A 90,258-nucleotide genomic window follows, 5' to 3' on the forward strand; every position below is an offset into this window, starting at 1 on the left:
CCGGGCCGCGGGGCCCGGATAGCGCATCCCCCACAGGTCGGTGTGCACATGGTTGACCAGACAGAGCGTGGGGCCGTCGTGCCACAGCGGCGCGACCCCCTCCCCCTACGTAGAGAACTGGACCCACCGCCTCCGAGGCCCCCTGTACCCGGCCGCCGTCGAGCAGGCCCTCACCGCCCTCGTCGCCCGCCACGAGGCCCTGCGCACCCGCCTCACCCTGGCCCCCGACGGCACGCCCCGGCAGGAGGTCACGCCGCCCGGCCCCGTCCCCTTACACCGGCGCGACACCACGCCCGAAGCCCTCGACGACGCCCTGCGCACGGCCGTAAGCCAGCCTCTCCCCCTGGACCGCCCCCCTCTCCTCCACGCCACCCTGCTCCGCCTCGCCCCCGACGACCACGTCCTGGCCGTCGCCCTGCACCACGCGGTGCTCGACGGCTGGAGCTTCCGGATCCTCGACGAGGAGTTCAGCGCCCTGTACGCGGCCGCAGTCGACGGTAAGGAGCCGCAACTCCCCCCGCTCCCCTTACAGTTCGGCCCGTATGCCGCACGCCTGCGGGACCGCCCCGACGCGGAGACAAGCGCCCTGGTCGACCACTGGCGCACCGTCCTCGACGGCGCCCCGGCCGAGTCGACCTTCCCGTCCCGCCGGGCGCGCCCCGCCACCCCGAGCCGCCGCGGCGGCCAGGTGCGGTTCCGCATCGCCCCGGACACGTATGGCCGCGTACGAGCCCTCTCGCGGAGCCTGCGCACCACCCCCTTCGTCCTCCTGGCCGCGACCCTGGCCACCCTCGTCGCCCGCCTCTCCGGACAGCCGGACGTGGTCCTCGGCACCCCGGTCTCGCGCCGCGACGAGCCCGAACTCGAGCCTCTGATCGGCTGCTTGACGGACCTGCTGCCGCTGCGCGTCGGCCGCGTCGCCGACGGCAGCTTCGCCGAGCTCGCTCGGGCACTCCGTAAGGCGGTCTGGGGAGCGGTGACGCACCGCGATGTGTCGTACGGCCGACTCGTCCGCGACCTCGGCGACGCCCTCGGCGTGGACCGCGCCTCCGGCCGGTTCCCGCTCTTCCAGGTGGTCCTGACGGTCGACGACGCGGACACCCCCGGCCTCGACCTGCCCGGCCTGACCGCCGAGCGCCTGCACCCGCACAACGGCACCGCGAAGTTCGACGCGTTCCTCCACCTGATACCCGAACGGACCGGGCGGACTGGGGAGACCGGGCGGGCCGGGCGGGCCGCGTCCGGCGAACAGGGCGGCCTCACCGGCCTGTTGGAGTACGCCACCGACCTCTGGGACGCCGCCGAAGCCCGCCGCATCGCCGACCGCTTCAGCACGCTCCTCGACGCCGCCGTGCGCGCCCCGGACCGCCCCCTCACCGACCTCGGCCTGCTCCCGACGGCCGAACTCGCCGACATACACGCCTGGTCGACCGGCCCGGCCCCGGCCGACCCCCATCCCCCACTCGTCCACGAGGCCTTCACCGCCCAGGCCGCCCGCACGCCTTACCTCCCAGCCGTCCTGCACGGCGCGCGAGCGAGCACCGACGGCCTCCGCGCACTGACCTACCGCGACCTCGACCACGCCTCCGACGCCCTGGCCCGACGCCTGCTCGCACACGGCCACGGCCCCGGCAGCCGCATCGCCCTCAGCCTGCCGCGCGGCCCCGAGGCCGCCATCGCGGTCCTCGCCACCCTGAAGGCCGGAGCCTGCTGCGTCCCGATCGACCCCGCCTACCCGTCCGCCCGCCGGGAGCTGATGCTGCGCACCAGCGAGGCGACGGTCCTTCTGACGACGCGCGGGACCGCACCCTCGCACGCGACGCTGAAGACGTTCTACGTAGAAGAGAACGCGCAGGGAGAGACGGAGGCAGAGGTACAGAGAGAAGCGGAGGTACAGAGAGAAAGAGAGGCAGCGGGAGCAGGCGCGGAAAGAGAGAAGCCCCTCCCCAGCGCGAAGCCTCTCCCGAGCACGAAGCCCCTCCCCAACGCGAATCCCCTCCCCACCATCACCCCCACCACCCCCGCCTACCTCATCCACACCTCGGGCTCCACCGGCCGCCCCAAGGCCGTCACCATGCCGCACCGTGGCCTCGCCGCCCTGGTCGACTGGCAGCGCACCCGCTCGGCGGTGACCGAACCCGGCGCCCGCACCCTCCAGTTCGCGCCGCTCAGCTTCGACGTGGCCTTCCAGGAGCTCCTCGCCACCTGGGCGGCCGGGGGCACCCTCGTCCTGGCCGACGAGGAGCGGCGCCGCGACCCGGAACGCCTGCTCGACCTGGTCGACGAGGCCCGCGTCGACCGTCTCTTCCTGCCCTTCGTGGCGCTCCAGCAACTCGCCGAGTACGCGGCCGCCACCCGCCGCGGCACGCGGCTGCGCGAGGTCGTCACGGCGGGCGAGCAGCTGTACGTCACCCCGGCCGTGCGCACCTTCTTCGGCGAGCTCACCCGGGCGACCCTGGAGAACCAGTACGGGCCCTCCGAGACCCATGTCATCACCGCCCACCGCCTCACCGGCCCGGCCGCCGATTGGCCCGAACGCCCGCCGATAGGGCGCCCGTTGCCCGGCACCGTCGTCCGCATCCTGGACGCGGCTCTGCGTCCCGTACCCGTCGGCGCCGTGGGCGAGCTCTGCCTCGGCGGCCGCACCCTCGCCACGGGCTACGCCGGGCTGCCCGAGGAGACCGCCGCCCACTTCGTGTACGTCAACGGGGAGCGGCTCTACCGCAGCGGCGACCTGGGGCGCTTCCGCTCGGACGGCGCGATCGAGTTCCTGGGCCGCCGTGACGACCAGGTCAAGATCCGCGGCCACCGGGTCGAGCCCGCCGAGGTGGAGGCCGCTCTGCGCGCGCTCCCCGGCATCCGCGACGCGGCGGTGGTCGCGACGGGCACCCCCGCACGCCTCATCGCCCACTACACCCCCACCCCCGCCACGGCCCGGGACGCCCGCACCCCGGAAGACCTCCGCCACGCCCTCGCCGAACGGCTGCCCGCCCACCTGCTCCCGGCGCACTACGTCCCCACCGACCGCCTGCCCCTCACCCCCAGCGGCAAGGTGGACCGAGCGGCACTCGCGGCGCACGAGGCGTACGTGACCGAGTCGAAGCAGTCGGACCAGTCGAAGCAGTCGGTCCAGTCGGTCCAGTCGGTCCAGTCGGTCCAACCGACCCCGGGCCCAGCCCCCGTAACGACCCACACCCCCCTCGAACTCCGCATAGCCCAGCACTGGCAACGCATCCTCGAAGTCCCTCAACTTCCCTCCCCCCACGAAGACTTCTTCGCCTCGGGCGGCGACTCCCTGCGCGCCGCCCGTCTGCTCCTGGCCCTCCGCGCCGATCCCGACGCCCCGGACCTGCCCCTCAACGCTCTGTTCACCACCCCGACCATCGCGGGCCTGGCCGCCCGCGCGACGGCAGCCGCGACCAACGGGTCCACCGGCACCGGAACACCCCCCGGCCGACGACCCGAAACCAACGTACGACTCGCCACTGACATTCGGCCCGCGCCCGCCACCGGAACCACGGCCACCGGAGCGACCGCCCTCACCACCCCCCGGAATCTGCTCCTGACCGGCGCCACCGGCTTCCTCGGCGCCTTCCTGCTCCGCGAGTTGCTGCGCCGTACCGACGCCACCGTGCACTGCCTCATCCGCGGGCCGCGCGCCGAGGAGCGGCTCGCGGCGGCTCTGCGGCGGTACGGCATCCGCCACCCCGGCATGGCCGCCCGCGTGCGCTGTGTCCCCGGCGACCTCGCCGCCCCTCGCCTGGGCCTCGACCCGGCGACGTACGACCGTCTGGCCCGGACCGTCGATGCCGTCCACCACTGCGGTGCGGCAGTCCATCTCACCCAGGAGTACGAGCGGTTGCGGGCCCCGAACGTCGACGGCACGGCCGAGGTGCTCCGCCTGGCCGCCGCCCACCGCACGGTCCCGGTCCACCACATCTCCACGATCGGCGTCCTCTCCGGCGCACCCGACCCCGCCACCACCACCCCAGAGCCCGGCCCCGGCCCCGCCCCCAACCTCACCTCCCCCCACACCGCTCACCACCCCGACACCCCACTCCCCCCGCCCACCCGCCTCCGCCACGGCTACACCCGCACCAAATGGGCCGCCGAGTCTCTCCTCTCCCAGGCTCGCGACCGCGGCCTCCCGGTGACCGTCTACCGCCCCACCCGCATCACCGGCGACACCGTCACCGGCACCGTCCCGGACACCGACCTGATGTGGCTGCTCCTGCAAGCCTGCGCGCGCACCGGCACGGCGCCGCTGCCGACCGGCGACCCCGCGCAGGACCTCGCCTTCGACCTGATCCCCGTCGACCGGGCGGCCGCCGCCGTCACCGCGCTCTCGCTGGACCCGCGCGCGTCCGGCCGCACCTTCCACCTGACCGCCGAGCGCCGCCTCACCCTCGCCGACGCCGCCGCCCGGCTCCGCGCCCACGGCTTCCCTATCGACACGGTTCCGCTCTCCCAATGGCTGCGCGCCCTCGCCTCGACCCCTACGGGACCAGCCCTGCTCTCCGTGTTCACGGACGACAACGGCCGGGTCGGCTCCGAAGCCGCGTACCGGATCGACGCGGGCAGCACGCGCGCGCTACTCACCGGCACCGGCATCGACCTGCGCGGCGACGACCGGGCCCTGTTCGACACCTGCGTACGCCACTTCCTGCGCACCGGCTTCCTGCGACCGTCCGATGTCGGCAAGAAACCCGCTGCCGGCGAAAAGCCCGGTGCCAGCAAGGAGCCCGGTGCCCGGCAGATGCCCGATTCCCGGCGGCCCGATGCCCGATCGAAGCCCGATCCCGCGCGGCCGGGCGCACCCCTACCGGAATCGGCCACCGCCGGGTAGCGTCGCTGATCAGTCCGCGTCTGGACTACACCACCGACGGGACTGCACCACTGCCCTGCCACCCGGCCGGGCAGCACCTTCCTTTACTCGGATCGTCCGGCACGTTCCTGCCGGTGAAGGGGGCCCCTCACCATGGCCACTGTTACGTTCGACAAGGCGACCCGCATCTACCCGGGTGCCGACAAAGCCGCCGTAGACGGTCTCGATATCGAGATCGAGGACGGCGAATTCCTCGTTCTGGTCGGCCCGTCCGGCTGCGGAAAGTCCACCTCCCTGCGGATGCTCGCGGGCCTGGAGGATGTCAACGCCGGAGCCATCCGCATCGGCGACCGCGACGTCACTCATCTGCCGCCCAAGGACCGGGACATCGCCATGGTGTTCCAGAACTACGCGCTCTACCCACACATGACCGTCGCCGACAACATGGGCTTCGCCCTCAAGATCGCGGGCCGCCCGAAGGCCGAGATCCGGCAGAAGGTCGAAGAAGCCGCGAAGATCCTCGACCTCACCGAGTACCTGGGCCGCAAGCCCAAGGCGCTCTCCGGCGGTCAGCGCCAGCGCGTCGCGATGGGCCGCGCCATCGTCCGCGAGCCCCAGGTCTTCCTCATGGACGAGCCGCTCTCCAACCTCGACGCAAAGCTCCGCGTCTCCACCCGTACACAGATCGCCTCGCTCCAGCGCCGCCTCGGCATCACCACCGTGTACGTCACCCACGACCAGGTCGAAGCCATGACCATGGGCGACCGCGTGGCGGTACTGAAGGACGGACTGCTCCAGCAGGTCGACTCGCCCCGCAGCATGTACGACCGCCCGGCCAACCTCTTCGTCGCCGGATTCATCGGCTCCCCGGCCATGAACCTCGTCGAGGTCCCCATCACCGACGGCGGCGTGAAGTTCGGCAACTCCGTCGTCCCGGTCAACCGCGAAGCCCTCAGCAGCGCCACCGATAAGGGTGACCGCACCGTCACCGTCGGTGTGCGGCCCGAGCACTTCGACGTCGTCGAGCAGAACGGCGAAGCCAGCAAGAGCCTCTCCAAGGACAGCGAAGACGCCCCCGCCGGCCTCGCCATCACCGTGAACGTCGTCGAAGAGCTCGGCGCCGACGGCTACGTCTACGGCACCGCCGAGGTCGGCGGCGCACCCAAGGACCTCGTCGTTCGCGTCAGCGGCCGCAGCGTCCCGGAAAAGGGCTCCCAGCTGCACGTCGTGCCACGCCCCGGCGAGACCCACGTCTTCTCCACCTCGAGCGGCGAACGCCTCAGCGACTGACCCCAGGCAAACCCTCGCGAACTTCCGCGTACGGCCCCGCACTTCGGTGCGGGGCCGTACGCCTCACTCACCCCGCACACCCCAAAGCCCCCGAGAGCCGACAAATACCCCGGCACAACGCCCTTTTCGATCCTCGTTCGTCAACATGGCAATCGAAAAAGGCCCACAAGCCGTCCCTCGATACGGTGACCAAATGTCGCCAAATCATCACTGACCGCTACGCTCACACGCGTGAACCAAAGCGCCCGCCGAATCGGCCGAACCCTCGCTCTCGTCCTCCCCGTTGTCCTGGTTCTCTCCGGGACGCTCGCGGTCACCCGAGTCAACTGGTCGGGGAGCAACCAGTCGATGCTCACCGCCTCCGCCGAGGGAGCCTCCGCCCCCGCCAAGTCCCGCGCCCCGCAGGACGTCCTGCGCGACAAGCTCCTCCGCGAGCTCCAGGAGAAGAACCCCGGCGCCGTCCTCACCCGCCTCCAGAAGGAGGTCAACGCGCACCCGTCGCTCGCCAGGCACTGCGCCTCCATCGCCCGCGCCCTCGGCCGCGCCGCCGTGAAGCAGTACGGCCCGAACCGCGCCCAGTCCTACGCCCGCCCGACCTGCGACACCTCGTACGCCGCGGGCGTGGCCGCCATGGCCGCCCGGGGCTGAACCGGCCATCGGCCTCCCGCCGGCCCACCGCGAGAGGCCGAGAGCCGGAGCAGCATAGGGTCGGCCCATGACCGACGCCCCCACACAAGCGGTAATCCTCGCCGGCGGCCAGGGTTCCCGCCTGCGCCCGTACACCGACGACCGGCCGAAGCCGATGGTCGAGATCCCCGGCACGGGGACCCCGATCATCGGCCATCAACTGTCCTGGCTCGCCGAGGCGGGCGTGACCGACGCCGTCGTCTCCTGCGGCCACCTCGCCGACGTACTGCAGGAGTGGCTGGACCAGGCGGATCTGCCGCTGAAGGTCACCACGGTCGTCGAGCACGAGCCGCTCGGCCGCGGCGGCGGCCTCAAGTACGCCGCCGCCCACCTCCCGCAGCCCGATCAGCCCTGGTACGCCACCAACGGCGACATCTGGACCCGCTTCTCGCTCCGCGAGATGGCCGCGTTCCACACCGAGCGGGACGCCACCGCGACCCTCGCCCTGGCCCGCCCCCGGATCCCCTGGGGCGCCGTCGAGACCGACGCCTTCGGCCACATCACGGACTTCGTCGAGGCCCCGCCGTCCGCGTACCAGATCAACGCGGGCGTGTACGTCTTCTCACCGGGCTTCGCCGCCCTGCTGCCCGAGCGCGGCGACCACGAGCGCACCACGTTCCCGCGCCTCGCCCGCGAGCGCCGCCTGGCGGGCTTCCCGCTGCCGCAGGGCGCGTACTGGCGCGCGATCGACACGGCGAAGGACCTGACGGAGGCCGCCAAGGAGCTTGCGGGCCAAGCCCGTTGAGACGGCGTACGTACGTCATGGGGCCCGGCACATCGCGTGTGTGCCGGGCCCCGTGGCGTACGTACGCCGTACCGAGAGCCGCTACCCGAGCAGCCCTCCGACCAGCCCGCCTTCCTCGCCGCCACCGGAGTCGCTGGAGCCACTGCTCGACCCGCTCGGCGAGCCGCTGCTGGAACCCCCGCTGGACGACGGCCCGGTCGAGGTGGCCGGTGCGGAGTCCTGGGGTGCCTCCTGCCCAGTGGTGCCCTGCGTCTCGCTCGGCTGTCCGGCGCTGACGGAGCCGGATTCGGTCGCCTCCGGGGGCGCGGACGAGCGGCTCGACGGGCTCGAACTGCCGCCCTGTGTGGGCGAACCCGAGGTGGCCTCGGGGCTGCGGCGCTCGGCGCGCTGCCGGTCCTCCGGGTCCTTCGGCAGCGGGGTGCCGGGCAGCTGGTTCCGCGGCGACTCGCCCGGGCCCGGTGCGGTCACGCGGTCGGCATCGCGCACCGCGCCACCGAGCAACGAGCCCACGAGCAGGGTCACTCCGACGACGAGGGTGCCCAGCAGAGCGCCCCGGCGCAGCACCCGGCGGCGCAGCTCCCAGAGCTCCGCGCGCGGTCCGAGGGTCCGCCATGCCTCCCCGGCGAGCCGCCCGTCGACGGAGTACACCGGCGCCCCGGCGATGATCAACGGGCTCCACGCGGCGAGGTAGATGATGTCCGGCGCGTCATAGACGGGTACGGTCCGCCAGCTGACGGTCACGAGCAGCGCGGCGGACAGGAGCGCACCGATCACGGCGGCGACCCGCTGCCACAGGCCGAGCATGGTCAGCACGCCGACGACGACTTGGAGGAAGGCGATGCTGAGCCCGGCGCCGACCGGGTGCGACAGGGCGAAGTCGCGCAGCGGCTCTATGGGCGTCCAAGGGTGCAGCGACTGGAGCCACTTGACCATGGAGCCGCGTTCGCCGCCGTCGAAGTAGACGGGGTCGCAGAGCTTCCCCATCCCGGCGTAGACCGAGATGAGTCCCAGGAAGATCCGCAGCGGAAGCAGCACGACCCCGAGGTTCATCCGCCGCCCGGGGTAGTACGCGTGCCGCACGGGGTCGGCTCCGTGCCGCCGCCCCTCGGCGCCGCGCCCGCCGTCACGGCCTCCGTCACGACCTCCGTCGGGGCCGTCGAACTCCTCGGCCCCGTAGGTGACTGCCCCGAGGTCGTCGTCGCCGCTGTCGACGCCCCCCAGTCTGGGCAGCAGCCGGGTCTCGCCGCCCTCGGGGGTGCGCGGGCCGATGACCTGCGGGGCGGTCTCTTCGATCCGCGGGATGACCTGGGTGGAGGCGCCGTCCGCGAACGGCTCTTCGCGCCGCACCCCGGAGTTCCGTACGGCCTGGAGGAGGCCGGTGGCCCCGGGGTCGCCCGGCTCGGACCTCCCGCTCCACACGACGGGCGCCCTGCGCCGACCTCCGGTGCCGACGACGGGCAGCCGCGTGGTCTCCGTGTCGGTCCCGGCGGCCGCCCGCTGCCGCCGACGCGCGGCGGCCGCGGCCCCGGCCGCAGACGACGACACAGCGGCCGAAGACGCCGAAGACAACGCGAAGTTCGCCGTCTGCTCGGCGGAGAGCCGCACACGGAAGCTGGCGTGATTGACGATGACCTGCGCCGGGTCGCACGGCACCTTCACCATGCTCAGCACGGGACCGTCGTCGAGTCCGGTGGGTGTTCTGGTGTCCACACTCATCTAACCGAGTGATGAGTGCTTAGGACACTGCCTTGACCCGCCCGATCTGTCCGGACCCCGTCAACTTCCTTACCACTGTAGGTAAGACGCGGTATCAGCCCCGGCGTCGAGCCGCCTCGTAGAGGACAACGCCGGCCGCGACACCGGCGTTCAGCGACTCGGCACCGCCCGGCATGGGGATGCGTACCCGGAAGTCGCAGGTCTCCCCGACGAGCCGGGAAAGGCCCTTGCCCTCGCTGCCCACGACGATGACCACGGGCCCACCGAGCGCGTCGAGCTCGCCGATCTCGTGCTCACCATCGGCGGCGAGCCCGACGACCACGACGCCCGCCTTCTTGTACGCCTCGAGCGCGCGCGTCAGATTCGTCGCCCGGGCCACCGGCGTACGCGCCGCCGTACCCGCCGACGTCTTCCACGCCCCGGCCGTCATCCCGGCCGCCCGCCGCTCCGGCACCACGACGCCGTGCCCGCCGAACGCGGAGACCGACCGCACCACGGCACCGAGGTTCCGCGGGTCCGTCACCCCGTCGAGCGCGACGATCAGCGGGTCCTCGCCCTCGTCGTACGCGGCGGCGGCCAGGTCCTCCGGGTGCGCGTATTCGTACGCCGGGATCCGCAGGACGAGGCCCTGGTGGTTGAGGCCATTGGTCATCCGGTCGAGCTCGGGCCGCGGGGCCTCCATCAGGTTGATGCCGCCGCGGTCGGCGACGAGCTGAAGCGCCTCGCGCACCCGCTCGTCGTTGTCGATGAACTGCTGGACGTACAGCGTGGACGCGGGCACGCCCTCGCGCAGCGCCTCGACGACCGGGTTGCGGCCGACGACCATCTCGGACGTGCCCTTGCCGCCGCGCCGCGCGACGGGCTTGCGTCCGGCCGCCTTCTTGGCCTGCGCGCTCGCGATCCGGTTCTTCTTGTGCCCCTTGCGCATCTCGGCGGGCGGCGTCGGGCCCTTGCCCTCGAGCCCGCGGCGCCGCTTGCCACCGCTGCCGACCGTCGCGCCCTTCTTATTGCTGGTGCGGCGGTTCCTGCGCTGGCTGTTCCCGGCCATGACCTACCTGTTTCCGTACGCCGAAGAAAAAATCACTGCTTGAAGTGTGCTTGACGAAGCCGCCCGCTGGAAAACGGAGCCGCCCGCGAGCGCACCCTCAGGCGCGCCCGCGGGCCCGTGCTCAGTGCCCCGTAAGGGTCCAGCGGGCTCCGTCGGGGCCGTCCTCAATGGTGAGGCCGGCCTGGGTGAGCTGGTCGCGGATGGCATCGGCGGTCGCCCAGTCCTTGCGGGCCCGGGCGGACTGCCGCTGGTCGAGGACGAGCCGGACCAGGGAGTCGACCGTGCTCTTCAGGGCCTCGCCCTCGCCGTCCGCGGCGGCGGCCGCCCACTGCGCGTCCAGTGGATCGAGGCCGAGCACGCCGAGCATGGCCCGCACCTCGGCGAGCCGCGCGACGGCGGCCTCCTTGTCGTCCGCGGCGAGCGCGGAGTTGCCCTGCCGTACCGCGGTGTGCACGATCGCGAGCGCCTGCGGCACCGCCAAGTCGTCGTCCATCGCCTCGGCGAACGCGAGCGGCACCTCGGCGGCGGGCTCGACCGTGCCCGCAAGCTCGGTGACGCGCTGCACGAAGCCCTCGATCCGCCCGAAGGCGGCCTCGGCCTCGCGCAGGGCCTCCTCGCTGTACTCGATCATCGAGCGGTAGTGCGGGGTGCCGAGGTAGTAGCGCAGCACGATGGGCCGCCACTGCTTGACCATCTCGGAGACGAGCACCGAGTTGCCGAGCGACTTCGACATCTTGTCGCCGGCCATGGTCACCCAGGCGTTGTGCACCCAGTACCGGGCGAAGTGGTCGCCGAACGCCTTGGCCTGCGCGATCTCGTTCTCGTGGTGCGGGAAGACCAGGTCGAGCCCGCCGCCGTGGATGTCGAACTCCTCGCCCAGGTACTTGTGGGCCATCGTGGAGCACTCCAGGTGCCAGCCCGGGCGGCCGCGGCCCCAGGGCGTCTCCCAGCTCGGCTCGCCCGGCTTCGCGGCCTTCCACATGGCGAAGTCCCGCAGGTCGCGCTTGCCGGTCTCGCCCTCGCCGGAGGGCTGCCGCAGGTCTTCGAGCTCCTGCCGGGACAGCTCCAGATAGCCCTCGTACGAGCGCACGTCGAAGTAGACGTTCCCGTCCGCCTCGTAGGCGTGGCCGCGCTCGATCAGGCCGCGCATCATCTCGACCATCTCGGTCACGTGCCCGGTCGCGCGCGGCTCGTAGCTGGGCGGCAGGCAGCCGAGGGCGTCGTACGCCTCGTTGAACGCGCGCTCGTTCTCGTACCCGATGGACCACCAGGGCCGGTTCTGCTCCGCGGCCTTCCAGATGATCTTGTCGTCGATGTCCGTCACGTTCCGCACGAACGTCACGTCATAGCCGCGGTACGCGAACCAGCGGCGCATGATGTCGAAGTTCAGCCCCGACCTGATGTGCCCGATGTGCGGGGCGGCCTGCACGGTCGCGCCACACAGGTAGATCGAGACACAGCCCGGCACGAGCGGGGTGAAATCACGGATCTGCCGGGCGCTGGTGTCGTACAGGCGAATAGTCACGCGTCAAGGGTACTGACCTTTTGGGGGTCCCATTCCCTGACCCGTCCGGGACCCCCGGCCGCTTTCACGGAACCGTCAAATCCGGTCGACGCCCTTGCGGGGCCTGACCCGCTCAACCGCTGTGGGCGCCCACGCTAGACGGCCCGCACCACCAGTGCCGTGGCGATCGCGGCGAGGCCCTCGCCCCGCCCCGTGAAGCCGAGTCCGTCCGTCGTCGCCGCGGACACCGCGACCGGCGCCCCTACAGCCTCCGACAGGACCTTCTGTGCCTCTTCGCGCCGCTTTCCGATCTTCGGGCGTACGCCGACCACCTGCACGGCCACGTTCCCGATCTCGAATCCGGCGTCCCGCACGATCCGCGCCGCCTCGGTGAGCAGCGCGATCCCGGATGCCCCGGCCCACTCGGGCCGCCCGGTGCCGAAGTGCGCCCCGAGGTCCCCGAGTCCGGCGGCCGAGAACAGCGCGTTGCACGCGGCGTGCGCCACCACGTCGGCGTCGGAGTGGCCCGCGAGCCCCGGCCCGGAGTCCTCCCACTTGAGTCCGCCGACCCAGAGTTCGCGCCCTTCTTCGTAGGCGTGGATGTCGGTCCCGATGCCGACCTGCGGCAGCGCCGCCCGTACTTCAGTAGCGGCCGTTTTCCCGGCCGCCGCCGGCCGTTCCTCAGAAGCCATCGGTCGCCCTCCTGCGCGCCAGGACCGCCTCCGCGAGTACGAGGTCGAGGGGCCGTGTCACCTTGAACGCCTCCTCGTGCCCGGGCACGACCACCACGGGCAGGCCGAGCCGTTCGACCATCCCGGCGTCGTCGGTGGCGCCGTCGCCGGTGACGGCGACCGTCTCGTGGGCCCGTACGAGCGCGGCCCGTTCGAAGCCCTGCGGGGTCTGCACGGCGCGCAGCCGGGACCGCTCCGGGGTGGCCACGACCGGTTCGGGCTCGCCCGCGGCCGGTGCGGGGTCGACCTCTTTGACGGTGTCCGCGAGGGGCAGCGCGGGCACGACGGCCGGAGCTCCGGCCCGTACGGTCTCGATGACGGCGTCGACCGTGTCGACCGGCACGAGCGGCCGGGCGGCGTCGTGCACGAGGACCTCGGTGACGTTCTCGGGTAGCGCGGCCACTCCGGCGCTGACGGACTCCTGGCGGGTGTCGCCGCCGGGCACCACGAGGAAGTCGGTCCGCTCGGGCAGCGCGTGCGCGTCGAGCAGCGTCTTGACCTCGCCGACGCCGTCGGCCGGGGCCACCACGACGACGAGCGAGACGGACCGCGAGGCGGCCATCGCGCGCACGGCGTGGATCAGCATCGGGGTGCCGCTGAGCGCACGCAGCGCCTTGGGCGCTCCGGGGCCGAGGCGCACCCCACGGCCCGCGGCCGGAATGATGGCGGCGGTCCGGTGGCTCGGGGCGTCGCTCTCAGGGGAGTGCGAGGACTGCGGGGAAGCGTGGGTTTCGTCTGACATCAGGTCCGCGTTCAGGTTTGTTTCCTCGGACGAGGTGGGTATGGCCAGAGGGTGCCGGGCGTTGACGCCTTGACCGGGACCCTTTCCGTGACGATCGGTCGAGCCGGCGCCGGCGGTCCGGGCCCGGCACACCAGCTGAGGCTCAGGATGCCGCACGGGTACGGACATGCCGCAGTGCCCGGCGACACGGTCTCGGGGGCGAGAGCGGGTCAGCGGGCACCGCGGCATGGTGATGCTGGTACTGCTTACTACGTCAGGACGCGAGGACTTCGTCGAGCAGGGCCTCGGCCTTGTCTTCGTTGGTGTTCTCCGCGAGCGCCAATTCGCTCACCAGGATCTGGCGGGCCTTGGCGAGCATGCGCTTCTCACCGGCGGAGAGTCCGCGCTCGCGCTCGCGGCGCCACAGGTCACGTACGACTTCCGCGACCTTGATGACATCGCCTGAGGCGAGCTTTTCGAGATTTGCCTTGTAACGACGTGACCAGTTCGTGGGCTCCTCGGCGTACGGTGCGCGCAGTACGTCGAAGACCCGGTCAAGGCCGTCCTGACCGACGACGTCTCGCACGCCGACGAACTCGGCATTGTCCGCCGGGACCCGAACCGTCAAGTCGCCCTGAGCGACCTTGAGCACCAAGTAGGTCTTGTCCACGCCTTTGATCTGGCGAGTTTCGATGGCCTCGATCAGCGCGGCCCCATGATGGGGATAGACCACGGTGTCGCCAACCTTGAACGTCATGTGACAGGTACCCCTTCCGTGGCTATCCAGGGTAACACGAGAACGGCGTCTTCTGAATGGCGTTTTCGCAGGTCAGGCCGCATCTCGGGGCTTGACAACAGCGCCGGGAACGTGCTGCGAAGCCTTTCCGGAGACGGGTATTCGCAGGTCGGAGCGGCTGTCCGGGGAACCTGAAACGCGACCGTTACAACCGTCCGGCGTGCGTCTCGGGCGGCCGAACGTCCTGGTTTGGACGCTCCGCGGCGGGGGGTATCCGCTACTCCGTTCGGTGTCGGGAGAGGCGTACGGGGCACATGGGGAAGGAATCCGGAATTGATCACCTGAACCGTGATGATCAATTCCCGGGGTGGACACGCATTCCTCACGGTTCCTCAACGTTCCTTACCGGAAAAGGTCGTGGAAGCCGGGAAGTCCGCCGGTTGAAATCGGAACCGACGGGAATCGGCCACACCGTGGCGTGGGTGCATACGGCGGCTTCCGGAGGGCGCCCGCACGCCCCGGTGGCCGCCCGGCGGCTGACCGCACGTCAGAGGGCGGGTCGGGTGAGGTGCCCCGACAGTGGGTCGGTAACCTAAGCGCGCTGACAGATCCTTAGGACGGTCTTACGCCCGTCCTAACCGCCCACGTTCAAGGAGTTGCCGCCGCCGTGAGCCGCAGCCTTCGACGCGGCGCCATCGCCGCCACCGCCCTCGCGTTCTCGCTCGCCACGCTCTCCGCGTGCGGTGCCGGCAACGAGGCGCAGACCCTCGGCGTGCAGCCGGACCACGCCGCGACCTCGGTCGGCGACATCAAGATCCAGAACGCGTTGGTCATCACCCAGCCCGACCGGGAGGCAACCGGGCCCGCCGCCGTCGCCGCGACCGTCTTCAACGAGGGCCGCAAGGACCAGACCCTGGAGTCCATCAAGGTCGGCCCCTCGGGCAAGACCGCCGAGCTCAAGCCCGCCAAGGGCAGCGGCCCGATCGTGGTGCCCGCGGGCGGCTCCGTCGTCATCGGCGGCAAGGGCAACGCCTCCGCGTCCCTGCCCAACAGCAGCGAGGAGCTGCAGGGCAGCAGCCTGCTGAAGGTGACGTTCGGCTTGAGCACGACCGGCGACGTGACGCTGGAAGCCCTCGTCGCCCCGGCGACCGGCTACTTCCAGAAGTGGGGCCCGAGCGACGTCCCGGCGGCCCCGGACGGCAAGCCGACGCCGGACGCCAAGCCGACGAAGGGCACGAAGCCGTCGGCGCCTGCCTCCGGCGAGCCGGCCGAGGGTGCGACCGAGGGCGCGTCCGACGCCGCTTCCGAGAGCCCCGCGCAGGGTGCGAGCGGTGCCGCGACGCCCGGCGCCGGGCACTGAGCAACAACTGAAGAAGGGGCGGGAAACCCTCGGGTTTCCCGCCCCTTCTTTGTTCCACCGGCCTACGGCTCGAACTTGTAGCCCAGGCCGCGGACCGTCACCAGGTAGCGCGGGGCGCCCGGGTCGGGCTCGATCTTGGCGCGCAGCCGCTTCACATGGACGTCGAGGGTCTTGGTGTCGCCCACGTAGTCGGCGCCCCAGACCCGGTCGATCAGCTGCATACGGGTCAGCACGCGGCCCGCGTTGCGCAGCAGCATCTCGAGGAGGTCGAACTCCTTGAGCGGCAGGTCGACCTTGGAGCCGCTGACCGTGACCACGTGCCGGTCCACGTCCATGCGGACCGGTCCGGCCTCGAGGGCGGCCGGGGTGACCTCTTCGGGCTCACCGCGGCGGCGCAGCACCGCGCGGATACGGGCGACGAGTTCGCGCGACGAGAAGGGCTTGGTGACGTAGTCATCGGCCCCTATCTCGAGGCCCACGACCTTGTCGATCTCGCTGTCCTTGGCGGTCACCATGATCACCGGGACGTTGGAGACGCCGCGCAGCTGACGGCAGACCTCGGTGCCGGGCAGGCCGGGCAGCATCAGGTCGAGCAGGACCAGGTCGGCGCCGTTGCGCTCGAACTCGTCGAGCCCGTCGGGGCCGGTGGCCGCGATGGCGACCTCGAAGCCCTCCTTGCGGAGCATGTACGACAGGGCATCGCTGAAGGATTCCTCGTCCTCGACGACGAGCACTCGGGTCACGGAAGGACCTCCGGGGCAGGGATCGGCTCGCGGGTCTCGCGAGTTTCGCGGTGGTGCGTGGTGTCGGGATCGGTGCGGTCCTCATCGTCGAGGGCCGCGTCGGAGGCTCCATCGTTCTCGGCGGAGCCGGAGCGCTTCCGGTCGCGGACGGAGCCCGCTTCCGGCAGCCGCAGCGTAAAGGTGGAGCCCTGTCCCTCGGAGCTCCACACGGTGACCTCGCCACCGTGGGAGGCGGCCACGTGCTTGACGATGGCCAGGCCGAGGCCGGTGCCGCCGGTGGCCCGGGAGCGGGCCGGGTCGACCCGGTAGAAGCGCTCGAATATGCGCTCCTTGTCCTTGTCCGAGATGCCGATCCCCTGGTCGGTGACGGCGATCTCGATCTGGTCGCCCCCGGGGGCGGTGATCCGGCGGGCGGCTATGCCGACGCGGGTGCGGGCCGGGCTGTAGTTCACGGCGTTCTCGACGAGGTTGCCGAGGGCCGCCGCGAGCTGGCCGCGGTTGCCCCAGATGTGCAGGTCGGCGGTGCCCCCGGCGGCCATCGTGATCTGCTTCGTACCGGCTTGGTGGCGGCAGCGGTCGATGGCCTCGGTGACCAGCTCGTCGACCCGTACGGGCTCGGCGTCCTCAAGCGGGTCGTCGTTCTGGACCCGCGAGAGGTCGATCAGCTCCTGGACCAGGTTGGTCAGGCGGGTCGCCTCTGTCTGCATCCGGCCGGCGAACCGCTCCACGGCCTCCGGGTCGTCCGAGGCGTCCATGACGGCCTCGGAGAGCAGGCTCAGGGCGCCGACGGGGGTCTTCAGCTCGTGGCTCACGTTCGCGACGAAGTCGCGGCGTACCGCCTCGATGCGGCGTGCCTCGGTGAGGTCCTCGACGAGCAGCAGGACGAGACGGGAGCCGAGCGGGGCCACCCGGGCGGAGACCGCGAGCGCCTCGCCACGGCCGGTGCCGCGCCGCGGCAGGTCCAGCTCGACCTGGCGTATCTCGCCGTCGCGGCGGGTGTCGCGGGCCATCTGGAGCATCGGCTCGACGGCCAGTTTCCCGCCGCGTACGAGACCGAGTGCGTACGCTGCCGAGCTGGCCTTGACCACGGAGTCGGCCTCGTCGAGCACGACGGCCGAGGAGCGCAGCACGGACAGGACCGTGTCCACGCCGGGTGGCAGCACGGCATCGGTGTGCAGGGATGTGCGGGTGGGTCGTTGCTGGTCGCGCTCGCTCCAGCGGAACGCCAGCATGGCGATCACGCCGGTGCACACCCCGGCGATCGCTGCCGCTGCGGCGACCGCCGCGTTCACGTCCATGCCTCCAGGTTATGCACGGGATAAGGCCGGGCCACACGGATCGGAGTGGGATCTCGAACACTCGTCGCCGAGAGTTCACCGACGGTACGGAACTGGTTCATTTGGGCGATCCGGCCGCACCGGGATGCCCGGGACGCGGGGGTGCGCTCAGTCCGTACGGGAGCGAACGTGTCGCCCAGAGTTCACCTTGGTGACAGAGGTGATTCACATGAGGTGCCGGAAACGGTCGCGTTCCGGCACCACCGTGGGAGCGTGGGGTCAGAACCCCGGCAACGTATTCAGGGGTCGAACCCCGGCACGTACGAGAAAGAGGGAGCTCCATGCGGGACGCGTACCACGAGGAACTGGATTCGATCGGCGAGGGCCTTGTCGAGATGGCCCGGCTCGTCGGTTCGGCGATCGGGCGCGCCACCACGGCCATGCTCGACGCGGACCTCAAGCTCGCCGAGAGCGTGATCGCCGCGGACCAGAAGGTCGACGACCTGCAGCATGACCTGGAGGCCCGGGCGATAGCCCTGCTCGCGCGGCAGCAGCCGGTCGCCACGGATCTGCGGATCGTCGTGACCTCGCTGCGCATGAGTGCCGATCTGGAGCGCTCCGGCGACCTGGCCCAGCACGTCGCCAAGCTGGCCCGGCTCCGCTTCCCGGAGCGGGCGGTGCCGCGCGACCTGCACGCCACGATCCTGGAGATGGGCCAGCTCGCGCAGCGCCTGATGGCGAAGTCCGCGGAGGTCATCATCACCAAGGACATCGACCTGGCGCTCCAGCTCGAGCAGGACGACGACGAGATGGACCTGCTGCACCGGACCCTGTTCCAGCACCTGATGGACGACCGCTGGAAGCACGGCATCGAGACGGCCGTGGACGTGACGCTGCTCGGCCGCTACTACGAGCGGTTCGCGGACCACGCCGTGTCGGTCGCCAAGCGGGTGGTCTACCTGGTGACCGGCGAGCACGCCGACGAGCTCCAGAGCGCGGGCGACCCGGCGGCCGGGGCGGTGCGGTCTGCCGAGGGGGCGTGAACGCGCGAACTGCCGTGCGTGCCCGGAGAATTCGAGCCTCTGTGCGCCGTTGATGCGCCCGACCCAGTGGGCATGAAATGGGCGTGGGCGCGCGGGCGACCTGCTCGCGAGCCGTTCGCCCTTCAACCCTTCAAGGAGGGTTCACATGGCCGATACCCCCACGACCGACCCCCAGCAGGACGCCGCTCCCGCCGAGCCGGTCGACGTCGTTCACCTGCCTCTGATCGGCGCGTGCGGCTGCGGTTCGGGCTGCGGCTGCGGCTGCCAGCAGGGCGCGCCCTGCCAGTGCGGTGGGTGAGTGAGGCCGCACGCTGAGGCTCTGTCACGACTGAGGGTCCCGTCCGGTGGACGGGGCCCTCAGTCGTGGGCGCGCTCTCCGTCGTGGGCACACGCTGGGCCACCGGTTAAACCGGTTAAACCGGTAGAAGCGCTGGAGCGCTTGCGGCGGTCGGTGAGGTGGCGGCAGAACCCGAGTCGGGAAAAGCTGTTCCTTAGACGGCAGACGACGTCTCTCGCATGAGGAGGCGGCCATGTCTCGGACCGCTCCCGTCCGTCCCTACGTCCTCCGCGAGACCGAGGGGGACTCCCTCTGGTTTCTCGGCAGCCTCGTCACCATGAAGGCCGCGGGGGCGCAGACCCGTGACCGGCTCACCATCGCGGAGTTCCTCAACCCTGCGGGCTTCGCCCCGCCGCTCCACCGCCATCTCGAAGAGGACGAGCTCTTCTACGTACTGTCGGGCGCCGTCGAATTCCACTGTGCCGGCGACACCTTCAGCGCGGGTCCCGGTGACTTCGTCCACCTGCCGGTAGGGCTGCCGCACACCTTCCTCGTCGGGGACGCGCCGCTGCGCGCCCTGCAGATCACCACACCGTCCGGCTTCGAGCACTTCGTGGCCGAGGCCGGTGAGCCCGCCGCGGAGCGGCGGCTTCCGGATCCGGCGCCGCCCGACCCGGCCGCGCTAGGCCACGCCGCCGCCCGGCACGGCATCGAAATCCTCGGCCCGCCTCCGGCCGCCGCGCCTCATTGAAACGACGCAGGGACCCTCAGATACGCAACAGCCCCTCACCTGCACACGAAAGCGCAGGTGAGGGGCGTGATCGCTGGGGACGTTACTTCTTGCCCTGGTTCTTGACCGCCTCGATGGCCGCCTTCGCCGCGTCCGGGTCGAGGTAGGTGCCGCCCGGCTTGACCGGCTTGAAGTCGCCGTCGAGCTCGTAGGCGAGCGGGATGCCGGTCGGGATGTTCAGGCCCGCGATCTCGGCGTCCGAGATGCCGTCCAGGTGCTTGACCAGGGCGCGCAGCGAGTTACCGTGCGCGGCGATCAGGACGGTGTGCCCGTCGAGCAGGTCCGGGACGATGCCGTCGTACCAGTACGGGAGCATCCGCGTGACGACGTCCTTGAGGCACTCCGTCTTCGGGCGCAGCTCCGGCGGGATCGACGCGTAGCGCGGGTCGCCCGACTGGGAGAACTCGGCGCCATCCTCGAGCGGGGGCGGCGGGGTGTCGTAGGAGCGGCGCCAGAGCATGAACTGCTCCTCGCCGAACTCGGCCAGGGTCTGGGCCTTGTCCTTGCCCTGCAGGGCGCCGTAGTGGCGCTCGTTCAGGCGCCAGCTGCGGTGGACCGGGATCCAGTGACGGTCGGCGGCCTCGAGCGCCAGCTGCGCGGTGCGGATCGCGCGCTTCTGGAGCGAGGTGTGCACGACGTCGGGCAGCAGGCCGGCGTCCTTGAGCAGCTCGCCGCCCCGGACCGCCTCCTTCTCGCCCTTCTCGTTGAGGTTCACGTCCACCCAGCCGGTGAACAGGTTCTTGGCGTTCCACTCGCTCTCGCCGTGGCGGAGGAGGATCAGCTTGTACGGTGCGTCGGCCATGCGTACGAGCCTAATCGAAATTCGATGGCGCGCCGCGGCCGCCCGTACGTAAGCTGCGAATCTGCCGCACGCTACTTACGTACGCCGGACTACGTCGCCATCGGGGGGCCGCTCGTGTCCATCGCCTCGCTCCAACGCGCCGCACGGGAGAGCGTCTCGGGACTACCCAGGGAGTTCTGGTGGCTCTGGGCCTCCACCTTGGTCAACCGGACCGGGGCCTTCGTTCTCACCTTCCTGTCGCTCTTCCTCACTCTTGAGCTGGGCTTCTCGCCCTGGTACGCGGGTGTGGTGATCGCCCTGCACGGCCTCGGCGGCATCCTCGGCGCACCGCTCGGCGGCGCCCTGACGGACCGGTGGGGCCGCCGCCCGACCATGATCACGATGCATCTGGCGGCGGCCTGCTGCACCGGCGCACTCGCCCTCGTGACGGAGGCCTGGGCGATCGCCGTTGTGGTGACCCTGCTCGGCGTCGCGCTCCAGGGCGTACGGCCCTCGATCGGCGCGGTGATCGCGGACCTGGTGCCGGAGCACGACCGCAGGCGGGCGTACGCCCTCAACTACTGGGCCCTGAACCTGGGTTTCGCCATAGCCTCGCTCGGCGGCGGCGCCGCGCTCGTCCTCGGCTACCGGACCCTGTTCGTGGCGGACGCGGTCGCGACCCTGCTGTGCGTGCTCGTCGTCTTCCTGCGGATCCCCGAGTCGCGGCCGGACCACACGGCCGCGGCGACCGGTGACGCGGGCGCTCCGGCCGAGCAGCTGTCCACGCTCGACGTGCTGCGCGACGCCCCCTTCCGCACCCTGGTCGTGCTCAACCTCCTCGTCTGCCTGATCTTCACCACGCCCTGGGTCGGCCTGCCGCTGACCATGGCCGCCGAGGGCCTCGAGCCGGGGATGTACGGCATGGTCATCGCGGTCAACGGCGTGCTGATCGTCGGCCTCCAGCTGACCATCAACCGGATCACCGAGAACCGCTCCCCCGCGGCCCTGCTCACCGTCTCCTCGCTGCTGTTCGCGGTCGGCCTCGGCATGACCGCGCTCGCCGGGACGCCGCTGCTGTTCGCGGTGAGCGTCGCGGTGTGGACCATCGGCGAGATGGTGCACGTGCCGACCAACGCCGCCGCGACCGCGAAGCTCGCGCCGGACCACGCGCGGGGCCGCTACCAGGGCGTGATGGGCACCTCCTGGGCGGCGGCCGGGTTCGTCGCGCCGCTGCTCGCGGGCTGGATCATGGACGGCCCCGGCCCGAACGTGCTCTGGCCGCTCTGCGCGGTGCTCGGCTGCATCGCGGCCCTCGGCTACTCGACCCGGCTGCGCCGCGTCCTGGACGACGACGAACCGGCCGAGCCGGTGGTCACGGACCCGGCCAAGCCCACCAAGCCCGCCGGGTCCGAGGTCAGCGCGGAGGCATGAGGGCCCGCTGGCCTCGTGCAGATCGCGCGGCTCCACACCGCCGGGACGGCCGTACGCCTCCACGCGCGCGTGCAGCTCGCCGGTGAAGTCGGGGAAGCGTGGGACAGGGGACAGAGACCCCTACTCCCGAGGCTGGGTCAGATGTGTGAACGCCTCAAGGTTTCGAGTCGACTCGCCACGCGACACCCGCCACTCGTACTCCTTACGAATGGCCGTCGCGAACCCGAGCTCGAGCAGCGTATTGAAGGCCCCGTCAGCAGCCTCAAGCACCGACCCGAGCAGCCGGTCGAGCTCATCCGGCGTGACCGCGGCGAGCGGCAACTTGCCGGTGAGGTAGATGTCGCCCAGCGGATCGACCGCGTAACTCACCCCGTAGAGACGGAGATTGCGCTCAAGGAGCCAGCGATGCACACCCTCGGCGTTCTCATCGGGATGCCGGATCACAAAGGCGTTGAGGGACAAGGAGTGTCTGCCGACGATCAGCGACACCGTCGTGGAGAGCTTCCGGGTACCGGGCAGCTTCACCACATAGGAGCCCGGCTCCGGGGACTCCCACTCCAGTTCGGCGTCCTTGAGCGCCTGCTCGACGACCTGTCGCGCGTCGTTGTCGCCCGCTGTCTCAGCCATGGTGCGAGCGTACGCGACTGTACTCGCGACGGCCTCGCTGCTCGTGCACGGCCGCGGTGTAGACGTCCTCCGTCGCCGCGGCCGCGGTGTCCCAGCCGAAGGACTGCGCGTGCCGGGCGGCGGCGTCGCCCATCCGGTCCACCAGGTGCGGCGTGTCGACGAAGCGGCCGAGCGCCTCGGCGTACGCGGCCGGATCGTGCCCCTCTACGAGGAAGCCGCTGACGCCATCGCGCACCGCCACGGGCAGTCCGCCGACCGAAGCCGCCACTACTGGAGTACCGGCGGCCTGCGCTTCGATGGCGACGAGCCCGAAGGACTCGCTGTAGGAGGGCATCACCAGGACGGAGGCGGCCCGGAACCAGTCCGCGAGCTGGTCCTGGCCGACCGGCGGCCGGAACCGTACGACATCGCAGATACCGAGCTGGGCGGCCAGCTTCTGCAGGCCCTCGGGCTTGGCCAGACCGCTGCCGCTCGGACCGCCCACCACGGGCACGACGAGTCGGCCGCGCAGCTCGGGCCGGCGTTCCAGGAGCACGGCGACGGCGCGGAGCAGGATGTCGGGCGCCTTGAGGGGCTGTATGCGCCCGGCGAATAGCGGCACGAGCGCGTCCTGCGGCAGGCCGAGGCGCTGCCGGGCGGCGGCACGGCCGTCGGCGGGGCGGAAGCGGTCGAGGTTGACGCCGGGGTGGACGACGGCGACCTTGCCGGGGTCGGCCTCGTAGTGGCGTACGAGTTCGTCCGCCTCTTCTTCTGTATTGGCGATCAGGCGGTCGGCGGCGCGGACGATCTGGGTCTCGCCGATCACGCGGGCGGCGGGCTCGGGGGTGTCACCGGCGGCGAGCGCGGCGTTCTTGACCTTGGCCATGGTGTGCATGGCGTGCACCAGCGGGACGCCCCAGCGCTCGGCGGCGAGCCAGCCGACGTGGCCGCTCAGCCAGTAGTGCGAGTGCACCAGGTCGTAGTAGCCGGGGCGGTGACCGGCCCACGCCTGCATCACGCCGTGCGTGAACGCGCAGAGCTGGGCGGGCAGTTCCTCCTTGGCGAGGCCCTCATAGGGGCCCGCGTCCACATGCCGTACGAGCACACCGGGGGCCATCTCGACGCGGCGCGGCAGGCCGCCCTCCGTCGCGCGCGTGAAGATCTCGACCTCGATATTGATCGCCGCGAGGCGCTTGGCCAGCTCGACGATGTAGACGTTCATGCCGCCCGCGTCGCCGGTGCCCGGCTGGTGCAGCGGCGACGTGTGCACGCTGAGCATGGCCACCCGGCGCGGCCTGCGGTGCCCGCCGGGGAAGCGGAGGCGCGGGGGCATACTGCCGGTGAGGCGTTCGCCGAGCCGAGTCGCGTACTGGCTCACGTGGCGTCCTCCTTGCGGCCTGGGGCCGGCCTTCGGTGGGCATGACGTCGCGGAGTGGCGGTCACGCCACCCGTGACCGGCAACGCTGGAACCCGCTGTTCCATTTCCACTTTGCCAAAGCATTACGCGGGGATGTCCCGACCGTGACCGCGGCCCCGCGGCGACGGGGACCGCGGGAGAGCCCTCGACGAGGGCACCGGCACGGCAGCTGCGGCCCGCGGATCGGGTGACACTCGGGCAGCGGATACTGGAGGGCATGGCCCGCAGCCCCTCATCCCGCCCTCCCGTCTCCCACCACCACCCTCAACAGAAGCCCTGCGGGCTGCCCCTCTCTCCCGTCGGGACCGTCACGCGCGGGACCACCAACCCCAACCGGCTGCGCCGCATGGACCGCTGGATCGCCGTCACCCACGGCGCCGCGCTGCGCCGCGCCGACGCCCCGCTCGCCGTCGACCTGGGCTACGGCGCCGCCCCCTGGACCGCCGTCGAGCTGCTGCACCGGCTGTGCGCCGCCGCGCCCGCGGTCGAGGTCGCCGGTCTCGAGATCGACCCGGCGCGGGTGGCGGCCGCGAAGCCGTACGAGATAACCGGGCTCACCTTCCGGCACGGCGGCTTCGAGGTGCCCACGGACCGGCCGCCGCAGCTGATCCGGGCGGCGAACGTGCTGCGGCAGTACGACGAGGCCGAGGTCGCCGCGGTGTGGCGGCGGCTGTGCGGGCGGCTCGCGCCCGGCGGACTCCTGGTCGAGGGGACCTGCGACGAGATCGGGCGGCGGCACGTGTGGGTGGCGCTCGGGCCCGAAGGTCCGCGGACGGTCACGTTCGCGACCCGGCTCGGCTCCCTGGCACGCCCCTCGGACCTGGCGGAACGGCTGCCGAAGGCGCTGATCCACCGCAACGTGCCGGGCGAGCCGGTGCATGCCTTCCTGCGCGACTTCGACCGCGCGTGGGCGGCCGCCGCGCCCTTCGCCGCGTACGGCGCCCGGCAGCGCTGGATCAGGGCGGTACGGGACCTGCGCGCCGACTGGCCGGTGACGGACCGGGAGACACGGTGGCGGCAGGGCGAAGTCACGGTCGCCTGGGAGGCATTGGCACCGCGGGGGTCCTGAACCACGCCTCCCGACCTCCCCCACACGAGTGACTTTCTGTGACGCGGGAACACCGCACGGCGACCGTTCGTCGAAATGTGCGAAGGATCCGGGGGTGTAGCGCGGAGGGATCGCGCGGCTTGCGACACGGGTGGCCAGGAGTTCTGTCCGCCTCTGTCACTTTGCGCGCGGGCGTGGCACCATCCGGACAGGTCCACAAGTTACTGACGGGCAATCAGTTCAGGGGGGACTGGGCGTGATCGGGAAGTTCGGGAAGTTCGGAAAGCGGCGTTCGACCGTGACGGCCACGACGCTGGCCTGCGCGGCGATGGTGCTCGGCACACCGGCGGTGGCACAGGCCCAGTCGGCGATACAGCCTCCTGCGAAGCCGAGCCCCAGAACTCCCGCGTCGTCGAAGACGCTTGAAGAAGTCCGCAAGGAAATGGACAAGCTCTACCACCGGGCGGCGGTGGCCACGGATGCCTACAACGCCGCGGAGGAGAAGGCGAAGGACCAGTCCGCCGAAATCGTGCGTCTGGCCCGCGCCATAGTCCGCGGACAGAACAAGCTCGACGACCTGAAGAAGCGCGCCGGTGCCGCGGCCCGCGCCCAGTACCGTAGCGGCGGCATGCCCCCACAGGCACAACTGGTGCTGAGCGATGACCCGGCTCAATTCCTGAACCACGCAGGCCGGTTGCGCCAGGGACAGCAGGCGACCAAGGGCCTGCTCGGTGAGATGTCCCGGACCCAGTCGAACCTGCGGAGCGACACGGCGGACGCCCAGACCCAGTGGAAGAAGCTGGAGGAGAACCGCAAGCGGAAGGCCGCCGCCAAGAAGGAGATCGAGGCCAAGATCAAGGCGGCCAAGGCGCTGGAGTCCAAGCTCGAGAAGAAGGAGCGCGAGCGCCTGCTCGAACTGGAGCAAGCGGCGCAGTACAAGCGCCAGATGGCCTGGCTGGACAAGGGCACGCTCAAGGAGCTCAACGGCCGGGCGTCCGCCTCGGGCAAAAAGGCCGTCAAGTACGCGACCGCGCAGCTCGGCAAGCCCTACGAGTGGGGCGCCGAAGGCCCGAAGACCTACGACTGCTCGGGCCTCACCTCGCAGGCGTGGATAGCGGCGGGGCAGACCATTCCGCGCACCTCGCAGGAGCAGTGGAAGCAGCTGCCGCGCATCGACATCAAGGACATGCGCCCCGGCGACCTGATCATTTACCACAAGGACGCCAGCCACGTCGGGATGTACATCGGCGACGGAGCGATCGTGCACGCCCCGCGTCCCGGGCGTCACATCACCGTGGCGGGCGCGGGCTCCATGTACATACTCGGGGTGGTCCGCCCGGACAAGTAGCGGTCCGCACCGCGGGCCTGCTGACATGGATCCGCACCGTCGGCCTGCCAACGTGGCTTCGCGACATCGCCTGGTGACGTAGGTCATGTGGCCCGGCTCACCGGAGCAACCCTGGCGGCGTGACCTTCGTCATCCCTCTCAGAACCCCGGCCCGGCCAAATGCGGTACGGGATGCGGCATATGACACCTGCGGTTTGCCGATCACCATTCCAAACCGGTGCCACCTACCGCTATGGTCCCCGTCGGGTGGGACGTCGATCGTCGTTCCACCGTGCCCTCGGGGGGAGGGAAGGAAACAGGACGATGCCCGCACCCATACCGCGGCAGAGAGCAATCCCGGCCGCGGAGAGTGGTCAGGCGCAAGCGGCGCAGGCCAAGGCGGCCTGCGCGAACACCGACAGCGGTCTGACGCTCCTCGTGATCGAGGACGACCCGGCCGGGGCGCTGAGCGTGCCCGAGATGCTCGACGCCGCAGGCAAGCCCATCCGGATCCGTACCGCGCGCAACCTCACCGAGGCCGAGCGGCTGCTCACCGACGACGTGCACTGCATCCTGCTCGACCTCGCGCTGCCCGCGCCGGGGGCCGGGGCGGACAAGGTGGACGACGAGCTGGTGACGCTCAAGCACGTGCTGCGGCTCGCCCCGCGGCACGCCGTGCTCGCGCTCACCGCGTCCGGTGACATCGAGCGGGCGGGCGAAGCGGTGCGCGTGGGCGCGCAGGACTACCTGTTCCGGGAGGAGCTGGACGGGCGGCTGCTCAGCCGGGCCATCCGGTACGCGGTGGAACGCAAGCGGGCGGATATGGCCCAGCGCCAGCTGACCGAGTCCAGGCTGCGGGCGCAGGAGAACGCGCGTCTGGAGCGCGGCCTGCTGCCGACCCCGCTGCTCGACGGTGCCCGGCTGCGGTTCGCCGCGCGCTACCGCCCCGGGCGGTCGAGGGCGCTGCTCGGTGGCGACTTCTACGACACCGTGCGCACCCCCGACGGCACCGTGCACGCCATGATCGGTGATGTCTGCGGGCACGGTCCGGACGAGGCCGCGCTCGGCGTCGAACTGCGGATCGCCTGGCGGGCGTTGACTCTTGCCGGGCTCTGCGGGGACGCGCTGCTCTCCACGTTGCAGCAGGTCCTGGAGCACGAGCGGCCCGATGACGAGATCTTCGCGACGCTCTGTACCGTCGACATCTCGCCCGACGGCCGCCGCGCCGGGCTGTGCCTCGCCGGGCACCCGTCGCCGCTGATAGCTCGCCAGGGGCAGCTCGCCGAGCTGCTGCCGTACGAGAACAGCGGCCCGGCGCTCGGCCTGCTTCCGGGGGCCCGCTGGCCTCGGCAGCAGGTGGAGCTCGGCGCCGCGTGGAGCCTGATGCTCTACACGGACGGCCTGATAGAGGGCCGTATCGGCGAGGGCAAGCAGCGGCTCGGTCAGGACGGCATGGTGGAGATGGTCCGCCGCCAGGTCGCCGCCGGGCTGCGTGGGGAGGAGCTCCTGGAGGCCGCGATGAACGAGGTACGGGACCTCAACGGCGGGGACCTGACGGACGACGTGGCGGTCGTGCTGCTTGGCCGCGGCACTCACTGAGCCGCGCGGGGGCGCGGGGGGGGGGCGTTTCTTCCGTCTGACGTGTCCGTGCCGTTGGCTCGGTCGCCGCTCCTGGGGGCTGCCGCCCCCAGACCCCCGCTATCGGCCCTGAACAGGCCTCGTCCTCAAACGCCGGACGGGCTGATTTAACCCCCGTACAGCCTTACCGCCCACCGTTGTACGGGCCGTAAGGGCCGTCGCTGCTCGAGCCGCCGCGGCGGGGGCCTCGACCGCGGGTGACCTCGCGGAGGGCGGGGCGTACGTCCACGAGGAAGACGATGGTGGCGATCAGGCCCACGATCTGCAGGAGGAGCATCGGGACCAGGAGGTTCACCAGGACCACGATGCCCAGGATGATCAGCCAGAAGTTCTTGGTCTGCTTGTCCGCCGCGCGGTAGGCGTCCTCACGGGCCACGGCGGCCATGGCCAGGGCGACCACGGCGAGCACCAGCATGGCGGTGAAGATCAGAAACATCAGGCCGCCGAACGCTTCCATCAGCACTTTGCCCACCACCCGATCAGAGAGTCATGCCTACGCGGCCACGGTACCCGGATAACGCCCCGGGCACTCCGTTAGTGCCCGGGGCGCAGCACCGCGCTCGCCTTACTTCGCCTTACTCGGCGGACGGCGTGCCGCTCTTCTTCGCCGTCGTCGTCTTCTTGGCGGTGGTCGCGGTCGTCTTCGGGGCGGTCTTCTTGGCCGCGGGCTTCTTCGCCGCGGCGTCCGCCTTGGCCTCGTCCTCGACCGCGACCGGCTCCGCCGCCGACTTCTCGGTCTCGGACTCGGTCTCGGACGCGGTGACCGCGGCCGGCTCCTCGGCCTCCGCGGCCGACTCGCCACGCCAGGTCCGGACGGCCTGCTCGCCGTGCTCGGCGACCTTCTCGTACGTCTCCTTCGCCTTGACCGCGTACTCGGCGGCCACGCCGACGCCGCGCAGGGCCAGACCCTGGGCGCTCTCGCCGAACTTCTTGACGTCGGTGTCGAGGGTGCCGAACACCTCGGCCAGCTTGGCCTGGAGGGTCTCCTGCGCCTCCTTGGCGCGGGCGGTCGCCTTCTCCTGGAACTGCTTGGGGTCGGCGGTGCGGACGGCCTCGAGACCGGCGTCGAACTTGGCCGGCGCCTCGGCCTCCAGCTTCTCGAGCAGCGCCGGGACCTTCTTGGCCTGCTGTACGGCCAGGTCGGCGGTGCCGGCGACGAAGTAGAGCGGGGTCGGGTCGCTGAGCGTCTTGCGGATGTCGTCGGTGATGGCCATGGCTGCTGTGCTCCTCGGGTTCCTCGGGTCAGGGTGAGGTTTCGGTGGCATCACTGCCGCCGGCCGTGCGGGGGCCGTCATCGGCGGTGTCCGTGGAGGTGTCGGGGTCCGTGGGCTTGTCGGCGTCGGTGGGTTCGGCGGATTTCTCGACGTCTGTGGATATGTCGAGCCCGTTCTCCTTGCGGAAGGACTCGTAGATCTGCAGCAGCACCTGCTTCTGCTTCTCGTTGATCGTCGGATCAGCGAGGATCGCGGCGCGCGTTTCCACCTCGTCGCGGTCACGCTCGTCGAGGATTCCGGCCTGGACGTAAAGCGTCTCGGCCGAGATCCGCAGCGCCTTGGCGAGCTGCTGCAGGATGTCCGCGCTGGGCTTGCGCAGGCCTCGCTCGATCTGGCTCAGATACGGGTTGGACACCCCGGCGGCCTCGGCGAGCTGCCGCAGCGACAGCTGCGCATTGCGCCGCTGCTCGCGCAGGTACGCACCGAGATTGCCGACGTTGAGCGATGCCATGCCTTGATACTGCCCCACCCGCGCTAACTATTGCAAGCAACTGCTTGCAATAGTGTCCCACGCCACGTTGCGAGAGTGGAACATCGCACTCCGCGACACCCGGCCCCGACCGAGGACACCTCCCGTACCGTAGTTCGCGTGTCTCGCGTTTCTCGTGTGCCTCTCTCCGATCTCGTCCGGCTGCGGCAGGCCCGCGACCGGATGGATCGTGATTACGCGGAGCCGCTGGACGTTCCGGCGCTGGCGCGGGGCGCTCTGATGTCGCCGGGGCACTTCTCGCGCAGTTTCCGTGCCGCCTTCGGCGAGACGCCGTACAGCTATCTCATGACGCGCCGGATCGAGCGGGCCAAGGCTCTGCTGCGGCGTGGCGACCTCACGGTGACGGAGGTCTGCATGGCGGTGGGCTGTACCTCGCTGGGCTCGTTCAGCTCGCGGTTCACCGAGTTGGTCGGGGAGAGCCCGAGCGCGTACCGGGCCCGCGACCACGACGAAGGCGCCGCCATCCCGGCCTGCGTCGCCAAGATCTACACGCGACCGGTCAGGAACGGAGAAGCGAAAGCCGACGACGGTCCCTAGCGTTGAGGGCATGGACATCAAGCTTTCCACGTGCTTCATCGCCGTCGACGACCACGAAAAGGCACTCGCCTTCTACCGCGACGCACTCGGTCTCGAGGTGCGCAATGACGTCAGTTTCGAGGGGATGCGCTGGGTGACGCTCGGCGCGCCGTCGCAGCCGGACGTGGAGATCGTCATCGAGCCGCCGCTCGCCGACCCCAACGCCACGGAAGCCGACCGGCAGGCGGTGGCCGAGCTCATGGCCAAGGGCCTGCTGCGCGGCGTCATCTTCCGGGCCGACGACGTCGACGCCGCGTTCGAGCGGATCCGTGCCGCGGGCGGCGAGGTGCTGCAGGAGCCGATGGACCAGCCGTACGGCGTCCGCGACTGCGCCTTCCGCGACCCGGCCGGGAACATGCTGCGCATCAACCAGCCGCGGAAGTAGCCGAGGTAGCGGGAGAAGCGGAGGCAGCGGGAGTAGCGGAAGCAGCGGAAGTAGCGGAAGTAGCGGGAGTAGCCGACCAGGGCGGCGGTCCCGTGCTCAGAACGGCAGCGGTCTGCTGTGGATCACGTCCAGGCGGGACACCGCCCTGGTGAGCACCACATACAGCCGCTCAAGGCCGCGCCGTTCCGCCTCCGCGATCGCCGCGGGCTCGACGGCCACGACATGGTCGTACTCCAGGCCCTTGGCGACCGAGGCGGGCAGCACCGTCACCCGCGCGCCCAGGTCGTCCGGGCCCGCCGCCGCGATGCCCGCCGCGTCGAGGGCGGCCCGTGCCGCGTCCGCGCCGACCGGGCCCGCGTCGGGCGCGATGACGCCGATCGAGCCCTCGCGGCCGAGCGCCGCGCGCACCGCGTCGACCACGGCGGCCACCGGTTCCGTCACCTCACGGACCGTCAACTCCCCCTCCGTACGCGTACGCAGGGACCGCGCGGGCGGTACGGCGACATCCAGGGCGTCAAGGACCCGGTTGGCCAGCGACACGACCGCGGCCGGTACCCGGAATCCCGTCGTCAGCTGCGTCACCGCCGCCTCGGGCCTGCCCAGGTGGCGCAGCAGCGCGGGCCAGTCGCGCGCGGCCCACGGCGTGGTGCCCTGGGCGAGGTCGCCGAGGACGGTCAGGGAGCCGAAGTCCGCGCGGCGGGCGATGGCCCGGCACTCCATCGGGGAGAGGTCCTGGGCCTCGTCGACGACGATATGGCCGTACCCCTCGGGACGTTCGATGAGGCCCGCGAGCTCGTCGAGCAGCACGAGGTCGGCCGCGGACCAGCGCGCCGAGCGGGGCGAGCGCGGCGGCTCGGCCCACAGGATCGCGGCGCGCTCGGCGGGTTGGAGCAGGCCGTCGGCCGCGGCGGCAAACGCGTCCGGGTCGGAGAACAGCCCGGCGAGCACCTCTTCGGGGGTCGTCTTCGGCCATACGGTGTCGAGCAGCGCGGTCAGCGGGCGGGCCCGGGAGATCTTCTGTAGCCAGGTGTTGTTCCGCGGGCCCGCACGTCGCTCGGCCTGCTCCTGGACGAGGCGAAGGACCCGGGTGCGGACGCGCTCGCGCCCGATCGCGTACGGCGGTGCCTCCTCGCGTACGTCCTCGACGATCCGCTCCACGTCCGCGCCGTCCACGCGCCAGCGGTACGAACCGTCTCGTATCGCAAGGGAGTTGGACACCCCTCCGTGGGACGCCACTCCGTGGGACGCCCCTCCGTGGGACACCGTTCCAGAAGCCGCCTCCCACGGAGTGGCACCCGGCAACGCCACACGCGCATAGAGGGCCCTTTTCAGGATCTCCGCCATCCGCGGGTCGTGCTTCACGACCGCCGCGGCCGGGTCATCGGTGGCGCGCACCGGCTGCCGGGCGATGGTGTCGAGCAGCGTGGACTGCCGTACTCCGCTCTCGCCGAGCGCGGGCAGGACCTCCGAGATGTACGTCAGGAACGTGCGGTTGGGGCCGAGGATCAGGAGGCCGCCGCGCTGGATGCGCTGCGGGAAGGTGTAGAGGAGATACGCGGCCCGGTGCAGCCCGACCGCGGTCTTGCCGGTGCCCGGAGCGCCCTGGACGCAGAGGGAGGCGGTCGGTTCGGCGCGTACGAGATCGTCCTGATCGGGCTGGATGGTGGCGGCGATGTCCCGCATGGGCCCGACCCGGGGCCGCTCGATCTCCCCCGCGAGGATTCCCCCGGCACCGGCACCGGCACCCGCCGCGGACCCAGCACCGGTCCCGGCCCCGGCACGGGTCTCGGGCCCCACCTCACCGTCCACCCCAAGACGTTCGTCCTCGAGGCCCGTCAGGTCGGCGGACTCCCCCGTACTACCCGGCGCCCAGCCGAAGCGCCTGCGCACCGCAACGCCCTGCGGGTCACGCGGCGTCGCCTGATAGAAGGCGCGCGAGACGGGCGCGCGCCAGTCGACGACCAGGGGCGGCGCGGAGGGCCGCTCGGTGATCCGCAGTCGGCCGATGTGATACCGCTGCCCGCGGTGCTCGCGAGACGCGCCCGCCCCTTCCCCGAAGTCGAGCCGTCCGAAGAACAGGGGCCCGGGCGGGAGTTCACGCATCTCCTTGGCCCGGCTGCGCAGCCGGTACCCGAGGTCCTCGGCGTCGGCGCCGGACGCGGAGACGTCCTCGCCGACGATGACCTGTTCCGCGGCGCCCTCGACCATGGCGTCCAGGGCGGCGCGGCAGGTGTCGTGGAAGGCCCGTTCCTGGGCCAGTTCGTCACGGAGTCGTTCGTCACGGAGTACTTCGTCACGGAGTACGGGGAGCTCAGTCACGCGGGCCAGCATAACGTAACCGAGTAACGTTTTTTACCCAGCCTCATATCTCGTAGACTGCCCCCATGACGGGCCTGCGCGAGCGCAAGAAGCAGCGGATGTACGCGGCGATCTCCGATGCGGCGATCGCGCTCTTCCTGGAGAAGGGGTTCGACAAGGTCTCGGTGGCCGAGGTCGCGGCGGCGGCCGAGATCTCCAAGCCGACCCTGTTCCGGTACTTCCCGGCGAAGGAAGACCTCGCGCTGCACCGTTTCGCCGACCACGAGGACGAGGCGGCCCGGATCGTCTCCGCGCGCGCCGCCGACGAGTCAGCGCTGGACGCCCTGGAGGCGCACTTCTTGTCCGCGCTCGATCGGGACGACCCGGTGACCGGGCTCAACGACGACCCGGAGGCCCTGGCCTTCCAGCGCCTGTTGTACGGGACCCCGTCGCTTCTCGCCCGCCTGCACACGTACCAGCGCCGCTCCGAACAGGCCCTCGCCAAGGCCCTCGCCGACGTACTGGGCGACGGCGTCGAGGCCCGGCTCGCGGCCGGTCAGATCGTGGCGGTGCAGCGCATCCTGGCGGAGGACAACGCCCGCCGGATCGCCGCGGGCGAGACCGCCGACGCCCTGCGCGCGGAAGCGAAGGCGGCCGCACGCTCGGCCTTCGCCCAACTCAGGTCGGGACTGGGCGAGTTCGGACGTTCGTAACGCGGGTGCCGCTCAGAACATGTCCGGGCACCACGCCCGGCGGGACGTCCGCATCAGGGCGTCCAGCGTGGCGGACGCACCCGGCCGCTCCTCCCGGATCCGGCCGAGTGCGGTGAGCCGTACCGCCGACTCGTCCGCCAGCCACAGCGAGCCCAAGTCGCCGATGTCGAGGGAGAGTTCCGCGGACTCTTCGGTCGGTGTGCAACTCGCGCCCTCGGGGGACGCGTCCAGGCGGAAGCGGCCGCCCGCGAGCCCGTTCCGGTCGGTCACGTCGAGGACGACGGTCCCGGTCCCGGCGTACGTACGCGACTCAAGGGCCCGTACGACGTCCAGGATCCGCACCCACAGCCAGTCCGCGACCGTCACGATGCGGGCGGCGCGCGGGTCGGGGAGGAGGTCCGGGAGGAGGTCGTCGGGGGCACGGCCGCCCGTGCGTACCTTGGTGATCCAGTCGATGGAGCAGACGTACTGCCACAGGGCCCGCTCGGCGGCGGGGGTGGCCGCGATGAGGTCGGCGACCGTGGCGGTGTTGCCGGGCTGCTTGTTGTCGCCCCACTTGTCGTCCGAGCGGTAGACGACATAGCCCTCGGTCTCGCCGGACGCCGCGCGGTACAGGGCGTAGAACGGCTCGGTCCAGTGCGCCGGGTCCAGGACGACGGCGCCGGTGTTCACCTGCCACCAGCGCTCGTCCCGGTTCACCGCGCCGTGCTGCACGGCCCGCAGCCGCTCGTGCAGTGCGGGTCCTTCCTTGCGTACGTCCGCCGCGTCCACGAGGTCGATACGGCCGCCGTCGTCCGGGCCCGCCCGGCGCGGGTCGAGGCCGGACCTGAGCACGTCGACCTCCCACTCGGCGGTGCGGGCGGCGGGCCCGAAGCCGTACCACCCGTAGATCGGGTACTCGGCGGAGATCAGCGTGGCCACCACGTCGCCCCGCTCCTTCGCGGCCGCGAGGTCGGCGGCCATCATGCGGCTGAGCAGGCCGCGGCGGCGGTGGGTGGGCGAGACGGTGACGTTCGAGATCGCGTCGGCGGGTACGGGGGTGCCGCCGACGGCGGTGAGCTCCTGCGCGAACGACCGGAACGTGGCGACGCAGTGGCCCGCGTCGAAGGCGCCCTGGGTGCGGTCGAGGTCGATCCCTGGTCTGCGCTTCTCGAGCTCCTGCTCCGTGATGACCGGGGGCTGCAGGAACCCGGTACGCACGGCACGCAGCCAGTCGGGCACGTCGTCAGCGGTCAGGGTGCGGATCTCGGGCTCGGGGGGCATGGGGCCACGGTAGGGAGTGGGGGCGGGGGCTGCATCCGGGTTTTTTCTCCCCGGTCCCGCCCTTCCCGGGGCTGGGGAGGTCAGCCGAAGACGGCCCGTATCTCGCCCACCTTCTCGCCGCCCCCGAGCAGCGGTGCGTCCGCGATGCGCTCGACCACGGCGTCCTCGACTCCCATCCGCGTCAGCGCCCGCGCGAGCACCGGACCGAGGGCCCGGATCGCGCCGTCGTCCACCTTGAAGGCCAGGGCGCGGCCGTCCGGCAGGGCCACGGCCTGGACCGCCTCGGCGCCCATCTTCGACAGGGCGCCCGGCACCGCCTGCATGAGCCAGGTGTCGGGGCGGCGGGTCCCGGCGACGTACTCGGGGTGGGACCGCATCGCGTCCGCGACCCGGCGCTCGGCCGAGCCCGGCGCGGCGAGCACGAAGTGCCGGAAGGCGCGGGCCAGGCCGGTGAGGCTGATCGCCATCAGCGGGGCGCCGCAGCCGTCCGTGCCGACGGCCGCGACCGGCTCACCGGCGGCCTCCTCGACCACCTCGCGGATCAGGAGCTGTAGCGGGTGGGACGGCTCGAGGTAGGAACCGAGCGGCCAGCCCTGCTGGGCGCAGACGGCGAGCATCGCGGCGTGCTTGCCCGAGCAGTTCATGGTGATCCGCTCGCGCGCCGCGCCCCCGGCGAGATACGTCTCGGCCTCGGCCGGGTCGAGCGGCAGGTCCGGCGGGCACTGGAGCTCCGACTCGGCCAGGCCGAACTCGGCGAGCATCTTGCGCACCCGGTCCAGGTGGAACGCCTCCCCCGAGTGGCTGGCCGCGGCCAGGGCGAGCCGCTCGCCCTCGAGCTCGAGCCCGGCACGGAGCACGGCCGCCGCCTGCATCGGCTTGTTCGCGGAGCGCGGGAAGACCGGCGCCGTCACATCGCCGAGGGACCACTCCACGGAGCCGTCCGCCGCGAGCAGCACCAGAGAGCCGCGGTGCCGACCCTCGACGAAGCCGGAACGTACGACCTCGGCGAGGACCGGGGATATGCCCACGGGCTCGGCCGGAGCGGCGGGAGCAGCCGGAGCGGCGGGAGCGGGCATGGGCGCGGAGGTGGATACGGGCGCGCAGGTAGATTCGGGCGTGGACGTCATCGTGCGGTCGTCGGCCTTCCGGGACGGGACGTGCCCGCCCCGGCCACCCGCGCCGTACTGCCGGGAATGGCTGGGCCGCTGGGTCAGGAGAGCAGGTCGTCGACTTGTGCTTCCCCTTCACGGTACCTGCGTGCGATCTCCGCACTGCAATCGTCGGCCGTCCGCTGGAGGTCCTGGCGGCGCCGGGAGACCTGCTGCTCGTACCGGATCAGGCGGCCCATCGCGGTGTGCAGTTCGTCGTCGGTGCGGGCGTCCAGGTCGGAGAGCTCCACCTCGGCGAGCATCTCGGCGGCAAGGCGCCGGTACTCCTCGCCGTGCGGGGTGCCGACCGTGACGTGCCGGGCCGAGGACCGATGCCGCGACGGGGTGTCCGCGAGGATCCCGGAGAGCCGTACCACCATGTCCGTGTCGGGCGCCGGGGCCGCCGGGTCACGTCGCCGGGTCAGCTCGGCCCGCAGGATGTCGATCCGCCCCTGGAGCAGCCGACGCACATAGCTGAGGTCGGCCTCGTCCTGCTGTGACGTACGGCGGAGTGCCCGCAGCTCGCTCAGGCGGAACACCCCGAGATCGTGCTCGGGCATGTCCGGCAGCGGCGGGCTGCCGGTCCGCTGTGTGGGCGGCCGTGGCGCGCTGACCCGGGTGGCGTGGACCACCGGCACGGGCCCGGACGGCTGCGGCCGTCCGGCGCTGGAAGTGCTGCTCATCTGTAACCGTCCCCTCGACCGGTGCGACGCACCGCGTGTGGGCATCGTGCCACCCCGAGTGCAACAGATGTGGCGCACTGCACTCGTTCGGGCCCGATCGGCCGCAAACGGGAACCTTTACGGCCTGGAATGGGTCCGGGGCACGGGACAGAGGCAGGGTCCGGGACGGGCGCGGCCCGGCTCACGGCATGATGGGCCGCATGCGAGCGGTGGTACAGCGGGTGGATGGTGCGAGCGTCGTCGTCCCGGGCGCGGGCGGCCCCGAGGTCACGGGGGAGATCACGGGCGAGGGCCTGTGTGTCCTGGTGGGCGTGACCCACGAGGACACCAAGGAGAAGGCGGCCCAACTCGCCCGGAAGCTCTGGTCCGTGCGGATCCTCGACGGCGAGAAGTCGTGCAGCGACATCGATGCGCCGCTGCTCGTCATCTCCCAGTTCACGCTGTACGGAGACGCACGGAAGGGCCGCAGGCCCACGTGGAACGCGGCCGCGCCCGGGCCGGTGGCCGAACCGCTCGTCGACGAGGTGGTGGCCCAGCTGCGGGCCCTTGGGGCGACGGTGGCGACGGGCCGGTTCGGGGCGCAGATGAGGGTGTCCCTGACGAACGACGGGCCGTTCACGGTGCTCCTTGAGATGTGAGCCGCAGGTACGCCCAGATGGGAGCCGCGGCTACGCCCAACTACGGCTCGACCACAACCTCCTGAGCCGCCGCCGTCGTACCGGCAAGCAACTCCGCGTCCACGGGCACATTCCGCTTCACCAGAGCCAGCGCGATCGGCCCCAGTTCATGGTGGCGCGCGGACGTCGTGACGAAGCCGAGCTTGCGGCCGTCGGGGCCGTCCGCGGCGAGCCGGATCTCGGTGCCGTGCCCCGGCAGGTGCACCTCGCTGCCGTCCAGGTGCAGAAAGACCAGGCGGCGCGGGGGCTTGCCCAGGTTGTGCACCCGGGCGACGGTCTCCTGGCCGCGGTAGCAGCCCTTCTGCAGATGGACCGCGGTGCCGATCCAGCCCAGCTCGTGCGGGATGGTGCGGTGGTCGGTCTCGAAGCCGAGCCGCGGCCGGTGCGCCTCGACCCGTAGCGCTTCGTACGCGAGGACACCGATCGCGGGGCCGTGCTGCTCGGCGTACGCCTCAAGGTCGCGGCGCGGCAGGAACAGGTCACGGCCGTGTGCCGTCTCGCGTACGACGACGCTCTCGGGCACGGGCGCGATGGACCCGGCGGGCAGGTGGACGACCGCGAACTCCTCGGTGCGGTCGGCGACGTCGACCCGGTAGAAGAACTTCATCGACTCCAGGTACGCGATCAGCGCGTCCTGGGTGCCGGGCTCGACATGCGCCCAGGTGGTCTCGCCGTCGTCGACGAGATAGAGGGCGTGCTCGATGTGGCCGTGCGCGGAGAGGATGAGGGCCTCGGTGGCCTGCCCCGGGGGCAGCTCGCTGACGTGCTGGGTGAGCAGCAGGTGCAGCCAGCTCAGCCGGTCGTCACCGGTGACCGTGACGACGCCGCGGTGCGAGAGGTCGACCAGACCGGTTCCGTCGGCGAGGGCGCGCTGCTCACGGAAGAGTTCGCCGTAGTGCGCGGCGACTCCTTCGTCGGCGCCCTCGGCGGGGACCGCGCCGGGCAGGGACAGCAAAAGGCTCTTCATATCCACTCACACTACGACCCGGTGGCGGCCGGATTCATTCCCGTACGCCTTGGCCGGTGGTCTTGCCTTCCTCCGGGCCGTCCTCCGCCGCCCGCGTGCACTTCTTGCAGCGGCCGAAGATCGCGAAGTGCTTCATGTCGGTGTCGAAGCCGAAGGTGTCGCGGAGCTTCGCGGTGAAGGCCGCGGCGATCCCGACGTCGGCCTCGATGACCTCGGTGCAGTCCCGGCACACCAGGTGGATGTGGTGGTGCCGGTCGGCGAGGTGGTACGTCGGTGCCCCGTGCCCGAGGTGTGCGTGGCTGACCAGGCCGAGCTCCTCCAGGAGCTCCAGGGTGCGGTAGACCGTGGAGATGTTCACGCCGGAGGCGGTCCTGCGGACCTCGGCGAGGATGTCGTCCGGGGTCGCGTGCTCCAGGGTGTCGACGGCTTCGAGGACAAGCTGGCGCTGCGGCGTCAGCCGGTAGCCGCGCTGCCTGAGGTCGCTCTTCCAGTCGGTGCTCACCACGGGGCCAGTCTAGAGCGGCCCCGTGGTGCGGGATTGTGTCCTGCCTGAAGTCCTACTTGAAGCTTGAAGTCCTACTTGAAGAAGGTGATGCCGTCGTCGGGCAGGTCGCCGAGGTCCTTGGCCCAGGACTCGACGTCCTCCGGCGTCACGACCTTCTTCAGTTGCGCCGACATGTACGGCCGCAGCGGCACCTCGGGCGTCTGCTTCTCGCCGACCCACATCAGGTCGCTGTTCACATAGCCGTAGAGCCGCTTGCCGCCGCTGTACGGGCCGGAGGCGGCGGTGCGCGCGACCGCGTCCGTGGCCAGGTCGATCTGCGGCTTCTTGTCGGCCAGCTCGCCGTACCAGACCTCGACGACGCCGTCGTCGCGGACCATCACGACCTCGACCTTGCGGGGGCCTTTGTCACCTTCGGCGGAGATGCGCCAGAAGCCGGACTCGGACTCGAGCGGCTTGACCTTGTTGCCCTCGGCGTCGAGCACCCAGCTGTGCGAGCGGTACTCCAGGAAGTCCCGGCCGTCGTGGCTGAAGGACACCTCCTGGCCGAAGTTGCACTTCTCGCTGCCGGGGAAGTCGTGCACGCCGGCACCGGCCCAGTTGCCGAGGAGGAAGGCGAGCGGCACAAGGTCCGGGTGGAGGTCGGACGGGATCTCGATCATGGACTACTCAGGCGATCTGTTTCGGAGGCGGAGGCGTACGGCGGTCAGCGCTGACCCTGGTACAGCTTCTTTACGGTCAGACCGGCGAACGCGAGTACGCCGACGCAGACCAGGACCAGCAGGGTGGAGAAGAAAGCCTCAAGCACGGGGTGCTCCTCGCGAGGGGTCAGCGGGTGGAAGCGGCCCAGGGCCTGAGCCGCACACCAGCTTAGACCGCCCGCCGCGACGCTTCGCTGTGAGGTGGGCCGCGCGGCTCGTACGGTGGGCCGGGTAGCTCTCCGTAAGGCCTGGCGCGCGTACAGTGCGGCCATGGCGAAGAAGCTCGTGATCAAGGTGACCGCGGGGCACGACGCCCCCGAGCGCTGCTCGCAGGCGTTCACGGCGGCGGCCGTGGCGGCGGCGAGCGGGGTGCCCGTCTCCCTCTGGCTGACCGGCGAGTCCGCGTGGTTCGCGCTGCCGGGCCGGGCCGCGGAATTCGATCTGCCGCACGCGGCGCCGCTGCCGGATCTGATCGAGTCCATCCAGGCGGCCGGGCAGATCACCCTCTGCACCCAGTGCGCGGCCCGCCGCGACATCGCGGAGAAGGACGTCATCGACGGCGTACGGATCGCCGGGGCGCAGGTCTTCGTCAGCGAGATCATGGCGGACGACGTCCAGGCGCTCGTGTACTGAGGCGTCCGGAAAACTACGTACTGAGGCTCAGTACCGCTTCTTGCCGTCCAACTCGTCCCACCACTCGTCGGACTTCGGATCCCCGGACGGGTCGTCCCACCAGCGGTCGTCGGGGCCGCGCCGGTTGGCGATGATCGCGGCGATCGGCGGGATGGCCATGGCGACCACGCACATGCCGACGGCGACGGGGATCGACCAGAGGCGCACCACGGCCCACGCGAGGACGAACAGCGTGAGGCACGTCCCCATCATCACGAAGTACACATGACGCCGGTGTGCGTACATAAGTCCAGCGTAGGGCGCACTTCCCGGCACGGAAACAAGCCGGAGGACCGCACCCGCGTCCTGGTAAGCGTCCAACCCCCAGGGGTGCGGCCCTCCGGCCGTGTGAAAGTCGCCGTCAGACGGCGATGGCGACCTCGGCGAGGCCCCCGGTCTGCGCGACGACGGTACGGTCCGCCTGGCCGCCCGGGACGAGGGCACGCACGGTCCACGTCCCCTCGGCGGCGTAGAAGCGGAACTGTCCGGTCGCGGACGTGGGCACCTCGGCCGTGAACTCGCCGGTCGAGTCCAGGAGCCGGACGTAGCCGCTGACGGGCTCGCCGTTCTTGGTCACCTGACCCTCGATCGTGGTCTCACCGGGCTTGCGCGTCGAGGCGTCGGGGCCACCGACCTGTGCACCGCACATAGTTCAATCTCCTTGGGGTTGAGGTCAGTTGGAGCCGAGCTCGATCGGGACGCCGACCAGGGAGCCGTACTCGGTCCACGAGCCGTCGTAGTTCTTGACGTTCTCGACGCCGAGCAGCTCGTGCAGGACGAACCAGGTCAGGGCCGAGCGCTCACCGATGCGGCAGTACGCGATGGTGTCCGTGGCGAGGTCCACCTGCTCGTCGGCGTAGAGCTTCTTCAGCTCGTCGTCCGACTTGAAGGTGCCGTCGTCGTTGGCGTTCTTGGACCACGGGATGTTGCGGGCGCTGGGCACGTGGCCGGGGCGCTGCGACTGCTCCTGCGGCAGGTGCGCCGGGGCGAGCAGCTTGCCGCTGAACTCGTCGGGGGAGCGCACGTCGACCAGGTTCTCGGTGTTGATGGCCTTGACGACGTCGTCACGGAAGGCGCGGATCGCGGTGTTCTGCGGCTTGGCCTGGTACTCGGTGGCCGGGCGCTGCGGAACCTCGGAGCCGTCGACCAGGTCGCGGGAGTCGAGCTCCCACTTCTTGCGGCCGCCGTCGAGGAGCTTCACGGAGTCGTGGCCGTAGAGCTTGAAGTACCAGTAGGCGTAGGAGGCGAACCAGTTGTTGTTGCCGCCGTAGAGGACGACCGTGTCGTCGTTGGCGATGCCGCGCTCGGAGAGCAGCTTCTCGAAGCCCTCCTGGTCGACGAAGTCACGGCGGACCGGGTCCTGGAGGTCCTTCTTCCAGTCGATCCGGACGGCGTTCTTGATGTGGTTCTTGTCGTACGCGGAGGTGTCCTCGTCGACCTCGACGATGACGACCTTCGGGTTGTCGAGGTTGGCCTCGACCCAGTCGGCGTCTACCAGGACGTCGCTGCGGCTCATCTTGTTTTCTCCTCCGGGGCAGTTGCGGCGGGGTGGTGCTGAGTGATGCTGAGTGATGCTGAGTGGTGCGGGGCACGCGGAGATACGGCTGCGCATGACGGCACGCGGGGCAGCCCTGAGCAGGCTCGAAGGGCTTGGGGAATACGGGAGTTGAGCTTCCCGCTCAGACGGGGCGACAGAGCATGGCGGCGACGCGGCACAGGTCTACTGCCCGCCGCTTCGTAAGGTCCGCCTGTCGCTTCATGCGACCGATCGTAGGGAGAGTCGGGCGGCCGTGTCACCGGCGTGTCGCATATTGAGACGCGATCGTCCGTATGTCGGGATGGGGGGTGGGTTTCGGCCGCCGTTGTATGGGCCTGGAGGTCCGCGGCGTCGGGCACATCTGCGGTTCGGACTCGGGCGTCTCGCAGTGCGGACGGTGAGGCTGGTGCGGGTGGTGCCCCGGGGCGTGAGATCCCCTACCCGCCCCTTCCCGAAAGCTTGCAGCGGCTTCGGGGGCCTGCGGCCCCCGGACCCCCGCTTTCATCGCGCTGAAGCGCTCGTCCTCAAGCGCCGGACGGGCCGACAGGGAGGGACGGGCCGACAGGGAGGGACGGGCCGATAGGGAGTTCGGCGCGCTCAGCCCACCAGCTTGACCTGCGAACCCGTCACCGTGATCGCGACGCCGTCCTTCGCGGCCTCCACCTTGTCCAGCTTGATGCCGGCCGGGAGCTGGTCGATGACCTGCTGGAAGTCGGTGATCCGGCGCATCCGCTCCTCGGCCACCGGCACCGCGCCGAGCTTCGGCAGCGAGTCGGCGTTCACCTGCACGACCTTGCCGTCCTCGACCTTCGCCGAGCTGGTCACCTCGACGGGCCGGGGCAGCTTCTGGCCGAGCACGGTCGCCTCGACGGCCACCTTGATCTTGCCGTTGCCGCCGTTGGAGAGGCCCACCACCTTGGCCGTGACGCCGGGGGCGACCTCGACCGGCTCGATCTTGGCGGCCTTGAGGAGCTCGTCGTACGAGATCAGCGCCGAGCCGGTGGCCTCGGCGGCGGTCGCGGAGCTGAAGTCGGAGGTGAACTCCACGCCGCGCATACGGGCGTTGAGCTCGGCGATGCGCACTGCGTCTTCGGCGCTACTGCCGTTCTCCACCTCGTAGTCGTCAATGCCGACCTCGACCTCGTCGAGCTCGCCGGACGCGACCTGGGTCAGGAACGGGAAGCCGTTGATCGAGACGTCCGGGGCCTTGTCGAGGCCCTCGGCGGCGCGCAGCTTCTCCGCCGCCTTGTCCTCGGCGAAGCCCACGGCGAGGCGGTCGGCCGCGACGAAGAGGCCGCCCAATATGACGGCGATGATCAGGATGATTCGCAGTGCGCGCATGACTCGGTGTATCCCCCACCTCAACGGACGTTGGCCGCGAGCCTAAACGACAGGTCCCCCACGGCAGCGGCCGGAGGGGGACCTGTCGAACACCTGTAACAAGAAGGATGGCTGGGGGCGAACTGGAACTTTACCGGCCTTTACCGGCTATTACCCGAGGGCGGACCCTCAGGCGATGACGCGGCCCAGGATGTAGACCGCGGGCGCCGCGGCCGCGAGCGGCAGCGCGATACCGGCCGTCATGTGCACAAAGCGCGACGGGTAGTCGTAACTGGCCACGCGGAGCCCGATCAGGGCGCACACCCCGGCGCCGAACCCGAGCAGCGCACCGCCCGTGCCCGCGCCCGTCATCCCGCCGACGGCGATCCCCGCGCCCGCGGCGGCGAGCAGCGCCACCAGGACGGACAGCACCGTGGGCAGCGGCACCGCCCGGGCGACCGCGGCCACGGCGACGGCCGCCGCGCCGATGGTGACGGCCGTGGCGTCCGCCGCGAGATATCCGGCCACGACCACGGAGAGCGCGGCCGAGGTGACCGTCGCCATCAGGCCGTACATCCGCTCGTCGGCATTGGCATGGCTGCGCAGCTGCAGGACGAGGGTGAGCAGCACCCAGACGCCGAGGGTGCCCAGGATCGCGGAGGGCGCGTGCTCGCGGCCCGCGACGAGCACGGCGACATCGGCGGTCACGCCGCCCGCGAAGGCCAGGGCGATGCCCTGCCGCGCGGGCCACATCCCGTTGAGCCGGAACCACCCGGCGGCGGTGAGCCCCTGGAGTACGAGCAGCGGTACAAGCAGGGCGTACGCGCTCACGTCCGCCGAGGCGGCGAGCAGCAGCCCGAGCACCCCGGTCAGGAGCGCGGGCTGCATCCCCGGCTCGATGACCGGCGAGCGGCCCTCGGCCCGGGCGCGCTGGGCGGGGGTGAGGCGGCGGCTCGGCGCTTCCGGCGCTCCCGGCTCTGCCGACCGTTCGGGCGCGTACGGCTGCGCCGTCCGCTCAAACTGTTGCGGGTGTTGCGGGTGTTGCGGGTGCTCCAGATGCTCCACCGGCGCCGCCTGGTACTCGTGCCCCGGTTCCTGCGGCGGCAGGGCCGCCGCGGGCACGGACACGGTCTCCGTCGCGTACCCCGGGTCCTGCACCTGGGTGTCCCAGGTCTGGCCCTGGAACGTCTGCGTGTGCCCGCGAGGCTCCTCGTATCCGCCCGGCCACGGCTGCGCGGCCTGCTGCTTGTATGCGTCGTGTTGTGCGTACGACGGGTCGTACGGCTCGTACGGCTGCTGACTCATCGCGTACGACTCACCCTCCTGCGAACGGCGGGAGCACCTCGACCGTGCCGCCCTCGGCAAGCCGTACGGTCTCATGCTCCCGGGTCCCCACCGGGTCACCGTCGACCAGGAACGAGCATCGCCGCAGGACGCGGTCGAGTTCCCCGGGGTGTCGCCCGCGAGCGGCGGCGAGCGCCTCGGCGAGCGTCGCCGCGTCGTACGGCTCCTCGGCGACGCCGGCCGCGGACTTGGCCGCCGCCCAGTAGCGGATGGTGCCCTGTGCCATTGCGTGCCCTTCTTTGCGGCTGAACCGCCGCAGTTCGTTACGGTTCGTCAAGGCTAACCAGGCGACGCAGTGCCCCACCGCCCGATCCGGGCAAGGAGCCCGTCGTCCGCCGCGTGCTCCGCGTGCCCCATGCCCGGCTCCAGCCACAGCTCCGCGCCGTCGCCCGCCGCCGCGGCCAGCATCCGGGGGTGGTCGACGGGGAAGTACGGGTCGCGGTCGCCGTGCACGATCAGGAGCGGGGTCGGCGCGATCAACGGCACCGCCGCGACCGGCGAGAGCGGCACCGGGTCCCACTCCCGGTGGTGGATCCGGGTGCGCAGGACGTGGCGCCCCACGGCCCGGCCCACGGGGTGGCCGACCACCCAGTGCAGGCGGCGCATGGGTGCGGTGCCGCGGTAGTGCCAGCGCGCGGGGGCGCTCACCGCGACGACCGCGTCCGTGTGCGCTGCCGTGCGCCCCTCGTCCTCCAGAACGCCCTCCGTGCGCCCCGTGCCGTTCACCGGAGCGTCAGGAGCCCGGTGCAGCGCCGCGTGCCGGAGCACCACCGAGCCGCCCATGGAGAAGCCGACCGTCACCACGCGCGCATGCCCGAAGGAGCGCGCCCACGCCACCGCGGCCACCAGATCGAGCACCTCGCGATCGCCCACCGTCGACCTGCCGCCCGACTTCCCGTGTCCCCTAAAGGTGAACGTGACCACGGCCCCGTACTGCGCGAACACCCCCGCGGCCCGGCGCACGTGCGGCCGCTCCAGATCGCCCGTGAAGCCGTGCGCGACCACCACGGCCGGGCCGTCGTGACCACCCGGCCCGGGCCGGTACTCGGCGTCGATCGCGACCCCGTCGGCGGCCCGGAGCGTGACCCGCACCACCCCACCCAGCGTGCCGTCCCGGCCGCGCGCCGTGGCCGCGAGACGGTCCGCCTTTGAAGTAGATCGCGTCACACGCCCTGCCGGTCCGGTCGTCATGTGGGTTATTGTGCTGGCAGAAGGATCCGGGCAGCGCAGCCCCCGGGTCCTTTCGTGCTTTCGGGCCGGGTTCTCCGAACCGGCTCCGCGGCGCGCGGTTCCCAGGGCGCGGGACCCGCATCACGCACTACCCCCGGCTGCCGACTCGTACGAAACTGTACGAAGTAGTACGCATCCGTACGACGCCGTACGAACCAGTACTAAGCAGTGCCGCAACGTCCTCGCAGGGACCGAGGAGGAACCAGACGTTATGGGCGAGCGCAACGTGCATGGCTTTTCGACTAACACGCCGACCCAGGCAGGTGGGGCGCGATGAGCTCTCTGCTGCTCCTGACCAACGCTCTCCAGCCGTCGACGGAGGTGCTTCCCGCCCTCGGCCTGCTCCTGCACAACGTGCGGGTCGCCCCCGCCGAGGGCCCGGCCCTCGTGGACACCCCCGGGGCCGACGTCATCCTGATCGACGGCCGCCGCGACCTGCCCCAGGTGCGCAGCCTCTGCCAGCTGCTCCGCTCCACCGGGCCCGGCTGCCCGCTCGTCCTCATCGTGACCGAGGGGGGTCTGGCCGCCGTCACCGCCGACTGGGGCATCGACGACGTACTGCTCGACACCGCCGGTCCGGCCGAGGTCGAGGCGCGGCTCCGGCTCGCGATGGGCCGGCAGCAGATCACCGGCGACGACTCCCCCATGGAGATCCGCAACGGCGACCTCTCCGTGGACGAGGCGACGTACAGCGCGAAGCTCAAGGGCCGGATCCTCGACCTGACCTTCAAGGAGTTCGAGCTCCTGAAGTACCTGGCGCAGCACCCCGGCCGGGTCTTCACGCGCGCGCAGCTCCTCCAGGAGGTCTGGGGTTACGACTACTTCGGCGGTACGCGGACGGTCGACGTGCACGTACGGCGGCTGCGGGCGAAGCTCGGGCCCGAGCACGAGTCGCTCATCGGCACCGTCCGGAATGTCGGCTATCGCTTCGTGGCCCCGGAGAAGGTGGAGCGCGGCGCCGACGAGTCCAAGGCCAAGGCGGCGCGGCCCCGTCCGGCCGACGAGTCGGCATCTTCGGCGCCCTTGGCGGCCCGGCCCGTCCGGCAGCCGTCCGCGGAACCGGAGCAGGTTCCGGAAGAAGCTGTCGTACGCCCTGCCGAACGGTGACTCTGCCCGCGTAGACTCCGCGCGTGGCCAAGGTGACTAGGGATGACGTGGCGCGGCTCGCGGGAACTTCGACCGCGGTCGTCAGCTATGTCATCAACAACGGACCCCGGCCGGTCGCCCCGGCCACGCGCGAGCGTGTCCTCGCCGCCATCAAGGAACTGGGGTACCGGCCCGACCGGGTGGCCCAGGCGATGGCGTCGCGGCGCACCGACCTCATAGGCATGATCGTGCCGGACGCGCGCCAGCCGTTCTTCGCGGAGATGGCGCACGCGGTCGAACAGGCCGCCGCCGAGCGCGGAAAGATGGTTCTGGTCGGGAACTCCGACTACCTCGACGAGCGCGAGGTGCACTATCTGCGGGCCTTCCTCGGGATGCGGGTGGCCGGGCTGATCCTGGTCAGCTCGGGCCCGAGCGAGACCGCCGCGGCCGAGATCGACGCCTGGGACGCACGGGTGGTGCTCCTGCACCGGCGCCCCGAGGCGATCGAGGACGTCGCGGTCGTCACGGACGACGTGGGCGGCGCGCAGCTCGCCACCCGGCATCTGCTCGAGCACGGCCATCCGTACGTCGCGTGCCTCGGCATCACGGAGTCGACCCCGGCGGTCGGCGACCCGGTCGCGGACCACGTCGCTGGGTGGCGCCGCGCCATGGAGGAAGCGGGCCTCTCGACGGAGGGCCGCCTCTACGAGGCCCCGTACAACCGCTACGACGCGTACCAGGTCTCCCTCGAACTCCTCTCCCGCCCCGACCGGCCGAGCGCGATCGTCTGCGCCACGGACGACCAGGCCATCGGCCTGCTGCGCGCGGCACGCGAACTGCGGATCGACGTGCCGGGAGAGCTGGCGGTGGCCGGGTTCGACGACGTGAAGGAGGCGGCCCTGACGGACCCGCCCCTGACGACGGTCGCCTCGGACCGGCCCGCGATGGCGCGTGCCGCGGTGGATCTGCTGCTTGATGACTCGTTGCGGGTGGCGGGCTCGCGGCGGGAGCGGTTGCGGTTGTTCCCGTCGCGGCTGGTGGTACGGCGGTCCTGCGGGTGCGAGGGATAGCACCGCTGGGTGACACCGGGGTAGCAACTCTGGGTAGCACCCTGGGGAGCACTTCTGGGTAGCACCCCTGGGGTAGCACCCCTGGGGTAGCACCGCCCGCCCTTACACCGGACATACAAGGTTCTGCCGGGCTTCTCAGGGCGTACTCAGACAGTTCTCATGATCGCCGACGACAGTCGTAGCCATGACTGAGAGCTACGCGTACCCGCCGCCTCCCTCCCACGCTCCGGCCCCGCAGCCGCAGGCCCCGCAGCCGCCTGCACCGCACCGCCGCGCCAAGCGCCCCGTCGCCCTGCTCGCCGCCGTGGCGATCGGTGCCGCGGCCGTCGGCGGCGTTACCGCCTTCGCCGCCCAGGAGCTGTTCGGCACCGGGTCCTCTTCCGCCGCCGCCCCGACCGGCGTGAACGGCACCAACGCGGCCGCGGGCAGCAAGGGCACCGTCTCCGGGGTCGCCAACGCCGTCAGCGACAGCATCGTGGAGATACAGGCGAGCACGAGCTCCGGCCGGTCCACCGGCTCCGGCGTGATCATCACGGGCGACGGCGAGATCATCACCAACAACCACGTGGTCTCCGGCGCCGACACGGTCAAGGTCCGCACCAACTCCGGCAAGGTGTACACCGCCGACGTCGTCGGCACCGACAGCTCCAAGGACCTCGCCCTGATAAAGCTCCGCGGCGCCTCCGGCCTGAAGGCGGCGACGCTCGGCGACTCCGACAAGGTGGGCGTCGGCGACCAGGTCGTCGCGATCGGCTCCCCCGAGGGCCTGACCGGCACCGTCACCAGCGGCATCATCTCGGCCAAGGACCGCGACGTCACGGTCTCCACGGACGGCGGCCAGGGCCAGGAGCAGCAGGTGCCGGGGCAGGGCGGCGGCGGTCCGGGCAGCTGGCCGTTCGAGTTCGGCGGCGAGCAGTTCAACGGCGACACCGGCTCGTCGAAGACCACGTACAAGGCGCTCCAGACCGACGCCTCGCTCAACCCGGGCAACTCCGGCGGCGCCCTGATCAACATGAACGGCGAGATCATCGGCATCAACTCCGCCATGTACTCACCGACTTCCGGCTCCGGCACCGGCTCCGGCTCCAACTCCGGCAGCGTCGGCCTCGGCTTCGCCATCCCGGTCAACACGGTCAAGGCGGACCTGGACCAGCTGCGCGACGGCTCGCAGAGCTAGCGCACGCGACGTGCGAGGCTGAAGAGCGAGAGCCGTACGAGAGCCGTACGAGCCCGCACGAGATCCGTACGAGACAGACCCGAGCCCGTACGAGACAGACCCGAGCCCCAGAAGGAACCGCCCACCGATGAGCCCCGCCGAAGGCGACCCGCAGCAGCGCCAGCGCATCCTGATCGTCGACGACGAGCCCGCCGTGCGCGAGGCGCTGCAGCGCAGCCTCGCGTTCGAGGGGTACGACACGGAGGTGGCCGCCGACGGCTTCGAGGCCCTGGAGAAGGCCGCACCGGCCGCACCGGCCGCATCGGCCACGGCGGCCACGGCGGCCACGGCTGCCGCGCCCGACCTCATCGTGCTCGACATCCAGATGCCCCGCATGGACGGCCTCACCGCCGCCCGCCGCCTGCGCGCGACCGGCGCGACGACCCCGATCCTGATGCTGACGGCCCGGGACACCGTCGGCGACCGCGTCACCGGACTCGACGCGGGCGCCGACGACTACCTGGTCAAGCCGTTCGAGCTGGACGAACTCTTCGCCCGCATCCGCGCGCTGCTGCGCCGCAGCTCGTACGCGGCGGCCGCGCTCGGCGCGGAGGACGGCATGGACGCCGACGTACTGGAATTCGGCGACCTGCGCATGAACCTCGCGACGCGCGAGGTGGTCCGCGGCGGGCGGACGGTGGAGCTGACCCGCACCGAGTTCACACTCCTGGAGATGTTCCTCGCCCACCCGCGGCAGGTGCTCACGCGCGAGCAGATCCTCAAGGCCGTCTGGGGCTTCGACTTCGAGCCTTCCTCCAACTCCCTCGACGTGTACGTCATGTACCTGCGCCGCAAGACCGAGGCGGGCGGCGAGCCGCGCCTGGTGCACACGGTGCGCGGGGTGGGGTATGTGCTGCGCTCCGGCGGTGCGGAGTGACCAACGGTGTCCTGCGGCGGTTCCGGGCGCTGCCGCTGCGGTCGCGGCTTGCGCTGCTTGTGGCTACGGCGGTGGCGGTGGCGGTCGCCGCGGCGGCGGCGGCCAGCTGGTTCATCGTGCGCGAGGCGCTGTACAAATCGCTCGACGACTCGTTGCAGGAAAACCGGGTGCCCGCAGCCTGGGTGCTGAACCAGGTCGACGGCGGAAGCTGCCGGGCCCAGGGCACCCCGGCCCCCGACGACGCGGGCCCCAACCCCTTCAGGCTCACGATCCAGGTCGTCAACGACAAGGGCGTCACCTGCACGATCATCGGCCGGTCCGTCGACGTCGCGGGCAGCGACACCACGGTGGCCCAGGGCCGTACGCACCTGAGCCTGCACAACGCGAAGGCGGCGGACGGAACCGAGTACCGGGTCTTCACCTACCCCCTGGAGAACTACAAGGGCGCCGTCTCCGTGGCCCGCCCCCTGACCGAGGTCAACGCCACCCTTAACAACCTCACGCTGATCCTGACCGTCGTCGCCGGAGTCGGCGTCCTCGGCGCCGGAGCCGCCGGACTCTGGGTCGCCCGCACCGGCCTGCGCCCGGTCGACGAGCTGACCGGCGCGGTCGAACACGTAGCCCGCACGGAGGACTTGACGGTCCGCATCCCGGCCGACGGGGACGACGAGATCGCCCGCCTCTCCCGCTCCTTCAACGCGATGACGGCGGCCCTGGCCAACTCCCAGGAACGCCAGGCGCAGCTGATCGCGGACGCGGGCCACGAGCTGCGTACGCCGCTCACATCCCTCCGCACGAACATCGAACTGCTCGCCCGGAGCGAGGAGACCGGCCGCGCGATCCCGCCCGAGGACCGCAAGGAACTCCTCGCCTCGGTGAAGGCCCAGATGGCGGAACTGGCCGCCCTGATCGGCGACTTGCAGGAGCTGTCCCGCCCGGACACCGGGCAGTCCTCGCCCAAGGTGCAGGTGGTGGCGCTGCACGAGATCACCCGCATCGCCCTGGACCGCGCCCGCCTACGCGGCCCTGAGCTGCGCATCGACGCCGACCTCGCGCCCTGGTACGTACGGGCCGAACCCCCGGCCCTGGAACGCGCCATCGTCAACATCCTGGACAACGCCGTGAAGTTCAGCCCGCCCGGGGGCGCCATCGCGGTCCGGCTGCACCGAGGCGAGCTGACGGTCCGGGACCACGGTCCGGGCATCCCCGACGCCGAACTCCCGCACGTCTTCGACCGCTTCTGGCGCTCCGAGTCGGCCCGCTCCCTGCCCGGCTCGGGCCTGGGCCTGTCGATCGTGGCCCGTACGGTGCAGCAGTGCGGTGGGGAGGTCGTGCTACAGGCCGCGGAGGGGGGCGGCACCGTGGCGACGGTACGACTGCCGGGGGCACCCACGCCGCCACCGGAGGCCCCGGGGGCCCAGTGACCTAGGGCCTGCCCGGCACGAGCCCGTCGAGGTCGAGGCTGATGTCGAAGGGGACCGGCCGCTTGAGCGAGCCGCGGAAGATGCCCACCGGCACGTAGGTCCCGGTGGGAGCGTCGAGCTCGTAGACATGGACCACCGGTGCCGCATGCTCGTCCTCGACACACCAGTAGTGGGGGATACCCGCTTCCGCGTACTTGCGGAGCTTGACCGTACGGTCGCGGTGGGCGGACTCGGGCGAGACGACCTCGACGACCAGCGCGACGTCGGCCGGGGCGAACCAGGTGCGGTCCGGGTCGTATGGAGCGGTCGTGACCAGCAGGTCGGGCTCGGGGCGATTGCGGTCGTCGAGACGGACGGTCATCTCGCGCTCGGCCTCGAACCCTTCCGGGGCGACCTGCCTCAAGGCGAAGGTCAGGTTGTCGACAACGCGGCTGTGCCAGGACCGCTGCGGCGACATCATGAAAACAAGGGCTCCGTCGATCAGCTCGGTGTGGCGCGGCGCCTCCGGAAGGCGATCCAGGTCATCCGCGAACCACCCCTCGGGTCGGGGGGGCCGCATCCAGTCGGGCAGGCTGGTCATGCCTCCACCGTAGCGCCGCGCCGCCCGCAGGATCAGGACGTGGCCCTGACGTCCCTCACGAAGACCGACCACGCGGCTGCGGGGAACACCAGCGCGGCTCCGGAGGGCCGCTTGCTGTCCCGGCGCAAGGTCACGGAGCCGATCGTGGATCAGCCGTTGCCTCAGGACACGGGGCCGTTGTGCCGGATCAGTGAGTCCACCAGGCCCGACCGGCCCTCCGGGAAGTCCATCGGGACGATGCCGAGGCCGCGCCAGGCGCCTGCCTCTGCGCTGTCGATCAGCTCGTGCACCTGCGGGTTGAGGCGGTCCCCGCGTTCCAGCGGGGCGGCAGCGCGGCCGCCGTACTCACGAAGTTCACGTACTGCCTGCCCGGTTCCGCTGCCGCCTGCCTGAACTGGTCCTCTATCAGCGGGTACTTGGCGAACGGCTCCGCCATGTAGGCGTCCTGGATGTCGAAGACCGCCGGGTCGCCCCAGCGCAGCCCGCCCGGCAGACCCCCGTTGTCGGCGAGCAGGACCACCTTGCCCCGGGCCTCGCCGAGCGCGGGCAGGCCCGCTGCCCCGCCGTCCTGGATCCGGAACAACGACCGCCAGCCGCGGCCGTCCAGGTAGTCCGTGAACAGCGCGCCGAACTCCGCGTCCGACACCTCCGAGTACTCCTGCTTGACCCGCATGAGCACCGTCTCGGAGGGCTGCGCGGCGAGGAAGTCGCGGCAGGCGGTCAGGACGTCGTCGAAGTTGAGGTGCTGGTAGAACGCGCCGTGGTGGATCGTGAACGAGCCCTCGAAGGCGCGGCAGCGGATGTCCAGGAAGCGGATGCCGGAGGTCAGTTGCTCGGGGATCGTGCTCGTCTGGCACTCCGCCCAGAGGCCGCCGTGGCGCGCCCCGGAGTCATGCGTGCCGGGGATGGTGAGGCTTGGCAGCGCCACCCCGTCACCGAGGCCCGCCATCCAGTTCGCCGCGCCCACCGCACGGGCGGTCGCCGTGCCCACCGTCCCCGTCCACCCCAGCGCCCCCACCGCCGAAACGGCCACCGCGCCCTTCAGAAAGCCCCGTCGGTTCATGCTCATGCTCTTGGCCATGGCCTTGGTCGTGGTCGTGGTCTTGGTCGTGGTCATGGCGAGGAGCGAAGCACAGCAGCGAGCGGGGCGACAGATACGTATGTGACAAAGGGGAGGCCGGGGGGCGGCCTGGGCCGTTTCCTTCGGGAGCACGGATGGCGGCCGAGATGTTGCCGCCTGGATTCCTCAAAGCGAGGCTCAGCGGGAGGTCACCGAATCCAAGCGAGCGTGTCGGGACCACGCCGGTCGCGGGGCGCGGAAGGAGCAAGGGCAATGAGGGTCATGTTGAGAGCCCAGCTGGACACCCAGATGGCGAATGAGTCAATCAAGAACGGCACCATGCCGAAGATCATGGAAACGATGATGGAACGGCTCAAGCCCGAGGCAGCCTATTTCTGCCCCAGCGAGGGCGGGAGGTCCTGCACTTTCGTCTTCGACATGCAGGACAGCTCACAGCTGCCCACCATCGCGGAGCCGCTGTTCGAGAACTTCGGCGCGAAGATCGAGATCCAGCCGGTGATGGACCCCTCGGACCTGCAGAAGGGCCTTGCGGCTCTACAGAAGTAGAGCCCACGTCACTTGTCCTTCGCGAACGCCACCCCGTACCCCACAAGCCGCACCCTGATCCCGTCCTCCTCCACCGTCACGTCCCGCAGCCGTACGTTCTCCGCGCCCGGCAGTCGCGGCAGTTCGAAGCCGAGGGAGAGCTGGTCGGCGAGGCGCGGGCGGGTCAGGGATGCCAGGGAGTCGAGCAGCGCCGGGTCGAGGCCGAGCTTCTTCAGCAACCACGGGTGGCCCATGGCCACGTCGATGAGGTTGAGCTTCATCAGGTCACGCACAAAGCGCGGGGAGCCGGTCAGTTCGGCCAGTTTGTGCTCGTTGCGCAGCGCCTCCTGCACCACCGACTTCGGGACTCCGATGCGCTCCACCACGGCCGGGACCGCGAACAGGGCCTTGACCTTGTCCGTCTCCTTGCGGATCTCGCGCGCGGACTTGCCGCTCAGGTGCAGGCCCTCGCCGGGGCCCGTGCCCGGGCGGTAGGTCGCCAGGTCACCGATGTCCAGGCGCATCCCGCCGATCCGGGTCGAGATGCCGCGGTCGCCGCTGCGCTGGATGCGGGCCTCTGCGGCCACCTTCAGCTCGTGCCCGGCGACCGGCAGCGTGCCGCGGGCAAGGACCTGGTCGCCGCCGTGGCCGGTGAACCTGACCTGGGAGGCGCCCAGTTCGCGGTTCAGGTCGTCGAAGGAGAGCAGCACCTCGCCGTTCATCTCGCCGATCTCGGCGCCCTTGAAGTCGAGGAGCCCGCCGTTTATCCGTACGTCCGAAGCCGTCGTCGAGACCTTGGCGAGCGAGACCCGGTCCGCGGCCACGTCCGGCACCGTCACGTGCACCGTGTCGAGCCGGTCGTCCAGGACCTGGGTCAGGAACGGAAAGCCCTCGATCTCCACCTCGGGCGCGGCGCTCAGCTTCATCGCGTCCTTGAGCTTGGCCGCGGCCTCGTGCTCGGTGTAGAGCAGCGCCCAGCGGTCGCCGAGGCAGAGGAAGGCCGTCAGGGCGAGCAGCAGGACCAGGATCTTCCCGGCGAGCGGCAGGCCCGCGAAGCGGGTGCGGCGACGTCGGCTGCCGCCCCGGTGGTTGGGCGGCTGCCAGTCGTCCTGACTCTCATCACCCGCGTCGTCCTCGTACAAAAACTCGTCCAGCGGGTTGTCCGCGAGGGCGCCGAGTTCGTCGTACGGATTGCGGGCGGGGACGGGCGGATGCGTGGTTATGCCATGGGGGGTGGTACGCATCGGCTCATCCGACCACGTACCACGCCCCCTGCCGCAACTCCCGACGCCCGGTAAGGGCGGTTATGCGGTATAACTCGGCCACATCTCGGTCACACAGTGACCACATTTGAGTCACCCGAGGCCGCCCTGGACACGGATGCAGCTCAGCCGTCCTTCTTGCCGGCCTTCGTCAGCTGTTCGTACAGCTGACGATCCAGCTTCTCGAATTCCTCCGCCGCCTTCTTGCTGAACTTCGACACGTCCTTGGTCATCTTGGACAGCTGCCCGAAGCCGTAGTCCCAGGAGTCGGCGAAATCGTTGCAGGCAGAGCGCAGGGCTTCGTGTCCGATCTCATTCGAGTCCGTCTGCGACATTCCCTTCGAGGCGTTCTTCATCCGGCCGCCGCTGGTCTCCAACGTCCGCGCCATCTCGTTGACCTCGTCAAAAGCGAACTTCAGGAAGGACATGGCAAGGACACAGCCTTTCTTCAGAATTCAAGGGGTCTACGACGGGAACGTTCGACCGCTGGCCTGGGCGAGCCGGGCGGAGTGTTTCGCCGCTCTGCGGCGGCTGACCATGAGCCCGATCAGATACAGGGCGAAGAACGCGAGCCAGATCCCCCCGGCGATCAGTGTTCCCTGCGGCGGGAAGCCGGCGATACCGAGGACGATCAACGCCACGACGAGCAGGAGCAGGATGTTGGGCAGGACGCGGCGGTTGTATCTGCGGCAACCGTCGAGCACCATCTGCGAATAGAACACGTCGACTTCGGCCTGGACCGAGGGCAGCGGCCGGAGTTCGCCGCCGGGCCGCATCCCGGGAAGCGGGCCGCCCTGCAGCAGTGCGGGATACCGCTCCATCGTGGCGGCGGCCTTCGCAGGCGAGTCCGCGGTACGCCGGAACATGAAGTACGGGTTGTTCGTGGCCCCGGTCCCTGGGCTGTGCCCCATGAAGCGGTAGCCGAGCTGGTCGGCGACGTACGCAAACGCGGCGAACTGCTTACGTGAGATGAGGTACGGCCGTACGTGGTATTCGCTCTCCCCCCGCCGTGCCGCTTGCATCAGCCCGTTCAGCATGCGACGCACGTCCACCGCGCGCCACCTCCCTCCGGTTCTGCAATGAACTGATGAATTACCATGTCACGCTCGCCGATGGGCTGTTAGCTTACGCGACGGTCGGCCACGCCCACGAGATCAGTCCGTGAGGACAATGCGTCGCCGATCAGCAATGCCAACCGGGGGAGGAAGATCTTGGCCAGCGATGCGTACCCAAACCTGGGATTCGACCCTGCGCCCGGAGACCTTGAGACGATCCGCACGCTGCTGCGCGCCGTGGGGACAGTCGTCGACGACAGCGACGCAAGCCACTCAGAGCTGACGAAGATCGGCACCTCCGACGGACTCTGGGTGGGCAAGGCCGCTGACAAGTTCACCAAGGGCGTCGAGCCCATTCCGCCGTACCTCAAGAAGGCGGTGACTTCGCTGAGCGCCGCGCGCCGTGCGCTGGTCCAGTGGGAGTCGCAACTGGACGGCTTCAAGACCCGCGCCCGGAAGCTGGAGCAGGAGGCGGCCGAGGCCGCGGGGAAGGTCGCCGGTGCGCAGAGCGCCGTCGACGGCCTCGCCACGTCGACGGAGGGCATGTCCGACAAGGAGAAGGACGAGCACGCCAAGGACAGCAAGAGCAAGAAGAATGCCCTGGACTCGGCGAACAACGAGCTGGAGGCGGTGCGCGGCCGGGCAAAAGCGCTGAGCTCCGAACACAGCACAGCCGCGGGGGATACGGCCCGGCAGATCGCGACGGCCGCCGATGACGCGCCGCCCGAGCCCGGGTGGTTCGACGAGTTCGTCGACAGCGTCGGCGACTTCTTCGGCGAGGTCTGGGAGACGCTCTCCGACCCCAACTTCTGGAAGATGATCGGTGACGTCCTCGCCGACCTGGCCATGATCGTGGGCTTCGCGGCGCTGTTCATCTCCGGCATCGGAGGCATCGCCGTCGCTCTGGCCGTGGGCGCACTCGTCATGCACGGACTCGCCAAGTGGGGCGGTGCCGACGTGAGCTGGGAGACCCTCGCATGGGACGCCGGTGGTGCGCTCGCCGGCGGCATCGGCCTGCTCGGGTCCTCACTCGCCAAGTCCGGCCGCCTACTGGTGCAGTCCGGCCGGTCGCTGCGGATGTCCTCCGGCGTCTTGGCCACTCTCGGCAAGGTCGGACCGGGCAACCTGAAGGCATTGGCCCAACTGCCCAGCGGTGTCGCCAACTCCGCACGCGGGTTCGCCATGGCCGGCAAGGGCTGGAGTTTCGTGGCCGCCGGCGTCGCGATCGACAAGTCCATGGGCGTCCTCGGCGGAGCATTGGCCATCGGCTCGAACAGCCACAGCGGGGACTGGAACAGCGGTCGCTGGACCAACAACAAGCACGAGGTCAACGACTATCCGGTCGTCGGGCCGTTCCTGGACTACTTCGGCAAGGTCGACGAGGAGGACACGACAGTGATAGCGCCGGGGGAAACACCAGGATTCGACAGCAGCGCCACACTGGCGTCCTCCGGTGAATCCTTTACCAACCACCTGGACCCGTCCAAGGTCGGGATGGCCGCGTGAGCGGCGCGGAGCGGGACATGAGTGGCGACCTGCGAGACGGCTCTTCGGGGGGCGTCCCGTACGCCTTTCACCACCAAGTGCCCGAAGAATTCGTACGGATCCCCGAGCCCACCGAGTCGGACGGCTGGCGCGCGGCCATGGCGAAGCTCATGCCCGACTGCACGGAAGAGGAGTTGGACGCCGCCGGGCAAGGGCTGCGCGACAACCTGCCGGACCTGCACGACAGCGAGAACGTCACACTCACCGCCATGTGCATCGGCACGGAGGAGGTGGACGGAGACGAACGGCTCTCCATGGGCCTGCTCGCGGTCACCGTGCGCCCCAGCGATCACGTCGCCGCTCAGCGGCTGCCGACGGCCGAGGGAATCTACCGGACCACGGAGAAGAAGTTCTTCTCCGGCGAGAACCCGGATGACCTGGAGCCGCTCGACTTTCCCCTGGGCAAGGGCGTCAAGGGGAAGCAGGACATGCTGCTTGCCGCCAAGCTTCCTTGCGGCCCCGCCGTCATGTCGACGTCCCTGCGAACGCTGCACGTACCGCCCCTGGCGGAGGGGATGGGACGTACCCCGCTCGCCATGGCGTCGCTGCAGCTCATCGTGCCCGCGCCGGACAGCTACTGCGTGTACGTCACCATTTCCACGCCGTCGGTATTCCTCCTCGATTCCTACAGTGCCCGGCTCGCCCACATCGGCAGGACACTGGTCTTCCAGGACCCTGCCGGGCCCACCCCGGCCATGTGACCTGACCCCTTGGTGATCAGGGCAGCAACGAAACGGGTGGCCACGTCCCCAGCCGCGCCGGGACGTGGCCACCCGCTGATCACTTCTGCACCGTGATCCGGTCCGCCTTCGGCGGGTCCAGCGGCTTCTCCGCCGATGAGTTCGCCGCCAGGTAAGCGTTGAACGCCTCCAGGTCATCCCCGCCGACCAGCGGGTTCGCGCCCTTGCCCAGCTCCGTGAAGCCGTCCCCGCCACCCGCGAGGAAGGAGTTGACCGCCACCCGGTACGTCTTCGCCGGGTCGAGCGGCTCACCGTTCAGTTGCACCGAGTCGGCGACCACCCGGTCCGCGCCGGACTTGGTCATGTCCAGCGTGTACGTGACGCCGTCCGAGACCTGGAGGATCTTCGGGGACGCCTCGTTCGCGCCGCTGACCTGCTGCTTCAGCGCGGTGAGCAGCTGCTCACCGGTCAGGTCGACCAGGTTCACGGTGTTCCCGAACGGCTGCACCGTAAAGGCCTCGCCGTACGTCACCACACCGTCGCCCTCGTCGCCGCTCGCCTTGTGGACCAGATCGGAGCGGATGCCGCCGGGGTTCATCAGGGCCAACACGGCCTTGTCGTCCAGGGACTTGGCGTGGGCGAGCTGCGCGTCCGCGATCAGGTCGCCGAGCGGCTGCTCCAGCGTGCCCGCGCCACGGCCCGGGATGTCGGCGGAGATATGGCCCACGGGCTTGCTCGCGATGGGCTTGGCCAGCTTGTTCCAGCGCTCGATCAGGGACGTCATGTCGGCGGCCTTCGGCACGTCACGCCGTACGACGTGATTCTCCGACGCCACCGCCTTCACGCCCGTGCGCACGACGTCCTTCGTCTTGCGGTCGTACGTCAGCGTCGTATCCGTATAGAGCTTCCCGTACGACGACGCCGAGGTCACCATGCGCGGGTTGCCGTCCGGGTCCGGAAGTGTGCAGGCATACGCCTGGTGGGTGTGGCCGGTGACGATCGCGTCGACCTTCGGCGAGGTGTTCTTGGCGATGTCCGTGACCGGGCCCGAGATGCCGTCGCCGGGGCCGGGGCTGTCGCAGTCGTAGTTGTACGCCTGCGAGGCGGGCTCGCCGCCCTCGTGCAGGAGCGTGACGATCGACTTGACGCCCTGCTTGTCGAGTTCATCGGCGTACTTGTTGATCGTCTCGACCTCGTCGTGGAACTTCAGGCCCTTGATGCCCTCGGCCGAGACGATGTTCGGGGTGCCCTCCAGGGTCAGCCCGATGAAGCCGATCTTGACGCCGTTCTTCTCCCAGACCGTGTACGGCTTCAGGATCGGCTTGCCCGTCTTCTCGTCCGTCACATTCGCGGCGAGATACGGGAAGTCGGCGCCCTGGAAGACCTTGCCGTCCTCGTAGCAGCCGTCCTCCGGGTGGCAGCCGCCCTTCTGGATCCGCTCCAGTTCCTTGCGGCCCTCGTCGAACTCGTGGTTGCCGACGCCCGAGACGTCGAGCTTCAGCTTGTTCAGGGCCTCGACGGTCGGCTCGTCGTGGAAGAGGCCGGAGAGCAGCGGGCTGCCGCCGATCAGATCACCGGCCGCGGCCGTCACGCTGTACTCGTGGCCCTTGCGGGCCTTGCGCAGCGTGGTCGCCAGATACTCCACGCCGCCCGCGTCGACCTTCTCCTCCGTACCGTCCTCATGCCGCTCCACGACCTGCCCCGACGACCCGGCCGGCGGCTCCAGGTTCCCGTGGAAGTCATTGAAGGACAGGAGCTGTACGTCGACCGTACGCCCGCTCCCGGTCCCGGTCCCGCTCTCCCCGCCCGCCGCCGTGCCCTCGGCACCCGCGGGTATCGCCACCGCCGTGACGGCCGCGGCCGCGGCTATCGCCACCGCGCCCGCTATCAACCGGCCGCCGGACAGGCGCCGTTGTGGTCTGACTGACATCACTCCCCCAAGCTCCCCTCTTGCTCCTCGTCACTCCGGTTGCTCCGGACCCCGCGCAGCCTAGAGTCAACGCGCGTAGCGCAATAGGGGGTCGCGGGTTACGAGCTGGTTGCCGTTGACCGTCACCCAACCCCGGGAACCCCACGCGGAGTCGTAGGCTCAAAGACATGACAGACGCAGCCCCCGTGCCCCAGCGCTCGATCCTGACCCTCGACGCGCTCACCTCCGAGCAGTCCGAAGCGGTGCTCGCCCTGATCGCCGAGGCCGCCCGCACCGACGGCCAGCAGGCCGTGTCCGAACAGGGCAGGCTGCAGCTGCGGGGAGGACGGCGGGAAGGGGTCCGCCACCTGCTCCTCTACGTCGACGGCCTGCTGCTCGGCTATGCCCAACTGGAGGACACCGACCCGGTGGAGGCCCCCGTGGGCGAGCTGGTCGTGCACCCCGGGAGCCGCGGCCACGGCCACGGCCGGGCCCTGGGCAGCGCGCTGCTCGCCGCCTCCGGCAAGCGGCTGCGGGTCTGGGCGCACGGCGGCCACTCCGCGGCCCGGCACCTGGCACAGGTCCTCGGGCTCACGCTCTTCCGCGAACTGCGGCAGATGCGGCGGCCGTTGGCGGGCCTCGCGGACGAACTGCCGGACCCGGTGCTGCCCGAGGGCGTGACCGTCCGTACCTTCGTGCCGGGCGAGGACGACGCGGCCTGGCTCGCCGCCAACGCCGACGCGTTCGCACACCACCCCGAGCAGGGCGCGCTCACGCAGCGTGACCTGGACGACCGGAAGGCCGAGCCGTGGTTCGACCCGGCCGGGTTTTTCCTCGCCGAGTCGGCCGAGGGCCGCCTGCTCGGCTTCCACTGGACGAAGGTGCACGCGCGGGAGAGGCTCGGCGAGGTGTACGTCCTCGGGGTCCGTGCCGAGGCCCAGGGCGGCGGCCTCGGCAAGTCCCTCACCACGATCGGCCTGCGGCACCTGGCCGCGTCCGGCCTTCCGACGGCGATGCTCTACGTCGACGCCGACAACAAGGCGGCGGTCTCCGTCTACGAGCGGCTCGGCTTCGTCACACATGAGACGGACCTGATGTACCGCACCGAGACGTGATCCTCGGAGGGCCGGGGGGTGCCGGGGTCTGGGGTTCCGCCCCCAGACCCCGGCACCCCCCGGCACCCCTGGACAGGCGTCGTCCTCAATCGCCGGACGGGCCTCATCGAGTCGCCCTCCGATGACCCACAGGTCATGTCCCCGTAACCAGTGATTCAGCTGACCTTGCGAGGCTCACGGAATGAAGCCCGACGAGCCCGCGCGTCAACGGAACGGGAGAAGCCTCCCCGACCAGCGACTCGTCGGCGCGCCCGGTTCCGCCACGACGCGGAACAATGGGCTTATGCAGCGTTCTTCAGGGGGACGCCCCCCGAACCCCCCGGAGCCAAGTGCGAAGGCTCCGCTTCACCCCCAGCCCTCCGTCGGATCGATCGCCGCGCACCGCCCGCACACCGTGGCCGCCGCGGTCTCCGACCTGGAGCCGGACATCGACGCGGACCTGGATGTCTACGAGGAGCACGGCGGGGCCCCGGAGCTCCCGCAGGGCCGCTTCCTGGACCGGGAGCGCAGCTGGCTCGCGTTCAACGAGCGGGTGCTCGAGCTCGCCGAGGACCCGCACACCCCGCTCCTGGAGCGCGCCAACTTCCTGGCGATCTTCGCCTCGAACCTGGACGAGTTCTTCATGGTCCGGGTCGCGGGCCTCAAGCGCCGCATCGCCACCGGCGTCGCCACCCGCTCCGCCTCCGGCCTCCAGCCCCGCGAGGTCCTCGAGCTGATCTGGAACCGGACCCGGGAACTCCAGGCCCGGCACGCCGCCTGCTGCCAGGACGACGTGGCCCCGGCCCTCGCCGACGAGGGCATCAGCATCGTCCGCTGGGCCGAGCTCTCCGAGAAGGAGCAGGCCAGGCTCTTCACGCTGTTCCGGCAGCGGATCTTCCCGATCCTGACGCCGCTGGCCGTCGACCCGGCGCACCCGTTCCCGTACATCTCCGGCCTGTCCCTGAATCTGGCCGTGGTGGTCCGGAACCCGCTCAGCGGGCACCAGCACTTCGCCCGGGTCAAGGTGCCGCCGCTGCTCAACCGGTTCCTCGAGGCGTCCCCCGGGCGGTACGTCCCCATCGAGGACGTGATCGCGGCCCCGGCCCACCTGGAGGAGCTGTTCCCCGGCATGGAGGTGCTCGCGCACCACATGTTCCGGGTGACCCGCAACGAGGACCTCGAGGTCGAGGAGGACGACGCCGAGAACCTGCTCCAGGCCCTGGAGAAGGAGCTCATGCGGCGCCGCTTCGGGCCGCCGGTGCGCCTCGAGGTCGAGGAGTCCATCGACGAGTACGTCCTCGACCTGCTGATCCGCGAGCTGAAGATCTCCGAGGCCGAGGTCTACCCGCTGCCGGGCCCGCTCGACCTCACCGGCCTCTTCGGCATCGCGGGTCTGGACCGGCCGGAGCTGAAGTACCCGAAGTTCGTCGCGGGCACGCACCGTGACCTGGCCGAGGTCGAGTCGGCGTCCGCGCCGGACATCTTCGCGGCCCTGCGCGAGCGGGACGTGCTCCTGCACCACCCGTACGACAGCTTCTCCACCTCCGTACAGGCCTTCCTGGAGCAGGCCGCGGCCGACCCGGACGTCCTGGCGATCAAGCAGACGCTGTACCGGACCTCGGGTGACTCGCCGATCGTGGACGCCCTGATAGACGCCGCGGAGTCCGGCAAGCAGGTGCTCGTCCTGGTGGAGCTCAAGGCCCGCTTCGACGAGCAGGCCAACATCAAGTGGGCCCGCAAGCTGGAGGAGTCCGGCTGCCATGTGGTGTACGGGCTCGTCGGCCTGAAGACCCACTGCAAGCTGTCCCTCGTGGTCCGCCAGGAGGGCGAGACGCTGCGCCGCTACGCGCACGTGGGCACCGGGAACTACCACCCCAAGACCGCCCGGCTCTACGAGGACCTGGGCCTGCTCACCGCGGACCCGCAGGTCGGCGCGGACCTCTCCGACCTCTTCAACCGCCTGTCGGGCTACTCCCGCCGCGAGACCTACCGCCGCCTCCTGGTGGCGCCCAGGTCGCTGCGGGACGGCCTGATCACGCGGATCAACAACGAGATCAAGCAGCACCGCGCGGGCCGACCCGCGTACATCCGGATCAAGGTCAACTCGATGGTCGACGAGGCGGTCATCGACGCGCTCTACCGCGCATCGATGGCGGGGGTACCCGTCGACATCTGGGTCCGCGGGATCTGCGCGATCCGTCCGGGGGTCGCAGGACTCTCGGAGAACATCCGCGTCCGCTCGGTCCTGGGCCGCTTCCTGGAGCACTCCCGCATATTCGCCTTCGGCAACGGCGGGGAGCCCGAGGTCTGGATCGGCAGCGCGGACATGATGCACCGCAACCTCGACCGACGGATCGAGGCCCTGGTCCGGGTCACCGACCCGGCCCACCGCGCGGCGCTCAACCGGCTGATGGAGACCGGGATGGCGGACACCACCGCCTCCTGGCACCTCGGACCGGACGGGGACTGGACCAGACAAGCCATCGACCCCGAGGGTCAGCCGCTGCGGAACGTACAGGAGATGCTCATAGACGCCCGGAGGCGCCGGCGTGGCTCAGCGACACCCTGACCGTAACGACCCCGTTGCCGCGGCACCCGTGGCAGCCGCGACACCTGTAGCTGACGCGTCCACGGGGGAGTTCCTCGCGCGCTATCTGCGGGAGCAGGCCACGGAGTTCCTGCGCGCGCTGCGACAGCACCGCGAGAGCGGCGCGGAGGAGGCCACGGAACCGGCCCTGGCCCTGCGCGCCGCGGCCCGCCGCATCAGCGGCACCCTGCACACCTTCCGACCCCTCCTCGACGCGGCGTGGTCGGACGAACTGCGGGGCGAACTGGCCTGGCTCTCGGGCACGTTGGCGCGCGAGCACGCTTACGGCGCCCGGCTCGAACGGCTCCTTTCGGCACTGCACCGGCTGTCGCCGCCACCCCGTTCCGCTGTGGGCAGTCGTTCCGCTGGGGCGAAGGGGGCACCTCCTGCTCGAGCGCAGTCGAGAGTGAGGGAGGGTGGGCACGCGGAACCCCGCGGCGCGGGCCCAGCCGTCCCACCCCCCGCACCGGCCACGGACCGCAGCGGCCTGACGGTCGGCGCCGCAAAGGCAGGCGCGCTACTCGAACGCCAGTTGACCCTCGCCCGCACCCGCGCCCACTCCACAGCGCTCCAAGCCCTCGGCTCCTCCCGCTTCCACGCCGTCGCAGACCAGGTCGCCGTCCTGGCCAGCGACGTCCCCCTCCGCAAATCCGCCGCGGGCCACAGCCTCGCCCCGTTCGCCGCCGACGTGGAGGCCCGCCTCAACGAGGCCGTCGGCACCCTGCCGCTGCTCCGCGCCGGACACCCGTACAACGCCGAGGCCCTGCTCCACGGCCTCGCCGCCGACACCGCGCCGGAGGCACAGGACGGCCCCTGGCACCAGGTGCGGCTGCTTGTGCGGCTGCACCGCTACGCCCAGGAGGTCGTGTCCGACGGCGCCCCCGACGTACGCCTGATCGGCGCGGCCCAGGCGCTCGACCGGCACCGGGACGCGGCCGAGGCGGCGGCGGCCGCGGCCTCCGCGGCCCGTACCCCCCGCATCGCCCCGGCCACGGCGTACGCCCTCGGGGTGCTCCACGCCGACCAGCGGCACGACGTGGAGGCGGCGCGCTTCGCCTTCCACCGGGTCTGGCTGCGGGCCGCCGCCACGGAACCGGTCACGGCACCATGACCGGGCCCGAGGCGGAGGCAACGGTGTGGGCGGCGGGCTGCGTCCTGTGGCGCCGCTCCCCGTCCGGTGACATCGAGCTCGCCCTGGTCCACCGGCCGAAGTGGGAGGACTGGTCCCTGCCCAAGGGCAAGCTCAAGCCCGGTGAGGAGCCGCGCGACGCGGCCCTGCGCGAGGTCCTGGAGGAGACGGGCATGACCTGCGTCCTCGGGCCCGCGCTGCCGAACACGCACTACGTCGACGCCCAGAGCCGGCCGAAGGTGGTCTTCTACTGGGTGGCGGAGGCCACGGGCGGCGCCTTCCTGCCGAGCACGGAGATCAGCCGACTCGTCTGGCTGCCCCCGGCAACCGCTCTCGAGTGGCTGACGCACGAGCGCGACCGGGAGCTGATTCCCGCCGCGCTCGAGGCACTGCGGTCAGCCGGTGAGGTGTCCTGAGCGGCGTTCGGAAGAGCGCCCTGACATGCGTGCGGCCTTCTCATGGGTGGTGCTTTCTCAGGATCACCACGACCTGGCCGAAAAGCTGTCAGCATACGTCCGGATAGGCATGGTCCTGCACCATTGGCGCGGAGAACGCAAAGTAACCTCGCCGTGACCTAACCACACCGCCGCCCGAGGTTCACCCGCCGTTCACTCTCGACCTTCGGCCACTTCACCTGCCCTCCCTAATTTCGGCCTTACGCGATGCGTGGCGCCTCCCCAACCGCCGCGTCACGCCCAACCAAGACTTCGCACGCCGCCACCCCGGCCGGCGGCTCCTGGAAGGAACTCCCGAAAGTGAAGCTTCAGCGCAAGAACCGGCGGGCCCTCTCCCTCGGCGCTCTGGCCGTCTCCGGCGCCCTGGCCCTCACGGCGTGCGGCTCGGACGACACCGGAAACACCGGCGGTACGGGCGGCAAGGAGACCAACGCCGCCAACATCAAGTGTGACGACGCCAAGGGCCAGCTGGCCGCCTCCGGCTCGTCCGCCCAGAAGAACGCCATCGACGCCTGGGTCAAGCAGTACGTCCAGGCCTGCCAGGGCGTGCAGGTGCAGTACAACGCCACCGGCTCCGGCGCCGGTATCACCGCGTTCCTCCAGGGCCAGACCGCCTTCGCCGGTTCGGACTCCGCCCTGGAGCCGGAGGAGATCGAGAAGTCGAAGAAGGTCTGCAAGAACAGCCAGGCCATCGACCTGCCGATGGTCGGCGGCCCGATCGCCGTCGGCTACAACGTCCCCGGCGTGGACAACCTGGTCCTGGACGCCAAGACCCTGGCCCAGATCTTCGACGGCAAGATCAAGACCTGGGACGACGAGGCGATCAAGAAGCTGAACCCGGACGCCAAGCTCCCGTCCACCAAGATCCAGGCGTTCCACCGCTCCGACGAGTCCGGCACCACGGACAACTTCACCAAGTACCTCAAGGGCGCCGCCCCCGAGGCCTGGAAGTACGAGCCGGGCAAGACCTGGGAGGCCAAGGGCGGCCAGTCCGCGAACGGCTCCTCCGGTGTCGCGGCCCAGGTCAAGCAGACCCCGGGCGCCATCTCGTACTACGAGCTCTCCTACGCCGAGGGCACCAAGACCGTCGACCTGAAGACCGACGCCAAGGAGCCGGTCAAGGCCACCGTCGACAACGCCTCCAAGGCGATCGCCGAGGCCAAGGTCACCGGCAAGGGCAAGGACCTCGCCCTGGACCTCAACTACAAGCCGACCGCCGAGGGCGCGTACCCGATCACCCTGGTGACGTACGAAATCGTCTGCGAGAAGGGCAACAAGGCCGACACCCTGGCCGCCACCAAGTCCTTCCTCTCCTACATCTCCAGCGAGGACGGCCAGAACGTCCTCAAGGAGAACGACTACGCCCCGATCCCGAACGAGATCATCACGAAGGTCCGCGAGACCGTCGCGAACCTGAGCTGACCTCCCCGAGTGCGGCCGGTCTCGCCCTCCTGGGGCGGTCCGGCCGCACCGTCCGGTGCACCGCCGCCACGGAGCGCCTCTCCTCCACCGAGGAGATCTGCTCCGCAGACCGGAGAACCCCATGGACATATCTACGCAAAAAGCACCAACAGAAACCCCGCCCCCGTCCGCCCCCGAACCCGCCGCCCTCAAGGGCAGCACGGGCGCCACCCGCCCCGGCGACAAGATCTTCCTCGGTCTTTCGCGCGGCTCCGGCATCGCCCTGCTCGCCATCATGGCGGCCATCGCGGCGTTCCTGACGTACCGCGCGGTCCTCGCGCTCCAGGACAACACGGGCAACTTCCTCACCACGTTCGAGTGGGACGCCACCGCGATCCCGCCGAAGTTCGGCATCGCCGTCCTGGCCTTCGGCACGATCGTGAGCTCGATCATCGCCCTGGCGATCGCGGTTCCGATCGCCGTCGGCATCGCGCTGTTCATCTCGCACTACGCCCCGCGCAAGCTGGCCGCGCCGATCGCGTACGTCATCGACCTGCTCGCCGCGGTGCCCTCCATCGTGTACGGCCTCTGGGGCGCCCTCGTGCTCGCGCCCAACCTCGGCGGCCTCTACAGCTGGCTCGACGACTACTTCGGCTGGACCGGCGTCTTCGAGTACGCGGGCGGCGCCCCGCGCTCCCTGATGACCGTCGGCATCCTCCTGGCGATCATGATCCTGCCGATCGTCACCAACGTCAGCCGCGAGGTCTTCCTCCAGGTCCCGAAGATGCACGAGGAGGCCGCCCTGGCCCTCGGCGCGACCCGCTGGGAAGTCATCCGGATGTCGGTGCTCCCCTTCGGCCGCTCCGGCGTCATCAGCGCCTCGATGCTGGGCCTGGGCCGCGCGCTCGGCGAGACCATCGCCGTCGCCACCGTGCTCTCCCCCAGCTTCCTCATCCAGCCCTCGGTGCTCGACCCGGGCGGCGGCACCTTCGCCCAGAACATCGCCAGCAAGTTCAACGAGGCCACTGAGTACGGCCGGGACGCCCTGATCGCCTCCGGTCTGGTCCTCTTCGTCATCACCCTGCTGGTCAACGGCGCGGCCCGCATGATCATCGCGCGCCGCAAGGAGTACTCGGGGGCCAACGCATGAGCACCGCCACCATTCAACCGCCCACGCAGGGCCCGGGCACCGGCTCCGGCCTTCGCGCGGCCCGCCTGCCCCGCTGGGCACCGTTCGTCATCGCGCTCGGCTCCGCCGCGGCGGGCGTCGGCATCGGGATCGGCGCCGGTCTTCAGAGCCGGGTGCAGTGGGGCCTGATCGCGGCCCTCCTGTTCGTGGTCGTCTCGTACGCCATGGCCGCCAAGGTCGAGGGCAAGCGGCAGGCGAAGGACCACTTCGCCACCTCGATGATCTGGGTGACCTTCCTGCTCGCGGTCGTCCCGCTGGCCTCCCTGCTCTGGGAGACCGTGGAGCGGGGCATCAAGGTCCTCGATGTCTTCTTCCTGACCCACTCGATGGGCGTCGTCGCCGACCAGGAAGTGGGCGGCGGCATCAACCACGCCATCATCGGCACCCTGCAGCAGGTGGGCCTGGCCTCCCTGATCGCGGTGCCGATCGGCATCCTGACGGCGATCTACCTCGTCGAGTACGGCCGCGGCTGGCTCGCGAAGGTCGTCACCTTCTTCGTCGACGTCATGACGGGTATCCCGTCGATCGTCGCGGGTCTGTTCGTCCTCAGCTTCTGGATCCTGATCCTGGGCTTCGACTTCTCCGGCTGGGCGGGCGCCATGGCGCTCTCGATCCTGATGATGCCGGTGGTCGTCCGCTCCACCGAGGAGATGCTCAAGCTCGTCCCGAACGAGCTGCGCGAGGCGTCCCTCGCCCTGGGCGTGCCGAAGTGGCGGACCATCCTCAAGGTGGTCCTGCCGACGGCGATCGGCGGCATCACGACCGGCGTCATGCTGGCCGTGGCCCGTATCGCCGGTGAGACCGCCCCGGTCCTGCTCCTGGTCTGGGTGAACCCCTTCATCAACAGCAACCCGTTCGACGGGGCCCAGGGCTCCCTGCCGCTGTACATCTACCAGCAGTACGCGGCGGGCAGCACGGCCTCCTACGACCGGGCCTGGGCGGCGGCCCTCACCCTCATCGCCTTCATCATGATCCTCAACATCGTGGCCCGCGGCATAGCCCGCTGGAAGGCCCCGAAGACCGGCCGCTGACTGCGCGGCACCAGAAAGTGAAGTGACAGCAATGGCCAAGCGAATCGACGTCAGCGGTCTCACCGCCTACTACGGCAGCCACAAGGCAATCGACGACATCTCCATGACGGTCGAGCCCCGCTCGGTGACGGCCTTCATCGGCCCGTCCGGCTGCGGCAAGTCGACGTTCCTGCGCACCCTGAACCGCATGCACGAGGTCACCCCCGGTGGCCGCGTCGAGGGCAAGGTGCTCCTGGACGGCGACGACCTGTACGCCTCGGGCATCGACCCCGTGAACGTACGCCGCACCATCGGCATGGTCTTCCAGCGCCCGAACCCGTTCCCGACGATGTCGATCTTCGACAACGTGGCGGCGGGCCTGCGCCTCAACGGCATGGCGAAGAAGAAGTCCGAGCTCCAGGACGTGGTCGAGAAGTCCCTGAAGGGCGCGAACCTCTGGAACGAGGTCAAGGACCGTCTGAACAAGCCCGGCTCGGGCCTGTCGGGTGGTCAGCAGCAGCGCCTCTGCATCGCACGGGCGATCGCGGTGGAGCCGCAGGTCCTGCTGATGGACGAGCCCTGCTCGGCCCTGGACCCGATCTCCACGCTGGCGATCGAGGACCTGATCGGCGACCTGAAGGAACGCTTCACGATCGTCATCGTGACGCACAACATGCAGCAGGCGGCCCGTGTCTCGGACCGCACGGCGTTCTTCAACCTGGCGGCGGTGGGCCAGCCCGGCAAGCTCATCGAGATCGACGAGACGGAACGCATCTTCTCCAACCCGTCCGTCCAGGCCACCGAGGACTACATCTCCGGCCGCTTCGGCTGACCGGACGTCCCCCGTGACTGCTGTGCGGTGCTGCATGGCGGTGCCACCGCACGGCAAGGGCCCGCACCCCGGGAGGGGTGCGGGCCCATTTGTATGGCGGGGGTCTGGGGGCGGAGCCCCCAGTTACCCGCCTACAGGAACGCCAGGTTCACAACCCAGAAGCTCAGCGCAGCGACAAGCGCAGCCGCCGGCATCGTGATGAACCACCCCAGGATGATGTTCTTCGCGACGCCCCAACGCACCGCGTTGACCCGCTTCGTCGCGCCCACACCCATGATCGCCGACGTAATCACGTGCGTCGTGGAGATCGGCGCGTGGAACATGAACGCCGTAGTGAACATGATCCCGGCACCCGTCGTCTCCGCCGCGAACCCCTGCGGCGGGTCCAGCTCGATGATCTTCCGCCCGAGGGTCCGCATGATCCGCCACCCACCGGCGTACGTACCGAGCGACAGCATCACCGCACACGCGATCTTCACCCAGACCGGAATCGGATCCCCGGGGTTCTCGACGTCGGCGATGACGAGCGCCATCACCACGATGCCCATCGTCTTCTGCGCGTCCTGAAGACCGTGACCGAGCGCCATCCCCGCCGCCGACACCGTCTGCGCGATCCGGAAGCCGCGCTTGGCCTTGTGCGGGTTGGACTTGCGGAACATCCACATGATCGCGCACATCACCAGGTACCCGACGAGCAGCCCGACGACCGGCGACACGAACATGGGGATGACGATCTTCTCGATCACCCCGGACCAGAGCACGCCGATCCCACCGGCAAGCGCCGCCCCCACGAGCCCGCCGAACAGCGCGTGCGACGAGGACGACGGCAGCCCGTAGTACCAGGTGATCAGGTTCCAGACGATCGCCCCGACCAGGGCGGCGAAGAGAATCCCCATCCCCTTCGAGCCCGCGGGCGTCTCGATCAGGCCCTCACTGACGGTCTTGGCGACACCGCTGCCCAGGAAGGCACCGGCCAGGTTCATCACCGCGGCCATCGCGAGCGCGGCCCGCGGGGTCAGGGCTCGCGTCGACACCGAGGTGGCGATGGCGTTCGCCGAATCGTGGAAGCCATTGGTGTACGTGAAGAAGAGCGCGACCCCGACGGTCACGACAAGGGCAAAGGTGTCCACGAGGTTCAGGACTCCTTGACCGCGATGGTCTCCACGGTGTTGGCGACGTGCTCGAACGCGTCGGCCGCCTCCTCAAGAACGTCCACGATCTGCTTCAGCTTCAGCACCTCGATCGCGTCGTATTTGCCGTTGAAGAGGTGCGCGAGCAGCTTCCGGTGGATCTGGTCGGCCTGGTTCTCGAGCCGGTTGACCTCGATCCAGTACTCCGTGAGGTTCTCCATCGTCCGCAGGTGCGGCATCGCCTCGGCGGTCAGCTCGGCCGCCCGCGCGATCACCTCGATCTGCTGCTCGACGCCCTTGGGGAGCTCCTCGATCTGGTACAGGACGACCAGGTCGACGGCCTCCTCCATGAAGTCCATGATGTCGTCGAGGGACGAGGCGAGTTTGTAGATGTCCTCGCGGTCGAAGGGCGTAATGAACGAGGAGTTCAGCTGGTGGAAGATCGCGTGTGTAGCGTCGTCCCCCGCGTGCTCCGCGGCCCGCATCCGCTCTGCGATCTCGGCCCGGGCGGAAGCGTCCGCCCCGAGCAGTTCCATGAGGAGCTTGGAGCCCGTGACGATGTTGTCCGCGGAGGCGGAGAACATGTCGTAAAAGCTCGTCTCCCTCGGGGTCAGACGAAAGCGCACGTGGGGTCCTCGGGGTGCTCTGGTTTCGGTCAGGCTGATGCTAGGCGCATCATCCGGCCACGGCTAACGGGCCGTCCTCCAGTGTCGCCCATCAGGGAGCGTCCTTGGCACGGGGTCCGTCCCGGGGTAGGAAATATCGGGTACGCTATACCTACCCGGGGTATCGAAGCCCTTGCGTCGCAAGGCGCCGCCGACCAGGCTCGACAGAACCCACCACCGGGTAAGTACGGATAAGCACGGACCGACAAGCACGACGTACGTCACACACCTACGTCACCGGCCGACGAACAGCACGAGACTCCTGGAGGACGCGATGACGACCACCGAAGCCGGCGCGGCGGCCACCGCGGCGCCCTCCACGGAAGCGACGCCCGCCGACAGCACGGTCACCGACCACGACCGCGGCGTGCACGGCTACCACAAGCAGAAGGACGAGCACCTCAAGCGCCTGCGCCGGATCGAGGGCCAGATCCGCGGCCTGCAGCGGATGGTCGACGAGGACGTCTACTGCATCGACATACTCACCCAGGTCTCGGCCTCCACGAAGGCCCTCCAGTCCTTCGCCCTCCAGCTCCTCGAAGAGCACCTGCGGCACTGCGTGGCGGACGCGGCCGTCAAGGGCGGCGAGGAGATCGACGCGAAGGTGGAGGAAGCGACCAAGGCGATCGCGCGGCTGCTGCGTACGTGATCTTCCTGGGGGCTGCGCCCCCAGACCCCCCTTCGTCGCGCTAAACGCACTCGTCCTCGAACGCCGGACGGGCTGATTCATGCACCCGCAGCACCTCATCGATCCGGGCGACGCTCAGCCGCCCCTCCGCCGCCGACGCCGCGATGATCAGTTCGCCGCACAACTCGATCTCGGCGAGGGCAACGTGGTCGTGGACCGCCGCCTTGCTGGGCATCGCAGCCACGTACATCACCTCTTCCCGGCCGTCACCGAATTCCTAGAGTAGGGAGCGCCCTACGCACCGCGCATGGCACGGACGGGCTATTTGCGGTGCCGGGCCTGGCGTGAAATCGGCCTGATCCCATCGGTCCGGGCGGCTCGCCGCACGTCCTACCGCTCGGCGATCTGCCCCGCGAAAATGTCCTCATCCTTGGGCAGTTGGGCCCGAACCGGCGCCCCGAACCGGTACAGAACCGTCGTCGACACCACGGCCATCGCCTCCGCGCTACGACCCGCATCCTGGTTGGCGACGCTGAACCGGTGGCGAATCTTGCGCAGTCGCCCCTCATCGTCGAGGTACGCGTCGAACGGCACCGTGGCCTTGGCGAACCCTTTCGCCGCCGCCTCGAACACCTTCTGGTTCTCCGCGGCGGCGAGCTCCGCCGCCCGCCCGAGGTCCGCCGTGCCGCGGTAGTGCCGTACGCGCGTGCCGTCGACGAGCTTCTTCTCGCCCACGTACGTCACCTCGCGCGCCCCGCGCAGGAGTTCGGCCGCGGCCATCGGATCGGTGGCGCCGCCGGTGACGAGGTTGCCGTCGGACAGCGCGGCCGTATCGATTCGTACCCATTTGTCCGCCGGGACGCCCGCGCCGCGGTTCTTCATGTACAGGGCGCCCGGCGCGAAGAGTTCGGTGATGGGCCTGTGCTTGTCGACTCCGGCCGGGTCCTGCGGAAGCAGCACGGTGAGCCGGCCGGTCCGCTTCCGGAAGTCGTACGCGCCCTCGCCGCGGATGGTGACCCGGGTGCCGCCGGTCGCCGTCTCCATGGACGTACGCGCCACGGCGCTGCCCTCGTCCGTCAGCACCAGGGCCGCACGGCGCACCGCGTTCGTCGCTTCCGCCGGGTCCACCGCGCCGGGCTGGTCGCTCGCCGCGGCGCCACCCCCGGCGCACCCGGCCGTGGCGAACATCAGCGAGGCCACGGCCCCGGCCGTCACCGCGGAGGCGAGTGCTCCGCTTCCTCGCTCGGGTCCGCGCCCGCGCCCGTGCCCGCGTCCGCGCGTCTGCGCGTGCTGCCGCACCACCATCGTTCCGCTTACCCCCAACACTGGCCGGTCCTGCGGCCCCTTTCCGCTCCACTTAACGACCGGTCCGTACGCCCGTCACGGAGCCCGCACGGAGCCGACGCGGAGCTGGCGCCGGGCGGCAGTTCACCCGTGGCCGTTACCGTGGCCCGCGTGTCTCCGTACGAAGACCCCTCGGAAGCCACCGAGCACCGCACCACCACGGTCGAGCAGGGCCGTTTCTGCGCGGCCCGCTGTAGTTGCGGCTGGCGCGGCCCGGCCCGCCGCGCCCGCTCGAAGGCCCGCACGGACGCCGAGGAGCACAGGGCGGCGGCCTGAGCCGGGAATGAAGTCGCTGGGGCATGGCGCCTGAGCCACGATGGCGGGATCGTGGCGGAGTGCCGGGCGGTCCGGGCGGTCCGGGCAGTCCGGGCGGTCCGGGCAGTCCGGCCAGTCCGGGCGGCGTCGCGTAATAGCCACGTCGCGACGGTGCGTCAATGCGTCACGGGTGGAACCCGGCCACCACCCCTGCCGTCTCGTCCCCCGGGAGGCGACATGAACCGCAGGACAGAGACACAGAATCACCAGGCCACCGCAGGAGGTGTGGCCCGTCGGCAGGCGCTCACCGCGGGGGCCGCGCTCGCCCTCGGCGCGGGCCTGACCGCATGCAGCAAAGGGGGCGGAAGCGGCACTCCGACGGACACCGCGCACACCGCGCATACGTCGAGCAGCTCGACCGCCGCGCAGAGCGCGGGCGGTGGGCCGACCCGCGCCCCGTCGGGCCGCGCCTGGAGCGCGCTCGGCAAGGGGCTCGACGGCGAGCTCGTCCGCCCGGGCGATGCCGACTGGGCCTCGGCGCGCCAGCTCTACAACACGCGTTACGACACGTTGAAGCCCGCGGGCGTCGCGTACGTGGCGCACGCCGAGGACGTCCGCACGGCCCTGGAGTTCGCGCGCAAGCACAAGACGCCGGTCTCCATCCGCAACGGCGGCCATTCCTACGCGGGTTGGTCCTCCGGCGACGGCCGCCTGATCATCGACGTGTCGAAGCTCGCCACGGTGCGGGCCTCCGGCTCGGCGGCCACGATCGGCGCGGGCGCGAAGCTCATCGACGTCTACCGGTCGCTCGCCGCGAAGGGCACGACCATTCCGGCCGGTTCCTGCCCGTCCGTCGGCGTCTCCGGGCTCACACTCGGCGGCGGCCACGGCGTCACCTCCCGGGCATACGGCCTGACCTGCGACAGCCTCACGCAGGCGACCCTGATCACGGCCGACGGGCGCCAACTCACCTGTTCCAAGAGCGAGAACGCCAATCTGTTCTGGGCGCTGCGCGGCGCGGGCAACGGCAACTTCGGCGTCGTCACCGAGCTGCGCTTCCGTACCCACCCGGCGCCGCAGGCCGTCACGGCGTTCATGACGTGGCCGTGGAGCAAGGCGGCCAAGGTGCTCGCGGCCTGGCAGAAGTGGGGCCCGGACCAGGACGACGAGATCTGGTCGGCGCTGCACCTGGCCGCGGCCCCCGGCGGCGGCCCGACCATCAACATCGCGGCGTTCTCGCTCGGCGGCTACACCGAGCTGCAGAACGCGGTCGACCGCCTGGCCGACGGCCCCGGCGGACCCGGCCCGGCGAGCAACGTCTCGCTGAAGCGCCGCTCGTACGCGGAGGCCATGGAGATCTACGCGGGCTGCTCCGGCTTCGAGGACGACGACCAGTGCCATCTGCCCGGCACCACGCCGGGGCGGGACGCGGCGGGCGTGCTCCAGCGGGAGACGTACGCGGCCACCTCCGACTTCTACGACCGGAACCTGTCGGAGGCCGGGATCCGGACGCTGCTCTCCCAGGTCGAGCAGGTCAAGGGCGGCCCGGGCTCGGTCGCGCTCACCTCGCTCGGCGGGGCGATCAACCGGGTCGACCCGACGGCTACGGCCTTCGTGCACCGGCGCAGCCGGGTGCTCGCGCAGTACATCGGCGCGTGGAAGGCGGGCACGTCCGGCAAGGCGGCGCAAGGCTGGCTGAAAGACACCCACGGGGCGATGCGGCGGTACGCCTCCGGGGCGGCGTACCAGAACTACCCGGACCCGTCGCTGAGCAACTGGCGTACGGCGTACTACGGTTCGGCGGCCGGGCGGCTCGCGAAGCTGAAGAAGCAGTACGACCCGGACCGGATGTTCGACTTCCCACAGGCGCTCTGACTGTCCAGCCCGTCCGGCGTTTGAGGACCGGGGGTCCGGGGGCAGAGCCCCCGGTTTCGGGAAGGGGCAGGGCTGGGGAAGAAAGCCCGCCGCAGGCGCCATCCCCCGTACGGCCCCCTCCACTCCCCCCGTACGGCCCAGCCACGCAGCCCCCCGCTGGCCCCGCCCAAGGACTCGCGTTGCCCTGAAAGGGTCCATCCGACCCCAACCCCGACAGGGCAGGGCACCATGACCGGATCGCACCAGCCACGAATAGCTCCGCTCGGCTCCGCAGCCGCCGCGGCCCTCGTCCTGGGCCTCGGCGCCGCACAGCCAGCCGCCGCGGCCGAACAGCATCCATCGGCCGAAGCCACCACCACGACGCGGAGCGTCGCCGCCGAGCACTCCGAGGCGGGCCCGCTGGCCCTCGGTTCCGCGGCGGTCGCCGCGGGCGCGGCCGTCATCGGCGTCGTGATGCTGCGCAGGCGCCGCCCCGAGGACGACGCTTCGGACGGAGAGGACTGAGCCCCCGCCCCCGGCGGCATCACCAAAGTCCGCGCAGCGCGCCCAGTACGCGCAGTACGTGCAGTCCACGCAGTACGCGCAGCCCACGAAGTCCGCGAAGGGAAGGCCGTACGGCGGTCAGGGTGATGTTCGGCGGTTCGGTGCTCTGCGTTCTTGGCGCCGTACTCCTGTACTGCTTCCCGTACTTGGAGCACGCGACGCGCACGGCGGTGACGGCGTGGGTGGCCGCCCTGACCGGAGGCTGACCTACGCGGCGAGGTCCTTGGCGGCGGGCGAGCCGTCATCGGAAGCCTCAGAACGAGGCGCGGGCACCCCGGCCCCGGAACCGGCATCCGCACCCGCATCCGCACCCAGGCCCTCACCATCGGGGCCGCCCAGGCCGTCCCGCTGCACCCCCCGAGCCCGGACCAGCCAGCCAAGGCGCCGCGTCCCCGCGACCGCCGTGACGACCGGCGTGAGCAGCCACATGGCGACCGGCGCGAGGAGCAGCGCGACCGCCGTGCCGAGCGCGAACCCGCCCACGACGTCCGTCGGGTAGTGCACGCCCATGTAGACCCGGCAGAAGCCCTCGACGAGCGCGAGCCCGATCCCGATGAGCCCGAACTTCCGGTGTGCGACGAAGAGTCCGACGCCCAGGGCCATGGCGAGCGTGGCGTGGTCGCTGACGAACGAGAAGTCCGTCTTGCCGTCGACCAGGACCTCGAGCCCCTGGTGGTCCTTGAACGGCCGCGGCCGCTCCACGAACCCCCGGATCGGAATGTTCACGAGCACCGCGATCCCGGCCGCGAGCGGCGCCCACACGAGCGCGGCGAAGGACGCCTCGGCGTCGTCCCGGCGCCGCACGGCGTACCAGCACCAGAGGCCGAGCAGGACCATGCCGAGCAGCAGCCCGTACTCACCGACGAAGCCCACGACGCGGTCGACCCAGGGCGGGGCGGACTTGGCGAGGCCGTTGATGTCGTAGAGCAGCCCGACGTCAGGACCCGACCCGGAGGTCGCCCCGGAGGTCTCTGGTCCAGCCATGATGCGCGGCCCCTTGTCATGGTGCTTGTCGCGGTGCGAAGGATCGGTTCCGTACGACGGAATCCCATCGGCGTACGGCTGTACGGACAAGGGAACGTCCAGCGACCGGGACCGGGTTCCGTACTCGACCGAAAGATCACCCAGACGTTATCGAAGAGAGATTCATCGCCCCAGCTCACCCCATGGCTTCACGCCACGGAAACCGGCGACCGATCACCGGCCACCAATCATCGGCCACCGGCCACCGGCCACCGATCACCCCATGGCGAGCGCCTTCGCCCCGTCCTCGGTGACCCGGGTCGCCCCGAAGTAGTCCGGGGTGTCGATCGGCGTGAACCGGATCACGGCCCCGGTGCGCGGAGCGTCGATCATGTATCCGCCGCCGACGTAGATCCCCACGTGCCGGATGGCCCGGGAATTGGTGAGGTCGTCCGAGAAGAACACCAGGTCCCCGGGGAGGAGTTCAGCCCGTGTGGGATGCGGCCCGGCGTTGTACTGATCATTGGCGACCCGCGGCAACGTGACCCCGACCGATTTGTACGCGGCCTTGGTCAGCCCCGAACAGTCGAACCGGCCACCGTCCTCAGGCGTCCCGTCCCCGCCCCAGAGGTAGGGCTCCCCGAGATGCTCCTGCGCGAAGTGAATGGCCCCGGCGGCCTGACGGGAGGGGTCCACGCGCCCTACCGGCTTGGCGAAGCTCTTCGACAGGTCGGTGATCGTCTTTACGTAGTTCTGCGTCTCGCGGTACGGGGGGACGCCGCCGTACTTGATGACGGCGTAGGCGCCCGCGTTGTACGCGGCGAGCATGTTCGAGGTCGCGTCGCCCGGGGCGTCCTTCACGTAGCCGGCCAGTTTGCAGTCGTACGACGCGGCGGAGGGAATCGCGTCGGCCGGGTCCCACACATCCCGGTCCCCGTCCTGGTCGCCGTCGACCCCGTGCGTGGCCCAGGTCCCGGGGATGAACTGCGCGATGCCCTGCGCCGCCGCGGCGCTCTGCGCCTTAGGGTTCCAGCCGCTCTCCTGGTACAACTGCGCGGCGAGCAGCGCGGGGTTGATGGCGGGGCAGAGGTTCCCCCACTTCTGTACGAGCGGTTGGTACGCGCTGGGAACAGCCCCCTTGGCCAGGCCGACGGTGCCCTTGCCGACGCCACCGGCGAGGTTCCCGGCGACCACGTACGTACCGACCACGAGCAGCCCGAGAAAAGCGGCGAGCCCGGCAACGGCGGAGGACCCCACCACCACGGCCTTACGCACCGTCAACCACCCCTGGTTCCCTGACGTTTCTTGGCACTCCGCGCTCGAACTGCCGCTCCGCCGACGCGCCGCGCGTCCGCCGACCGCTCCGGGCAAGCGGCACCAAGTCTAAGGACCTAGGGGGCTTCGTCCCAGGGCACCAGAACACCCCGCTCCACGAGCCTGCGCACCTCCCGCAGCGCCGCCTCCGTCAGCCGCGTGGGCGGCGCCCCGGAGCTGCCGGACCCCTGCGCCCCTCGGGACGTCCCGGACTCCGCCGCGGGCCCCGAAAGACGCGCGATCTGCTCCCTGAGCCGGAACCCGCGCCCCGCCCCGCCCACCAGCGCCACCGCCAGCGGCGAGACCTCGTCACGCCAGTTCAGGCCGCCGCCCGGCACTTCGAGCAGCTGCCGCTGAAGGCCCCACCCGGCGGCGTCCCCCTGCCCGGCCCGATGCGTGGCCCGCTGCCACAGCACGACCCCCTCCCCGACCGCGAACCGCTCCCCGAGCAGGTCCCGCCCGCGCAGCCACTCCTGCCGCGCGAACCAGTCGGCGACGTGCCCGGCCCCCAAGGCACCCGCGTTGACGCCCAGTTGCTCGACCCGTACGACGGAGTCCTCGGTGCCGGTCCGGCGTACGGACACCGTCCCACCGCCGACCGCCTCGATCTTCTGGTCCTCGAACCAGCGGAGCCAGGTCTCGCGTTGCCCGGCGCACTCCTCGCCCCCGGACTGGTCGAGCCAGTGCTCGACGTACGCCCGTACCTCGGTCCGCTCCTGCTCGACCACCCACGCGTCGAGCCCGGCCCCGGGCGGCAGCCAGGAGGCGACCCGTTCCTGCCAGTCCTCACCGGCGACATGCGCCCAGTTCGCACGGAACTGGAGATGTCCGCCCTCGGTCAGCAAGTCGGCCGCGGAACCGGCGAGTTCGGCGCACACGGCGTCGCCGGGCCGTCCCGAGTCGCGGTACAGGCAGTGCACGGTTCCGGGCCCCACGGCGTACGGCGGATTACTCACAACAAGATCGAACCGCCGCCCGGCCACGGGCTGCGCCAGATCACCGAGCCGTACGTCCCACTCGCACTCATTGAGCGCGGCCGTGGTCGCGGCGAACCGGGCGGCGCGCGGCGACAGATCGGTGACGGTCACGTGCTCGGCCCGCTCCGTGAGCGGCAGCGCGAGCACCCCGCACCCGGTCCCGAGGTCGAGCGCGGAGCCCACGGGGTGCGTGAGCGTGGCCCGCTGCAGCGCCACGTCCGCCGGGCCCACCGGCAGCACATGGTCGGGCCGCCGGTCCGCGGGATCGCCGCGCAGAAACGTCGGGAAGTCCGAGACGACCCACCATCTCTCGTACGGCGCGAGATGCGCCCAGGAGCGGACGAACCCGTCCCCGGCGTTCTCCAGTAGGGGCACGACCTCCCGCTCCACCACCGCGAGCGGAACGGGGTACCCACAAAGGAAGAGCTGGATCAGGACCGCGAGCGGATCGTCCTCTCCTAGGACCCGGAGCACCGGTCCGGGCTCGTAGTGATTGAGCGCCTGCGCCGCCACGCGCCCGACCCGGGCGACGATTCCGTCCCGGGTGTATCCGTGCCGTTCGAGGGCGTCGCGCAGGGCGGCAATCTCGTCGGGGCCGAGCAGGGATTCAGTACTACCGCTGGTCATCGTCATGTCAGAGTTGTCGGCCCGGGCCCGCGAACGCTGAACCCTTACCCACTGCTTTCCCGCCAATGAGGGATCCGGGTGAACTGGCGTTGCTATGCGGCGCGTTATCGCGTACGAGCGCCGGGCCCCTGCTAGTCGCGCGACCCCCTGCCGGACCGGCCCCGCCCGGGACACCGAGCACGGCGTCGCGATACCGCCAGCTCACCGCGGCCTGCCCGTCAGCCCGTGTGCCCTACGTGCTCGATGTGCAGGGCCACTCGCCGTCCCTCCCAGCGGCTTCGCGGAGCGCCCGGCGCGCGTCCACGTGCGCGACAGGAGCGGCGGCGGTCCCGAGAGCCCGGTCGCGCTCCAGCCGCGCGACGGCCAGGGCATCTTCAAGATCTTGCAGCTCCACGGGAGAGATCAGTACGGCTGCGGGGCTGCCCCGGTCGATGAGCGTGATGTGCTCGTGCTGAGCAGCGCGACGGACGAGCTCACCGAGGCGCGTGCGGGCTTCGGTGATCGTGTATGTACTCGGCATGCCACTACTGTGCAGCGACCGCCCCGGGCCTCGCCGCCGAGTGCCGACGAGGCGAGGCGGCGGCCGCAATGGACCGCCGCCGTGGCTGCTCCCTCAGCCTCAGTGAGTCAGCGGGCGCGAGGGGCGCCCCGTGACCTCGTCGATCTCTCCATGTGCCTTGCTCAACAGCTGGGACGACAGGTCCATCAAGGCCCGCGCCCCGGAAATCTCCTCACCCACCCGCAACTGCTCCGGGTCGGAGGGGTGCCGCATCGCATAGCCCTTTGCTCTCATCTCGGTACCGTCCGGGAGCCTGAGCAGAGCGGCCGCACTGGTGCGGTGACCTTGTTCTTCGAACTCCATCTCCACATGCCATCCGGCGAGCGTGGTCATACCGGATCACCTCCCAGGGGGGATCCCCTACTCCCCCCAGGGTCTCTCTCACCCGCCCGCCCCGCTACCCCCAGCCCGCCCCACCACATTCGGCCCAGAGCAGCTTCCCGGGCCCGCCCCCCATCCCGTCACCGAGCGTGTACGCCCCCCACCGGTCCGCACACATCCCGACCAGGAAGAGCCCGCGCCCGCCCTCGTCGGTATCCGGCACGGCGACGGGCACACGCTGCTCACGAAAGGGAGCGGGAATCTCGGGATTCGTGTCCCACACGCTGACCCGGACACGTCCGGGCGCCATCGCCCGCGTGCGGAGCGTGTACGTCCCGAGCAAGTGCAGGTGCGCGTTCGTCACCATCTCACCGGCCAGAAGCTCCGCGGTGTCCGTCAGCTCCGCCATACCGTGGGTGTCGAGCACGGCCCGGAGGGTCGTACGGGCGACACCGGGGGCCCGGGGGTCGTGGGGGAGTTGGAGGGCGTAGGCCCAAGGGGCGGATACCGTTGTCACGGTAAGTCTCCGATCTTTTGGGGGAGTTGGCTGCGATACCTCCAAGGCAGCGGCGAGCGACATAAAGTATTTCCCGTTACGGGAATCGCATGAGGTTTTACCTCGTGTGGGTGACAAGGAGTTGAGCGATGGCCCCCAAGACCGCCACCTCTGTCCGCCGACTCAGGCTGGGGACGGAGCTGCGCAGGCTGCGCGAGCGCGCGGGGATGTCCGTCACCGAGGGCGCCCGTCAACTCGGCGTCAGCCAGGCCCAGCTCAGCAACATCGAGGCCAGCCGATTCGGCGTCAGCCCCGAGCGGCTGCGGGCCATGGCGCGCATCTACCGCTGTTCTGACACGGCGTACGTCGACGGGCTGATCGGGCTGACATCGGAGCACAAGGGCGGCTGGTGGGGAACGTTCCGCGAGATCCTGCCGACCCCGCTTCTCGACATCGCCGAGCTGGAGCACGATGCCACTCAGCTCCGATCCGCAAACACCGCCCACATCCCCGGGCTACTGCAGATCACCGACCACGCACGCGAGATCTTCCGTCAGGTGGTCCCCGAGTTCACCCGCACCGAGATCGAGCACCGCGTAAGCCACCGACTCCAACGCCAAGCGGTGCTGGACCGGGAGGACCCTCCACCGTTCCTCGCGATCATCCACGAAGCCGCCCTGCGCGTCCCCGTAGGAGGCCCCTCGGTAGCCAAGCGGCAGCTTGAGCACCTGATCGAGCAGAGCCAGCGCGAGCACATCGCAGTCCAGGTGATCCCATTCGCGATCGGCGCCTACCCCGGCTCCGGCCAGACGATCTATTACGTGCACGGCCCAGTGCCCCAACTGGACACGGTCTTCCTGGACCAGTCACACGGACCGGCACTCGTCGACGCCGAAGCTCAGCTGGACGCGTACCGCATCCTCCTGAGCCGCATGACCAGCGTGGCTCTGAGCCCCTCCAAGTCCCGAGACCTCATCCACCAGCTGACCAGAGACCTGTGAAGGAGTCCGCGATGTCAACGCGCGCCTGGCAGAAGTCCTCCTACTGCGGCCAGGGAGAGTCCTGCATTCACGTAGCCAAGGGCCCGCAGAAGTCCACGTACTGCCAAGAGGGCGATGCCTGCGTACACGTCGACGCAACGACGAATGGAACCGTCCTGCTAACCGAGAGCAGCGACCCCACCGGCGCCGTCCTCACCACCGACCCCGCAACCTTCGCCACCCTCCTGGCCCACCTCAAGGGGACCGGGGACTCCCCCGGCATAGACATCACACACGCCCCGACCGGCCAGGTCGTACTCGACGGCACCGTCACCACCACAGAGGACAAGTGGCACGCCTTCACCCTCGGCGCACGCGCCGGGGAATTCGATCACTTCGCTGCTGACTGAGCGTCAGCCTTCGTTGCCCGGCGTCACTCCTCGTGATACACAGAGTGAACATACGTACCTCTGCATACATGCGTACGAAACCCGCCAACGAATGACGCTGAGTGGACATACTCCGGCGGAAATCTCGGCGAGAATGGGCAGTGACCTCTGCACAACCGCAGGGGCACAGAACTACCCAATAGGGGCGGTGAGTTACAGATGCTTCTGGCGGCCGAAAAGGGCGACATCACCACCATCATCGGCGGGATCGCCCCGGACTGGGGGCCCTTCGGGAGCCTGGGCAGCGAGGCGCGCGTGATGATCGAGGTCGTGATGGCGATCGCCATCCTGCTCTGCCTCGGTATCGCGATCTGGGGCGCGGCCAAGCAGCGCATCGGCGCGACGGCCCTGCGCGACACCTTCAGTGCCGAGCAGGGCAAGGGCCTGATCATCGCCGGGCTGACCGGCGTCTTCATCATCGGCTCGCTCGGCACGCTCTTCACCATCGTGTACGGGATGGCCGTGTAGTCCCCTGATGCCCACTCACCACACCGCGCGTACGCGGAGACCAGCAGAGCTACCGTCGTACAACCACTACGCGATTCGGCAACTGCTCAAGGGGGCGTACGCGGCATGAGTCTCGGCGACGAGGGCACGGACGTGGGCGGCGCGGGCCAGACCCGCACGCGGCTTCCGGGCGGCGACGGCGGGGTGTACGGCAGCCCGCGCAGACCCGCGCGGTCGTCCTCGCGCAGCCTCGTCACCGTCGTCGGCGTGATCGTCCTGCTGATCGCGGCGATCGCGTTCGCGAACCGGGGTGGTGACGGGGGCTCAGCAGGAAAGGAAACCCGCGCGGGCGGCCCGGGCGCGGCCGCCCCGACGGCCCCCACCGGCAAGAACCCGGTCTCCTCGGGCTTCGCGCACGACCGGCAGGGGGCGGAGAGCGCGGCGGCGAACTATGCGGTGGCGCTGGTGTCCGCGGACATCCTGAAGCCCGCGCTGCGGCCCGACATCGTGCAGTCCGTCTTCGTCACCGACAAGGTGTCCGGGCTGCAGGCCAAGCTCGACAAGGCGTACGACAGAGCGTTCCTGGAGAAGGTCGGCCTGGACGAGTCCGGGAATGCCCCGAGAGGCAAGACGTACGTCTCGCGCACCGCCCCGATCGGCTCCAAGGTCACCTCGTACGCGGACAACAACTCCGCGACCGTCGAGGTCTGGTGCACCGGCGTCTTCGGCATGGCGGGCGAGGACTCGACCAACCCCGTCACGAGCGACTGGTTCACGATGACGCTGAAGATGCGGTGGACCGACGGCGACTGGAAGGTCGAGAGCTTCTCACAGAAGGAGGGACCGGCCCCGGTCAACGGCGACAACCGTGCCTCCACCGCCGACGACATCGCCAAGGCCGTTGAGCAGTACGGAGGGTTCACGTATGCCCGCTAACACCCGACGCCGTGCCCTCCCGCTCGCCGCCACAGTGGCCGCCGTCCAGACGGCCGCCGTGCTGCTCGCCTCCCGCGCGTACGCGGCACCGGAGCCCGACAAGAACTGTGACCTCATCGTCGGCCCCGCCAAGGAGTACTGCGAAAAAGGAAAAGAAGCCGGAAGCGGCGGAGCCACCCCCAACAACCCCGCCGAAGACGCCCTAGGCACCCTCGACCCCCTCACCTCCCTCGCCAAGGGCTGTGCCAACGCCGCCGCCTGGACCGTCGACAAGCTGAGCGCCGCCGTGAAGGAGACCGCCGAGGTCGACTTCACGAACGACACGTTTCTGAAGCAGTACGCCGTCGTCTTCGCCGCCTCGACCATCCTGACCCTGCTGCTCTGGCTGCTCGCCGTCGCCAAGCGGGCGGTACGCGGCGTGCCGCTCACCACCGCGCTCAGCGAGGCCGTCGGGTTCCTGTGGCTGACGGTCCTCGCCTCCGCCTTCACGCCGCTGATCCTCTACACCATCGTCTCCGCGACCGACGGGGTCACCGACGTACTCGCCAAAGCGACGGGCAATCAGACGGACACGTTCTTCGGCACCTTCGCCGAGGCCCTGAAGAAGGGCGAGGACATCGGCGGCGGGCCGATCATGCTGATCGTCGTCTCGCTCGTGTCCATCCTCGCGGCCGGAGTGCTCTGGCTCGAGCTGGTCATCCGGGCCGCGCTGCTGTACGTGGGCGCGCTGCTCGGGACCGTCGTCTACGCGGGGCTCGTGGACAAGAACCTCTGGTCGCACGTGCGGCGCTGGGCCGGGATCATGATCGCGGTGATTCTGGTCAAGCCGGTGATCGTCATTGTGCTCGGGCTCGCCGGGGCGCTCTCCGCCGAGGACGGGCCGGACGCCTTCTCGGCCGTCGTGTCCGGCCTCGCCATCATCCTGCTCGCCATCTTCGCCTCGGCGATGATCTACCGCTTCGTGCCCGGGTTCGGGGACGAGATCGCCGCCGGACGGAACAACCGCATCATGCAGAGCGCCGAGGGCAAGGCCGCGGCGGTCATCAGCTCCCCGGCGGCGCTCGTCTCGCAGGGCATCAAGACGCACAGCGGCCGCGGGCACGGCGGCGACGACAACGGCGCGCAGAGCAACAGCGGCGGGCGGCCCGCGAACCCCGCCTCCGGTGGCGTCGCCGCACACAGCAACCGGGGTGCCTCGCCCTCCTCGAACGGCGGCGGAACTGTCCCCTCCACCGCACCCGCACCCCGCAGCAGCGGCAGCAGCGCGGCCAGCGCCGCCCACAGCGCACGGACCTCGCGCAGCACCGGCACATCAGGCACCGCAGGCACAGGCAAGAGCAACCGCACGGGAGGTGAAGGGCGTTGACGACCCAGTCCCATGTGTCCCATCCGGTCACGCCCCGCCGCACATATCTGATCGGCCGCGCCCGGCCGAACGCGATCGTCGGCAAGAATCGCGAGACCGGCGAGATCGCGCTGATCATCGCGGGCGGCTTCCTCGGCATGATGTGCGGGCTCCTCGTCCCCGTCCTGTCCCTGCGGATCGTGCTGCTCATGGGCTTCCCCATGCTCGCGCTCGCCGCGGTGTACCTACCGTTCAAGGGCCGTACCTTCTACCGCTGGTACGAGATCAACCGCAGCTACCGGCGCCACCTGCGCCAGGGCGCCGTCTACCGCTCCGCCGCCCCCGAGGCCGGAGTCCGCTTCGACGGCCGGGAGGTGGAGATCGGGCCGCCGCCGGGGATCGGGCGGATCACCTGGCTCGCGGCGCCGTTCGGCCCGGACGAGATCGCCGTACTGCTGCACGCCGACCGCCGTACCGTCACCGCCGCGATCGAGATCGAGGGCCCGGGCGTCGGGCTGCGGGACAGCGAGGACCAGGAAGCCCTCGTCGACCGCTTCGGCACACTGCTCAAGCACGTGGCCAACGGCGACGGCTTCGTGACCCGGCTCCAGATGCTCGCCCGTACGCTCCCCGCCGACCCGGACGCACACGCCAAGGACGTGGCCGTACGCGGTGACGACCGGGCGCCGGGCTGGCTGCGGGAGTCGTACGACCAGCTCCAGTCCATGGTGTCGACGAGCAGCGAGCAGCACCGCGCGTACCTGGTGGCCTGCATGCACTACACGCGCGAACTCGCCGCCGAGGCCGACGCGATGGCGCGCGCCATCCGTCCGCAGTCCGGCCGCAAGGTGGACAAGGACGCGGGCCTCGCCGTTGTCATGGCCAGGGAATTGACCGATATCTGTTCGCGGCTTCAGGAGGCCGACATCCGGGTCCGCCAGCCGCTCGGCCAAGGTCGGCTCGCCTCCCTCGTGCACTCCATGTACGACCCGGACCACCCCATCGACCACATCCAGGCGATGACGAAGCGGAACGCCTGGCCCGCCGAGCTGGACGCCATGGAGCCGACGTACCTCCAGGCCAAGACCCGCGAGTCCGCGACCCGCGCGCCCTGGTGCCACGCCACGGCCTGGGTGAAGGAGTGGCCGATGACCCCGGTGGGCGTCAACTTCCTCGCGCCGCTCCTGGTCCATACCCCGGACGTGATCCGCACGGTCGCGGTGACGATGGACCTGGAGCCGACGGAGGTCGCCATCGAGCGGATGCTCACCGAGAAGACCAACGACGAGGCGGAGGCCAGCCGCCAGGCCAAGCTCAACCGCACCGTCGACCCGCGCGACGCCGCCGCCCACTCCCGCCTCGACCAGCGCGGCGAGGACCTGGCGAGCGGCGCGGCCGGGGTGAACCTGGTCGGCTACATCACGGTGTCGTCCCGCTCCCCGGAGGGCCTGGCCCGCGACAAGCGGACGATCCGGGCCTCGGCCGGAAAGTCGTATCTGAAGCTGGAGTGGTGCGACCGCGAGCACCACCGGGCGTTCGTGAACACCCTGCCGTTCGCGACCGGCATCCGACGCTAAGACGCCAACGGGAGAAGAAGGTAGAGGCGCCAGGCCCATGCGAGACCCGCTGTCCATGCTCACCGACGCCTTCACCTCCTTCCTGTTCGGAAAGGTGGAGACGACCCGCCTGCCCGTGCGTACGTCCACGGGCCAGGCCCAGGCCGTCTACCTGCCCACCGCCGCCCCCGGCCTCGGCGACTCCGGCGTGATCATCGGCCGCGAGGTGTACAGCGGCAAGGGCTACGTCTACGACCCGTTCCAGCTGTACGGGCAGCAGCTCCCGGCCCCCCACTGGCTGGTCCTTGGCGAGTCCGGCAACGGCAAGTCGGCCCTGGAAAAGACGTACGTGCTGCGGCAGTTGCGCTTCCGCGACCGCCAGGTGGTCGTGCTCGACGCACAGGGCGAGGACGGCGTCGGCGAATGGAACCTGATCGCCCAGGAGCTGGGTATAACGCCCATCCGCCTGGACCCGACGGTCGCGCTGGACACGGGCATCCGCCTGAACCCCCTGGACCCCGCGATCACGACCACGGGCCAGTTGGCGCTGCTCCGCACCATCATCGAGGTGGCCATGGGCCACGGCCTCGACGAGCGCTCCGGCTTCGCGCTGAAGGTGGCCCACGCGTACGTCAACGAAACGATCGTCGAGCGCCAGCCGGTCCTGACCGACATCGTCGAGCAACTCCGCCACCCCGAGCCGGAGTCCGCGGAAGCGATGAACGTCGCCATAGAGGACGTACGGGCCTGGGGCCTGGATGTGGCGCTGGTCCTGGACCGCCTGGTCGACGGCGACCTGCGGGGCATGTTCGACGGCCCGACAACGGTCGGCATCGACCTGGACGCCCCGCTGATCGTCTTCGACCTCTCCCACATCGACCGCAACTCGATCGCGATGCCGATCCTGATGGCCATCGTGGGCGTCTGGCTGGAACACACCTGGATCCGCCCGGACCGCAAGAAGCGCATCTTCCTGGTGGAAGAGGCCTGGCACATCATCAACTCTCCTTTTGTTGCGCAGCTTTTCCAACGGCTGTTGAAGTTCGGGCGAAGGCTGGGCCTTTCTTTTGTGGCGGTGGTCCACCACCTGAGCGACGTGGTCGACGGCGCGGCGGCGCGAGAGGCGGCGGCGATCCTGAAGATGGCGTCGACACGGACGATCTACGCCCAGAAGGCCGACGAAGCCCGAGCGACGGGCCAGGTCCTCGGCCTGCCCCGCTGGGCGGTCGAGATCATCCCGAGCCTCACCCCCGGCATCGCGGTGTGGGACGTCAACGGCAATGTCCAGGTGGTCAAACACCTGATCACAGAGATGGAACGCCCCCTGGTCTACACCGACCGCGCCATGACGGAGTCCTCGGCCCCGGGCGAACACGCGGAGGACGACCTGATGCTCGCGGCGGAGAAGGAGGCGGAGGAACGGGCCGCCCGGATGGATGAGTTGAACGGCCGGGGCGGCGGGTCTGCGGAGTCTACGGTGGCGTGAGATGCGGCAAACGGTGGCGTGAGATGCGGCGATACGAGGATGGGCGCGGGTACGGGAACGGGCACCCTGAGCGGCGGGATGGCGAGGGCCGCCAGGGTGGCGGAGGCGCAGGGGGCTCCGGGGGCGCAGGGGGCTCCGGGGGCGGCATCCCGGACGGCCTGCTGGTCGGCATTCTGGTGTTCCTGCTCGGCCTGACCCTCCTGGTCTGGACGGCAACGGGCCTGGCGGGCCTGTTCGCGAAGGGCGCCTGGCCGGACGCGGTAACCATCCAGAACACCCCCCTGGCCATGCGCCACTTGATCGCAGAACCGCACGACCTGCCGGGAGCGTGGACAGCCACACCGGCGGAACAGCTCTCCGGGTACGGCCTCTTCTGGGGCTTGTTCATCGGCCAGTTGATGGTCCTGCTGGTTCTGACGATCTTTGTCCTTGGGACGGCAGCTCGGTGGCGGGCTGTGCGGAGGGTGCGCAGGGCGCGGCGTGAGAAGGCTGCGGGTGCCGATGCTGATGCGGCTGTCGCACCTGTCGATCCTGTCGATCCCGCTCCCGCTGTGGGCCGTCGTTCCGCAGGGCGGAACGGGTGGGCACAGCCCACGTCGCCGAGTGCGCCAAAGGACGACCTACGGGACCCCGTTGCCGAGCACGCGGAAGCCGAGGGCACCCCGGCTCAGGCCACGGCAACCGAACCGACGGAACCTGAGCGGACGGTAACCCCACCCGTGACGGTCCCAGCCCCCCGTACCCCCCTCTTCCTCGGCGACGCCACCTCCCGCAGAGCCCCAGCCACCGCCGCCATCCTCGACGCCGAATCCGCCGCCCTCATCCTCACCTCCGACCCCACCCTGTGGACGGACACCAAGGACGCAAGAGCCAAGCTCGGCCCCGTACTCCTCTACGACCCCACACACCGCTGCGACACCCCCGCCCGCATGCACTGGAGCCCCACCTCCGGTTGCGAGGAGAAGAGCACAGCCGCGGCAACGGCGGCGGCCCTCCTCGCTCCGGTACGCCCCACCGCGAAGCTGGACGCGGCCACAGCCAACACCGCCGAGACGCTCCTCCGCTGCTATCTGCACGCCGCCGCCGTGGACGGCCGCGGCGTCAAACACGTCCACCGCTGGGCCCAGGGCAACCAGGTCCAGGAGGCGGTACGCATCCTCCGTACCAACACGAAGGCAGCCGCAGGAGCCGCAGGCGAACTGGAAGCAGAACTCACGGCACACCCCGAACGCCGAGACGTGGCCCAGGAGTTGACGGCCCGAGCCCTCTCCTCCCTCTTCTCGGTCCACATCCGCGAGGCATGCACCCCCAACCGGACAGACACCCTGACGCTGGATTCCTTCATCAGCGAAGGGGGCACGCTGTACGTGGTGGGTGAACCCATCGAGGACCCCAAGGCGAAGCCCGGCGCGATGCCTCTCCTGACGGCCCTCGTCTCCAGCGTGGTCGAGCGCGGCCGGCGCATGGCCGAACGGTCATCCTCCGGCCGACTCGACCCACCAATGACGCTCGTCCTGGACGACGTCGCCGCGGTGGCTCCGCTCCCCCAGCTCCCGGAGCTACTGACCACCGGAGCGGACCGGGGCCTCCCCACTCTGGCCCTGCTCCGCTCCCGAGCCCAGGCCCAATCCCGCTGGCCCCACAGCGAACTGCCCGCCTGAAAGGCGGTTTGGTGGGCTGGCGTGAAATGATCCAGAAATGCAGAAAGCCCCGTGCCATCGGCACGGGGCTTTCCCCACAATTAGTTCGGCGGCGTCCTACTCTCCCACAGGGTCCCCCCTGCAGTACCATCGGCGCTGTAAGGCTTAGCTTCCGGGTTCGGAATGTAACCGGG

At 70.5% G+C, this 90,258-nt stretch carries 91 protein-coding genes, 1 rRNA gene and 1 pseudogene; 46 read left to right on the forward strand and 47 right to left on the reverse strand.

The window, feature by feature from the left end:
• The first annotated feature begins 67 nt into the window (after nucleotides 1-67).
• From ACWD10_RS29930 to ACWD10_RS29945, 4 genes are all read left to right on the forward strand, one after another.
• The gene (locus ACWD10_RS29930) at nucleotides 68-4,846 is read left to right on the forward strand and encodes a non-ribosomal peptide synthetase (protein WP_451096686.1); all 4,779 of its coding nucleotides are present in this window, start codon (nucleotides 68-70) and stop codon (nucleotides 4,844-4,846) included.
• A 132-nt stretch (nucleotides 4,847-4,978) separates the two neighbouring features.
• Nucleotides 4,979-6,115: an ABC transporter ATP-binding protein gene (locus ACWD10_RS29935; protein ID WP_451096519.1), complete on the forward strand. Its 1,137-nt coding sequence runs from the start codon at nucleotides 4,979-4,981 to the stop codon at nucleotides 6,113-6,115.
• A gap of 231 nt (nucleotides 6,116-6,346) precedes the next feature.
• Nucleotides 6,347-6,763: a hypothetical protein gene (locus tag ACWD10_RS29940; RefSeq protein ID WP_451096521.1), complete on the forward strand. Its 417-nt coding sequence runs from the start codon at nucleotides 6,347-6,349 to the stop codon at nucleotides 6,761-6,763.
• 67 nt (nucleotides 6,764-6,830) lie between these two features.
• Nucleotides 6,831-7,547 (forward strand): nucleotidyltransferase family protein, encoded by a 717-nt coding sequence (locus ACWD10_RS29945; RefSeq protein WP_451096523.1) that lies wholly within the window; start codon nucleotides 6,831-6,833, stop codon nucleotides 7,545-7,547.
• A gap of 81 nt (nucleotides 7,548-7,628) precedes the next feature.
• On the opposite strand, the gene ACWD10_RS29950 is transcribed toward ACWD10_RS29945, so the two are convergent.
• From ACWD10_RS29950 to ACWD10_RS29975, 6 genes are all read right to left on the reverse strand, one after another.
• On the reverse strand, nucleotides 7,629-9,263 hold the full coding sequence (locus ACWD10_RS29950; RefSeq protein ID WP_451096525.1) for a DoxX family protein: 1,635 nt from the start codon (nucleotides 9,261-9,263) through the stop codon (nucleotides 7,629-7,631).
• A 94-nt stretch (nucleotides 9,264-9,357) separates the two neighbouring features.
• Nucleotides 9,358-10,311 (reverse strand): 23S rRNA (guanosine(2251)-2'-O)-methyltransferase RlmB, encoded by a 954-nt coding sequence (gene rlmB / locus ACWD10_RS29955; RefSeq protein WP_451096527.1) that lies wholly within the window; start codon nucleotides 10,309-10,311, stop codon nucleotides 9,358-9,360.
• A 121-nt stretch (nucleotides 10,312-10,432) separates the two neighbouring features.
• Nucleotides 10,433-11,836 (reverse strand): cysteine--tRNA ligase, encoded by a 1,404-nt coding sequence (gene cysS, locus ACWD10_RS29960; protein WP_451096529.1) that lies wholly within the window; start codon nucleotides 11,834-11,836, stop codon nucleotides 10,433-10,435.
• 134 nt (nucleotides 11,837-11,970) lie between these two features.
• The gene (gene ispF / locus ACWD10_RS29965) at nucleotides 11,971-12,507 is read right to left on the reverse strand and encodes a 2-C-methyl-D-erythritol 2,4-cyclodiphosphate synthase (protein ID WP_451096531.1); all 537 of its coding nucleotides are present in this window, start codon (nucleotides 12,505-12,507) and stop codon (nucleotides 11,971-11,973) included.
• Nucleotides 12,497-13,288, reverse strand: coding sequence for a 2-C-methyl-D-erythritol 4-phosphate cytidylyltransferase (gene ispD, locus ACWD10_RS29970; protein WP_451096533.1), 792 nt, complete (start codon nucleotides 13,286-13,288; stop codon nucleotides 12,497-12,499). The genes ispF and ispD overlap by 11 nt, the downstream gene beginning before the upstream one ends.
• Nucleotides 13,289-13,541: 253 nt before the next feature.
• The gene (locus tag ACWD10_RS29975) at nucleotides 13,542-14,024 is read right to left on the reverse strand and encodes a CarD family transcriptional regulator (RefSeq protein ID WP_451096535.1); all 483 of its coding nucleotides are present in this window, start codon (nucleotides 14,022-14,024) and stop codon (nucleotides 13,542-13,544) included.
• 646 nt (nucleotides 14,025-14,670) lie between these two features.
• Between ACWD10_RS29975 and ACWD10_RS29980 the strand changes: the two genes are divergently transcribed.
• Nucleotides 14,671-15,363 carry a DUF461 domain-containing protein gene (locus ACWD10_RS29980; RefSeq protein ID WP_451096537.1) on the forward strand — a complete coding sequence of 231 codons (693 nt, stop codon included), beginning with the start codon at nucleotides 14,671-14,673 and terminating at the stop codon, nucleotides 15,361-15,363.
• Between the two features lie 62 nt (nucleotides 15,364-15,425).
• On the opposite strand, the gene ACWD10_RS29985 is transcribed toward ACWD10_RS29980, so the two are convergent.
• Together ACWD10_RS29985 and ACWD10_RS29990 are read right to left on the reverse strand one after the other, a co-directional pair.
• Nucleotides 15,426-16,106 carry a winged helix-turn-helix domain-containing protein gene (locus ACWD10_RS29985; RefSeq protein WP_451096539.1) on the reverse strand — a complete coding sequence of 227 codons (681 nt, stop codon included), beginning with the start codon at nucleotides 16,104-16,106 and terminating at the stop codon, nucleotides 15,426-15,428.
• Nucleotides 16,103-17,404 (reverse strand): sensor histidine kinase, encoded by a 1,302-nt coding sequence (locus ACWD10_RS29990; RefSeq protein ID WP_451096541.1) that lies wholly within the window; start codon nucleotides 17,402-17,404, stop codon nucleotides 16,103-16,105. The genes ACWD10_RS29985 and ACWD10_RS29990 overlap by 4 nt, the downstream gene beginning before the upstream one ends.
• Before the next feature lie 320 nt (nucleotides 17,405-17,724).
• On the opposite strand from ACWD10_RS29990, the gene phoU reads away from it, so the two are divergent.
• The 3 genes from phoU (at nucleotide 17,725) to ACWD10_RS30005 (ending at nucleotide 19,454) form a co-directional block, all read left to right on the forward strand.
• Nucleotides 17,725-18,426 (forward strand): phosphate signaling complex protein PhoU, encoded by a 702-nt coding sequence (gene phoU / locus ACWD10_RS29995; RefSeq protein ID WP_451096543.1) that lies wholly within the window; start codon nucleotides 17,725-17,727, stop codon nucleotides 18,424-18,426.
• Nucleotides 18,427-18,571: 145 nt separating this feature from the next.
• Nucleotides 18,572-18,724, forward strand: a complete 153-nt coding sequence (locus ACWD10_RS30000; protein WP_451096545.1) for a hypothetical protein — start codon at nucleotides 18,572-18,574, stop codon at nucleotides 18,722-18,724.
• Between the two features lie 232 nt (nucleotides 18,725-18,956).
• A complete protein-coding gene (locus tag ACWD10_RS30005) occupies nucleotides 18,957-19,454 on the forward strand; it encodes a quercetin 2,3-dioxygenase (RefSeq protein ID WP_451096547.1) in 498 nt (165 codons plus the stop codon).
• Nucleotides 19,455-19,536: 82 nt separating this feature from the next.
• Here ACWD10_RS30005 and ACWD10_RS30010 read toward each other — a convergent pair whose 3' ends face one another.
• On the reverse strand, nucleotides 19,537-20,295 hold the full coding sequence (locus ACWD10_RS30010; protein ID WP_451096549.1) for a phosphoglyceromutase: 759 nt from the start codon (nucleotides 20,293-20,295) through the stop codon (nucleotides 19,537-19,539).
• A 114-nt stretch (nucleotides 20,296-20,409) separates the two neighbouring features.
• Here ACWD10_RS30010 and ACWD10_RS30015 point away from each other — a divergent pair, with 114 nt between their 5' ends.
• The gene (locus ACWD10_RS30015) at nucleotides 20,410-21,705 is read left to right on the forward strand and encodes an MDR family MFS transporter (protein ID WP_451096551.1); all 1,296 of its coding nucleotides are present in this window, start codon (nucleotides 20,410-20,412) and stop codon (nucleotides 21,703-21,705) included.
• 120 nt (nucleotides 21,706-21,825) lie between these two features.
• Here ACWD10_RS30015 and ACWD10_RS30020 read toward each other — a convergent pair whose 3' ends face one another.
• Together ACWD10_RS30020 and mshA are read right to left on the reverse strand one after the other, a co-directional pair.
• Nucleotides 21,826-22,332 (reverse strand): YbjN domain-containing protein, encoded by a 507-nt coding sequence (locus ACWD10_RS30020; RefSeq protein WP_451096553.1) that lies wholly within the window; start codon nucleotides 22,330-22,332, stop codon nucleotides 21,826-21,828.
• Complete coding sequence (mshA, locus tag ACWD10_RS30025; protein WP_451096555.1) at nucleotides 22,325-23,689, reverse strand: D-inositol-3-phosphate glycosyltransferase; 1,365 nt, start codon at nucleotides 23,687-23,689, stop codon at nucleotides 22,325-22,327. Before mshA ends, ACWD10_RS30020 begins: the two co-directional genes overlap by 8 nt.
• 385 nt (nucleotides 23,690-24,074) lie before the next feature.
• On the opposite strand from mshA, the gene ACWD10_RS30030 reads away from it, so the two are divergent.
• The 3 genes from ACWD10_RS30030 (at nucleotide 24,075) to ACWD10_RS30040 (ending at nucleotide 27,702) form a co-directional block, all read left to right on the forward strand.
• Nucleotides 24,075-24,797 (forward strand): class I SAM-dependent methyltransferase, encoded by a 723-nt coding sequence (locus ACWD10_RS30030; RefSeq protein WP_451096688.1) that lies wholly within the window; start codon nucleotides 24,075-24,077, stop codon nucleotides 24,795-24,797.
• A gap of 307 nt (nucleotides 24,798-25,104) precedes the next feature.
• Nucleotides 25,105-26,124: an NlpC/P60 family protein gene (locus ACWD10_RS30035; protein WP_451096690.1), complete on the forward strand. Its 1,020-nt coding sequence runs from the start codon at nucleotides 25,105-25,107 to the stop codon at nucleotides 26,122-26,124.
• A 303-nt stretch (nucleotides 26,125-26,427) separates the two neighbouring features.
• Nucleotides 26,428-27,702, forward strand: a complete 1,275-nt coding sequence (locus tag ACWD10_RS30040; protein ID WP_451096557.1) for a PP2C family protein-serine/threonine phosphatase — start codon at nucleotides 26,428-26,430, stop codon at nucleotides 27,700-27,702.
• A 163-nt stretch (nucleotides 27,703-27,865) separates the two neighbouring features.
• On the opposite strand, the gene ACWD10_RS30045 is transcribed toward ACWD10_RS30040, so the two are convergent.
• From ACWD10_RS30045 to ACWD10_RS30055, 3 genes are all read right to left on the reverse strand, one after another.
• Complete coding sequence (locus ACWD10_RS30045; RefSeq protein WP_451096692.1) at nucleotides 27,866-28,204, reverse strand: DUF2516 family protein; 339 nt, start codon at nucleotides 28,202-28,204, stop codon at nucleotides 27,866-27,868.
• 112 nt (nucleotides 28,205-28,316) lie between these two features.
• Nucleotides 28,317-28,955, reverse strand: a complete 639-nt coding sequence (locus ACWD10_RS30050; RefSeq protein WP_451096559.1) for a hypothetical protein — start codon at nucleotides 28,953-28,955, stop codon at nucleotides 28,317-28,319.
• Between the two features lie 28 nt (nucleotides 28,956-28,983).
• Entirely contained in the window at nucleotides 28,984-29,466 is a 483-nt protein-coding gene (locus ACWD10_RS30055; protein ID WP_451096561.1) for a helix-turn-helix domain-containing protein, read from the reverse strand.
• A 156-nt stretch (nucleotides 29,467-29,622) separates the two neighbouring features.
• On the opposite strand from ACWD10_RS30055, the gene ACWD10_RS30060 reads away from it, so the two are divergent.
• Together ACWD10_RS30060 and ACWD10_RS30065 are read left to right on the forward strand one after the other, a co-directional pair.
• Nucleotides 29,623-30,042, forward strand: coding sequence for a helix-turn-helix transcriptional regulator (locus ACWD10_RS30060; protein ID WP_451096563.1), 420 nt, complete (start codon nucleotides 29,623-29,625; stop codon nucleotides 30,040-30,042).
• A gap of 10 nt (nucleotides 30,043-30,052) precedes the next feature.
• The gene (locus tag ACWD10_RS30065; protein ID WP_451096565.1) at nucleotides 30,053-30,466 is read left to right on the forward strand and encodes a VOC family protein; all 414 of its coding nucleotides are present in this window, start codon (nucleotides 30,053-30,055) and stop codon (nucleotides 30,464-30,466) included.
• Between the two features lie 96 nt (nucleotides 30,467-30,562).
• Here the strand turns inward: ACWD10_RS30065 and ACWD10_RS30070 are convergent, their stop codons facing one another.
• Nucleotides 30,563-32,785 (reverse strand): HelD family protein, encoded by a 2,223-nt coding sequence (locus ACWD10_RS30070; RefSeq protein WP_451096567.1) that lies wholly within the window; start codon nucleotides 32,783-32,785, stop codon nucleotides 30,563-30,565.
• Nucleotides 32,786-32,850: 65 nt separating this feature from the next.
• Here ACWD10_RS30070 and ACWD10_RS30075 point away from each other — a divergent pair, with 65 nt between their 5' ends.
• A complete protein-coding gene (locus ACWD10_RS30075; protein ID WP_451096569.1) occupies nucleotides 32,851-33,477 on the forward strand; it encodes a TetR/AcrR family transcriptional regulator in 627 nt (208 codons plus the stop codon).
• 12 nt (nucleotides 33,478-33,489) lie between these two features.
• On the opposite strand, the gene ACWD10_RS30080 is transcribed toward ACWD10_RS30075, so the two are convergent.
• The 3 genes from ACWD10_RS30080 to ACWD10_RS30090 all read right to left on the reverse strand — a co-directional run bounded on the left by ACWD10_RS30080 (nucleotide 33,490) and on the right by ACWD10_RS30090 (nucleotide 36,571).
• On the reverse strand, nucleotides 33,490-34,740 hold the full coding sequence (locus ACWD10_RS30080) for a GNAT family N-acetyltransferase (protein WP_451096571.1): 1,251 nt from the start codon (nucleotides 34,738-34,740) through the stop codon (nucleotides 33,490-33,492).
• 80 nt (nucleotides 34,741-34,820) lie between these two features.
• The gene (locus tag ACWD10_RS30085) at nucleotides 34,821-35,816 is read right to left on the reverse strand and encodes an asparaginase (RefSeq protein ID WP_451096573.1); all 996 of its coding nucleotides are present in this window, start codon (nucleotides 35,814-35,816) and stop codon (nucleotides 34,821-34,823) included.
• 134 nt (nucleotides 35,817-35,950) lie between these two features.
• The gene (locus ACWD10_RS30090) at nucleotides 35,951-36,571 is read right to left on the reverse strand and encodes an RsiG family protein (RefSeq protein WP_451096575.1); all 621 of its coding nucleotides are present in this window, start codon (nucleotides 36,569-36,571) and stop codon (nucleotides 35,951-35,953) included.
• A 200-nt stretch (nucleotides 36,572-36,771) separates the two neighbouring features.
• Here ACWD10_RS30090 and dtd point away from each other — a divergent pair, with 200 nt between their 5' ends.
• Nucleotides 36,772-37,209, forward strand: coding sequence for a D-aminoacyl-tRNA deacylase (gene dtd, locus ACWD10_RS30095; RefSeq protein WP_451096577.1), 438 nt, complete (start codon nucleotides 36,772-36,774; stop codon nucleotides 37,207-37,209).
• 40 nt (nucleotides 37,210-37,249) lie between these two features.
• Here dtd and ygfZ read toward each other — a convergent pair whose 3' ends face one another.
• The 3 genes from ygfZ to ACWD10_RS30110 form a co-directional block, all read right to left on the reverse strand.
• On the reverse strand, nucleotides 37,250-38,215 hold the full coding sequence (gene ygfZ, locus ACWD10_RS30100; RefSeq protein ID WP_451096579.1) for a CAF17-like 4Fe-4S cluster assembly/insertion protein YgfZ: 966 nt from the start codon (nucleotides 38,213-38,215) through the stop codon (nucleotides 37,250-37,252).
• A gap of 34 nt (nucleotides 38,216-38,249) precedes the next feature.
• Entirely contained in the window at nucleotides 38,250-38,720 is a 471-nt protein-coding gene (locus ACWD10_RS30105; RefSeq protein WP_451096581.1) for a Fur family transcriptional regulator, read from the reverse strand.
• Between the two features lie 71 nt (nucleotides 38,721-38,791).
• Complete coding sequence (locus tag ACWD10_RS30110; protein WP_451096583.1) at nucleotides 38,792-39,379, reverse strand: FABP family protein; 588 nt, start codon at nucleotides 39,377-39,379, stop codon at nucleotides 38,792-38,794.
• A 309-nt stretch (nucleotides 39,380-39,688) separates the two neighbouring features.
• Between ACWD10_RS30110 and ACWD10_RS30115 the strand changes: the two genes are divergently transcribed.
• Nucleotides 39,689-40,051, forward strand: a complete 363-nt coding sequence (locus ACWD10_RS30115; RefSeq protein ID WP_451096585.1) for a DsrE family protein — start codon at nucleotides 39,689-39,691, stop codon at nucleotides 40,049-40,051.
• Nucleotides 40,052-40,078: 27 nt separating this feature from the next.
• Here ACWD10_RS30115 and ACWD10_RS30120 read toward each other — a convergent pair whose 3' ends face one another.
• The 8 genes from ACWD10_RS30120 to ACWD10_RS30155 all read right to left on the reverse strand — a co-directional run bounded on the left by ACWD10_RS30120 (nucleotide 40,079) and on the right by ACWD10_RS30155 (nucleotide 45,482).
• A complete protein-coding gene (locus ACWD10_RS30120) occupies nucleotides 40,079-40,336 on the reverse strand; it encodes a DUF3099 domain-containing protein (RefSeq protein ID WP_451096587.1) in 258 nt (85 codons plus the stop codon).
• A 115-nt stretch (nucleotides 40,337-40,451) separates the two neighbouring features.
• Nucleotides 40,452-40,739: a DUF1416 domain-containing protein gene (locus ACWD10_RS30125; protein ID WP_451096589.1), complete on the reverse strand. Its 288-nt coding sequence runs from the start codon at nucleotides 40,737-40,739 to the stop codon at nucleotides 40,452-40,454.
• Between the two features lie 24 nt (nucleotides 40,740-40,763).
• Complete coding sequence (locus ACWD10_RS30130; RefSeq protein WP_451096591.1) at nucleotides 40,764-41,606, reverse strand: sulfurtransferase; 843 nt, start codon at nucleotides 41,604-41,606, stop codon at nucleotides 40,764-40,766.
• A 163-nt stretch (nucleotides 41,607-41,769) separates the two neighbouring features.
• Nucleotides 41,770-41,850, reverse strand: a complete 81-nt coding sequence (locus tag ACWD10_RS30135; protein ID WP_351229977.1) for an Ms5788A family Cys-rich leader peptide — start codon at nucleotides 41,848-41,850, stop codon at nucleotides 41,770-41,772.
• A 374-nt stretch (nucleotides 41,851-42,224) separates the two neighbouring features.
• The gene (locus tag ACWD10_RS30140; protein WP_451096593.1) at nucleotides 42,225-42,968 is read right to left on the reverse strand and encodes an LmeA family phospholipid-binding protein; all 744 of its coding nucleotides are present in this window, start codon (nucleotides 42,966-42,968) and stop codon (nucleotides 42,225-42,227) included.
• Between the two features lie 168 nt (nucleotides 42,969-43,136).
• Nucleotides 43,137-44,252 carry a hypothetical protein gene (locus tag ACWD10_RS30145; protein ID WP_451096595.1) on the reverse strand — a complete coding sequence of 372 codons (1,116 nt, stop codon included), beginning with the start codon at nucleotides 44,250-44,252 and terminating at the stop codon, nucleotides 43,137-43,139.
• 10 nt (nucleotides 44,253-44,262) lie between these two features.
• The gene (locus tag ACWD10_RS30150; protein ID WP_451096597.1) at nucleotides 44,263-44,517 is read right to left on the reverse strand and encodes a MoaD/ThiS family protein; all 255 of its coding nucleotides are present in this window, start codon (nucleotides 44,515-44,517) and stop codon (nucleotides 44,263-44,265) included.
• A gap of 53 nt (nucleotides 44,518-44,570) precedes the next feature.
• Nucleotides 44,571-45,482 (reverse strand): alpha/beta hydrolase, encoded by a 912-nt coding sequence (locus ACWD10_RS30155; RefSeq protein WP_451096599.1) that lies wholly within the window; start codon nucleotides 45,480-45,482, stop codon nucleotides 44,571-44,573.
• Between the two features lie 312 nt (nucleotides 45,483-45,794).
• On the opposite strand from ACWD10_RS30155, the gene ACWD10_RS30160 reads away from it, so the two are divergent.
• The 5 genes from ACWD10_RS30160 (at nucleotide 45,795) to ACWD10_RS30180 (ending at nucleotide 51,194) form a co-directional block, all read left to right on the forward strand.
• A complete protein-coding gene (locus ACWD10_RS30160; RefSeq protein WP_451096601.1) occupies nucleotides 45,795-46,628 on the forward strand; it encodes a winged helix-turn-helix transcriptional regulator in 834 nt (277 codons plus the stop codon).
• Nucleotides 46,629-46,651: 23 nt separating this feature from the next.
• A complete protein-coding gene (locus ACWD10_RS30165; RefSeq protein WP_451096603.1) occupies nucleotides 46,652-47,677 on the forward strand; it encodes a LacI family DNA-binding transcriptional regulator in 1,026 nt (341 codons plus the stop codon).
• A 184-nt stretch (nucleotides 47,678-47,861) separates the two neighbouring features.
• Nucleotides 47,862-48,854, forward strand: coding sequence for a S1C family serine protease (locus ACWD10_RS30170; protein ID WP_451096605.1), 993 nt, complete (start codon nucleotides 47,862-47,864; stop codon nucleotides 48,852-48,854).
• Between the two features lie 127 nt (nucleotides 48,855-48,981).
• Nucleotides 48,982-49,770, forward strand: a complete 789-nt coding sequence (locus ACWD10_RS30175) for a response regulator transcription factor (RefSeq protein ID WP_451096607.1) — start codon at nucleotides 48,982-48,984, stop codon at nucleotides 49,768-49,770.
• Entirely contained in the window at nucleotides 49,767-51,194 is a 1,428-nt protein-coding gene (locus ACWD10_RS30180; RefSeq protein WP_451096608.1) for a sensor histidine kinase, read from the forward strand. Before ACWD10_RS30175 ends, ACWD10_RS30180 begins: the two co-directional genes overlap by 4 nt.
• 1 nt (nucleotide 51,195) lies before the next feature.
• Here the strand turns inward: ACWD10_RS30180 and ACWD10_RS30185 are convergent, their stop codons facing one another.
• The 3 genes and pseudogenes from ACWD10_RS30185 to ACWD10_RS30195 form a co-directional block, all read right to left on the reverse strand.
• Complete coding sequence (locus tag ACWD10_RS30185; protein WP_451096610.1) at nucleotides 51,196-51,774, reverse strand: Uma2 family endonuclease; 579 nt, start codon at nucleotides 51,772-51,774, stop codon at nucleotides 51,196-51,198.
• A gap of 32 nt (nucleotides 51,775-51,806) precedes the next feature.
• Entirely contained in the window at nucleotides 51,807-51,908 is a 102-nt protein-coding gene (locus ACWD10_RS30190) for a DUF397 domain-containing protein (RefSeq protein ID WP_451096612.1), read from the reverse strand.
• A gap of 27 nt (nucleotides 51,909-51,935) precedes the next feature.
• Nucleotides 51,936-52,837 (reverse strand): annotated as a pseudogene (locus ACWD10_RS30195) (phosphatidylinositol-specific phospholipase C).
• Between the two features lie 270 nt (nucleotides 52,838-53,107).
• Between ACWD10_RS30195 and ACWD10_RS30200 the strand changes: the two are divergent.
• Entirely contained in the window at nucleotides 53,108-53,401 is a 294-nt protein-coding gene (locus ACWD10_RS30200) for a DUF3303 family protein (protein WP_451096614.1), read from the forward strand.
• Nucleotides 53,402-53,409: 8 nt separating this feature from the next.
• On the opposite strand, the gene ACWD10_RS30205 is transcribed toward ACWD10_RS30200, so the two are convergent.
• The 3 genes from ACWD10_RS30205 to ACWD10_RS30215 all read right to left on the reverse strand — a co-directional run bounded on the left by ACWD10_RS30205 (nucleotide 53,410) and on the right by ACWD10_RS30215 (nucleotide 55,694).
• Entirely contained in the window at nucleotides 53,410-54,624 is a 1,215-nt protein-coding gene (locus tag ACWD10_RS30205; protein WP_451096616.1) for an LmeA family phospholipid-binding protein, read from the reverse strand.
• A gap of 143 nt (nucleotides 54,625-54,767) precedes the next feature.
• Nucleotides 54,768-55,070: a hypothetical protein gene (locus tag ACWD10_RS30210; protein ID WP_451096618.1), complete on the reverse strand. Its 303-nt coding sequence runs from the start codon at nucleotides 55,068-55,070 to the stop codon at nucleotides 54,768-54,770.
• 36 nt (nucleotides 55,071-55,106) lie between these two features.
• Nucleotides 55,107-55,694: a hypothetical protein gene (locus ACWD10_RS30215; protein WP_451096620.1), complete on the reverse strand. Its 588-nt coding sequence runs from the start codon at nucleotides 55,692-55,694 to the stop codon at nucleotides 55,107-55,109.
• Nucleotides 55,695-55,853: 159 nt separating this feature from the next.
• Here ACWD10_RS30215 and ACWD10_RS30220 point away from each other — a divergent pair, with 159 nt between their 5' ends.
• Entirely contained in the window at nucleotides 55,854-57,203 is a 1,350-nt protein-coding gene (locus ACWD10_RS30220) for a putative T7SS-secreted protein (RefSeq protein WP_451096622.1), read from the forward strand.
• 17 nt (nucleotides 57,204-57,220) lie between these two features.
• Nucleotides 57,221-57,943, forward strand: a complete 723-nt coding sequence (locus ACWD10_RS30225) for a hypothetical protein (protein WP_451096624.1) — start codon at nucleotides 57,221-57,223, stop codon at nucleotides 57,941-57,943.
• 79 nt (nucleotides 57,944-58,022) lie between these two features.
• Here ACWD10_RS30225 and ACWD10_RS30230 read toward each other — a convergent pair whose 3' ends face one another.
• Nucleotides 58,023-59,852 carry a bifunctional metallophosphatase/5'-nucleotidase gene (locus tag ACWD10_RS30230; protein WP_451096626.1) on the reverse strand — a complete coding sequence of 610 codons (1,830 nt, stop codon included), beginning with the start codon at nucleotides 59,850-59,852 and terminating at the stop codon, nucleotides 58,023-58,025.
• Between the two features lie 167 nt (nucleotides 59,853-60,019).
• Between ACWD10_RS30230 and mshD the strand changes: the two genes are divergently transcribed.
• From mshD to pstB, 8 genes are all read left to right on the forward strand, one after another.
• Nucleotides 60,020-60,946: a mycothiol synthase gene (mshD, locus tag ACWD10_RS30235; protein WP_451096628.1), complete on the forward strand. Its 927-nt coding sequence runs from the start codon at nucleotides 60,020-60,022 to the stop codon at nucleotides 60,944-60,946.
• A 181-nt stretch (nucleotides 60,947-61,127) separates the two neighbouring features.
• The gene (locus tag ACWD10_RS30240; RefSeq protein WP_451096630.1) at nucleotides 61,128-63,494 is read left to right on the forward strand and encodes an RNA degradosome polyphosphate kinase; all 2,367 of its coding nucleotides are present in this window, start codon (nucleotides 61,128-61,130) and stop codon (nucleotides 63,492-63,494) included.
• Nucleotides 63,475-64,623, forward strand: a complete 1,149-nt coding sequence (locus ACWD10_RS30245) for a CHAD domain-containing protein (RefSeq protein ID WP_451096632.1) — start codon at nucleotides 63,475-63,477, stop codon at nucleotides 64,621-64,623. Before ACWD10_RS30240 ends, ACWD10_RS30245 begins: the two co-directional genes overlap by 20 nt.
• Nucleotides 64,620-65,057: an NUDIX hydrolase gene (locus ACWD10_RS30250; protein WP_451096634.1), complete on the forward strand. Its 438-nt coding sequence runs from the start codon at nucleotides 64,620-64,622 to the stop codon at nucleotides 65,055-65,057. Before ACWD10_RS30245 ends, ACWD10_RS30250 begins: the two co-directional genes overlap by 4 nt.
• A gap of 339 nt (nucleotides 65,058-65,396) precedes the next feature.
• Nucleotides 65,397-66,518, forward strand: a complete 1,122-nt coding sequence (gene pstS, locus ACWD10_RS30255; RefSeq protein ID WP_451096636.1) for a phosphate ABC transporter substrate-binding protein PstS — start codon at nucleotides 65,397-65,399, stop codon at nucleotides 66,516-66,518.
• A 121-nt stretch (nucleotides 66,519-66,639) separates the two neighbouring features.
• Nucleotides 66,640-67,647 (forward strand): phosphate ABC transporter permease subunit PstC, encoded by a 1,008-nt coding sequence (gene pstC / locus ACWD10_RS30260; RefSeq protein WP_451096638.1) that lies wholly within the window; start codon nucleotides 66,640-66,642, stop codon nucleotides 67,645-67,647.
• Entirely contained in the window at nucleotides 67,644-68,717 is a 1,074-nt protein-coding gene (gene pstA / locus ACWD10_RS30265; protein ID WP_451096640.1) for a phosphate ABC transporter permease PstA, read from the forward strand. Before pstC ends, pstA begins: the two co-directional genes overlap by 4 nt.
• A gap of 31 nt (nucleotides 68,718-68,748) precedes the next feature.
• Complete coding sequence (pstB, locus tag ACWD10_RS30270; protein WP_451096642.1) at nucleotides 68,749-69,528, forward strand: phosphate ABC transporter ATP-binding protein PstB; 780 nt, start codon at nucleotides 68,749-68,751, stop codon at nucleotides 69,526-69,528.
• Nucleotides 69,529-69,659: 131 nt separating this feature from the next.
• Here the strand turns inward: pstB and ACWD10_RS30275 are convergent, their stop codons facing one another.
• Entirely contained in the window at nucleotides 69,660-70,658 is a 999-nt protein-coding gene (locus ACWD10_RS30275; RefSeq protein WP_451096644.1) for an anion permease, read from the reverse strand.
• Nucleotides 70,659-70,663: 5 nt separating this feature from the next.
• The gene (locus ACWD10_RS30280) at nucleotides 70,664-71,284 is read right to left on the reverse strand and encodes a DUF47 domain-containing protein (RefSeq protein WP_451096646.1); all 621 of its coding nucleotides are present in this window, start codon (nucleotides 71,282-71,284) and stop codon (nucleotides 70,664-70,666) included.
• A gap of 313 nt (nucleotides 71,285-71,597) precedes the next feature.
• Between ACWD10_RS30280 and ACWD10_RS30285 the strand changes: the two genes are divergently transcribed.
• Nucleotides 71,598-71,972, forward strand: coding sequence for a metal-sensitive transcriptional regulator (locus tag ACWD10_RS30285; protein WP_451096648.1), 375 nt, complete (start codon nucleotides 71,598-71,600; stop codon nucleotides 71,970-71,972).
• A gap of 40 nt (nucleotides 71,973-72,012) precedes the next feature.
• Here ACWD10_RS30285 and ACWD10_RS30290 read toward each other — a convergent pair whose 3' ends face one another.
• A complete protein-coding gene (locus tag ACWD10_RS30290; protein WP_451096650.1) occupies nucleotides 72,013-72,201 on the reverse strand; it encodes a hypothetical protein in 189 nt (62 codons plus the stop codon).
• Nucleotides 72,202-72,341: 140 nt separating this feature from the next.
• Nucleotides 72,342-73,256: a hypothetical protein gene (locus ACWD10_RS30295; RefSeq protein WP_451096694.1), complete on the reverse strand. Its 915-nt coding sequence runs from the start codon at nucleotides 73,254-73,256 to the stop codon at nucleotides 72,342-72,344.
• A 150-nt stretch (nucleotides 73,257-73,406) separates the two neighbouring features.
• Between ACWD10_RS30295 and ACWD10_RS30300 the strand changes: the two genes are divergently transcribed.
• The 4 genes from ACWD10_RS30300 to ACWD10_RS30315 all read left to right on the forward strand — a co-directional run bounded on the left by ACWD10_RS30300 (nucleotide 73,407) and on the right by ACWD10_RS30315 (nucleotide 76,174).
• Nucleotides 73,407-73,571, forward strand: coding sequence for a hypothetical protein (locus ACWD10_RS30300; protein WP_451096652.1), 165 nt, complete (start codon nucleotides 73,407-73,409; stop codon nucleotides 73,569-73,571).
• A 216-nt stretch (nucleotides 73,572-73,787) separates the two neighbouring features.
• Nucleotides 73,788-75,425: an FAD-binding oxidoreductase gene (locus tag ACWD10_RS30305; protein WP_451096654.1), complete on the forward strand. Its 1,638-nt coding sequence runs from the start codon at nucleotides 73,788-73,790 to the stop codon at nucleotides 75,423-75,425.
• Nucleotides 75,426-75,653: 228 nt separating this feature from the next.
• Nucleotides 75,654-75,929, forward strand: a complete 276-nt coding sequence (locus ACWD10_RS30310) for a hypothetical protein (protein WP_451096656.1) — start codon at nucleotides 75,654-75,656, stop codon at nucleotides 75,927-75,929.
• 122 nt (nucleotides 75,930-76,051) lie between these two features.
• Complete coding sequence (locus ACWD10_RS30315; RefSeq protein WP_451096658.1) at nucleotides 76,052-76,174, forward strand: hypothetical protein; 123 nt, start codon at nucleotides 76,052-76,054, stop codon at nucleotides 76,172-76,174.
• A 1-nt stretch (nucleotide 76,175) separates the two neighbouring features.
• Here ACWD10_RS30315 and ACWD10_RS30320 read toward each other — a convergent pair whose 3' ends face one another.
• From ACWD10_RS30320 to ACWD10_RS30345, 6 genes are all read right to left on the reverse strand, one after another.
• Nucleotides 76,176-76,952 (reverse strand): phosphatase PAP2 family protein, encoded by a 777-nt coding sequence (locus ACWD10_RS30320; RefSeq protein WP_451096660.1) that lies wholly within the window; start codon nucleotides 76,950-76,952, stop codon nucleotides 76,176-76,178.
• 255 nt (nucleotides 76,953-77,207) lie between these two features.
• Nucleotides 77,208-78,206, reverse strand: a complete 999-nt coding sequence (locus ACWD10_RS30325; RefSeq protein ID WP_451096696.1) for a C40 family peptidase — start codon at nucleotides 78,204-78,206, stop codon at nucleotides 77,208-77,210.
• A 116-nt stretch (nucleotides 78,207-78,322) separates the two neighbouring features.
• A complete protein-coding gene (locus ACWD10_RS30330) occupies nucleotides 78,323-79,855 on the reverse strand; it encodes a methyltransferase (RefSeq protein ID WP_451096662.1) in 1,533 nt (510 codons plus the stop codon).
• Between the two features lie 226 nt (nucleotides 79,856-80,081).
• Nucleotides 80,082-80,369 (reverse strand): type II toxin-antitoxin system Phd/YefM family antitoxin, encoded by a 288-nt coding sequence (locus ACWD10_RS30335; RefSeq protein WP_451096664.1) that lies wholly within the window; start codon nucleotides 80,367-80,369, stop codon nucleotides 80,082-80,084.
• A gap of 99 nt (nucleotides 80,370-80,468) precedes the next feature.
• On the reverse strand, nucleotides 80,469-80,741 hold the full coding sequence (locus ACWD10_RS30340) for a DUF1876 domain-containing protein (RefSeq protein ID WP_451096666.1): 273 nt from the start codon (nucleotides 80,739-80,741) through the stop codon (nucleotides 80,469-80,471).
• Nucleotides 80,742-80,805: 64 nt separating this feature from the next.
• Nucleotides 80,806-81,246 carry an ATP-binding protein gene (locus ACWD10_RS30345; RefSeq protein ID WP_451096668.1) on the reverse strand — a complete coding sequence of 147 codons (441 nt, stop codon included), beginning with the start codon at nucleotides 81,244-81,246 and terminating at the stop codon, nucleotides 80,806-80,808.
• 128 nt (nucleotides 81,247-81,374) lie between these two features.
• On the opposite strand from ACWD10_RS30345, the gene ACWD10_RS30350 reads away from it, so the two are divergent.
• The 8 genes from ACWD10_RS30350 (at nucleotide 81,375) to ACWD10_RS30385 (ending at nucleotide 90,085) form a co-directional block, all read left to right on the forward strand.
• Nucleotides 81,375-82,226, forward strand: coding sequence for a helix-turn-helix domain-containing protein (locus tag ACWD10_RS30350; RefSeq protein ID WP_451096670.1), 852 nt, complete (start codon nucleotides 81,375-81,377; stop codon nucleotides 82,224-82,226).
• An 11-nt stretch (nucleotides 82,227-82,237) separates the two neighbouring features.
• Complete coding sequence (locus tag ACWD10_RS30355) at nucleotides 82,238-82,615, forward strand: DUF397 domain-containing protein (protein WP_451096672.1); 378 nt, start codon at nucleotides 82,238-82,240, stop codon at nucleotides 82,613-82,615.
• Between the two features lie 198 nt (nucleotides 82,616-82,813).
• Nucleotides 82,814-83,122: a hypothetical protein gene (locus ACWD10_RS30360; RefSeq protein WP_451096674.1), complete on the forward strand. Its 309-nt coding sequence runs from the start codon at nucleotides 82,814-82,816 to the stop codon at nucleotides 83,120-83,122.
• 105 nt (nucleotides 83,123-83,227) lie between these two features.
• Nucleotides 83,228-84,037, forward strand: coding sequence for a hypothetical protein (locus ACWD10_RS30365; RefSeq protein WP_451096676.1), 810 nt, complete (start codon nucleotides 83,228-83,230; stop codon nucleotides 84,035-84,037).
• The gene (locus ACWD10_RS30370) at nucleotides 84,027-85,403 is read left to right on the forward strand and encodes a hypothetical protein (RefSeq protein WP_451096678.1); all 1,377 of its coding nucleotides are present in this window, start codon (nucleotides 84,027-84,029) and stop codon (nucleotides 85,401-85,403) included. Before ACWD10_RS30365 ends, ACWD10_RS30370 begins: the two co-directional genes overlap by 11 nt.
• Nucleotides 85,400-86,959, forward strand: a complete 1,560-nt coding sequence (locus ACWD10_RS30375) for an SCO6880 family protein (RefSeq protein ID WP_451096680.1) — start codon at nucleotides 85,400-85,402, stop codon at nucleotides 86,957-86,959. Before ACWD10_RS30370 ends, ACWD10_RS30375 begins: the two co-directional genes overlap by 4 nt.
• A 37-nt stretch (nucleotides 86,960-86,996) precedes the next feature.
• The gene (locus ACWD10_RS30380) at nucleotides 86,997-88,424 is read left to right on the forward strand and encodes an ATP-binding protein (RefSeq protein WP_451096682.1); all 1,428 of its coding nucleotides are present in this window, start codon (nucleotides 86,997-86,999) and stop codon (nucleotides 88,422-88,424) included.
• A gap of 23 nt (nucleotides 88,425-88,447) precedes the next feature.
• Nucleotides 88,448-90,085, forward strand: a complete 1,638-nt coding sequence (locus ACWD10_RS30385) for a type IV secretory system conjugative DNA transfer family protein (protein ID WP_451096684.1) — start codon at nucleotides 88,448-88,450, stop codon at nucleotides 90,083-90,085.
• Nucleotides 90,086-90,168: 83 nt separating this feature from the next.
• Here the strand turns inward: ACWD10_RS30385 and rrf are convergent.
• Nucleotides 90,169-90,258 (reverse strand): 5S ribosomal RNA (gene rrf / locus ACWD10_RS30390); the annotation flags it as partial.

The sequence above is a fragment of the Streptomyces sp. NPDC002851 genome (assembly GCF_053591935.1).

Excerpts from the sequence above, each read along its gene's own strand:
- ACWD10_RS30230 (WP_451096626.1), bottom strand. The coding sequence starts at position 59,852 with ATGTCAGTCAGACCACAACGGCGCCTGTCCGGCGGCCGGTTGATAGCG.
- ACWD10_RS29990 (WP_451096541.1), bottom strand. The coding sequence starts at position 17,404 with ATGGACGTGAACGCGGCGGTCGCCGCAGCGGCAGCGATCGCCGGGGTG.
- ispD (WP_451096533.1), bottom strand. The coding sequence starts at position 13,288 with ATGTCAGACGAAACCCACGCTTCCCCGCAGTCCTCGCACTCCCCTGAG.
- pstA (WP_451096640.1), top strand. The coding sequence starts at position 67,644 with ATGAGCACCGCCACCATTCAACCGCCCACGCAGGGCCCGGGCACCGGC.
- ACWD10_RS30065 (WP_451096565.1), top strand. The coding sequence starts at position 30,053 with ATGGACATCAAGCTTTCCACGTGCTTCATCGCCGTCGACGACCACGAA.
- ygfZ (WP_451096579.1), bottom strand. The coding sequence starts at position 38,215 with ATGAAGAGCCTTTTGCTGTCCCTGCCCGGCGCGGTCCCCGCCGAGGGC.
- ACWD10_RS30110 (WP_451096583.1), bottom strand. The coding sequence starts at position 39,379 with ATGATCGAGATCCCGTCCGACCTCCACCCGGACCTTGTGCCGCTCGCC.
- ACWD10_RS30155 (WP_451096599.1), bottom strand. The coding sequence starts at position 45,482 with ATGACGACCGGACCGGCAGGGCGTGTGACGCGATCTACTTCAAAGGCG.
- ACWD10_RS30200 (WP_451096614.1), top strand. The coding sequence starts at position 53,108 with ATGAGGGTCATGTTGAGAGCCCAGCTGGACACCCAGATGGCGAATGAG.
- ACWD10_RS30240 (WP_451096630.1), top strand. The coding sequence starts at position 61,128 with ATGAAGCCCGACGAGCCCGCGCGTCAACGGAACGGGAGAAGCCTCCCC.
- ACWD10_RS30310 (WP_451096656.1), top strand. The coding sequence starts at position 75,654 with ATGACCGGATCGCACCAGCCACGAATAGCTCCGCTCGGCTCCGCAGCC.
- ACWD10_RS30210 (WP_451096618.1), bottom strand. The coding sequence starts at position 55,070 with ATGTCCTTCCTGAAGTTCGCTTTTGACGAGGTCAACGAGATGGCGCGG.
- ACWD10_RS30380 (WP_451096682.1), top strand. The coding sequence starts at position 86,997 with ATGCGAGACCCGCTGTCCATGCTCACCGACGCCTTCACCTCCTTCCTG.
- ACWD10_RS30185 (WP_451096610.1), bottom strand. The coding sequence starts at position 51,774 with ATGACCAGCCTGCCCGACTGGATGCGGCCCCCCCGACCCGAGGGGTGG.
- ACWD10_RS30365 (WP_451096676.1), top strand. The coding sequence starts at position 83,228 with ATGAGTCTCGGCGACGAGGGCACGGACGTGGGCGGCGCGGGCCAGACC.
- ACWD10_RS30090 (WP_451096575.1), bottom strand. The coding sequence starts at position 36,571 with ATGAGCAGCACTTCCAGCGCCGGACGGCCGCAGCCGTCCGGGCCCGTG.
- rlmB (WP_451096527.1), bottom strand. The coding sequence starts at position 10,311 with ATGGCCGGGAACAGCCAGCGCAGGAACCGCCGCACCAGCAATAAGAAG.
- ACWD10_RS30035 (WP_451096690.1), top strand. The coding sequence starts at position 25,105 with ATGGTGCTCGGCACACCGGCGGTGGCACAGGCCCAGTCGGCGATACAG.
- pstB (WP_451096642.1), top strand. The coding sequence starts at position 68,749 with ATGGCCAAGCGAATCGACGTCAGCGGTCTCACCGCCTACTACGGCAGC.
- ACWD10_RS30335 (WP_451096664.1), bottom strand. The coding sequence starts at position 80,369 with ATGCCGAGTACATACACGATCACCGAAGCCCGCACGCGCCTCGGTGAG.
- ACWD10_RS30140 (WP_451096593.1), bottom strand. The coding sequence starts at position 42,968 with ATGCGCGCACTGCGAATCATCCTGATCATCGCCGTCATATTGGGCGGC.
- ACWD10_RS30135 (WP_351229977.1), bottom strand. The coding sequence starts at position 41,850 with ATGAAGCGACAGGCGGACCTTACGAAGCGGCGGGCAGTAGACCTGTGC.
- ACWD10_RS30115 (WP_451096585.1), top strand. The coding sequence starts at position 39,689 with ATGGCGAAGAAGCTCGTGATCAAGGTGACCGCGGGGCACGACGCCCCC.
- dtd (WP_451096577.1), top strand. The coding sequence starts at position 36,772 with ATGCGAGCGGTGGTACAGCGGGTGGATGGTGCGAGCGTCGTCGTCCCG.
- ACWD10_RS30145 (WP_451096595.1), bottom strand. The coding sequence starts at position 44,252 with ATGAGTCAGCAGCCGTACGAGCCGTACGACCCGTCGTACGCACAACAC.
- phoU (WP_451096543.1), top strand. The coding sequence starts at position 17,725 with ATGCGGGACGCGTACCACGAGGAACTGGATTCGATCGGCGAGGGCCTT.
- ACWD10_RS30225 (WP_451096624.1), top strand. The coding sequence starts at position 57,221 with ATGAGTGGCGACCTGCGAGACGGCTCTTCGGGGGGCGTCCCGTACGCC.
- mshD (WP_451096628.1), top strand. The coding sequence starts at position 60,020 with ATGACAGACGCAGCCCCCGTGCCCCAGCGCTCGATCCTGACCCTCGAC.
- ACWD10_RS29975 (WP_451096535.1), bottom strand. The coding sequence starts at position 14,024 with ATGACGTTCAAGGTTGGCGACACCGTGGTCTATCCCCATCATGGGGCC.
- ACWD10_RS30295 (WP_451096694.1), bottom strand. The coding sequence starts at position 73,256 with ATGGTGGTGCGGCAGCACGCGCAGACGCGCGGACGCGGGCACGGGCGC.
- ACWD10_RS30160 (WP_451096601.1), top strand. The coding sequence starts at position 45,795 with ATGAGCTCTCTGCTGCTCCTGACCAACGCTCTCCAGCCGTCGACGGAG.
- ACWD10_RS30005 (WP_451096547.1), top strand. The coding sequence starts at position 18,957 with ATGTCTCGGACCGCTCCCGTCCGTCCCTACGTCCTCCGCGAGACCGAG.
- ACWD10_RS30170 (WP_451096605.1), top strand. The coding sequence starts at position 47,862 with ATGACTGAGAGCTACGCGTACCCGCCGCCTCCCTCCCACGCTCCGGCC.
- pstC (WP_451096638.1), top strand. The coding sequence starts at position 66,640 with ATGGACATATCTACGCAAAAAGCACCAACAGAAACCCCGCCCCCGTCC.
- ACWD10_RS30340 (WP_451096666.1), bottom strand. The coding sequence starts at position 80,741 with ATGACCACGCTCGCCGGATGGCATGTGGAGATGGAGTTCGAAGAACAA.
- ACWD10_RS30150 (WP_451096597.1), bottom strand. The coding sequence starts at position 44,517 with ATGGCACAGGGCACCATCCGCTACTGGGCGGCGGCCAAGTCCGCGGCC.
- ACWD10_RS30010 (WP_451096549.1), bottom strand. The coding sequence starts at position 20,295 with ATGGCCGACGCACCGTACAAGCTGATCCTCCTCCGCCACGGCGAGAGC.
- ACWD10_RS30125 (WP_451096589.1), bottom strand. The coding sequence starts at position 40,739 with ATGTGCGGTGCACAGGTCGGTGGCCCCGACGCCTCGACGCGCAAGCCC.
- ACWD10_RS30305 (WP_451096654.1), top strand. The coding sequence starts at position 73,788 with ATGAACCGCAGGACAGAGACACAGAATCACCAGGCCACCGCAGGAGGT.
- ACWD10_RS30075 (WP_451096569.1), top strand. The coding sequence starts at position 32,851 with ATGACGGGCCTGCGCGAGCGCAAGAAGCAGCGGATGTACGCGGCGATC.
- ACWD10_RS29945 (WP_451096523.1), top strand. The coding sequence starts at position 6,831 with ATGACCGACGCCCCCACACAAGCGGTAATCCTCGCCGGCGGCCAGGGT.
- ACWD10_RS30285 (WP_451096648.1), top strand. The coding sequence starts at position 71,598 with ATGACGACCACCGAAGCCGGCGCGGCGGCCACCGCGGCGCCCTCCACG.
- ACWD10_RS30130 (WP_451096591.1), bottom strand. The coding sequence starts at position 41,606 with ATGAGCCGCAGCGACGTCCTGGTAGACGCCGACTGGGTCGAGGCCAAC.
- ACWD10_RS30250 (WP_451096634.1), top strand. The coding sequence starts at position 64,620 with ATGACCGGGCCCGAGGCGGAGGCAACGGTGTGGGCGGCGGGCTGCGTC.
- ACWD10_RS30120 (WP_451096587.1), bottom strand. The coding sequence starts at position 40,336 with ATGTACGCACACCGGCGTCATGTGTACTTCGTGATGATGGGGACGTGC.
- ACWD10_RS30320 (WP_451096660.1), bottom strand. The coding sequence starts at position 76,952 with ATGGCTGGACCAGAGACCTCCGGGGCGACCTCCGGGTCGGGTCCTGAC.
- ACWD10_RS30040 (WP_451096557.1), top strand. The coding sequence starts at position 26,428 with ATGCCCGCACCCATACCGCGGCAGAGAGCAATCCCGGCCGCGGAGAGT.
- ACWD10_RS30370 (WP_451096678.1), top strand. The coding sequence starts at position 84,027 with ATGCCCGCTAACACCCGACGCCGTGCCCTCCCGCTCGCCGCCACAGTG.
- ACWD10_RS30000 (WP_451096545.1), top strand. The coding sequence starts at position 18,572 with ATGGCCGATACCCCCACGACCGACCCCCAGCAGGACGCCGCTCCCGCC.
- ACWD10_RS30360 (WP_451096674.1), top strand. The coding sequence starts at position 82,814 with ATGCTTCTGGCGGCCGAAAAGGGCGACATCACCACCATCATCGGCGGG.
- ACWD10_RS29935 (WP_451096519.1), top strand. The coding sequence starts at position 4,979 with ATGGCCACTGTTACGTTCGACAAGGCGACCCGCATCTACCCGGGTGCC.
- ACWD10_RS30080 (WP_451096571.1), bottom strand. The coding sequence starts at position 34,740 with ATGCCCCCCGAGCCCGAGATCCGCACCCTGACCGCTGACGACGTGCCC.
- ACWD10_RS30050 (WP_451096559.1), bottom strand. The coding sequence starts at position 28,955 with ATGGCCATCACCGACGACATCCGCAAGACGCTCAGCGACCCGACCCCG.
- ACWD10_RS30350 (WP_451096670.1), top strand. The coding sequence starts at position 81,375 with ATGGCCCCCAAGACCGCCACCTCTGTCCGCCGACTCAGGCTGGGGACG.
- ACWD10_RS30085 (WP_451096573.1), bottom strand. The coding sequence starts at position 35,816 with ATGCCCGCTCCCGCCGCTCCGGCTGCTCCCGCCGCTCCGGCCGAGCCC.
- ACWD10_RS30055 (WP_451096561.1), bottom strand. The coding sequence starts at position 29,466 with ATGGCATCGCTCAACGTCGGCAATCTCGGTGCGTACCTGCGCGAGCAG.
- ACWD10_RS30385 (WP_451096684.1), top strand. The coding sequence starts at position 88,448 with ATGCGGCGATACGAGGATGGGCGCGGGTACGGGAACGGGCACCCTGAG.
- ACWD10_RS30205 (WP_451096616.1), bottom strand. The coding sequence starts at position 54,624 with ATGCGTACCACCCCCCATGGCATAACCACGCATCCGCCCGTCCCCGCC.
- ispF (WP_451096531.1), bottom strand. The coding sequence starts at position 12,507 with ATGGCTTCTGAGGAACGGCCGGCGGCGGCCGGGAAAACGGCCGCTACT.
- ACWD10_RS30175 (WP_451096607.1), top strand. The coding sequence starts at position 48,982 with ATGAGCCCCGCCGAAGGCGACCCGCAGCAGCGCCAGCGCATCCTGATC.
- ACWD10_RS30020 (WP_451096553.1), bottom strand. The coding sequence starts at position 22,332 with ATGGCTGAGACAGCGGGCGACAACGACGCGCGACAGGTCGTCGAGCAG.
- ACWD10_RS30355 (WP_451096672.1), top strand. The coding sequence starts at position 82,238 with ATGTCAACGCGCGCCTGGCAGAAGTCCTCCTACTGCGGCCAGGGAGAG.
- ACWD10_RS30330 (WP_451096662.1), bottom strand. The coding sequence starts at position 79,855 with ATGACGATGACCAGCGGTAGTACTGAATCCCTGCTCGGCCCCGACGAG.
- ACWD10_RS30290 (WP_451096650.1), bottom strand. The coding sequence starts at position 72,201 with ATGTACGTGGCTGCGATGCCCAGCAAGGCGGCGGTCCACGACCACGTT.
- ACWD10_RS29950 (WP_451096525.1), bottom strand. The coding sequence starts at position 9,263 with ATGAGTGTGGACACCAGAACACCCACCGGACTCGACGACGGTCCCGTG.
- ACWD10_RS30030 (WP_451096688.1), top strand. The coding sequence starts at position 24,075 with ATGGACCGCTGGATCGCCGTCACCCACGGCGCCGCGCTGCGCCGCGCC.